The 115,343-nt window shown below is 68.7% G+C and carries 101 protein-coding genes and 1 pseudogene (1 of these 102 running past the window's edge); 51 read left to right on the forward strand and 51 right to left on the reverse strand.

The window, feature by feature from the left end:
- From dnaA to gyrB, 3 genes are all read left to right on the forward strand, one after another.
- A complete protein-coding gene (gene dnaA / locus NF681_03540; protein ID UST54299.1) occupies positions 1-1,380 on the forward strand; it encodes a chromosomal replication initiator protein DnaA in 1,380 nt (459 codons plus the stop codon).
- 125 nt (positions 1,381-1,505) lie between these two features.
- Entirely contained in the window at positions 1,506-2,624 is a 1,119-nt protein-coding gene (dnaN, locus tag NF681_03545) for a DNA polymerase III subunit beta (protein ID UST54300.1), read from the forward strand.
- Between the two features lie 69 nt (positions 2,625-2,693).
- Entirely contained in the window at positions 2,694-5,321 is a 2,628-nt protein-coding gene (gene gyrB, locus NF681_03550; GenBank protein ID UST54301.1) for a DNA topoisomerase (ATP-hydrolyzing) subunit B, read from the forward strand.
- A gap of 42 nt (positions 5,322-5,363) precedes the next feature.
- Here gyrB and NF681_03555 read toward each other — a convergent pair whose 3' ends face one another.
- Positions 5,364-6,245, reverse strand: a complete 882-nt coding sequence (locus NF681_03555; GenBank protein UST54302.1) for a LysR family transcriptional regulator — start codon at positions 6,243-6,245, stop codon at positions 5,364-5,366.
- Positions 6,246-6,287: 42 nt separating this feature from the next.
- Between NF681_03555 and NF681_03560 the strand changes: the two genes are divergently transcribed.
- Positions 6,288-6,575: a hypothetical protein gene (locus tag NF681_03560; GenBank protein ID UST54303.1), complete on the forward strand. Its 288-nt coding sequence runs from the start codon at positions 6,288-6,290 to the stop codon at positions 6,573-6,575.
- Here the strand turns inward: NF681_03560 and NF681_03565 are convergent.
- Positions 6,561-6,845, reverse strand: coding sequence for a hypothetical protein (locus NF681_03565; GenBank protein ID UST54304.1), 285 nt, complete (start codon positions 6,843-6,845; stop codon positions 6,561-6,563). The genes NF681_03560 and NF681_03565 overlap by 15 nt on opposite strands.
- A 22-nt stretch (positions 6,846-6,867) precedes the next feature.
- A complete protein-coding gene (locus NF681_03570) occupies positions 6,868-7,251 on the reverse strand; it encodes a hypothetical protein (GenBank protein ID UST54305.1) in 384 nt (127 codons plus the stop codon).
- Positions 7,252-7,508: 257 nt separating this feature from the next.
- Between NF681_03570 and NF681_03575 the strand changes: the two genes are divergently transcribed.
- Both NF681_03575 and NF681_03580 read left to right on the forward strand, forming a co-directional pair.
- Positions 7,509-7,814, forward strand: coding sequence for a hypothetical protein (locus tag NF681_03575; protein ID UST54306.1), 306 nt, complete (start codon positions 7,509-7,511; stop codon positions 7,812-7,814).
- A gap of 225 nt (positions 7,815-8,039) precedes the next feature.
- Complete coding sequence (locus tag NF681_03580; protein UST54307.1) at positions 8,040-9,242, forward strand: metallophosphoesterase; 1,203 nt, start codon at positions 8,040-8,042, stop codon at positions 9,240-9,242.
- A 48-nt stretch (positions 9,243-9,290) separates the two neighbouring features.
- Here NF681_03580 and NF681_03585 read toward each other — a convergent pair whose 3' ends face one another.
- The 6 genes from NF681_03585 to NF681_03610 form a co-directional block, all read right to left on the reverse strand.
- The gene (locus NF681_03585) at positions 9,291-9,749 is read right to left on the reverse strand and encodes a hypothetical protein (GenBank protein ID UST54308.1); all 459 of its coding nucleotides are present in this window, start codon (positions 9,747-9,749) and stop codon (positions 9,291-9,293) included.
- Positions 9,750-9,884: 135 nt separating this feature from the next.
- Positions 9,885-11,483, reverse strand: coding sequence for a UdgX family uracil-DNA binding protein (locus NF681_03590; GenBank protein ID UST54309.1), 1,599 nt, complete (start codon positions 11,481-11,483; stop codon positions 9,885-9,887).
- Positions 11,484-11,525: 42 nt separating this feature from the next.
- Positions 11,526-12,821 carry a putative DNA modification/repair radical SAM protein gene (locus NF681_03595; GenBank protein ID UST54310.1) on the reverse strand — a complete coding sequence of 432 codons (1,296 nt, stop codon included), beginning with the start codon at positions 12,819-12,821 and terminating at the stop codon, positions 11,526-11,528.
- 46 nt (positions 12,822-12,867) lie between these two features.
- A complete protein-coding gene (locus NF681_03600) occupies positions 12,868-13,833 on the reverse strand; it encodes a lysylphosphatidylglycerol synthase domain-containing protein (protein UST54311.1) in 966 nt (321 codons plus the stop codon).
- 3 nt (positions 13,834-13,836) lie between these two features.
- The gene (clsB, locus tag NF681_03605; GenBank protein UST54312.1) at positions 13,837-15,066 is read right to left on the reverse strand and encodes a cardiolipin synthase ClsB; all 1,230 of its coding nucleotides are present in this window, start codon (positions 15,064-15,066) and stop codon (positions 13,837-13,839) included.
- Positions 15,063-15,830 carry an endonuclease/exonuclease/phosphatase family protein gene (locus NF681_03610; protein UST55850.1) on the reverse strand — a complete coding sequence of 256 codons (768 nt, stop codon included), beginning with the start codon at positions 15,828-15,830 and terminating at the stop codon, positions 15,063-15,065. Before NF681_03610 ends, clsB begins: the two co-directional genes overlap by 4 nt.
- 323 nt (positions 15,831-16,153) lie before the next feature.
- On the opposite strand from NF681_03610, the gene NF681_03615 reads away from it, so the two are divergent.
- Positions 16,154-16,570 (forward strand): hypothetical protein, encoded by a 417-nt coding sequence (locus NF681_03615; protein ID UST54313.1) that lies wholly within the window; start codon positions 16,154-16,156, stop codon positions 16,568-16,570.
- A gap of 147 nt (positions 16,571-16,717) precedes the next feature.
- Here NF681_03615 and NF681_03620 read toward each other — a convergent pair whose 3' ends face one another.
- Positions 16,718-17,257, reverse strand: coding sequence for a Spy/CpxP family protein refolding chaperone (locus NF681_03620; protein UST54314.1), 540 nt, complete (start codon positions 17,255-17,257; stop codon positions 16,718-16,720).
- Between the two features lie 218 nt (positions 17,258-17,475).
- Positions 17,476-17,811, reverse strand: a complete 336-nt coding sequence (locus tag NF681_03625) for a thioredoxin family protein (GenBank protein UST54315.1) — start codon at positions 17,809-17,811, stop codon at positions 17,476-17,478.
- 675 nt (positions 17,812-18,486) lie between these two features.
- Here NF681_03625 and NF681_03630 point away from each other — a divergent pair.
- Entirely contained in the window at positions 18,487-19,521 is a 1,035-nt protein-coding gene (locus NF681_03630) for a TerB family tellurite resistance protein (GenBank protein ID UST54316.1), read from the forward strand.
- Between the two features lie 78 nt (positions 19,522-19,599).
- Here NF681_03630 and NF681_03635 read toward each other — a convergent pair whose 3' ends face one another.
- From NF681_03635 to NF681_03665, 7 genes are all read right to left on the reverse strand, one after another.
- Entirely contained in the window at positions 19,600-19,797 is a 198-nt protein-coding gene (locus NF681_03635) for a heavy-metal-associated domain-containing protein (protein ID UST54317.1), read from the reverse strand.
- A gap of 152 nt (positions 19,798-19,949) precedes the next feature.
- Complete coding sequence (locus NF681_03640) at positions 19,950-21,230, reverse strand: beta-ketoacyl-[acyl-carrier-protein] synthase family protein (GenBank protein ID UST55851.1); 1,281 nt, start codon at positions 21,228-21,230, stop codon at positions 19,950-19,952.
- Between the two features lie 65 nt (positions 21,231-21,295).
- Positions 21,296-21,610 (reverse strand): phosphopantetheine-binding protein, encoded by a 315-nt coding sequence (locus NF681_03645; protein ID UST54318.1) that lies wholly within the window; start codon positions 21,608-21,610, stop codon positions 21,296-21,298.
- Positions 21,611-21,657: 47 nt separating this feature from the next.
- Positions 21,658-22,497: an alpha/beta hydrolase gene (locus tag NF681_03650; GenBank protein ID UST54319.1), complete on the reverse strand. Its 840-nt coding sequence runs from the start codon at positions 22,495-22,497 to the stop codon at positions 21,658-21,660.
- Positions 22,498-22,507: 10 nt separating this feature from the next.
- The gene (locus tag NF681_03655) at positions 22,508-25,639 is read right to left on the reverse strand and encodes a CusA/CzcA family heavy metal efflux RND transporter (protein UST54320.1); all 3,132 of its coding nucleotides are present in this window, start codon (positions 25,637-25,639) and stop codon (positions 22,508-22,510) included.
- Entirely contained in the window at positions 25,636-26,889 is a 1,254-nt protein-coding gene (locus NF681_03660; protein UST54321.1) for an efflux RND transporter periplasmic adaptor subunit, read from the reverse strand. Before NF681_03660 ends, NF681_03655 begins: the two co-directional genes overlap by 4 nt.
- A complete protein-coding gene (locus NF681_03665; protein ID UST54322.1) occupies positions 26,886-28,226 on the reverse strand; it encodes a TolC family protein in 1,341 nt (446 codons plus the stop codon). The genes NF681_03660 and NF681_03665 overlap by 4 nt, the downstream gene beginning before the upstream one ends.
- Positions 28,227-28,367: 141 nt before the next feature.
- Here NF681_03665 and NF681_03670 point away from each other — a divergent pair, with 141 nt between their 5' ends.
- Both NF681_03670 and NF681_03675 read left to right on the forward strand, forming a co-directional pair.
- A complete protein-coding gene (locus tag NF681_03670) occupies positions 28,368-29,057 on the forward strand; it encodes a response regulator transcription factor (protein UST54323.1) in 690 nt (229 codons plus the stop codon).
- Entirely contained in the window at positions 29,054-30,496 is a 1,443-nt protein-coding gene (locus NF681_03675) for a sensor histidine kinase N-terminal domain-containing protein (GenBank protein ID UST54324.1), read from the forward strand. The genes NF681_03670 and NF681_03675 overlap by 4 nt, the downstream gene beginning before the upstream one ends.
- Before the next feature lie 48 nt (positions 30,497-30,544).
- Here NF681_03675 and NF681_03680 read toward each other — a convergent pair whose 3' ends face one another.
- Both NF681_03680 and gstA read right to left on the reverse strand, forming a co-directional pair.
- A complete protein-coding gene (locus NF681_03680; GenBank protein UST54325.1) occupies positions 30,545-31,648 on the reverse strand; it encodes an alkene reductase in 1,104 nt (367 codons plus the stop codon).
- A gap of 61 nt (positions 31,649-31,709) precedes the next feature.
- Positions 31,710-32,330, reverse strand: coding sequence for a glutathione transferase GstA (gene gstA, locus NF681_03685; protein ID UST54326.1), 621 nt, complete (start codon positions 32,328-32,330; stop codon positions 31,710-31,712).
- 226 nt (positions 32,331-32,556) lie between these two features.
- Here gstA and NF681_03690 point away from each other — a divergent pair, with 226 nt between their 5' ends.
- The 7 genes and pseudogenes from NF681_03690 (at position 32,557) to NF681_03720 (ending at position 39,028) form a co-directional block, all read left to right on the forward strand.
- Positions 32,557-32,742, forward strand: coding sequence for a DUF1328 domain-containing protein (locus NF681_03690; GenBank protein ID UST54327.1), 186 nt, complete (start codon positions 32,557-32,559; stop codon positions 32,740-32,742).
- Positions 32,743-32,864: 122 nt separating this feature from the next.
- Positions 32,865-34,814: a tRNA uridine-5-carboxymethylaminomethyl(34) synthesis enzyme MnmG gene (mnmG, locus tag NF681_03695; GenBank protein ID UST54328.1), complete on the forward strand. Its 1,950-nt coding sequence runs from the start codon at positions 32,865-32,867 to the stop codon at positions 34,812-34,814.
- The gene (gene rsmG, locus NF681_03700; GenBank protein UST54329.1) at positions 34,811-35,503 is read left to right on the forward strand and encodes a 16S rRNA (guanine(527)-N(7))-methyltransferase RsmG; all 693 of its coding nucleotides are present in this window, start codon (positions 34,811-34,813) and stop codon (positions 35,501-35,503) included. Before mnmG ends, rsmG begins: the two co-directional genes overlap by 4 nt.
- 205 nt (positions 35,504-35,708) lie before the next feature.
- A complete protein-coding gene (locus NF681_03705; GenBank protein UST54330.1) occupies positions 35,709-36,323 on the forward strand; it encodes a LysE family translocator in 615 nt (204 codons plus the stop codon).
- 91 nt (positions 36,324-36,414) lie between these two features.
- Positions 36,415-37,170: pseudogene (locus NF681_03710) on the forward strand (AAA family ATPase).
- Positions 37,171-37,385: 215 nt separating this feature from the next.
- On the forward strand, positions 37,386-37,985 hold the full coding sequence (locus NF681_03715) for an alpha/beta hydrolase (protein UST54331.1): 600 nt from the start codon (positions 37,386-37,388) through the stop codon (positions 37,983-37,985).
- A 5-nt stretch (positions 37,986-37,990) separates the two neighbouring features.
- Complete coding sequence (locus NF681_03720; protein UST54332.1) at positions 37,991-39,028, forward strand: ParB/RepB/Spo0J family partition protein; 1,038 nt, start codon at positions 37,991-37,993, stop codon at positions 39,026-39,028.
- Between the two features lie 30 nt (positions 39,029-39,058).
- On the opposite strand, the gene NF681_03725 is transcribed toward NF681_03720, so the two are convergent.
- Positions 39,059-40,486: an FAD-binding protein gene (locus NF681_03725; GenBank protein ID UST54333.1), complete on the reverse strand. Its 1,428-nt coding sequence runs from the start codon at positions 40,484-40,486 to the stop codon at positions 39,059-39,061.
- Between the two features lie 86 nt (positions 40,487-40,572).
- On the opposite strand from NF681_03725, the gene NF681_03730 reads away from it, so the two are divergent.
- Positions 40,573-41,160, forward strand: a complete 588-nt coding sequence (locus NF681_03730) for a cob(I)yrinic acid a,c-diamide adenosyltransferase (protein ID UST54334.1) — start codon at positions 40,573-40,575, stop codon at positions 41,158-41,160.
- A 145-nt stretch (positions 41,161-41,305) separates the two neighbouring features.
- Positions 41,306-41,773 carry an RcnB family protein gene (locus tag NF681_03735; GenBank protein ID UST54335.1) on the forward strand — a complete coding sequence of 156 codons (468 nt, stop codon included), beginning with the start codon at positions 41,306-41,308 and terminating at the stop codon, positions 41,771-41,773.
- Between the two features lie 68 nt (positions 41,774-41,841).
- Here the strand turns inward: NF681_03735 and NF681_03740 are convergent, their stop codons facing one another.
- Positions 41,842-42,123, reverse strand: coding sequence for a hypothetical protein (locus tag NF681_03740; protein UST54336.1), 282 nt, complete (start codon positions 42,121-42,123; stop codon positions 41,842-41,844).
- Between the two features lie 312 nt (positions 42,124-42,435).
- Between NF681_03740 and NF681_03745 the strand changes: the two genes are divergently transcribed.
- The 14 genes from NF681_03745 (at position 42,436) to NF681_03810 (ending at position 60,446) form a co-directional block, all read left to right on the forward strand.
- Positions 42,436-43,185, forward strand: coding sequence for a hypothetical protein (locus NF681_03745; GenBank protein ID UST54337.1), 750 nt, complete (start codon positions 42,436-42,438; stop codon positions 43,183-43,185).
- A 79-nt stretch (positions 43,186-43,264) separates the two neighbouring features.
- Complete coding sequence (locus tag NF681_03750) at positions 43,265-45,700, forward strand: YjbH domain-containing protein (protein UST54338.1); 2,436 nt, start codon at positions 43,265-43,267, stop codon at positions 45,698-45,700.
- A gap of 34 nt (positions 45,701-45,734) precedes the next feature.
- A complete protein-coding gene (gene tviB, locus NF681_03755) occupies positions 45,735-47,018 on the forward strand; it encodes a Vi polysaccharide biosynthesis UDP-N-acetylglucosamine C-6 dehydrogenase TviB (GenBank protein ID UST54339.1) in 1,284 nt (427 codons plus the stop codon).
- 29 nt (positions 47,019-47,047) lie between these two features.
- Positions 47,048-48,100 (forward strand): NAD-dependent epimerase/dehydratase family protein, encoded by a 1,053-nt coding sequence (locus tag NF681_03760; GenBank protein ID UST54340.1) that lies wholly within the window; start codon positions 47,048-47,050, stop codon positions 48,098-48,100.
- Positions 48,101-48,167: 67 nt separating this feature from the next.
- On the forward strand, positions 48,168-49,613 hold the full coding sequence (locus tag NF681_03765) for an oligosaccharide flippase family protein (protein UST54341.1): 1,446 nt from the start codon (positions 48,168-48,170) through the stop codon (positions 49,611-49,613).
- 154 nt (positions 49,614-49,767) lie between these two features.
- Entirely contained in the window at positions 49,768-50,865 is a 1,098-nt protein-coding gene (locus tag NF681_03770) for a hypothetical protein (protein ID UST54342.1), read from the forward strand.
- Entirely contained in the window at positions 50,849-51,877 is a 1,029-nt protein-coding gene (locus NF681_03775; GenBank protein ID UST54343.1) for a glycosyltransferase family 4 protein, read from the forward strand. The genes NF681_03770 and NF681_03775 overlap by 17 nt, the downstream gene beginning before the upstream one ends.
- 66 nt (positions 51,878-51,943) lie before the next feature.
- On the forward strand, positions 51,944-53,104 hold the full coding sequence (locus NF681_03780) for a glycosyltransferase (protein ID UST54344.1): 1,161 nt from the start codon (positions 51,944-51,946) through the stop codon (positions 53,102-53,104).
- 116 nt (positions 53,105-53,220) lie between these two features.
- Positions 53,221-55,197: an asparagine synthase (glutamine-hydrolyzing) gene (asnB, locus tag NF681_03785; GenBank protein UST55852.1), complete on the forward strand. Its 1,977-nt coding sequence runs from the start codon at positions 53,221-53,223 to the stop codon at positions 55,195-55,197.
- Between the two features lie 18 nt (positions 55,198-55,215).
- Positions 55,216-56,349 (forward strand): glycosyltransferase family 4 protein, encoded by a 1,134-nt coding sequence (locus tag NF681_03790; GenBank protein ID UST54345.1) that lies wholly within the window; start codon positions 55,216-55,218, stop codon positions 56,347-56,349.
- Positions 56,346-57,290, forward strand: coding sequence for an SDR family oxidoreductase (locus NF681_03795; protein ID UST54346.1), 945 nt, complete (start codon positions 56,346-56,348; stop codon positions 57,288-57,290). The genes NF681_03790 and NF681_03795 overlap by 4 nt, the downstream gene beginning before the upstream one ends.
- Positions 57,287-57,847 (forward strand): sugar transferase, encoded by a 561-nt coding sequence (locus tag NF681_03800; GenBank protein UST54347.1) that lies wholly within the window; start codon positions 57,287-57,289, stop codon positions 57,845-57,847. The genes NF681_03795 and NF681_03800 overlap by 4 nt, the downstream gene beginning before the upstream one ends.
- A gap of 117 nt (positions 57,848-57,964) precedes the next feature.
- The gene (locus NF681_03805; protein ID UST54348.1) at positions 57,965-58,333 is read left to right on the forward strand and encodes a VanZ family protein; all 369 of its coding nucleotides are present in this window, start codon (positions 57,965-57,967) and stop codon (positions 58,331-58,333) included.
- A 136-nt stretch (positions 58,334-58,469) separates the two neighbouring features.
- Complete coding sequence (locus NF681_03810) at positions 58,470-60,446, forward strand: polysaccharide biosynthesis protein (protein UST54349.1); 1,977 nt, start codon at positions 58,470-58,472, stop codon at positions 60,444-60,446.
- Positions 60,447-60,781: 335 nt separating this feature from the next.
- On the opposite strand, the gene NF681_03815 is transcribed toward NF681_03810, so the two are convergent.
- From NF681_03815 to NF681_03855, 9 genes are all read right to left on the reverse strand, one after another.
- Positions 60,782-63,043 (reverse strand): polysaccharide biosynthesis tyrosine autokinase, encoded by a 2,262-nt coding sequence (locus NF681_03815; protein ID UST54350.1) that lies wholly within the window; start codon positions 63,041-63,043, stop codon positions 60,782-60,784.
- Positions 63,040-63,474, reverse strand: a complete 435-nt coding sequence (locus NF681_03820) for a low molecular weight phosphotyrosine protein phosphatase (protein ID UST54351.1) — start codon at positions 63,472-63,474, stop codon at positions 63,040-63,042. Before NF681_03820 ends, NF681_03815 begins: the two co-directional genes overlap by 4 nt.
- Complete coding sequence (locus NF681_03825) at positions 63,471-64,655, reverse strand: polysaccharide biosynthesis/export family protein (protein UST54352.1); 1,185 nt, start codon at positions 64,653-64,655, stop codon at positions 63,471-63,473. The genes NF681_03820 and NF681_03825 overlap by 4 nt, the downstream gene beginning before the upstream one ends.
- 145 nt (positions 64,656-64,800) lie before the next feature.
- On the reverse strand, positions 64,801-66,687 hold the full coding sequence (gene tadA / locus NF681_03830; GenBank protein UST55853.1) for a Flp pilus assembly complex ATPase component TadA: 1,887 nt from the start codon (positions 66,685-66,687) through the stop codon (positions 64,801-64,803).
- A gap of 122 nt (positions 66,688-66,809) precedes the next feature.
- A complete protein-coding gene (gene minE / locus NF681_03835; GenBank protein ID UST54353.1) occupies positions 66,810-67,088 on the reverse strand; it encodes a cell division topological specificity factor MinE in 279 nt (92 codons plus the stop codon).
- Between the two features lie 3 nt (positions 67,089-67,091).
- Positions 67,092-67,907, reverse strand: coding sequence for a septum site-determining protein MinD (minD, locus tag NF681_03840; GenBank protein ID UST54354.1), 816 nt, complete (start codon positions 67,905-67,907; stop codon positions 67,092-67,094).
- Between the two features lie 53 nt (positions 67,908-67,960).
- Complete coding sequence (minC, locus tag NF681_03845; GenBank protein ID UST54355.1) at positions 67,961-68,755, reverse strand: septum site-determining protein MinC; 795 nt, start codon at positions 68,753-68,755, stop codon at positions 67,961-67,963.
- Positions 68,756-68,887: 132 nt separating this feature from the next.
- Entirely contained in the window at positions 68,888-70,174 is a 1,287-nt protein-coding gene (locus NF681_03850; protein UST54356.1) for an NCS2 family nucleobase:cation symporter, read from the reverse strand.
- Between the two features lies 1 nt (position 70,175).
- Complete coding sequence (locus tag NF681_03855; GenBank protein ID UST54357.1) at positions 70,176-70,607, reverse strand: hotdog fold thioesterase; 432 nt, start codon at positions 70,605-70,607, stop codon at positions 70,176-70,178.
- A 100-nt stretch (positions 70,608-70,707) separates the two neighbouring features.
- Here NF681_03855 and NF681_03860 point away from each other — a divergent pair, with 100 nt between their 5' ends.
- Together NF681_03860 and NF681_03865 are read left to right on the forward strand one after the other, a co-directional pair.
- On the forward strand, positions 70,708-72,021 hold the full coding sequence (locus tag NF681_03860) for an AsmA-like C-terminal region-containing protein (GenBank protein ID UST54358.1): 1,314 nt from the start codon (positions 70,708-70,710) through the stop codon (positions 72,019-72,021).
- Positions 72,022-72,111: 90 nt separating this feature from the next.
- A complete protein-coding gene (locus NF681_03865; GenBank protein UST54359.1) occupies positions 72,112-74,169 on the forward strand; it encodes an acetoacetate--CoA ligase in 2,058 nt (685 codons plus the stop codon).
- 3 nt (positions 74,170-74,172) lie between these two features.
- Here the strand turns inward: NF681_03865 and NF681_03870 are convergent, their stop codons facing one another.
- Both NF681_03870 and NF681_03875 read right to left on the reverse strand, forming a co-directional pair.
- On the reverse strand, positions 74,173-74,577 hold the full coding sequence (locus NF681_03870; protein ID UST54360.1) for a phage holin family protein: 405 nt from the start codon (positions 74,575-74,577) through the stop codon (positions 74,173-74,175).
- A gap of 92 nt (positions 74,578-74,669) precedes the next feature.
- Complete coding sequence (locus NF681_03875) at positions 74,670-75,620, reverse strand: LysR substrate-binding domain-containing protein (protein UST54361.1); 951 nt, start codon at positions 75,618-75,620, stop codon at positions 74,670-74,672.
- Between the two features lie 160 nt (positions 75,621-75,780).
- Here NF681_03875 and NF681_03880 point away from each other — a divergent pair, with 160 nt between their 5' ends.
- Positions 75,781-76,980, forward strand: a complete 1,200-nt coding sequence (locus NF681_03880) for an acyl-CoA dehydrogenase (protein UST54362.1) — start codon at positions 75,781-75,783, stop codon at positions 76,978-76,980.
- Between the two features lie 47 nt (positions 76,981-77,027).
- Here NF681_03880 and NF681_03885 read toward each other — a convergent pair whose 3' ends face one another.
- Positions 77,028-78,080, reverse strand: coding sequence for a patatin-like phospholipase family protein (locus NF681_03885; protein ID UST54363.1), 1,053 nt, complete (start codon positions 78,078-78,080; stop codon positions 77,028-77,030).
- A gap of 175 nt (positions 78,081-78,255) precedes the next feature.
- On the opposite strand from NF681_03885, the gene NF681_03890 reads away from it, so the two are divergent.
- On the forward strand, positions 78,256-79,494 hold the full coding sequence (locus NF681_03890; protein ID UST54364.1) for a CoA transferase: 1,239 nt from the start codon (positions 78,256-78,258) through the stop codon (positions 79,492-79,494).
- 15 nt (positions 79,495-79,509) lie between these two features.
- On the opposite strand, the gene NF681_03895 is transcribed toward NF681_03890, so the two are convergent.
- Positions 79,510-79,983 (reverse strand): hypothetical protein, encoded by a 474-nt coding sequence (locus NF681_03895; protein ID UST54365.1) that lies wholly within the window; start codon positions 79,981-79,983, stop codon positions 79,510-79,512.
- A 71-nt stretch (positions 79,984-80,054) separates the two neighbouring features.
- Here NF681_03895 and NF681_03900 point away from each other — a divergent pair, with 71 nt between their 5' ends.
- Positions 80,055-80,651, forward strand: a complete 597-nt coding sequence (locus tag NF681_03900; GenBank protein ID UST54366.1) for a DUF427 domain-containing protein — start codon at positions 80,055-80,057, stop codon at positions 80,649-80,651.
- Between the two features lie 33 nt (positions 80,652-80,684).
- On the opposite strand, the gene NF681_03905 is transcribed toward NF681_03900, so the two are convergent.
- Entirely contained in the window at positions 80,685-81,644 is a 960-nt protein-coding gene (locus tag NF681_03905; protein ID UST54367.1) for a glutaminase, read from the reverse strand.
- Positions 81,641-82,639, reverse strand: a complete 999-nt coding sequence (locus NF681_03910) for a DMT family transporter (protein UST54368.1) — start codon at positions 82,637-82,639, stop codon at positions 81,641-81,643. The genes NF681_03905 and NF681_03910 overlap by 4 nt, the downstream gene beginning before the upstream one ends.
- Positions 82,640-82,713: 74 nt before the next feature.
- Between NF681_03910 and NF681_03915 the strand changes: the two genes are divergently transcribed.
- The gene (locus NF681_03915) at positions 82,714-83,643 is read left to right on the forward strand and encodes an isopenicillin N synthase family oxygenase (GenBank protein UST54369.1); all 930 of its coding nucleotides are present in this window, start codon (positions 82,714-82,716) and stop codon (positions 83,641-83,643) included.
- On the opposite strand, the gene NF681_03920 is transcribed toward NF681_03915, so the two are convergent.
- From NF681_03920 to NF681_03935, 4 genes are all read right to left on the reverse strand, one after another.
- Positions 83,640-84,149 (reverse strand): flavin reductase family protein, encoded by a 510-nt coding sequence (locus NF681_03920; GenBank protein ID UST54370.1) that lies wholly within the window; start codon positions 84,147-84,149, stop codon positions 83,640-83,642. The genes NF681_03915 and NF681_03920 overlap by 4 nt on opposite strands.
- Positions 84,150-84,222: 73 nt before the next feature.
- Entirely contained in the window at positions 84,223-85,452 is a 1,230-nt protein-coding gene (locus NF681_03925; GenBank protein UST54371.1) for a spore maturation protein, read from the reverse strand.
- A gap of 22 nt (positions 85,453-85,474) precedes the next feature.
- Positions 85,475-86,281: a metallophosphoesterase gene (locus NF681_03930; protein ID UST54372.1), complete on the reverse strand. Its 807-nt coding sequence runs from the start codon at positions 86,279-86,281 to the stop codon at positions 85,475-85,477.
- A gap of 344 nt (positions 86,282-86,625) precedes the next feature.
- Positions 86,626-87,615, reverse strand: coding sequence for a LysR family transcriptional regulator (locus NF681_03935; protein UST55854.1), 990 nt, complete (start codon positions 87,613-87,615; stop codon positions 86,626-86,628).
- Positions 87,616-87,730: 115 nt separating this feature from the next.
- Between NF681_03935 and NF681_03940 the strand changes: the two genes are divergently transcribed.
- Positions 87,731-88,276 (forward strand): hypothetical protein, encoded by a 546-nt coding sequence (locus NF681_03940; GenBank protein ID UST54373.1) that lies wholly within the window; start codon positions 87,731-87,733, stop codon positions 88,274-88,276.
- 103 nt (positions 88,277-88,379) lie between these two features.
- Here NF681_03940 and NF681_03945 read toward each other — a convergent pair whose 3' ends face one another.
- The 3 genes from NF681_03945 to NF681_03955 form a co-directional block, all read right to left on the reverse strand.
- Positions 88,380-90,230 (reverse strand): phosphoenolpyruvate carboxykinase (GTP), encoded by a 1,851-nt coding sequence (locus NF681_03945; GenBank protein UST54374.1) that lies wholly within the window; start codon positions 90,228-90,230, stop codon positions 88,380-88,382.
- Between the two features lie 239 nt (positions 90,231-90,469).
- Positions 90,470-90,622, reverse strand: coding sequence for a hypothetical protein (locus tag NF681_03950; GenBank protein ID UST54375.1), 153 nt, complete (start codon positions 90,620-90,622; stop codon positions 90,470-90,472).
- 146 nt (positions 90,623-90,768) lie between these two features.
- Entirely contained in the window at positions 90,769-91,971 is a 1,203-nt protein-coding gene (locus tag NF681_03955) for a threonine ammonia-lyase (protein UST54376.1), read from the reverse strand.
- Positions 91,972-92,054: 83 nt separating this feature from the next.
- On the opposite strand from NF681_03955, the gene NF681_03960 reads away from it, so the two are divergent.
- On the forward strand, positions 92,055-94,379 hold the full coding sequence (locus NF681_03960; GenBank protein UST54377.1) for an AAA family ATPase: 2,325 nt from the start codon (positions 92,055-92,057) through the stop codon (positions 94,377-94,379).
- 45 nt (positions 94,380-94,424) lie between these two features.
- On the opposite strand, the gene recQ is transcribed toward NF681_03960, so the two are convergent.
- Positions 94,425-96,311: a DNA helicase RecQ gene (gene recQ, locus NF681_03965; protein UST54378.1), complete on the reverse strand. Its 1,887-nt coding sequence runs from the start codon at positions 96,309-96,311 to the stop codon at positions 94,425-94,427.
- A gap of 103 nt (positions 96,312-96,414) precedes the next feature.
- Here recQ and NF681_03970 point away from each other — a divergent pair, with 103 nt between their 5' ends.
- Positions 96,415-97,509, forward strand: a complete 1,095-nt coding sequence (locus NF681_03970) for a homocysteine S-methyltransferase family protein (protein ID UST54379.1) — start codon at positions 96,415-96,417, stop codon at positions 97,507-97,509.
- On the opposite strand, the gene NF681_03975 is transcribed toward NF681_03970, so the two are convergent.
- The 5 genes from NF681_03975 to NF681_03995 form a co-directional block, all read right to left on the reverse strand.
- Positions 97,499-97,762, reverse strand: a complete 264-nt coding sequence (locus NF681_03975; GenBank protein ID UST54380.1) for a PAAR domain-containing protein — start codon at positions 97,760-97,762, stop codon at positions 97,499-97,501. The two genes, NF681_03970 and NF681_03975, sit on opposite strands and share 11 nt — an antisense overlap.
- Before the next feature lie 6 nt (positions 97,763-97,768).
- The gene (locus tag NF681_03980) at positions 97,769-99,241 is read right to left on the reverse strand and encodes a T6SS immunity protein Tli4 family protein (GenBank protein ID UST54381.1); all 1,473 of its coding nucleotides are present in this window, start codon (positions 99,239-99,241) and stop codon (positions 97,769-97,771) included.
- Complete coding sequence (locus NF681_03985; protein UST54382.1) at positions 99,238-100,995, reverse strand: hypothetical protein; 1,758 nt, start codon at positions 100,993-100,995, stop codon at positions 99,238-99,240. The genes NF681_03980 and NF681_03985 overlap by 4 nt, the downstream gene beginning before the upstream one ends.
- A 34-nt stretch (positions 100,996-101,029) precedes the next feature.
- Entirely contained in the window at positions 101,030-103,798 is a 2,769-nt protein-coding gene (gene vgrG, locus NF681_03990; GenBank protein UST54383.1) for a type VI secretion system tip protein VgrG, read from the reverse strand.
- Positions 103,799-103,985: 187 nt separating this feature from the next.
- Positions 103,986-104,873, reverse strand: coding sequence for a LysR family transcriptional regulator (locus NF681_03995; protein ID UST54384.1), 888 nt, complete (start codon positions 104,871-104,873; stop codon positions 103,986-103,988).
- 126 nt (positions 104,874-104,999) lie between these two features.
- Between NF681_03995 and NF681_04000 the strand changes: the two genes are divergently transcribed.
- Positions 105,000-105,434, forward strand: coding sequence for a PACE efflux transporter (locus NF681_04000; GenBank protein UST54385.1), 435 nt, complete (start codon positions 105,000-105,002; stop codon positions 105,432-105,434).
- 143 nt (positions 105,435-105,577) lie between these two features.
- Positions 105,578-107,851 carry an ATP-dependent DNA helicase DinG gene (gene dinG, locus NF681_04005; GenBank protein UST54386.1) on the forward strand — a complete coding sequence of 758 codons (2,274 nt, stop codon included), beginning with the start codon at positions 105,578-105,580 and terminating at the stop codon, positions 107,849-107,851.
- Positions 107,852-107,908: 57 nt separating this feature from the next.
- Here the strand turns inward: dinG and NF681_04010 are convergent, their stop codons facing one another.
- Positions 107,909-108,808 (reverse strand): LysR family transcriptional regulator, encoded by a 900-nt coding sequence (locus NF681_04010; GenBank protein ID UST54387.1) that lies wholly within the window; start codon positions 108,806-108,808, stop codon positions 107,909-107,911.
- A 168-nt stretch (positions 108,809-108,976) separates the two neighbouring features.
- Between NF681_04010 and NF681_04015 the strand changes: the two genes are divergently transcribed.
- The 7 genes in view from NF681_04015 to NF681_04045 are tightly spaced (at most 32 nt apart) and all read left to right on the forward strand, a layout consistent with a single transcriptional unit that may run on beyond the window.
- Complete coding sequence (locus tag NF681_04015) at positions 108,977-109,828, forward strand: cysteine hydrolase (GenBank protein ID UST54388.1); 852 nt, start codon at positions 108,977-108,979, stop codon at positions 109,826-109,828.
- Positions 109,829-109,831: 3 nt separating this feature from the next.
- Positions 109,832-110,869 carry an ABC transporter substrate-binding protein gene (locus tag NF681_04020; protein UST54389.1) on the forward strand — a complete coding sequence of 346 codons (1,038 nt, stop codon included), beginning with the start codon at positions 109,832-109,834 and terminating at the stop codon, positions 110,867-110,869.
- Between the two features lie 32 nt (positions 110,870-110,901).
- The gene (locus tag NF681_04025) at positions 110,902-111,693 is read left to right on the forward strand and encodes an SDR family oxidoreductase (protein ID UST54390.1); all 792 of its coding nucleotides are present in this window, start codon (positions 110,902-110,904) and stop codon (positions 111,691-111,693) included.
- A gap of 26 nt (positions 111,694-111,719) precedes the next feature.
- Entirely contained in the window at positions 111,720-113,180 is a 1,461-nt protein-coding gene (pyrC, locus tag NF681_04030; GenBank protein ID UST54391.1) for a dihydroorotase, read from the forward strand.
- Complete coding sequence (locus NF681_04035; protein UST54392.1) at positions 113,177-114,340, forward strand: ring-opening amidohydrolase; 1,164 nt, start codon at positions 113,177-113,179, stop codon at positions 114,338-114,340. Before pyrC ends, NF681_04035 begins: the two co-directional genes overlap by 4 nt.
- Before the next feature lie 11 nt (positions 114,341-114,351).
- Positions 114,352-115,242, forward strand: a complete 891-nt coding sequence (locus NF681_04040; protein UST54393.1) for an ABC transporter ATP-binding protein — start codon at positions 114,352-114,354, stop codon at positions 115,240-115,242.
- Positions 115,239-115,343: the start of an ABC transporter permease gene (locus tag NF681_04045; protein UST54394.1), read on the forward strand. 678 nt of this gene lie beyond the right edge of the window; only the first 105 of its 783 coding nucleotides appear in the window; its start codon is at positions 115,239-115,241; its stop codon lies beyond the right edge, outside the window. Before NF681_04040 ends, NF681_04045 begins: the two co-directional genes overlap by 4 nt.

Here is a 115,343-nt window from a genome sequence, read left to right on the forward strand (position 1 = left end):
ATGCCCACTGACGGCGCCGGCGACAGCCTCTGGCAAGCCTGTGTCGATCAGCTCGCGCAGGAGCTCTCCGAGCAGCAGTTCAACACCTGGATCAAGCCGCTGACCGCCCAGGTCGCGGACGACCTCTCCCGCATGACGGTGTTCGTCGCGAACCGTTTCAAGCTCGACTGGATCCGCGCCCAGTACGCCGGCCGGATCGCGGGCATGGCCGAGAAGATCTACGGCCAGTCGGTGATCGTCGAACTCGCCCTGGCGCCACGCGACGCGCCCGCGCGCCCGTCGCCGCTGGCCGTCATGGCCGACACCGACGTGCCGCGCGACGTGGCCGGTCCCGGCGAGGAGGCTTCGGCCAACGGTTTCAAGAACCGGCTCAACGCCGGCCTGACCTTCGACACGCTGGTCGAGGGCACGGCCAACCGCATGGCGCGCGCCGCGGCGATGCACGTGGCGGGCATGCCCGGACACCTGTACAACCCGCTGTTCATCTACGGCGGCGTCGGCCTGGGCAAGACCCACCTGATGCACGCGGTGGGCAACCGCCTCATGGTCGACCGGCCGGATTCCAAGGTGCTCTACATCCATGCCGAGCAGTTCGTCTCGGACGTGGTCAAGGCCTACCAGCGCAAGACCTTCGACGAGTTCAAGGAGCGCTACCACTCGCTCGACCTGCTGCTGATCGACGACGTCCAGTTCTTCGCCAACAAGGACCGCACGCAGGAGGAGTTCTTCAACGCCTTCGAGGCGCTGCTGGCCAAGAAGAGCCACATCGTGATGACCAGCGACACCTATCCCAAGGGACTCGCCGACATCCACGAGCGCCTGGTCTCGCGTTTCGATTCGGGCCTGACGGTGGCCATCGAGCCGCCGGAGCTGGAAATGCGCGTGGCCATCCTGATCAACAAGGCGCGGGCCGAGTCGGTCGAGATGCCCGAGGAGGTGGCCTTCTTCGTCGCCAAGAACGTGCGCTCCAACGTGCGCGAACTCGAAGGCGCGCTGCGCAAGATCCTGGCCTATTCGCGCTTCAACCAGAAGGAGATCTCGATCGCCCTGGCGCGCGAGGCGCTGCGCGATCTGCTGTCGATCCAGAACCGGCAGATCTCTGTGGAAAACATCCAGAAGACGGTGGCCGACTACTACAAGATCAAGGTCGCCGACATGTACTCGAAGAAGCGCCCGGCGAGCATCGCGCGGCCGCGCCAGATCGCGATGTACCTGGCCAAGGAACTGACGCAGAAGAGCCTGCCCGAGATCGGCGAGCTCTTCGGCGGGCGCGACCACACGACGGTGCTGCACGCGGTGCGCAAGATCTCCGGCGAGCGCCAGCAGCTCACCGAACTCAACCAGCAGCTCCACGTGCTCGAACAGACGCTCAAGGGCTAGATGCGCCACCACCCCGGGCCTCGCGCGTGGCGTGTCGCCGCGCACCCCTCGCAGGGGCCCCGGCCGAGCCGGTTTCGCGCCGTGGCGCGGATCGGTTAATCCAAATCAGAGTGAGAGATAAAGACATGATCGTCCTGAAGGCACCCCAAGACAAAGTCCTCGCCGCGCTGCAGTCGGTGGCCGGCATCGTGGAGCGGCGCCACACGCTGCCCATCCTGGCCAACGTGCTGATCCGCAAGACCGGCGGCCAGCTCCAGCTGACCACCAGCGACCTGGAGATCCAGATCCGCACCACCGCCGAGCTCGGCGGCGACGAGGGCGACTTCACGACCACCATCGGCGCGCGCAAGCTCATCGACATCCTGCGCACCATGCCCGCCGACCAGACCGTGAGCCTGGAGGCGAGCGCCAACAAGCTGGTGCTCAAGGGCGGCAAGAGCCGCTTCACGCTGCAGTCGCTGCCGGCGGAGGACTTTCCGCTGGTGCAGGAGGCGGCGACCTTCGGCCCCGTGTTCAGCGTGCCCCAGAAGACGCTCAAGGGCCTGCTGCAGCAGGTGTCCTTCGCGATGGCGGTGCACGACATCCGCTACTACTTGAACGGCATCCTGTTCGTGGCCGAGGGCCGGCAGCTGTCGCTGGTGGCGACCGACGGCCATCGGCTGGCCTTCGCCTCGGCGACGCTGGAGGTCGAGGTGCCGCGCCAGGAAGTGATCCTGCCGCGCAAGACCGTGATCGAGCTGCAGCGCCTGCTGTCGGACGCGGGCGGCGACAACCAGCCGCAGATCGACCTGCAGTTCGCCAGCAACCAGGCCAAGTTCGGCTTCGGCGGGATGGAGTTCGTCACCAAGCTGGTCGAGGGCAAGTTCCCCGACTACAACCGCGTGATCCCGAAGAACCACAAGAACAGCATCACCCTGGGCCGCACGACGCTGCTGGCGAGCCTGCAGCGCACCGCCATCCTCACGTCCGACAAGTTCAAGGGCGTGCGCCTGAACATCGAGCCGGGCACGCTGCGCATCGCCTCGAGCAACGCCGAGCAGGAGGAGGCGCAGGACGAGGTCGACATCGACTACGGCGGCGACGCCATCGAGATCGGCTTCAACGTCACCTACCTGATCGACGCGCTGTCCAACATGAGCCAGGACATGGTCACGCTGGAGCTGGCCGACTCGAACAGCTCGGCGCTGTTCACCATCCCGGAGAACGCGTCGTTCAAGTACGTCGTGATGCCGATGCGGATCTGACCCGCCCCCGGCGCGCCGCAGCGCGTCGAATCGTGCCGAGTCATCGAGAGAGATTGAGAAAGATTACCAATGAGCGAAGCAAACAAGCCGGTCGAGCCGCAGCACACCGAGCCGGTCTACACGCCGGAGATCGACAGCGCGATCCCGATCGAGATCACGCCGGCCGACACCTCGTACGGTGAAGGCTCGATCACGATCCTCGAAGGGCTGGAGGCGGTGCGCAAGCGTCCGGGCATGTACATCGGCGACACCTCCGACGGCACGGGCCTGCACCACCTGGTCTTCGAGGTGGTGGACAACTCGATCGACGAGGCGCTGGCGGGCCATTGCGACGACATCGTCGTCACCATCCACTCCGACAACTCGATCTCCGTCACCGACAACGGCCGTGGCATTCCCACGGGCGTGAAGATGGACGACAAGCACGAGCCCAAGCGCTCGGCCGCGGAGATCGCGCTGACCGAGCTGCACGCGGGCGGCAAGTTCAACCAGAACAGCTACAAGGTCTCGGGCGGCCTGCACGGCGTGGGCGTGTCGTGCGTGAACGCGTTGAGCGTGACGCTGCGGCTGATCGTGCGGCGCGAGGGCAAGATCCACGAGCTCGAGTTCAGCCGGGGCTTCGTGCAGAACCGCCTGCTCGAGCAGGTCAGGGGCGTCGAGGTCTCGCCGATGCGCGTCATCGGCGACACCGACAAGCGCGGCACCGAGGTGCACTTCCTGCCCGACACGGAGATCTTCAAGGAGAACAACGATTTCCACTACGAGATCCTCTCCAAGCGCCTGCGCGAGCTGAGCTTCCTGAACAACGGCGTGCGCATCCGTCTGAAGGACGAGCGCACCGGCAAGGAGGACGACTTCTCCGGCGCCGGCGGCGTCAAGGGCTTCGTCGAGTTCATCAACAAGGGCAAGACGGTCCTGCACCCCAACGTGTTCTACGCCATGGGCGAGAAGCCGGCGGAGACCTACGGCGGCATCCCCGGCACGCACATCGGCGTCGAGGTGGCGATGCAGTGGAACAGCGCGTACAGCGAACAGGTGCTCTGCTTCACCAACAACATCCCGCAGCGCGACGGCGGCACCCACCTCACGGGCCTGCGCGCGGCCATGACGCGCGTGATCAACAAGTACATCGAGGAGAACGAGCTGGCCAAGAAGGCCAAGGTCGAGGTCACCGGCGACGACATGCGCGAGGGCCTGTGCTGCGTGCTCAGCGTGAAGGTTCCCGAGCCCAAGTTCTCCAGCCAGACCAAGGACAAGCTCGTCTCCAGCGAGGTGCGCGCGCCTGTGGAGGACATCGTCGGGCGCCTGCTGGCCGACTACCTCCAGGAGCGCCCGAACGACGCCAAGACCATCTGCGGCAAGATCATCGAGGCCGCCCGGGCCCGCGAGGCCGCGCGCAAGGCGCGCGAGATGACGCGGCGCAAGGGCGTGCTCGACGGCATGGGCCTGCCCGGCAAGCTGGCCGACTGCCAGGAGAAGGACCCGGCGCTGTGCGAGGTCTACCTGGTGGAGGGCGACTCCGCCGGCGGCTCGGCCAAGCAGGGTCGCGACCGGAAGTTCCAGGCCATCCTGCCGTTGCGCGGCAAGATCCTGAACGTGGAGAAGGCGCGCTACGAGAAGCTGCTGACCAGCAACGAGATCCTGGTGATGATCACCGCGCTGGGCACCGGCATCGGTCGCGCCGGCACGGCCACCGGGGGCGCCGGCGGCGGCGCCGACGACTTCAACGTCGCCAAGCTGCGCTATCACCGCATCATCATCATGACCGACGCCGACGTCGACGGCGCCCACATCCGCACGCTGCTGCTGACGTTCTTCTACCGGCAGATGCCCGAGCTGGTCGAACGCGGCCACATCTACATCGCCCAGCCGCCGCTCTACAAGGTCAAGTTCGGCAAGGAGGAGCAATACCTCAAGGACGGACCGGCGCTCGACGTCTTCCTGCTGAAGGTCGCGCTCAAGGACGCCAGCATCCACACCGGCGGCGCCAACCCGGTGACGCTGGCGGGCGAGACGCTGGCCGAACTGGCGCGCAAGCACCAGCTCGCGCAGGCCGTGATCGCGCGCTTGGGGGTCTTCATGGACGCCGCCGCGCTGCGCGCCATCGCCGACGGGGTGTCGCTCGACCTCGACACGCCCGTCGCCGCCGATGCCTCCGCCGTCGCCCTGCAGCGCAAGCTGCGCGAACTCGACGACGCGGGCGAACCGGCCGAGGTGACGAGCGAGTTCGACGTGCGCACCGACAAGCCGCTGCTGCGCATCAGCCGCCGCCACCACGGCAACGTCAAGAGCAGCGTCATCACGCAGGACTTCGTCCACGGCGCCGACTACGCCGCGCTGGCGACCGCCGCCAGCACCTTCCGCGACCTGCTCGGCGAAGGCGCCGTGGTCCGCCGTGGTGAGGGCGAGCGCGCCAAGGAGGAGAAGGTCGCAGACTTCCGCATCGCCATGAAGTGGCTGATCGGCGAGGCCGAGCGCACCACCTCGCGCCAGCGCTACAAGGGCCTGGGCGAGATGAATCCCGAGCAGTTGTGGGAAACCACCATGGACCCCGCCGTGCGCCGCCTGCTGCGCGTGCAGATCGACGACGCCATCGAGGCCGACCGCGTCTTCACGATGCTGATGGGCGAGGAGGTCGAGCCGCGCCGCGAGTTCATCGAGCAGAACGCGCTGCGGGCCGGAAACATCGACGTCTGAGCGACGCCGCGGCCGTGACGGCACGCGTCGCCGGCACGGCCCTCATCCCTGGCGGAACCGCACCAGCGTCTCCACGACCCGCTCGGTCGAGCCGTCCAGCGAGGCCTGGGCGCGGTGCGCGATGCCCAGCCGGCGCACCAGGCGCGGCTTGAGCGGCAGCACCTTCACGCGCGCGTCCGTCTTCGCGTCCCGCGATTCGTACACCGGCAGCAACGCCGCGCCGTAGCCGGCGGCCACCAGGCCGCGGATCGCGGCGTCGTAGTTGAGCTCGATGCGCGCCCGGGGCGCGCAGCCGCCGTCGGCGAACCAGGCCATCGTCAGGCGGTGCATGTGGGTGGTGGCGTCGTTGAAGATCAGCGGCTGCCGCGCCAGCCATTCGGGCGCGACGGTCCGGGGCGCCGCCCAGGCCGCCGGCACGAAGGCCCTGACGGTCTGGTCGCGCCAGGGCGTCACCACGGTCCCCCGCAGCGGCGGCTGGGGCAGCGCGACGAGGCCGATGTCCAGCGTGCCCAGCGCCAGCCGCTCCAGCGCCTGCGACGAGCCCAGGACCACGACCTCGACGTCGATGCCCGGATGGCTGTCCTGCAGCGCCTCGAGCACGCGCGGGAGCAGGTCGATGACCACCCCGGTCGAGGTGCCCAGGCGCACCCGGCCCAGCTTGCCCTCAGCCTGCCGCCGCACCGCCTCGTCGGCATCGCGCAGCAGGGCACGGGCGCGCTGCACCAGCACCAGCCCGGCGGCCGTCGGCGTGACCCGGCGGCTGCCGCGCACCATCAGCGGCGTGTCCAGCCGCGATTCCAGTTCGCTGACGTGCAGGCTCACCGTGGGTTGCGCCAGATGCAGGGCGCGCGCGGCGGCCGAAAACGTGCCGAGGTCGGCGATGGAGACCAGCGTGCGGAGTTGGTCGAGGTTGAGCTGACGCATCGGTTCACCTGATGGATGACCTCAGCATTCTCAACTTTTCCGATGGCATGGGAAACCCGACGATGGACGCTCCTCAAGGGAGTCGTCATGTCCTGGAAATCAACCCTGGCCGCACGGGCCGGACTCACGCGCGGTCTGATCGCTTGGCTCGGCCGTGCGATCACGCGTCGCCGTCGCGTCGATCCGGACCTCGATCGCATGAGCGACCGCGAACTAATCGACTTGGCCATCGGCCGCGGCGAGATCGGCTGGTGGGGCGCAGCCCGGGCGACCGGTTCACGCGACGCGCGCGAGGATCGCGAGACCGATGGCGTCTCAGGACGGCGGTGAGGGGTCGTCCGCGCGGGTCTGCGCGATCCGGGCCTCGATCCATTGCCGGAACCGCCGTTCGGTCTCCATCCTGAGTTCGTTGCGCATCCGGTTGCAGGCGCCATGCGCGAGACGGCGATGCTTCTGTTGGCGCACGCCACCCATCGTCGCGTCGTGCAGATGTTCGATGGTGGCGGAGTCGGGCCGGCCGTGCGGCTCGTCGAAGGCCATCGGCAACCCGCACCAGTGGCACAACGGACCGAAGGTCGAACGCAGGGCACGCACGCTCATGACGGACGCTCGGTCACCGGCGTCAACGCGATCCGCCCGGCGTCGAAGGCGTCACCGGCCGCGGCGTGGCCGAGCCCTTGCCGGTGGTGCTCTTGGAAGCCGGTTCGGGCGCCGTCACGTTGCGCTGGGTCAGGCCGCCCGCGGTGCCACCGCCCGGCGGCACGGTGCGGTTCATGCGGGCGCTGGCAGGCCCGCTCTCCGACGTCAGCGCACCCGACGACGTGGCGCCGGCATCGGGCCGGGCACCCGCCGGTGCCTTCTCGGCCGTGCCTTGCGCCGGGGGCACCGCCGTGCCCTTGGGATTGCCGCTGGCCTGAGCCCAGGCCCCGCCGCAAGCCACCGCCAGGCCAGCGGCCAGGACGGCGGCACGCGACCGGGCGGAAAAGGAAGGAAGTGATGGCGTCATGGAACGTCGCTCCTGAACTGGATGAACAGCCGAAGAATCTCGCGTCGCCGCCAGCGTGCGATGTAGGTTCCGGTCCGCTCCGATCGCCAGCCAAAGACAGGACGGCGCGTCCCATCCCGCGGGCCGCCGCGAGGTTGGACGCGCGCGCTGCGCCACGGCCTACGCCCACGCGGACGGGGAGCCGGCGCGCCGGAGCCCGGGAGGGGGTGCAGGCTCGAACCCTCCGATCCACGCCATCGACATCCAAGGAGATTTCCATGACCCATCCATCCAAAGATCCGCACGACGCCACCGGCGGCACCCCACCGCCCGCCACCGGCAGTTCCGACGCTTCCGGCACCGAGTACGGAGGCGACGAGGCACGCGTGGGCGACCGGGGCGCCGCGTCGGGCCGCAACATCGAGCAGAACCGCGCGATCGGCCAGGAAGACCCGATCGCGACAGGCAGCCGCATGGGTCGGGAACGCGACGAAGCGAGCGGCTTTCCCGGCACGCCCGACATCGGGACCGATGCGTCGCAGACCGAGCAGGCCGAAGCGATCGCGCGCGAGAAGGGCAAGTAAGGCGCGGATGAAGCGCGGGTGACGCGGTCCGGGCGCGGTCCAGGGGCTCATGCGACCCGATGGGGGCCGACGAATGTGAACAATGGGTCCCAGACCCGTTGGAATGCTTCGATCCGGCACGAACCTTGAATGGGTTTATTCCGCCTCGGCGTCGAGCCGCAGGCATGGGTCCGATGCCGTCGCACCCCTCCGAGTCCGGTCTCTCACGTCCTACCCCGTCCCCCCATGCCGTTCCGATTCCTCGTCCTCCTGACCGCGCTGCTGCATGTCTACATCGGCCTGCGCGTGCTGCCGATGATCGACGCAACCAGCCGCCTCGCGGCTTGCGTCGTGCTCGTGGCCCTGCTGATGTCGGTCGCGACCATGCCGTTGCCCTTCCTCGCTTTCCGGGGACACGGACGCTCGATCGGCCGGCGCTGGCAGTGGGTCGGACTGGTGGCCATGGGCTGGTTCTCGTCGATGTTCGTCGCGACGCTCCTGCGCGATGTCGTGCTGCTCGTCGCCTGGCTGGTGCAGCACGCCGGGTGGACGACGCCCGGATCGCTCGCGGCGTTGGCGCGCTGGAGCGCCGTCGCCGTGCCGCTGATCGCCACGACGGGCTCGATCGTCGGCTTCTTCAACGCGCGGCGCACGGCGCGGGTAGTACGGATCGACGTGCCGATCGCCGGCCTGCCCAACGCGCTGAGGAACTTCACCATCGCGCAACTGAGCGACCTGCACGTCGGCCCGACCATCCGGCACGGGTACATCCAGCGCATCGTCGAGCGGGTGAACCGCCTGGAGGCCGATGCCGTCGCGATCACCGGCGACCTGGTGGATGGCGACGTGCCGACCCTGCGGCACCACATCGCGCCGCTGACGGGGCTGAAGGCACGGCATGGCACGTTCGTGGTGACGGGCAATCACGAGTACTACGCCGGCGCGACGGCCTGGGTGGCGGAATTGCGCCGCATGGGACTGCGCGTGCTGCAGAACGAGCACGTGCTGCTGGCCGGACGCGGCATCCATGGCGACATGACGGCGCGCGGCGCGCAGACCGACGACGAGGCCGATGCCGCCACGCTGCTGCTGGCCGGGGTCAACGACTTCAACGCCGGTCACTACGACGTGGCGCAGGCGAGCGATCCCGTGGGGGCCCTGTCGGGCGCCCCACCGGGCGTCACCACGCGCATCCTGCTGGCGCACCAGCCCCGCAGCGCGGCCGCGGCCTCGGCGGCGGGCTTCCAGCTGCAGCTGTCCGGCCACACGCACGGCGGACAGTTCTTTCCCTGGAACTTCTTCGTGCCGCTGCAGCAGCCCTACGTGTCGGGCCTGCACCGGCTGGACGCGATGTGGATCTACATCAGCCGGGGCACCGGCTACTGGGGACCGCCCAAGCGCATCGGCGCGCCCTCGGAGATCACGCTGGTGCGACTCGTCGCGGCCTGAGCGCGGCGCGCGGCGCCGGACCAGCCGCGACGCGACCGCGAAACCCGCTCACGTGGCGGCGGGCCGGGCCAGTCGGCGCGCGTTGGCCGCCGCCTTGGCGTGGATCGGCTTGAGCCCGCGCTGCGTCGCGCGCGCGGCCACGCTGGTCATCTGGGACACCGTGGCCGCGGCCTGGGTGCTCACGTCGAGCAGGCGGTCACGCTGGGTCAGGGCCTGGGCGGGGGTCGCGCTGGTGAGCAGGCCCGCGAGCGCCGCCGCGCCGGTGAACCACTGGCGGATGGCCCGGTTGAACAGCCCGAGGCCGCTGGTCTGGAACTGGTGGGCGATCGCCGTGCCGGACTCGCCGGCGGCGGTCAGCTTTTCCTGGGCCATCAACTGGAACTCGGCCAGATCGGCCTGACTGGGCGAGAGGCCCGCGAGCGCCATGCGTTCGGTGCGCGCCTGCACGACCGACGCCGAGGACACCCACATTTCCTGCGTCGTCACGGCGACGTCCGCCCACAGCATGAGTGGGTTGAAGAATCGCGAAGAAAGAGCTTGGGACATGGAAGCGACCGATGAGTGACGATGCCGGACTATAGGCCACCGGAAGCTTTTTTGCTGCACTGCAGCAAAACTATCCTTCCGGGTGTCAAGCACGACTCATGCCACGGCCTGCGCGACGGCAGTGGCGAGCGCCAGGTCTTCCAGCCAGCGGGCGTAGGCTTCCTCCTGCAGGGCGGGATCGCCACGCAGCAGGGCCGACGGATGCAGGGTCACCAGCACCTGCTCGCCCTGCGGCCCGGCATGCCACTGCCCGCGTTCCTTCATGACCGCCACCGGCCGTCCCAGCAGGGCACGCGCCGCCGTGGCGCCCAGCGCGACGAGGGCCCGGGGCCGGACCTGCCGCACCTCGCTTTCCAGCCAGTGCAGGCAGGCGGCGGCCTCCTGCTGGCTGGGGGTCTTGTGGATGCGTCGCTTGCCGCGCAGCTCGAACTTGAAATGCTTCACCGCGTTGGTGACGTAGAGGGTCTCCCGCGCCCAGCCCAGATCGGCGACGGCACGGTCGAACAGCCGTCCGGACGGTCCGACGAAGGGCCGGCCGCGCAGGTCCTCCTGATCGCCCGGCTGCTCGCCGACGACCATCAGCGCGGCACGCACCGGGCCTTCGCCGAACACCGCCTGCGTGGCGTGCGCGCCGATCGGGCACTCGCGGCAGCGCTGCGTGGCTTCGCGCAGCTGGGAAAGCGCCTCGGCCGGATCGCTCGACAGCGCCTGCGGCATCGGCGCGAGGACGGCGTCCGGCGCCGGTGACCGCGCGTGCTTCCGCAACCCGGCGACCGGCGCGATGCGGCGCGCCGGGACGCTGGCCGGGGCCTCGATCATCCGGCCGCTGCGCGCCATCGCCTCGACCGACAGGGGCGTGATCAGTTCGGCCTCGGGCAGGTTGCGCCAGTAGCGGCGCGGCATCTCCTTCTGCATCATCGCCAGCTTGAGGCGCGCGGGATTGAAGATGTGGCGGTAGTAGGTGAGCCAGAGCGCCTCGCCGGCGTCGGCGGGCGGGGCGTCCTCGCGCCGGGCCCCGGGGCCGAAGGTCAGCGTGCCTTCCCGGCCGGCGGCCGCCGGCTCCCAGCGCAACGAGCGCTCGGGCGTCATGATCGCCCAGCGCATCGAGGTGAAGCGACGCACGAAGAACGACGCCACCGCCTCCACGATGTGATGGAACGGTTCGAACCACGCCACGTGCAGCGTCGCGCCGCCGTCGGCCTGCTCGATGCTGCGAAAGCGCACGAAGGCCTTCATCTTGTGCATGTCGCGCCGCACCGCCTGGGCCATGTGCTGGGCGCGCACGCGGTCGGGATCGATGGGATCGTCGCGCAGACCGGGCTCGTGCACCAGGCGCCACAGGAGCCGGTAGAGCAGGCCGAAGCGGGCCGGGTCCTCGTGCAGCACCACGGTCTCGCACAGGCGCAGGAACGCCGGCGGCACGACGGCCGAGGCGCCGCCCGGATGCGGCGTGGGCGCCGGACGGCCCGGGGCCTCACCAACGGAGGCCGGCGACGCCGCGTCGGCGAAGTCACCGGACGCTTCGGGGTCGTCGAGCTCATCGGGGAGCGAGGCGAACAGGTCGAGTTCGGCGCTCTCCCGCGTGTGCCACACGATGTCGTCCGGCGGCACCTGGCGTGTCAGCAGCCCGCGCGCCTCGCGGCGGAAACCGGGCCAGTCGGTGTCGCCGTCCAGCGTGATCGTCTGCGTCGCCATCGCCTCAATCTCGCGGTGTCGCCGGGCCGGCCCTGTAGGCGCTCAGGCGGAAAAGAGCGAAGCCTGCACCGGAACGGGCTTCAGCCGCGCGGCGAGGTCGGCGGCCTCCAGCGCGTGGCCGGGCCGGTGGTCGGCCACCTCGACGAACGCCATCACCTTCTTGAGCGGGACGTGCAGACGCTTGAGGTCGTCGCTGCGCAGGCGGCGCACGCGGCGCGCCATCAGCAGGCGCTCGACCGCCTTCACGCCCAGACCCGGCACGCGCAGCAGCATCTCGCGCGGCGCGGCATTCAGGTCGACCGGGAACCGGTCGCGATGCGCCAGCGCCCAGGCCAGCTTGGGGTCGACGTCGAGCGACAGCATGCCGCCGCCGGCCGAATCGCCCGGCGCGGCGGGCGGCACGATCTCGTCGTGCGCGAAACCATAGAAGCGCATCAGCCAGTCGGCCTGGTAGAGGCGGTGCTCGCGCACCATCGGCGGCGCCGCGAGGGGCAGCGACGAAGAGGCATCGGGAATGGGACTGAAGGCCGAGTAGTAGACCCGCCGCAGCCGGTAGGCGCCATAGAGGTTGGCGCTGGTCGACAGGATGGTGCGGTCGTCGGTGGCGTCGGCGCCGACGATCATCTGCGTGCTCTGGCCCGCCGGAGCGAATTTCGGCGCCGCCGCGCGCCGGGGCATGGAGGTCGGCATCGAGACGACCGACACCGCCGCCGCGTCGCGCGCCGCGCCCCTGGCGTCGTCGATGTGCACGCGCAGGTTGGCCATCGAGCGACGGATGGCGGCACCGTCCTTCTCGGGGGCGAGCGTCGCGAGCCCCTGATCGGTGGGCAGCTCGACGTTGATGCTCAGCCGGTCGGCGTAGAGGCCGGCGCGGCGCAGCAGTTCGGGCGACGCGTCGGGAATGGTCTTCAGGTGGATGTAGCCACGGAAGTCGTGGTCCTCGCGCAGCGTGCGCGCCACCTCCACGACCTGCTCCATCGTGTAGTCGGGGTTCTGGATGATGCCGCTGGAGAGGAACAGGCCCTCGATGCAGTTGCGACGATAGAAATCGAGCGTGAGGTCCACCACCTCCTGGACCGTGAAACGCGCGCGCGGCACGTTGCTGCTGACCCGGTTGACGCAGTAGAGGCAGTCGTACTGGCAGAAGTTGGTCAGCAGGATCTTCAGCAGCGAGATGCAGCGGCCGTCGGGCGCGTAGCTGTGGCAGATGCCCGACCCCTCGGTCGAACCGATGCCCGCGCCACCGACCGAACTGCGCTTGCTGGTGCCGCTGGAGGCGCACGAGGCGTCGTACTTGGCGGCGTCGGCGAGGATGGCGAGCTTGCGTTGGAGTGTCACTGGATGAATTTACAGTGAACGCGACGGCCCTGTCGCCGGGTCGGGTTCACGACGCGACGCGGGAGTGCGCCGCCTCGCCCGCGCCGGCCGCGCCGAGCCGGCGCGCACGCAGCTCGGTCACCAGGAACGCCACCGCCGCGAGGGCCAGCGGCGCGATGTAGTAGAGCGCCCGGTAGCCCACCAGCGCCGCCAGGATCTGGCCCTGGGGCAGGCGGTGGGCGAGCAGGGCGACGAACACCGCTTCCAGCACGCCCAGGCCGGCCGGCACGTGCGTGATGACACCGGCGACCGCGCCCACCAGCAGCACGGCCAGCACCTCCGGATAGGGCACCTTGCGCAGCAGCAGCAGCCAGACGATGCCGGCCATCAGGGCCCAGTTCGTGCACGACATCACCAGCTGCAGGCCGGCCATGCGCAACGACGGCGGCGTGAACGCGTGGCCGCGCACGTGCCATGTGCGGTCGCTGGCCACGGCGCAGAGCACCACGTAGGCCATGGCGATCGCCAGCAGCGTCGCGCCCAGCAGCCGCAGCCCGCCGTTGCCGATCTTCCAGTCCGGCGGCAGTTCGAGCGGCCAGAAGCTGAAGGCGAGGCCGCCCACCACCAGGTAGCCGAGCCAGTTGGTCAGCATGCTGAAGCCCAGCACGCGCGTGATGGTCTCGGTCGCCAGGCCGAGGCGCGAGTAGAGCCGGTAGCGCGATGCCACCGCGCCCACGAGGGAGCCCAGATTGAGGTTGAAGGCGTAGCTCACGAACGTCACGCCCATCACGGTGCCGGCGCCCAGCGTGTGGCCGGTGACGCGGCGTCCGAGCAGGTCGTAGGTGCTGTAGACCGCGTAGCTCGCCGCCGCCAGCGCACCGGCCATCCACAGCGTGGCCGCCGGCAGGCGCGCGAAGGCGGCGAGCACGTCGTCCCAGTCGATGCCCCGCGCCTGCTTCGCGATGAGCCAGGCGACCAGGGCGAAGAACACCCAGGTGCCGATGCGCTTGATCCAGGGCCAGGCGGCTTTCATGGCTCAGGCGGCGTCCGTCTGCGTGGCGCCGCCGTCGCGCGCCGCCGTCGCCTCCAGCGGCTTGAGCACCGGCGCGTGGCGCGGCAGCCAGGCCATCCAGGCCGGATACCAGCGCAGGAAGTGGAAGATGAAGAAGCTGCGCACCAGGCGCCAGCCGCTCCAGTCGGTCAGGTCGGCGGCCTCGATCTGCTTGCAGCTGTGCTGCATCAGGTGGTCGAGGCGGCCGGACAGCGTGGCGTTGAAGGCCGGGTCGCGCACGATCACGTTGGCCTCCAGGTTGAGCGACAGGCTCAGCGGATCGAGGTTGCTCGAGCCCACCGTGCTCCACTGGTCGTCCATCACCGCGACCTTCCCGTGCAGCGGCCGCTCGACGTATTCGTAGATGCGCACGCCCGCGTGCAGCAGGTGGTGGTAGAGCATGCTCGCGGCGGTCTTGACGATGGGCATGTCGGGCTCGCCCTGCAGGATCAGCCGCACGTCGACGCCGCGCCGCGCCGCGTGGCGCATCGCCTTGATGAGGCGGTAGCCGGGGAAGAAGTAGGCGTTGGCGATGACCACCCGGTGGCGCGCCGTACGCAGCGCGGCGCGGTAGTGACGCTCGATGTCGGTGGTGTGGCGGCGGTTGTCGCGCGTGACGAACTGGATCTCGGCGCTGCCCACGGGCTGGCCGTGGGGTTCGTGGCGCGCCTCCTTCATGCGGCGCCGGAACCAGCTCGGGCTCTTGCCGCCGATGGCGATCGCGCGCAGCACGAAACGGTGGATCTCGGGCACCACCGGCCCCTCGATCTCCACCGCATAGTCCTGCTTGCCCTCGGGGCCGTAGTCCATCAGGTGATCGGCCGAATAGTTGATGCCGCCGACGAAGGCGCGCTCGCCGTCGATCACGACGATCTTGCGGTGCATGCGCCGGAACACGTTGAGGCGATAGCCCAGCACGCGATCGCCCGGATCGAACACGCGGACCTTGACGCCGGCGGAGACCAGCCCGGAGACGTAGTCGGCCGACAGGTCCGGCGAGCCGAAGCCGTCGATCATGAGATCGACCTTCACGCCGCGCAGCGCGGCCTCGCGCAGGGCCGCGTGGAGGGCCTTGCCGACCTTGTCCTCGAACAGGATGAAGGTCTCGACGATCACCTCGCGGCGCGCGGCGCGGATGGTTTCGAAGACGCGCGGGAAGAACGCCTCGCCGTTCTCCAGGAGTTCGATGCGGTTGCCCGCGAACCAGCCGCTCACAGTTCGATCTCCGCGACCAGGGGCGCATGGTCCGACAGGTGCGACCAGGGCCGGCGAGGCAGCACCACCGGCGCGTGCACCGCGGCGTTGCGCACGTAGATGCGATCGAGCTGCAGCAGCGGAAAGCGCGCCGGGAAGGTGCGGGCGGCCTTGCCGTTGGCATGCACGAAGACCTCTCGCAGGCCGGCGCCTTCGGACAGGATGTCGTGCGCGTGGCAGCGCCAGTCGTTGAAGTCGCCGGCCACCACCAGCGGGGCGTCCGCGGGCACCTCGTCGCGCACGATGTGGCAGAGCAGTTCGAGCTGCTGCTGGCGGTGTGCCTCGGCCAGGCCCAGGTGGGCGCAGATCACGTGCACCTCGACCGCCCGGCCGGGCAGGCGCAGCGCGCAGTGCAGCAGGCCGCGCTTCTCCGGTCCGGCGATGGACACGTCGTGGTTCGTGTGGGTCACGATCGGGAACTTCGACAGCACCGCGTTGCCGTGGTGGCCCTTGGGATACACGGCGTTGCGGCCGTAGGCGAACTGCGGCCACATCGTGTCGGCGAGGAATTCGTAGTGCGGCGCCTCGGGCCAGTTGTCGTGCTTGCGGGCATGGTGGTCGTGGGTGCCCTGCACCTCCTGGAGGAACACCACGTCCGCACCGACCGTGCGCACCGCTTCGCGCAGTTCCGGCAGGATGAACTTGCGGTTGAGGGCCGTGAAGCCCTTGTGGGTGTTGACCGTCATCACCTTCAGCGATGTCGGCGTCCGCGCCGCGCCGGCCATCGGCGATGGCGCGGCGGCAGCGGAGGGCGAGGGAATAGGGATGGACGGTTCGAGCGACATGGTGAAAGTGTGCCGGACGCGGTGCGGCGAGCCGTTCAAATCCCGCGTCCGACGGTGTTTTAGGGTGCGCCGCCGACACGTCATGTAGGACGTTCCAACGTCCCCGCGCCCTGCGCCGCCACGTCCTACAGCGTCCTGTGCCGCCGCCTCACACCCCCCTTGACAGGCCCTCGCTAAGTTACCTTCAGAGTCTCGAAAAAGGGCTCGGATGTCGCAGGCCCCAGGCCCATGGCTTCAATTACTGTCCAGACCAAGGAACCAGCATGAAACGCAATCTTTCCACTTCCCTCCTCTCTTCCGTGTTCGTGGCCGGAATGATCGTCGCAGGCTCCGTGTCTGCACAGCAGATGACCCAGCCGCTGCCCGCCGGCAACGCAGCCACCGGCACGCCGCAGACGCAGCGTCCGTCGGGCACGATGCCCCAGTCGCGCGATGCCGTGAAGGCCGAGACCCGCGCCGCCAACCGCACGCCCGACGGCACGCTGCCCGCCGGCAATTCCGAGACCGTCGGCGGCCGCAAGATGGACGGCCCCCCGGCCGTCATGAGCGGCAAGTCGCGCGAAGGCGTGAAGGCCGAAACCCGTGCCGCCGTGCGCACCCCGAACGCCACGCTGCCCGCGGGCAACTCGGAGACCGTGGTCCCCGCGAACCAGCGTCCCCCGGCAGCCGCAGGCAAGTAAGCAGGCCCGCCCCGAAGAAAGGACCCTCACGGGTCTTTTTTTTCGTCCGGAATCTGGCGGCACCCGAAATCGAAAGGCCCATGGCGAGCGATCGCCATGGGCCTTCTTCGTTCACCACGCGACCTTCGTCGACGGCCGCCAGGGTCCTCAGCCCTTGACGGGGGCCTCGTGCATGCGGCGATGCTGCGGGCCGCCGTGGCCCGCGTGCGAAGGGCCGCCACGGCGCAGCGTCTGCGCGTCGAACACCTTCTGCTGATCAGGCTTCAGGGCCGCGTACAGCGCACGGGTGGCGTCGTTGCGCCGGGCGAAGGAAGCCGCGTGCTCGGCCTGGTGGGCCTGCATGCGGTCCAGGCGCTGCGGCGTCGTCAGCTTTTCGAGCTCGGCACGGTCGGGACGCGGACCGCGTGCCGGCGGCTGGGTCGCGGCCACGAAGTTGCTCCAGGCGGCTTCCTGCGTGGCGTCGAGCTTGAGCTGCGTCTTCAAGGCCTCCAGATGCCTGGCGCGGCGCTCCTGATGGCGCTCGGCGGACTTGCCGTCGTGCATCGGGCGGGCACGCGGCTCGGCGGTGGCGGTGGCGGCGGATCCGGCCTGGGGCGCCGGAGCGGGCAGGGGGGTCTGGGCGGAAGCGGCGAAGGCGGCCGAGGCCAGCAGCGCGGCTGCGAGGATGCGTTGGCGTGACGTGATCATGGCGATGACTTCCTGAACTGAACGGCTTGGATGGAAGGTTCCGGCACCGTCTGGCGGTGCCGGGGACCTTCCCGCTGCGGATCTGCAGCGGGTGAGGGAAGTCTGGGTTCGCCGCGTGTCGCGTCCCCGGCGCGCACGTAAGCACGGCGTGTGGGAGCGTAAAGATCGCGTGAACGCTCCCGCCTCGCCCCGCCTGCCGGCGCCGGGCCCCGGCCGCCTCAGGCGGGCGCGCCGGCGTCGCGCAGGCGTGCCAGCGCGGCCTCGACCTCGGTGCTGGCGCGCGGACGCACCAGCCGGTCGATCTCCCGGCCATCACGCAGGAACACCAGGGTCGGCCACAGCTTGACGTGGAAGGACCGGCCCAGCGGACGCCCGCTGCCGTCCTCGACCTTCAGGTGGGCGACGTCGGCGTGCGGTTCCAGCGCCCGATCCACGTGCGGCCGCGCGGCCTGACAGAAGCCGCACCAGTTGGTGCCGAAATCCAGCACGGCGAGGCCTCTCAGAGCGTCCACGTCGGCACGGGTCAGGGTTTCGGGGGTGTAGGGAGTGGTCATGCCGCAATCGTCGCCTGGAGGCGCTGAAGGCGATCGTCAGGAAAACGCCCCTCTCGATGGAACCTTTGCCGATTTCTGCAAAACCTCGACCGCCTCCGGAAGTGGCGTCGCCCGCGTATTCAGCACTTCCTTTGCCGAACGGCCCGTCAGGGCCCGGCTGCATTTGCTCGGCCGAAGCTTCCGCTTCGTTCCTATCTCTTGTTTCTCTTATTTAAGTTAGTAGTAGTAGGTAAGGGTCGCGCTCGGCTGTGGATATGCCGTTTTTCTGCTTTCGTGGCAACGACTTGCGTCGTGTCGTGGCCTGTGCGCAGCCGTGTCTTTGCGTGATTCTGCAAAAGGGATAACTTTGAAGACCGTCGCCGCGCTGTGGACAAGTCATCGGTTATGCCGAAAACGTCCCCAGACTTGTCCTTTGACAGGGCCCTCGGAATCTGGGAAAGGAGCCCCGCACGAAAAGTCATGCACTGCTCAAATTTAAGGCAGGGCGTTGTTTCTCTTTCAAAAACAAGGACTTGGCCGACCTCTACAGGGAAGTGCCGGTGTTATCCACAGAGTTGCCCCACGATCGTGGGGAGAAGCGCGGGTCCCGCGCGCGGCGAAAACCGAGCCGTCGCGATCGACCTCCAAAAAATTTTTTGACGCCTGCGGCGTCGTTTTTCTTCAAAAGGCCTCTTCATGAACGCATCCGAAAACCAAGCCGTCCTCACCCTCAGTCTGCTGGCGGCCTTTGCAGACAATGACAAGCACGAGCGCGAACGCGCGGAGATCAAGCGCATCGCCGAAGGCCTGTCCCAGGCGGAAGGCGTCCACCTGCCGGCGCTCTACCAGAACGTGTTGATGAAGCGGGTGGCGCTGCCCGACGTGGTGGCGGCGCTTCCCGATCGCGGCATGCGCCAACTGGCCTACGAAATGGCGGTCTGCGTGTGCGACGCCGATGGCACGCTGTCGCCGGCCGAACGCCGTTTCCTGGACGAAACCCGGCACGCGCTGGGACTGGACGCTTCCGAGTCGGGCCGGTTCTCGGCCGAGGCGGAAGCGCTTGCCGAAGTGCCGCTGGTGTCGCCGGGCGACGCGTCGACCGGCGTGGCGGGCATGACCGCCGCCAGCGCCGTCACCGCCGCTGGCGCCGCCACGGCGACGGCCGCCCTCGCGACCGCCTCGACCGGTCCCGTCGCCGCGGCGACGTCGAGCGTCGATGCCGCCGAACTCGACCAGGCCATCCTCAACGCCGCCATCCTCAACGGCGCGCTGGAACTGCTGCCCGAGACGCTGTCGACGATGGCCATCATTCCGCTGCAGATGAAGCTCGTCTACCGGATCGGCAAGGCGCACGGTTTCGAACTCGACAGCGGGCACATCAAGGATTTCATCGCGACCGTGGGCGTCGGCCTGACCTCGCAGTACCTCGAACAGGCCGGGCGCAAGCTGCTGGGCGGGCTGCTGGGCAAGGTCGGAGGCGGGTTGCTGGGCGGCGTGGGCCGCCAGGCCGTCAGCTCGGGCATGAGCTTCGCCACGACCTATGCGCTGGGCCACGTCGCCAAGCGCTACTACGCCGGCGGCCGGACGCTGTCGACCCAGATGCTCAAGGACGCCTATGCCGGCGTGATGAAGGAAGGGCAGGGCCTGCAGACCCGCTACCTGCCCGCCATCCAGGAGAAGGCACGCACCATCAACCCCTCGCAGATCCTGTCGATGGTGCGCGGGGCCTGAAAAAAAATCGCGCGACCGGCTGCGCCGGTCGTCGCGGTACCGGGCGCCCGTGTCGCGGCCCCGGGCGACCGGGCAGGGTCAGGCGTGAACCGCGTAGCCCGCGTTCTCGATCGCCGCGGCGATGTCCGCGCGCGGTTGTCCGCTCACGACGTCGACGTGTCCGGTCTCGAGATCGACCGTGACCTGGGCCTCGGGATCGACCGTGCGCACCGCTTCCTGGACGACGTTGACGCAATGGCCGCAGCTCATGCCGGTGACTTCGAATTTCTGGCTCATCGTGTGCTCCTCAAGCGCGTTGGACGGGGGATTCGACGTCGAGCGTCGCGCCACGGTGCGACGCCACGCGCCGGACCCGGCCGCGCCATCGCGTCGGGCGGGGATGGACGGCGCGGGACCGCCACGGTCGTGGCGGCCGTCCCGTCGCGGTTTCAGTCGACCCGGGACGCGATCAGCACCGCGTTCGTGCCGCCGAAGGCGAACGAATTGGACATGGCATGGCGCAGTCCCGGCGCCGCGCGCGCGGCGCCGCGCAGGAAGTCCAGCGGGCGGGCGGCGAAGGCCGGGTCGGGCGCGTCCAGGTGGGCGGTCGGCGGCAGCAGGCCGCGCGCGAGCGCGCGCAGCGCGGCGACGAGTTCGAGCGCGCCCCCGCCGCCCAGCAGGTGGCCGTGGATGGCCTTGGTGGAACCCACCGGCACGCCGCTGCCGAACACCTCGTGCATCGATGCCGCCTCGGCCGCATCGCCGGCGCCGGTGGCCGTGCCGTGCGCGTTGAGGTAGCCGATGTCGACGGGACGCAGGCCGGCGTCCCGTAGGGCGGCGCGCATCGCGCGGACCTGGCCGGCGGCGTCGGGATGGGTCAGGTGCACGCCGTCGCAGTTGGTGGCGTAGCCCGACAGCATCGCCGAGGGGGCGCGACCCCGGCCGCGCGCATGCGCCTCGGATTCGATCACCAGCGCCACGGCGCCCTCGCCGAGCGCGAAGCCCGCGCGGTCGGCTGAGAAGGGTCGGCACGCGGTCTCCGGCGCGCCCGCCGGTGGCGGCGCGACGACGCGCATCGCCTGCCAGCCCGCCAGCGTGCTGGGCACCAGCATGGCGTCGTGTCCGCCGACGATGGCGACGTCGATCCAGCCGCCACGGATGGCGCGCATCGCCTCGCCGATCGCCACGGCCGAGGAGGCGCAGGCGCACGCGTAGCCCAGGGCCGCGCCCCGGGCGCCGAAATGCAACGCCAGCTCCGCCACGGCGGCGTTGGGCATGGTGGTGAGCACGGCGGTCGGACGCACGCGCCGGCCCTCGCCATAGAGGGCCCGCGTGGTGGCGTCGAAGGTGGCGGCCCCGGCCATGCCGCTGCCCCAGTACACGCCCAGTCGCTCGGGGTCCACGGCGGCACCGGCCAGGTCGGCGCCGGCCCAGGCGTCGCGCGCCGCGGCGACAGCCATGGCGGTGCCGCGGTCGAGCGGCAGGTTCGAATGGCCGCGCGCACCGTCGCTGTCGAAGTCGCACGGCGCGACGGCCAGATGCAGGGGTTCCAGCGCGCCGATGGTCACCGTGCGCGCCACCACCGCGGAGCGGCCGGTGAACAGCGCGGCGTCGAGCGCCTCGACCGTGCGGCCCAGCGGACTGACGAAGCCCAGGCCCGCGATGGCGATGCGCGGCGCGCGCGACAGGGGCGCGGGCACGGCGGGCGCCGACGTGTCGGTCGGCCGCATGCGGCGGCGCGCGACGCCCGCCGTGGGATGGACGCGTTTCATGGGGCGCGAGCGGCCGGCCGCGCTCAGGCCCGCGCGGTGCGCAGCGGCGCGCCGGACGCGACGCCCGGGACGACGGCGACGCTGGCGGTGTCCATCATCTCGTCGATCACCTCGCACAGGCGTCCGAGCGTCAGGCCGGCCGCGCGCGGGTCGAGGCGTTCCTCGGGAATGCGCAGGCGGAAGGCGTCCTCGACGGCGAAGACGAATTCCATCAGCGACAGCGACAGCGAGTCGAGTCCGAGCTCGACCAGCGTGCGCTCGGGCACGATGCGCTCGCGCGCCATGCGGAAGTCGGCCTGCAGGATGCCGGCGATGGAGTTGAAGGTGGGGGTGTTCACGGAGATCCTCCTGGAAGGGAGCGCGGTCGGGGAAGGAGCGGGCGCCCTCAGGCGGTGCCGTGGCTGACGGTGGTGGCGAACTCGAGCGTCTCGCGCACCACCTGGCGACGGTCGTTGTCGATGGTGATCATGTGGAAGCTGTTGCCCAGCACCACCGAGCGGAACGCCGCGCAGCCCAGGCCGCGCGCGAGGATGCCGAGGTTGCCGATGCCCGCGACCTCGTCCTGGCGCGCGTGCAGCGCCAGCACGCTGGGGCAGACCACGCGCGCGAGGTTGGCGCGCACGTGGCGCAGCAGCCGGTCGTGCTCGCGCAGGTGGCCCACGCCGATGACCGAGCTGCCGGCGCTGGAGACGCGGCGCGTGCGCAGCTCGCGCTCGATCCAGGCGCGCACGCGCTCGTTCTTCACCCCGTAGGGCGCCCGCTCGCGGTATTTCCAGAACCGCCCGAGCGGCGTGTAGAGCACCAGCGGCAGCAGGAAGCGCCAGCGCGGCACGGCCCAGCCGTCGAAGCGCAGCGTGGTCGACATCAGCACCAGCGCGTCGACCCGCGCGCCGCAGCGGATCGCCGCGGCCAGCGCGAGGGAGGCGCCGGCGGAGATCCCGACCAGCATCACGCGGTCGTGCGTGGCGCGCAGCGCGTCGATCTCGTGCTCGAGGGCGTCGATCCAGCGCTCGCTGCGCGAGGCCCGCTGGACGTCGAGCGTCGGATCGAAGGAATAGCCCGGGATGTCCATCGGCCGCACCGTGCAGCCCAGGTCCCCCAGCGAGGTCTCCACCGAGCGCAGTTCGTCGGCGGTGCTGCACAGGCCGTGCAGCAGGACCGCCGCCATGCGCCGGGGCTCGACCTGGCGCGGGACCGGCGCATCGGGGACATCGAGCGGATTCATGCGGGCACCTTCACGCGACGTGTTCGGCAGCCGGATCGATGGGGCCCGGACGGGTCCTGCGCGCCGGCGCGGACGGCTTGTCGCCCGCGCGCGGCGCGAACCACGAGACGTACAGCGCCGGCAGCACCACCAGGGTGAGCAGCGTGGCCGTGAACAACCCGCCGATCACCACGATGGCCAGTGGCCGCTGGGTCTCCGAGCCGATCTCGTGGGACAGCGCCATCGGCAGCAGGCCCAGCGCCGCGAGCATGGCGGTCATGAGCACCGTGCGCAGGCGCTGCATCGAGCCCAGGCGCACCGCCTGGACCACGTCGTGGCCCTCGTTGCGCAGCTGCTGGAACACCGACAGCATCACCACCCCGTTGAGCACCGCCTGACCCGACAGCGCGATGAAGCCGATGGCCGCAGACACCGACAGCGGGATGCCGAAGACGCCCAGCGCCACGAAGCCGCCGATGAGCGCCAGGGGCACGTTCATCAGGATGAGCGAGGCGATCTTGAGCGACTTGAAGGCGTCGAACAGCAGCACGAAGATCAGCAGCAGCGAGATCGGCACGACCACCGCGAGGCGCTTCATCGCGCGCTCCTGGTTCTCGAACTCGCCCGACCAGTTGACCTGGTAGCCCGGGGGCACCACCACGTTCTGCTCGACGCGCGCCTTCATGTCGGCCACCACCGAGCCCATGTCGCGCCCGGCGATGAAGATGCCGATGGCGGTGGTGCGGCGGCCGGACTCGCGGGCGATGTTCATCGCGCCGGTGGTCTCGCGCACGTTGACCACGTCGCCCAGCGTCACGAAGCCGCCGTCGGGCGTGGCGATGGGGGTGCGGCGCAGGTTGGACATGACGCGCTCGTCGGGCGGCAGGCGCACGGCGACGGCGAACTTGCGCTCGCCCTCCCACAGGCTGGTCGCGGCCTTGCCGGCGAGCGCCGCCTCGATCACGTCCTGGATGTCGCCCACGTTGAGGCCGTAGCGCGAGGCACGGTCGCGGTCGATGTCCAGCAGCAGCTGCGGCACCTGGCCGTCGCGGTCGATCTCCGCGCGGACCACGCCCTGGACCTGCTTGGCTTCGCGGGCGATCTGGTCGGTGGTCTGCTTCATCAGCGCGAGGTCGTCGCCGGCCAGCTTGATCACGATCTGGCCCTTGATCTGGGAGATCGACTCCAGCACGTTGTCGCGGATGGGCTGGGAGAACGCCGGATCGATGCTCGGGATGGCCGACAGCACCCGGTTCATCTCCTCGGTGATCTTCGCCTTCGTCATGCCCTTGCGCCATTCCTCCTCGGGCTTGATGTCCACGAAGATCTCGGCCATCGAGATGGTCTTGGGGTCGGTGCCGTCCTCGGGCTGGCCGGCCTTGGAGACGGTGGTGCGCACCTCCGGCACGGTCAGCAGCGCCTTGCGCGCCATGTGCAGGATGCGCGAGGCCTCCTGCGTCGAGACGTTGGGCGAGAGCGTGAAGTTGACCCAGGTCGTGCCCTCGTCGAGTTCGGGCAGGAACTCCGAGCCCAGCCGCGCGGCCACCACCGTCGTCAGGGCGAAGGCGGCCACCGCGATCACCATCACCGTGCGGCGGCGGCGCAGCGCCCAGTCCAGGATCGGCGCGTAGAAGTGCTTGGCGCCGCGCACCACGCGGTTGTCGCCGTGCGGCAGCTTCTTGCGCAGCATCCAGAAGGCCAGCAGCGGCACCAGGGTGAGCGAGAAGATCAGCGAGCCGATCAGCGCCGAGGTCACCGACAGCGCCATCGGCTGGAAGATCCGGCCCTCGTGGCGCTGCAGCGCGAAGATCGGGATGTGCGCGGCGATGATGATCAGCATCGAGAACAGCGTCGGGCGGCCGACCTCGGTGACCGCCTTGACGATCACGGAGCGCCGCTCCTGCGGGTCCATGGTCTCCTTCTTCTCGGCCAGGCGGTGCATGATGTTCTCGATCACGATCACCGCGCCGTCCACGATGATGCCGAAGTCCATGGCCCCCAGCGACAGCAGGTTGGCCGGCACGCCCATGATCTTCAGGCCCATGAAGGTCGACAGCAGCGCCAGCGGGATCACCACCACCACCGCCAGGCTGGCGCGGAAGTTCGACAGGAACACGTAGAGCACCACCGCCACCAGCAGCGCGCCCTCGACCAGGTTGCGGAACACGGTGGAGAGGGTCTTCTCCATCAGCCAGGTGCGGTCGTAGAACGGCACAATCTGCACGCCCGGGGGCAGGGCGCGCGCGTTCATGTCGGCGATCTTGTCCTTCACGCCCTTCAACACCACGCTCGGGTTCTCGCCCTTTCGCATGATGACGATGCCGGTGACGACGTCGTCGTCGTTGTCCTGGCCGACCACGCCCAGGCGCGGCACGGCGCCGATCTTCACCTGGGCGATGTCGCGGATCAGGATCGGGGTGCCGTTGCGCGCGGCCACCACGATGCGGCCGATGTCGTCGGACGACTGCAGCAGGCCCAGGCCGCGGATGGTGTACTGCTGCGCGCCCTGACGCACGTAGCTGCCGCCGGCGTTGGAGTTGCCGCGGCCCAGCGCGTCGAGCAGGTTCTGGAACGTGACCTTGTACGCGCGCAGCTTGTCGAGGTCGGGCTGGACCTCGTACTGCTTGATGGCGCCGCCCATGGCCACCACGTCGGCCACGCCGGGCACCTGGCGCAGGCCGCGCTCCACGGTCCAGTCCTCCAGCGTGCGCAGCTCGGTGGTGGACAGGCCGTCGCCGCGCAGGCGGTAGCGCATGATCTCGCCGACCGGCGTGGCGTTGGGCGCGATGTCGGCCTCCACGCCCTCGGGCAGGTCGACGCCGCGCAGGCGCTCGGCGACCTGCTGGCGCGCGAGGTTGACCTCGGCCTTGTCGTCGTACGTGACGACGGTGAAGGACAGGCCGAACTGGGTGTGGGAGAACACCCGGATCGAGTTGGGCAGGCCGGCGAGCGCCACCTCGATGGGCAGCGTGACCTGCTTCTCGACCTCCTCGGCGGCACGGCCGGGGAACAGCGAGATCACCGTGACCTGGGTGTCGGTCACGTCCGGGAAGGCCTCCACCGACAGGTTCTTGAACGCGAAGACGCCCGCCATCGCGAACAGCAGCGTGCCCAGGACGATGAACAGCGGCTGGTGCAGGGCGTACTGGACGAGGCGCTTCATGGCTTGGCCGTTCCGCTGGCGGCCGAAGCCCTGGCGGCGGCGGGGGCGGTGCCCCCGGCCGGCGTGGCGGGCCGCGCGTCCTCGCGCGCCACGGCGAACTGGCGCGCCAGCAGCAGCGCGTTGTCCGCCACCACCTGCTCGCCCACGGCGAGGCCGCTCGCGATGACCACCTCGCGCGTGCCGGTGTGGCCGATCTTCACGCGGCGCGGCTCGAACACGCCGGGCTGGGTCTGCACGTAGACGGTCTGGTTGTTGCCCTCGAGCGTGACCGCGCGCGCCGGCACCACCGTGCCCGTGAGCACCTCGTCGACCAGGGCGGTCACCAGCATCTCGCCCTTCAGGCGGCGGTCGGTGTTGGCGATCACGCCGCGGATCTTGATGGTGCGGGTGGTCGGGTCGATGAAGTCGGAGGCCGCCGCGACGCGGCCGGTGAAGCTCTCGCCCGGATAGGCCGGCACCTGCACGGTGAAGGTGGCGCCCTTCTGCAGGCTGCCGATGTCGTTTTCCTTGGCGTCGATCTGCACCCACAGCGAGGTCGGGTCGGTCACCACGAACAGCGCCTGCGTGCCGGGGCCCGACTGGTCGGGACGCAGCTCCTGGCCGGGGTTGAGGTTGCGCTCGACCACCACGCCGTTGATGCCCGCGCGGATGCCGAAGCGCTGGTTCACACCCATGCCGCCGCCGTACATCGTGGTGCGGGCGCCGGCGCGCGAGGCCTCGGCCTGCGAGCGGGCGGATTCGGCCTCGGCCTGCTCCAGGTCCTTGCGGGCGATGATGCCGGCCTGGAACAGCTCGCGCTGGCGCTCCAGGTTCTTGCGCGAGAACGACGCGTCGGCCTGCGCCTTGGCGGTGTCGGCCTGGGCGATGCCGAAGTCCGGCGAGGCCAGCTGGGCGAGCAGGTCGCCCGCCTTCACGCTCTGGCCGACGTCGGCCCGGATGTCGGTGACGCGGCCGGCGAAGGGCGCGAACACGCGCTGCGTGCGCTCCTCGTTCCAGACCAGGCGCCCGGGCAGGTCGACGCTCACGCTCCGGGCGGCGGTGGCGGGCACCACGGCCAGCAGCTTGAGCTGCGGATGGTCGGGCGCGAAGCGGATCTGGTTGCCCTGCACGATGGGCGCGGGCGGCTCGGTGTTGACCGGGGGCGCCTCGCGCCCGCCGCAGCCCGCGAGCATCAGCATGGCGGCGAAGGCGACGGCCGCGAACCCGGTGGACCGCGACGGCGGGACGGGGGTGAGGAGGGAGGTGGTCATGGTGTGGGCGAGGTTTGGGTGCGCAGGCGCCAGGCGAGCGTGGCCTTGGCGTGATCGACGCGGGCGTTGATGGCGTCGAGCTGGGTGGCGCGCAGCGTGCGGCGCGCGTCGAGCAGGTCGGTCAGCGACAGGGCGCCGCGGCGGTAGGCCAGCTCGGCGTTGTCGGCGAGCTTCTGGGCGCCGCCGAGGATGTCGCGCTGGAACACCTGCAGGCGCCGCGCGTTCGACTCGGCCTCGGCGCGCAGGCGCTGGAGTTCGAGCCGGGCGTCGTTGCGCGCGCGATCCAGGTTCTCCTGGGTCTGCGTGTAGACCGCCAGGGCACGGCCGATCTCGCCCTCGGCGCGGTAGTTGAACAGCAGCGGGATCGAGGCGCGCACTTCCAGCAGGCGGTTCGACGTGGTCGGGTAGCGCTCGAGCGACGCGCCGATGGTGACGTCGGCCGTGCGCTGCGCCTGGGCGTTGTCCAGCGAGGCGCTCGCCGAGGCCACGCGGGCGCGCGCCGCGCGGATGTCGGCGCGGTTCTCGATCAGCGTGTCGAGGTCGACCTCGCCGGCCGTGCCGTACGGCAGCATCCCCAGCACCGGCCAGTCGGTGCCGGCGAGGCGTCCGCGCACCGCCGCGGTGGCGCCCAGGATCCGCGCCAGCACCAGCTGGGCGCGGTCGCGGTCGAGTTCGGCCGCGCGCAGGTCGACGGCGCTGCGCTGGGCCTCGACCTCGGTGCGGGCGGCTTCCTGCGCCGGCAGGTCGCCGGCCTGCACGCGGCGCGTGGCGGTGCCCGCGAGCTGCGAGGCGCTGCGCTCGATGGCGTTGATCTCGACGATGCGCTCCTGCGCGCCGAGCAGGTCGTAGAAGGCGCTGCCGGCGACGAGCTGCTGGTCGAGCTGCACGTCGTCGATGTCGAAGCGCGCGGCATCGGCGGCGCGTTCGGCCGCGGCGGTGCGCGCGGCGCGCTTGCCGCCGCGCTCCCAGGTCCAGTCCACGCCCACCGAGCTGTCCACGCGCTTGCGCGCGAGGCCGCCCGTGCCGACGCCGTTCTGCAGGTCGATCGAGGCCGCCTTGGCCGTGAGCACCGGCGAGGGCGCGTGATCGGCCGCGAGGATGTCGGCGCGCGCGGCCGACAGGGCCAGGCGCGAGGCGCTCACGTCGGGGTTCTCGCGCGCGGCGCGCAGCACCTCGTCGAGCGTCAGCGGCGCGGGCAGCACGGCGGCGACCGACGCGGGGATGACCGCCGCCCCGGAGACCGTCGGGGTCGAGGGGGCGAGGGGGGCCGAGGAGGGGCCCTGCCGCGCCGGGAAAGGCTGCGGCGCGGTGGAAGGAAGTTGCTGGGCGAGCGCCATGCCGCTCGTCCCCGCGATCCAGAATGCCGCCCATGCGGCTTGCCGTCGTATGCTCATGCCGCGTTTATCGCGCCCTCCTGCTGACGCGTGGCTGACCGCCGCGCGGTGGCCCGCTCTTTCCTTATCCCTGCGAGACTTTCCGTGCGAATCCTGCTGGTCGAAGACGATGCCGTGCTGCGCGACGTGATGCTGCGCAGCCTCGCGGACGCGGGCCACCGCGTGGACGTGGCGACGAACGTCGAGGACGCCGACCACCTCTGGCGCATCCAGCCTTTCGACGCCGTGCTGCTGGACCTCACGCTGCCGGCCTATGCCGGGCCCGCCGGCATCCTGGGCAGCGGCCTTACGGTGCTGCGCCGCGCCCGCGCGCGAGGCGACCGCACGCCGGTGCTGGTGCTCACCGCGCGCGACCGCACCGACGAGCGCATCGCCGGCCTCGACGCCGGGGCCGACGACTACCTGGGCAAGCCCTTCGACCTGGCCGAGGTCGAGGCGCGGCTGCGTGCCCTGGTGCGCCGCGCGATCGGCACCGACGACATCGCCGTGCTCGGCGCCCTGCGCCTGGACCGCAAGGCGCGGCGCTTCGCGGTCGACGACCAGCTGCTCGAACTGCCGGCGCGCGAATTCGAGGTGCTGTGGGAGCTGATGAGTCCGCCCGGGCGCACCGTCAGCAAGCGCACGCTGTCCGACAAGCTGTCCACCTTCGACGAGGCCCTGGGCGACAACGCCCTGGAGGCCTTCATCTCGCGCCTGCGCAAGAAGCTCGCCGGCAGCGGCGCCAGCATCCGCACGCTGCGCGGCATCGGCTACCTGCTCGAACCCGGCCGATGAGCGCCGTCCACGACGCGGCGCCGGCCCCGGTCGCCCGGGCGCGCTGGCGCGCGGCGCCCGGGCGGCGGCGCGCGCCCTCCCTCACCGCGCGGGTGCTGCGCGGCGTGCTGCTGCCGCTGGCGCTGACCTGGCTGCTGGGCTCGGGGCTGTCGCTGGGCGTGGCCAACTACTTCACCGGCCAGGCCTTCGACCGCGCGATGCTCGACGATGCCTATTCCGTCTCGGCCAACGTGCGCGCGGGCGGCGCGCGGGGCATGGAATTCCTGCTGACGCCGCGCGAGATCACCAGCGTGCTGTTCGACCAGTCCGAGGCGGTGTTCTTCGCCGTCATGCGCCCCGACGGCTCGCTCATCGCCGGCCATGCCGGACTGCAGGCGCCCGAACCGGTCGCGAACGCGCGCTACCGCTTCTCGGACGTCGTCTACCAGGGACGTTCGCTGCGCGCCGTGGTGCTGGAGAACCCCGACCCGGAGCAGGCGTTCCACGTCGTCATCGCGCAGACCACCCGGGCGCGCCGCGCCATGATCGAGCGGCTGCTGCTCTACACGCTGGTGCCCGAGATGCTGGTGCTGACGCTGCTGGCGGCCTGGCTGTGGCGCAGCATCGGGCGCGAGCTGCATCCGCTGCGCGACCTGCAGCGCGCGCTCGACCGGCGCGACGCCAACGACCTGTCGCCGGTGCCGGTGGCGCGCACCTCGCGCGAACTCGAACATCTGGGAGAGGCCGCCAACTCGCTGCTCGAACGCCTCGACCACAGCGTGCGCGCGCAGCGCGAGTTCGCCGGCAACGTCGCGCACGAACTGCGCACGCCGCTGGCCGGCATCCGCGCGCTGGCCGACTACGGCCTCGCGCAGAAGTCGCCGGCGGTCTGGCGGGAGCAGCTCGAGCGCATCGCGCAGAGCCAGTCGCGCGCGAGCCACCTGGTCGACCAGCTGCTGGCGCTGGCGCTGGCCGACGAGGGCCGCGCGACGCTGCGCCGCGAGCCGGTGCGCCTGGACCTGCTGGTCGAGCAGGCCGTGATGCGCCACCTCGCGCGCGCCGATGCGCAGGGCGTGGACCTGGGCGCACGGGGCCTGGACGCGCCGGTCACGATGGAGGCCAACACGGCGCTGGTCGAAGGCATCCTGGACAACCTGATCGACAACGCGCTGCGCTACGGCGGGCGCACCATCACGGTCGAACTCGCCGGCTCGACGCTCGCCGTGGCCGACGACGGCCCCGGCATCCCGAAGGCGGCGCAACGCGACCTCGTGCGGCGCTGGGCGCAGGGCGCGGCCGGCCAGAAGCTGGGACAGGGCGCGGGCCTGGGGCTGGCCATCATCGCGCGCTACACGACGCTGCTGGACGCGCAGCTCAGCTTCGGCACCACGCCCGGGAGCACCGGCCTGCGGGTCGAGGTGACCTTCGCGCCCTGGGACCACGCCGCGCCGGCCGGCTGAGGCCGGTGGGCCGGCCGGGGCGACCGCGCACCGCGCGGTCCCGTCGGCTCAGTCGAGCGTGGGGTAGTCGGTGTAGCCGTGCTCGCCGCCGCCGTACATCGTGGCCTTGTCGGGCTTGTTGAGCGGAGCGCCTTCGCGCAGCCGGCGCACGAGGTCGGGATTGGCGATGTACGGGCGGCCGAAGGCCACCAGGTCGGCGCCTTCCTCGACGGCCTGCTCGGCCAGGGCCTTGTCGTAGCCGTTGTTGACCATCCAGGCCCCACGGCCGCCGGCCGTGCGGTAGGCGGCTTCCAGGGCGTCGTAGTCGAAGGGCCGGTCGTCGAGTTCGCGCTTGCCGCCGGTGGCGCCCTCGATCACGTGCACGTAGGCCAGACCGAGGGTGGCGAGCTGCTGGACGAGGTGGGTGAACAGCGGCTGCGGATCGTCGTCCTGGGCGTCGTTGGCGGGCGTGACGGGCGACAGCCGGATGCCGGTCCTGCCGCCGCCGATGGCGTCGGCCACCGCGCGCGTGATCTCCAGCGTCAGGCGGGCGCGGTTCTCGATGCTGCCGCCGTAGTCGTCGGTGCGCTGGTTGCTGCCGCTCTTGAGGAACTGGTCGAGCAGGTAGCCGTTGGCGGCATGGATCTCGACGCCGTCGAACCCGGCGGTCTCGACGGCATTGCGCGCCGCCGCGGCGAAGGTGTGGACGATGCCGGGCAGCTCGCCGACGTCGAGCGCGCGCGGCTCGGACGTGTCGACGAATTCCGCCTTGCCGTCCTTGATCAGCACGGTCTGCGCCTTGGCGCGGATGGCCGAGGGCGCCACCGGGGCGCCGCCGTCGGGCTGCAGCTCGGTGTGCGAGATGCGCCCGACGTGCCAGAGCTGCACGACGATCCGGCCGCCGGCCGCGTGCACGGCATCGGTCACGTGCTTCCAGCCGTCGAGTTGCTCGGTGCCGTAGAGGCCGGGAACGTCGGAGTAGCCCTGGCCCTGGTGGCTGACGGCGGTGGCTTCGGTGACGATCAGGCCGGCGGTGGCACGCTGCGCGTAGTAGGTGGCGGTGATGTCGCGCGGGATGGCGTCGGGGGAGCGGTTGCGCGTCAGGGGTGCCATGACGACGCGGTTGGCCAGTTGCAGGTCGCCGAACTGGACCGGTTCGTAGAGGGAGGTCATGCCGAAATCTTCCTGGGAAATGTCGATGGAGCGGTCGATGGAGCGGTCGAGGCAGCGCGCGTTACTTCGCCGATGCCTTGGCGGCGGCTTCCGCGGCCATGGCTTCCTTGACCGCCGGGCGCTCGCCGATGCGGGCGTGCCAGGCCTGCACCTGCGGGTACGCGGCGAGGTCCACGCCGGTGGGCTTGGCCCAGTTGGTCACGGTGAACAGGTAGGCGTCGGCCACGGAGAAGTGGTCGCCCATCAGGAACTGCTTGCCGGTGAGCTGCTGCTCGATCCATTCGTAGCGCTTGGCCAGCTTGGCGCGGGCCTGCGTCTTGGTCTCGTCGGGCGTGGCGGGATTGAACATCGGGCTGAAGCCCTTGTGGACCTCGGTGCCGATGAAGTTGAGCCATTCCTGCAGGCGGTAGCGCGGCAGCGTGCCGTTGGCCGGCGCCAGGTTCTTCAGGGGCACCTGGTCGGCGATGTACTGGACGATCACCGGGCCCTCGCGCAGCAGCGTGCCGTCGTCGAGTTCGAGCAGCGGCACGTAGCCCAGCGGATTGATGGCGTAGTAGTCGCTGCCGTCGGCGAGCTGGTGGCTCTTGGTGCTGGCGAGCACGGGTTCAAACGCGAGACCGGCTTCGATGAGGACGATGTGCGGCGACAGCGAACAGGCGCCCGGCGAGAAATACAGCTTCATGGATCGATTCCTTGAGGGGATGAGGGAAGGGGAGAAAGAGGGAAGGGCGGGTGACGAAGATGGGGGAACGGCCTGCATTCTGCAAGCGGACGACGGCGGATCGGGCGACCCTCATGCCATCGCGTTTTTGTCCTACGGGTGGCCGCGCGGGCCGGCCGTGCGGCGTCCGGACCCCTGTTCTACGCTGTATGCATGCGTGGCACGCCGTCGCGCCAAAGGAGCCTCCATGTTGAAGTACGCCATCGTTTTCGCGGTCATTTCACTCATCGCCGGTGCCCTGGGCTTCGGCGGCGTCGCCGCTGGTGCCGCTGGCATCGCCAAGGTCCTGTTCGGTCTGTTCCTGGTCCTGGCCGTGATCTTCCTGGTGCTCGCCGCACTGGGCGTGGGCGCGGTGCGCAAAGCGATCGACTGACGCGCCGGTCGCAGCGGGAGGTGGCCCCACGGGCCACGCCTCCGAGGTCGCACGCTTAAAATTGCGACCCCGTCTCCCACGGAGACTCCACCGCCGCGCACGCGATAGTGCGCTCCCTCCACATGCTTTATCCCGAAGAATTCGACGTGATCGTCGTCGGCGGCGGCCATGCCGGCACCGAAGCGGCTCTCGCGTCCGCCCGCATGGGCGCCAAGACCCTGCTGCTCACCCACAACATCGAGACGCTGGGGCAGATGAGCTGCAACCCGTCGATCGGCGGCATCGGCAAGGGCCATCTGGTGCGCGAGGTCGACGCGCTCGGCGGCGCGATGGCCCTGGCAACGGACGAGTCGGGCATCCAGTTCCGCATCCTCAATTCCAGCAAGGGGCCGGCCGTGCGCGCGACCCGCGCCCAGGCCGACCGCGTGCTCTACAAGGCCGCGATCCGCCGGCGCCTGGAGAACCAGCCGAACCTCAGCCTGTTCCAGCAGGCCGTGGACGACCTGATGGTGGAGGGCGACCGCGTGGTGGGCGCCGTGACGCAGGTCGGCATCGCCTTCCGCGCGCGGACGGTGGTGCTCACCGCCGGTACCTTCCTCGACGGGCGCATTCACGTCGGCCTGGACAACTACCAGGCCGGGCGCGCTGGCGATCCCCCCGCGGCGACGCTGTCGGCGCGGCTGAAGGAACTCAAGCTGCCGCAGGCGCGCCTGAAGACCGGCACGCCGCCCCGGCTCGACGGCCGCAGCATCGACTTCTCGCGCTGCGTCGAGCAGCCCGGCGACGGCATGCCGGGCGGCGCCACGGCCGCCATGCCGGTCTTCAGTTTCATGGGCGATGCGGCCATGCACCCGGCCCAGATGCCGTGCTGGATCACCCACACCAACGCCCGCACGCACGAGATCATCCGTTCCGGTTTCGACCGCAGCCCCATGTTCACCGGCAAGATCGAGGGCATCGGTCCGCGCTATTGCCCGAGCGTGGAAGACAAGATCAACCGCTTCGCCGACAAGGAAAGCCATCAGATCTTCCTGGAGCCCGAAGGCCTGACGACCAACGAGTACTACCCCAACGGCATCTCGACCAGCCTGCCGTTCGACATCCAGCTCCAGCTCGTGCGGTCGATGGCGGGCCTGGAGAACGCGCACATCCTGCGTCCCGGCTACGCCATCGAGTACGACTATTTCGACCCGCGCGAGCTCAAGAGCAGCTTCGAGACACGCGCCATCCAGGGCCTGTTCTTCGCCGGCCAGATCAACGGCACCACGGGCTACGAGGAGGCCGCGGCGCAAGGACTGTTCGCCGGCATCAACGCCGCGCTGCAGTGCCGGGGCGAGGACGCCTGGCTCCCGCGCCGCGACGAGGCCTACCTGGGCGTGCTGGTCGACGACCTCATCACCAAGGGCGTGACCGAGCCCTATCGCATGTTCACCAGCCGCGCGGAGTTCCGGCTGCAGCTGCGCGAGGACAACGCCGACATGCGCCTGACCGAAGCCGGTCGCCGACTCGGCCTGGTGGACGATGCGCGCTGGGACGCTTTCTCGCGCAAGCGCGACGTTGTTTCACGTGAAACACAGCGCCTGAAATCGACCTGGGTGAATCCCCGCAACCTGCCGGCCGCCGAATCGGAGCGCGTGCTGGGCAAGGCGATCGAGCGTGAATACAACCTCGGCGATCTCCTGCGGCGCCCGGACGTGACCTACGAAGCGCTCATGTCGCTCGATGGAGGACGCTACCTGCCGAAGACGCCGCTGGGTGCCGTGGAGGTGGAGCAGGTCGAGATCTCGGCCAAGTACGCGGGCTACATCGATCGACAGCACGACGAGGTCGAGCGCGCGTCGCATTTCGAGACGCTGCGTCTGCCGGCCGATTTCGACTACGCCCAGGTCACGGCGTTGAGCTTCGAGGTGCGGCAGAAGCTGGCGCGTCAGCGGCCCGAAACGCTCGGACTGGCCTCGCGCATTTCCGGCGTCACGCCGGCGGCCATTTCGCTGTTGATGGTTCACCTGCGCAAGGGAGGCCACCGCGCGTTCGCCGACGACACGGCCACCACGGCGGTGGTGGCCGAATGAGCCAGGATGCCGCGTTGCGAGAGGGCGCCAAGGCGCTCGGCGTCGAATTGACCGAGCGCCAATGCGAGCGGCTGCTGGCCTACGGCGCGTTGATCCTGAAGTGGAACAAGGTCTACAACCTGACGGCCCTCCGCGACCCGTCCCTGGTGCTCACGCACCATCTGCTCGACAGCCTCTCGGTCATCGAGCCCTTGCGGCGCGAGAAGCCGGCAGCGACGCGAACGGCCCATGGTGCTGGTGCGGGGCCGGGGCAGGGCGATGCCGGGCGGATGCGGCTGATCGACGTCGGCGCCGGTGCCGGACTGCCGGGCGTCGTGATCGCCATCCTGCGCGACGACATCCACGTCACGTGCGTGGATGCCGTGGCCAAGAAGGCCGCGTTCGTGCAGCAGGTGGCGGTCGAGCTGGGGTTGCCCAACCTGCGTGGTCTGCACGCACGTGTGGAGACGCTCTCGGGCGCCTACGATGTCGTCAGTTGTCGGGCCTTCGCGTCGCTGGTCGACTTCTGCGACGGCTCCCGCCAGCTGCTCGCGACAACGGGCGTATGGATGGCCATGAAGGGCAAGATGCCGGACGAGGAAATGGCGGCGCTGTCCGCCGATGTCGATGTGTTTCACGTGGAACCATTGCGTGTACCGGGTCTCGATGCCGAACGCTGCCTGGTGTGGGCGCGCGCCAGGACGGCCTGAAGCCGGTGCCTTCTTCCAGGTACGGGCGGCGAGTGTTCCACGTGAAACATGCTGCATCGCGCGCGTCGCTCGTTGGCCGATCGTTCCCGCAACGCGCCTGAGATTCCCGGCGATTGCGTTCGGCAACACATGCGGCGAGGCGGTCGCAATGGCCGTGGCTTAGACTCGGCCTCCTTTCATCCGCCCGGTCAACCAGGAAAATTCCATGTTCGGCATTGCTGATTACGGCGCTTTTGTGGTGGCCATCGTCGTGTTCCTGTTGATTCCCGGGCCGGGCAATCTGGCCCTCGTCACGTCGACCGGCAAGGGCGGCATCAGGGGCGGGCTGGCGGCGACCTTCGGCGTCATCGCCGGCGATCAGGTGCTGATGTGGCTGGCGGTGGCGGGCGTCGCCGCGCTGCTGGCGGCCTATCCGGCGGCCTTCCATGCCGTGCAGTGGCTGGGCGCCGTCTACCTCGCCTGGCTGGGCTTCAAGATGCTGCGCGCCAAGCCCGGCGATGCGCCCATCCTGAACATCCGGCCCCGGCAGTTCTTCCGCCAGGCGCTGTTCATCACGCTGCTCAATCCGAAGGCCATCGTGTTCTACATGGCGTTCTTTCCGCTGTTCGTCGATCCGGCCCGCCACCAGGGCCTGACGACCTTCGCCGTCATGGCGCTGACCATCGCCGTGCTGACCTTCCTGTACGGCACGTGCGCCACGCTGCTCACGCACTTCCTGGCCGAGCGCCTGCGCGCCAACCCGCGCGTGAGCAGCACGCTCGAGAAGATCGCCGGCGTATTCCTGATCGCGTTCGGCATCAAGCTCGCCATCAGCCGCTAGGGCCGGCGCGACGATCGCGCACCGCTTCCATCCCGCCTTCCAGTTTCCCGTCATCCCGTTCCTGTACGCACCGAAAGACATCGAGCAAGCCATGGCCAAGATTTTTTGCATCGCCAACCAGAAGGGCGGTGTCGGCAAGACCACCACCACCGTGAACCTGGCCGCCGGACTCGCCAAGGTGGGTCAGCGCGTGCTGATGATCGACCTCGATCCGCAGGGCAACGCCACCATGGGTTCGGGTGTCGACAAGCGCCAGCTGGAGCTCTCCGTGTACGACGTCCTGCTGGAGTCCGCCTCCGTGGCCGAGGCGCGCGTCCATTCGGAGCGTTGCGGCTACGACGTGCTGGGCGCCAACCGCGAACTCGCGGGCGCCGAGGTCGAGATGGTCGCGCTCGACCGGCGCGAGAAGCGCCTGCGCACCGCCCTGGCCGCCGTCGGCGCCGAGTACGACTTCATCCTCATCGACTGCCCGCCCAGTCTCAACCTGCTCACGCTCAACGGCCTGTGCGCCGCGCACGGCGTCATCGTGCCGATGCAGTGCGAGTACTTCGCGCTGGAAGGCCTGACCGACCTGGTCAACACCATCAAGCAGGTGCACGCCAACCTCAACAAGAACCTGCAGATCGTGAACCTGGTGCGCGTCATGTTCGATCCGCGCATCACGCTCCAGCAGCAGGTCAGCGAGCAGCTCAAGTCGCACTTCGGCGACAAGGTGTTCGACACCGTCATCCCGCGCAACGTCCGGCTGGCCGAGGCGCCGAGCTACGGCCTGCCGGGCGTGGTGTTCGACCCCTCGGCAAGGGGCAGCCAGGCCTTCGTCGCCTTGGCGAGCGAGCTGGTCGAGAAGATGCCGCCGGCGAGCATGTTCGCGCCGCTGTCCGCCGCGTCGTCGCCGGCCGCCAGGGCCAGGCAGGCGGGCAAGGGCGAGAAGCTTGAAAAGGGCGAGAAGACCGAGCAGGGGGACGAGGGCGGCAAGGGCGACAAGGGCGGCAAGGCCCAGGACGCCGCCGGACCCGGCGCGGGCAATGCCGCCAGACCGGCGACATCGACACGCGAATCGGCATGAGCGCGGCATCGGGCGACCCCACCGTGCTGCTGCTGCCCGGCTGGCACGACAGCGGCCCCACCCACTGGCAGAGCCGCTGGGAAGCCGTGCACGGCGACCACCGCGTCGAACAGCACGAGTGGGTGCGCCCGTTGCGCGGCGACTGGTCGATCCGGCTGGAGGAAGCGGTCATCGCGGCGCCGTCGCCGGTCGTGCTGGTGGCCCACAGCCTGGGTTGCCTGCTGGTGGCCGCCTGGGCCGCGCACTCGCGCCGGACCGACCGGGTGCGCGCCGCGCTGCTCGTCGCGCCGGCCGACCTGGAACGCGACGACCTGCGCCAGACCATTCCCGGCTGGGCACCCATCGTGCGCCAGCGCCTGCCGTTTCCCTCGCTGATGATCGCGGCCGGCGACGACCCGTATTGCGAGGCCGTCCGATCGCGCCAGCTGGCCACCGACTGGGGCGCCCGCTTCGTCGACGCCGCCGACATCCGATACGACCCCGTTCCTGCGGAGGGCGCCGCCGGCACCCACGCCGGCCACCTCAATCACGACTCCGGCCTGGGCGACTGGCCCGAGGGTCGTGCGCTGCTGAACGACTTCCTGAAAGAGCACTGAACGCGATGGCTACCAAGAAACTCAAGGGCCTCGGCCGCGGACTCGAAGCCCTGCTGGGTCCGACCTTCAACGCCGCCACCGGTGCCACCGGCGCCGACGACGGCGACGGCGACGGCGCCCCCGGCGCGGCGGAAGCCGGCCGGGCCGGCGACGGGCGTCCGGCCGCCAACGGCGCGCGCATCGATCCCTCCGTGCTGCGGCTCGACCAGATGGTCGCCGGCGCCTACCAGCCACGCACCCGCATGGACGAGGGCGCGCTCTACGAGCTGGCCGAGAGCATCAAGGCGCAGGGCATCATGCAGCCCATCCTCGTGCGCCGCCTGGAACCCGACCTGGCCGCGCTCAAGCACGCGGAATACGAAATCATCGCGGGCGAACGCCGCTTCCGTGCCGCCAAGCTCGCCGGACTCGACAGCGTGCCGGTGCTGGTGCGCGACGTCGCCAACGAGGCGGCGGCGGCCATGTCGCTGATCGAGAACATCCAGCGCGAGGACCTGAATCCGCTCGAAGAGGCCCAGGGCCTGCAGCGCCTGATCGAGGAGTTCGGCCTCACGCACGAGACCGCCGCGCAGGCCGTCGGCCGCTCGCGCAGCGCCGCCAGCAACCTGCTGCGCCTGCTCAACCTGGCCGAGGCCGCGCAGGCCATGCTGATGGCCGGCGACATCGACATGGGCCACGCGCGTGCGCTGCTGGCGCTCGACCGGGGCGCGCAGGTGACGGCGGCCACGCAGATCGCGGCGAAGAAGATGTCGGTGCGGGAGGCCGAGGCCCTGGTCAAGAAGCTGGCCGCCGACTTCGGCTCCGCGCCGTCGTCGGCCGCGTCGCGCCGTGCCGCGTCCGATGCCCTGGACAAGTCGGGCGACCTGAAGCAGGTCGAGCGCGAACTGGCCGACCTGCTGACCTCCGCCGTCGAGGTCCGCATCAAGAAGCGCACCCGTCATCGCGGCAACCGGGTGGTGGAGAGCGGCGAGCTGGCGATCCACTTCGGCTCGATGGAGGCCCTCAACGGCCTCATCGAGCGCCTGCGCAGGATGCCGGCCTGACACCCGGCCCGGCGCCCCGTCCGGGTCGGCTCAGAGGCTGAAGATCTTCCCGGGATTCATGATGTTCCGGGGGTCGAGGGCGCGCTTGATGACGCGCATGACATCGACCGCGCCGGCGCCGGCCTCGCTGACCAGGAAATCCATCTTGTGCAGGCCGATGCCGTGCTCGCCGCTGCAGGTGCCTTCCAGGGCGATGGCGCGCGTCACCAGCGCGTGATTGAGGCCTTCGGCGCGGGCACGCTCGGCGGCGTCGTCCGGATCGATCAGGTAGCCGAAGTGGAAGTTGCCGTCGCCCACGTGCCCGACCAGGAAGTAGGGGATGCCGCTGGCGTCCGCCTCGGCGACCGATTCGAGCAGGCAATCGGCCAGGCGCGAGATCGGCACGCAGGTGTCGGTGGAAATCGCGCGGCAGCCCGGCCGCGACTGGATGGCGGCGAAGTACGCGTTGTGCCGCGCCGTCCACAGCCGCGTGCGCTCCTCCGGCGTGGTCGCCCACTCGAAGGCGTTGCCGCCATGGCCGCTGGCGAGTTCCTGCACCAGTTCGGCCTGCTCCTTCACGCCCGAGGGCGAGCCGTGGAATTCCATCAGCAGCATCGGTTCCTCGCGCAGCCCCAGCCTGGCGTAGGCGTTGACCATGCGCACCGTGTTCGAGTCGATGAGTTCGACACGCGCGATCGGGACCCCCAACTGGATGATCTCGATGGTCGTGCGCACGGCCGCTTCGATGCTCGGGAACGAGCAGATCGCTGCCGACACGGCCTCGGGCAGCGGATAGATGCGCAGCGTCACCTCGGTGATCACGCCCAGCGTGCCCTCGCTGCCCACCATCAGGCGCGTGAGGTCGTAGCCGGCCGACGACTTGCGTGCCCGCGTGCCGGTGCGGATCACCTCGCCGGCGGCCGTGACCACCTCGAGGGCCAGCACGTTCTCGCGCATGGTGCCGTAGCGCACCGCGTTCGTGCCGCTGGCGCGCGTGGCCGTCATGCCGCCGATCGAGGCGTCGGCGCCGGGGTCGATCGGGAAGAACAGGCCCGTGCTCTTGAGTTCGTCGTTGAGCTGCTTGCGCGTGACGCCCGGCTGCACCGTCACCGTCAGGTCGTCGGCATCGATGGACAGCACCTGGTTCATGCGGCCCAGGTCGATACTGATGCCGCCCTGCACGGCCAGCAGGTGGCCTTCCAGCGAGGAGCCGACGCCGAACGGGATCACCGGCACGTCATGGTCGCCCGCCAGTCGCACGGCATAGGCCACGTCCTGCGTGCTCTCGGCGAAGACCACGGCGGCGGGCGGCGGCAGCTCGAAGGACGACTCGTCGCGCCCGTGCTGCGTGCGCACGGCCAGGGCGGTCGAGCAGCGTTCGGCGAAGCGTGCCTTGAGCGCGTCGATCAGCGCGGCCGGAACCTCGCGCTGCGCGGCCACGGGAGGGGCCAGGTGGGAGAGGGCGGCGGGAGCGTTCATGGCGAGGTTCCTCTGGGCCCGCGACGACAGCGCGGGCGGTCTAACATTCTATGAACCGCTTTCCAACCCTTCATCGGAGTCAACCCATGGGCAACCGCCTCACTCAGATCGCCACGCGCACCGGCGACGACGGCAGCACCGGCCTCGGCGACAACACCCGCGTCCCCAAGAGCCACCTGCGCGTGCACGCCATGGGCGACGTCGACGAGCTCAATTCCAACATCGGCGTGCTGTTGTGCGAGCCCATGCCCGACGCCGTGCGCGAGCTGCTCGTCGACGTGCAGCACCAGCTCTTCAACCTCGGTGGCGAGCTGTCGATGCCGGGCTACACCCTGCTCAAGGCCGAGGCCCTGCTGCAGCTGGACGAGGCCCTGGCCGACCACAACGCCGCGCTGCCGCGCCTGGCCGAGTTCATCCTGCCGGCGGGCACGCGCGCCGCCTCGCTGGCCCATGTGTGCCGCACGGTGGCGCGGCGCGCCGAACGCGCCGTCGTCGCGCTGGGTGCCGAGGAGACCGTGAACGACGCGCTGCGGCACTACCTCAATCGCCTGAGCGACCTGCTGTTCGTGCTCGCGCGCGTGCTCAACCGCATGGCGGGCGCCGATGGCGCCGGCGGCGACGACGTCTACTGGAAGAGCGAGCGCATGGCGCGCAGCGCCGAAGCGGCTTCCTGACCTACGCACGCCACCGCCACGCGGGCGCAAGCTACATCCGCTTACAGCCTTCACCGCGCGCGCACCGGCCGACGGCCTCGTCGATACACAGGGGCCGCACAGTGGAGTTTCCGCATCACGCAGACCTGAAAAGGACGTCTCCACCATGACCACTCCAGACTCCATCGGCACCATCGCCCGCCGCCCCGGCCGGCGCCTGCAACGCGTGGCCGTCGCCGCCTTGGCGCTGTTCATGGCCGCCGGCGGCGCGATGGCCCAGGGACGCTCGGGCGACGACCACCGTGGCCGTTCCGAGCACAAGGAACGCTTCGCGAACGGCCACGACAACCGCCGCGGCGACCGCGACGACCACCGCCACGATCGGTACGACCGCCAGGACTTCCGCGACGGCCGGCATTTCGATCGCCGTGGCTACGAGCCCCGTCCCGCCGAATGGCGGCGTGGCGGCCGCCTGCCGCCCGAATACCGCGGGCGCAACTACGTGGTGAACGACTATCGCGCGTACCGGCTGCAGCCGCCGCCGCGCGGCTACCAATGGGTGGGTGTCGGCGGCGAATTCGCCCTGGCCGCCATCGCCACCGGCATCATTGCGCAGATCATCGTGTCACGATGACGCGATGAATGTGGCCGGTCGCCCGGTCCAATGAAAAAAGCGCCGACATGTCGGCGCTTTTTTCTTGGTCAATTGTTTTCGCTGAAGACGACGGCGGGCGTCACCTGCGCCCGGACATTGCGTCCGGTGATGGTCAGTCGCAGACCGCCACCATGCCATTCCAGCCAATTCAGCGCCACGTAGGCGTCGATGTCGTCGCTGTCGATCAGATCGGCCTGGCGCTGCTTCAGGCGCTCCATGGTGAGTGGCAATCCCTGTCGCAGTCGCTCGCGGGCCAGGGCCGCCATGTCGGCCTTGAGGGAAAGGCGATTCGAAACCTGCTTTCGGGTCTGCATCGTTGCCGGAGCCATGGGACGTCCATTTCCTGAGGGATAAGAGGTGTGTACCAATGTACGCGTGGTCGTGCCATCGGCCTATCGATTTGCCGTTACCAAATCGCCACAGTCCCGCAAATTCCAATTCCGACCGCTCAAAGTCGGGGATTCCGTGAAATTGTGCTGATACACTCCTTTTTGAAAACGTTACCAAGTGTCAGTGTAATACTAAATATGTAATGCGCATTGGCCTTGGCAGATTGTTCACCCGTCCACTGGAGCATTAGATTGATTGCATCATTCCCGAAATCGGCGTTGGCCAAGGTTGCCTTTTCCGCCCTGACAGCCATGGCCCTGACGGCCTGCGGCGGCGGTGGTGGCGGCAGTGACAGCGCAAGCGGCGGCAACGGCGCCGGTGTCGGCCTCGCGGTCAACGGCACGGTCGCACGCGGCGCGGCCATCTCCAACGCCACCGTCCGGCTGTCCTGCGCCAACGGCGCCGAACTGTCGGCCACGTCGGGCACCGACGGCAGCTTCGGCACCAACCAGGCCGCCATCGTCTATCCCTGCATCGGCACCGCCACGGCCGGCACCCTGACCTACCGCGGCATCCTGTTCTCCAGTTCCACCGCCAACTTCACGCCGCTGACCGACCTGCTGGTGCAGACCGTGCTGGCCGCTTCCGCAAGCGGCGCGGCGTCGCTGACGCAGGCGGAATTCCTCGCCAAGATCCGCAGCGACAGCACCTTCGCGGCCAACGTGTCGTCGGCGGCTTCCGTGGTGGCGTTCCGCAACTCGGTGATCAACGTCATCAAGGCGCAACTGGTCGCATCGGGCCGGACCCAGGCCGAGGCGGACGCCATCCTCGCGGCCGGCACCAACTTCTACGACCAGCCCTTCACCATCGGCTCCGCGCTCGACCGCGTGCTCGACAACCTCGCCTCCCTGATCCAGAACGCCGACGGCAGCCTGCGCGCGACCATCCTCGCACTGATCAAGGCCGCGGGTGACCTGCTGGCCACGCCGCCGAGCGGTGGCGCCACGGGCGGCACCGGTGGCACGGGCGGCACGGGCGGGACCGGCGGCACCGGCGGCTGATCGCCCTCCGGGCTCCTCCCGCGACGGGCCATTCCAGGGCAGCTTCAAAGGCTGCCCTTTTCATTTGTCAGTTCGCTTCATGTCACTTTCTCGTGAAATCGGCGTGTTCAGGGTCAAGGCGACGGTCGGCGCGCTGCTGGTGTGGCCGGGCCTCGCGGGCGTGACCGCCCCGGCGTTCGCCCAGCAGCAGCCGATCGCGCCCACCCTCAACGCCAGCGGTGCATCGGGCCTGTCGGTCACGCCGACGGCGCTGCTGTTGCCGTGGGGCGCGCTGGGCCTCGCCTACGACAACCAGGTCGTGAGCGGTCCGGTCGACCGCGAGCACGGCACGCGCGGACACAACCTCGTCGCCGGCTTCGGACTCCTGCCCAACCTGGAGATCTCCGGGCGCATCGCCGCCAACACGCTCAACACCAACTGCTACACCGAGAACTGCGGCATCCGCGACCTCTCGTTCAACTTCAAGGCCGGCACGCCGCTGGACCGCGACAACCGCTGGCACATCGCCGCCGGCGCCACCGACCTGGGCGGACAGACCGGCAACTTCCGCTCCGTCTATGGCGTGCTCACCTACCGCCCCGTCGATCCGATCGACCTCTCCGCCGGCCTGGCGCGGCGCGGTGGGGCCGCGACGGTCACCACGCCGCTCGACGGCGTGTTCGCCAGCGCCGCCTACCGGCCGTTCTCCTGGCTGCAGACGCACGTCGAATACGCCGACAGCAAGGCCTGGGCGGGTGCCCGCGTGTACGCGCCGGCCACGTGGCTGCCCGCCGGCTGGCAGGCGCACGTCGGCGCCAACGTGCGCGTGCATGGCAGCGATCGCGTCACCTTCGCGGGCGGCGCCACGCAGCAGTCGGCGCGCGGCTGGGTCGGTGTGGGACTGAACATCCCGCTGTTCAAGGTGCCGACCACCGTGTCCGCCGCGCCCCGGCCACGCCTGGCGCAGGACGACGGCATGCCGGAGCCGCCACCGCGCCGGGTGTACTCGGCCAGCGGCCTGCCGGCATCGGCCACGCCGCTGGTGGCCGACCTCGCGCCGCCGGTGGTGGTGGCCAAGGCGCCGCCGTCGGCACGGGTCAACCTCGCGCCGCCAAGTGAGGGACCGAGTCCCGAGGCCCGCGCCGCCGCCGACGCCATGGCCCGCACCGCCGCCGCCCTGCCGAGCGTGGCGCCGGTGGACGACGCGCAGCTCGTGGCGCTGGGCGAGGCCCTGCGCGACAAGGGTTTCGAGGACATCGCCATCGGCCGCGCGGGCGACGGCGCCGTCGCCGTGCGCCTGAACAACGCCACCTACAACGCCAACACCGCCGACGGCCTGGGCGTGGCGCTGGGCGTGCTCGCGCGGCGGCTGGCCGACCAGCGCGCCGGCTACCGGCTGGTGCTGACGCAGCGCCAGCTCGCCATCGTGGGCGTGACCGGCCAGGCCGACTGCCTCGCGCAGTGGATCGCCCAGGGACCGCCGCGCTGCACCGCCGGCCAGCTCTACACGCCCGGCACGACCGGGCTGGAAGCGCTGCTGGCCGACACCCGCTGGGTGGTCGACGGGCGCGCCCCCAGCTGGGCCACGCCGCGCGTCATCCTGCAGCCGGTGCTGCGCACGGGCGTCGCGACCGAATACGGCGTGCTCGACCACTCGCTGGCCTTGCGCGCCATGCTGCAGCAGCCGCTGTGGCGCGGCGCGTGGGCGGAGGTGGCCGGCAACACGCCCCTCCACGAATCGAACGACTACAAGGCCGGCCAGGTCTTCGGCAACAGCCGCTTCGTCAGCCAGACCGACCGCTACATGGTCCACCAGATGTTCCGCGTGCCGGTGGAAAGCATGCTGGGGCAGCTGGTGCGCCTCACCAGCGGGCGCGAGAGCGTCGACCCCGAGAAGGCGCGCCAGACCGCCGAGCGCTGGGGCGCCGCCGCCCTGACCGCGCACGTGGCCACCGGCCGCATCGATGCCAACTACCGCGGCCACTACGGCGAACTGCGCTGGGAGCCGGGCGAGGGGCGCCACAAGTTCGGCGTGGAGGCCGGCCGCTTCCAGCGCGTGACCTACTACGACCCCAACCTGCCGATCAATTCCCGTACCGCGCTGGCGAACTACCGCTATGCCTTCACGCCCACGCGCACGTATTTCGAGGCCGCCGCCGGCCAGTTCCTCTACAACGACCGGGGCGTGCGGCTGGGCATCAAGCAGTGGTTCGACGACGTGGCCGTCACGGTGTACGTGCGCCACAGCAAGTTCGAGTACGCGGCGCAGGGGCGCACGTCGGCGGGCATCGAGGTCTCGTTGCCGCTGACGCCGCGCAAGGACATGTCGCCGACCGCGCCGGTGCAGGTGGTGGGCAATCCAAGGTGGTCCTACGGCATCGAGACGGTGGTGCGCGAGGACGCCAACGTGCTCAACACCACCCAGGGCGTCGGCTCGAACGTGTCGATGCTCGACCGGACGTTCAACTTCGACCGCGCCGGACTGGCCTATTTCGAAGACAACATGCCACGCATCCGCAGCGCTGCGGGCCGGTGAGGCTTCCCGCAAATTCAATTCATTCGATCAATTCATGAACGACATCAGCAATTCGGTGCCCATCGCCATCATCGGGCTGGGTTACGTCGGCCTTCCACTCGCGGTGGAATTCGGCAAGAAACGGCAGGTCATCGGTTTCGACATCCATGCCAGGCGGATTTCCGAATTGCAGGCCGGCCACGACCGCACCCTGGAAACCACGGCCGGGGAATTGAAGAACGCGACGCGCCTGTCCTTCACCTCGCATGCCGACGACCTGCGCGATTGCTCGGTCTTCATCGTCACGGTGCCCACGCCCATCGACAACGCCAACCGGCCCGACCTGACGCCGCTGATCAAGGCCAGCGAGACCGTCGGCAAGGTGATACACGACGGCGCCATCGTGATCTTCGAATCGACGGTGTATCCGGGCGCCACGGAGGAAGTGTGCGTGCCCCTGCTCGAAAAGTTCAGCGGCAAGAAATTCAACGTCGATTTCTTCTGCGGCTACAGCCCGGAGCGCATCAACCCCGGCGACAAGGAACACCGGCTGCCGAGCATCAAGAAGGTGACCAGCGGCAGCACCCCCGAAGTGGCCGAGACCGTGGACCGGCTCTATCGCGAAATCATCACCGCCGGCACGCACAAGGCCAGCAGCATCAAGGTGGCCGAGGCCGCCAAGGTGATCGAGAACACGCAGCGTGACGTCAATATCGCCCTGATGAACGAACTCAGCCTGATCTTCCACCGGCTGGGCATCGACACCCTGGAGGTGCTGCAGGCGGCGGGCACCAAGTGGAACTTCCTGCCGTTCCGTCCCGGCCTGGTGGGCGGGCACTGCATCGGCGTGGACCCGTACTACCTGACGCACAAGGCCGTCGAAGTGGGCTACCACCCCGAGGTCATCCTGGCAGGGCGCCGCATCAACGACAACATGGCGAGCCACGTGGCCGACCAGGTCGTGAAGCTGATGCTGCGCAAGGGCCTGCCCGTGCTGGGCAGCAAGGTGCTGGTGCTGGGGCTGACGTTCAAGGAGAACTGCCCCGACGTGCGCAACACCAAGGTCGTGGACATCGTGAAGACGCTCCAGGGCTACAACACCCGGGTCGATGTCTACGACCCGTGGATCAGCGTCGAGGACGCGGAACACGAGTACGGCCTGAAATGCCTGCACGAAGCGCCGGCCGCCGGCACCTACGACGCGGTGATCCTGGCCGTGAGCCATCACCAGTTCGTGACGTTGGGCGAGGCGGGGGTCAAGGCCTTCGGCAAGCCGGGCGCGGTGCTGTTCGACGTGAAGAGCCTGTTCCCGCTCGGCGCCGCCGACGGACGCCTTTGAACCATGACCCTTGCACCGGACCGCTTCCAATGACCACGGCCTACGAACAACTGAAGGCGCGGCTGCCGAACGAGCCGCGCACCTGGCTGGTGACCGGCGTCGCCGGCTTCATCGGCAGCAACCTGCTGGAGACCCTGCTGCTGCTCGACCAGCGCGTGGTGGGGCTGGACAACTTCGCGACGGGCTATCAGCGCAACCTCGACGAGGTGCAGGGCTTGGTCACGCCGCAGCAATGGAGCCGCTTTCATTTCATCGAAGGCGACATCTGCAACCTCGACGACTGCCGCCGCGCTTGCGAGGGCGTGGAATACGTCTTGCACCAGGCCGCATTGGGATCGGTTCCCCGAAGCCTGGCGAATCCGATCGCCACCAACGACACCAACATCGGCGGTTTCCTGAACATGCTTGTGGCCGCGCGCGACGCGAAGGTCACCAGTTTCACGTACGCGGCCAGCAGCAGCACCTACGGCGACCACCCTGCGTTGCCGAAGGTGGAGGACGTCATCGGCAAACCGCTGAGTCCGTATGCGGTGACCAAATACGTCAACGAGCTTTATGCGGATGTGTTCGCACGCTGCTACGACTTTAAGACCATTGGACTGCGTTATTTCAACGTATTCGGTCCTAGGCAAAACCCAAGCGGAGCTTATGCAGCGGTGATTCCTAAGTGGATCTCAAGCCTGATGCAAGGCGAACAGGTGTACATCAATGGCGATGGTGAGACCAGTCGCGACTTCTGCTTTATACAAAATGCTGTGCAAGCCAATCTTCTGGCGGCAACCACAAAAGAGACTGGTGCTAAAAATCAAATCTACAACGTCGCTGTAAGCGGCCGCACCACTTTAAATTCCTTGTTTTCACTCATTTGCAAGAACTTGAATAATTGCAATTTCAGAATTGATGCTCAGCCAATATACAGAGATTTCAGAGCAGGAGATGTTCGACATAGTCATGCGGCGATAGAGAAAGCATCTAGCCTTTTAGGCTATCAACCTAGTCATACTATTGAAAGTGGCATTCCACACGCCATGATGTGGTACATCAATCACGCAAATGATCCAACAAAATCATTAAAAGCTTAGATTTGAAAAAACTTAAAAACTAAAAATGCTTAATTAATAAAGCAAATAATTAATGCCAAACTAAAAAGTGTTTAAAACTTCGATTGCTTATTTTGCTATTCGTGCGCTTAATGGTGTTTTAGGATTGGCGACAGTATTTATACTTACTCGTCTGATGTCGGCCGCGCAATATGGCGCTTATGCGTTGAGCATGGCAACAATTGGACTCTGCGCCTCAATATTCTATCAATGGATCGCCGTCACCATAGCGCGGTTTTATTCGATATACGCAAAAGATCCAGCAGTATTGATAGCTGAAGGAAACAAACTTTTCTTCAGAGTTTCGCTATGTGTGTTTTTTGCGATAGCAGTGTATATTTCTTTTGCAGAGATGGAAACGCAAAAGATATGGCTCACAGTGGCCATCGCAGTAAGCGTCGTTGCTACTGGTTTGCATAATTTGGGGCTACAAATTGCAAATGCGAGCGGACGGCCGGCAAATTATGGTTTGCTGAGTATCACGCGAGGTGCATTCACTCTGTGCGCTGCCGTAGGACTAGTTCAATTAGGTTACGGCAGCACAGGGGCAGTTTTCGGTTTTGCAGTCGGAGGAGTCCTGTCTGTTGCGATTTTCAGGGTCAAGCGTCCAAAATTCACAGAAAAAAGCAATAAGACTCTTAGAAAAGAGATGATGGTCTATGGACTTCCTCTGACCTTGACATATGTCTCGACAATGATTCTGGATGTATCTGACAGATTCATGATTGGATGGTGGTTGGGAACACCAGCAGTTGCCGGATACGCTGCAGCTTATGACTTAACTCAGCAAGTCATAGGAGCCATTATGAATGTGCTTTTTCTAGCTAGTTACCCACGGATAACAGCTGCATGGGAAACTGGCGGTGTGTCAGCTGCCCGTGATGCAATGAGCCCATTATCACGAGCTATCTTGCTTGCCTCGCCACTACTAAGCGGAATTTTTATAGGAGGTGCAACTGAAATCTCAAATGCTGCTTTTGGAAAAGCTATAGCTTCAGAAGCAGCGAAAGTCATCCCGTGGACAGCATTTGCGATCACAGTTGCATGCTTCAAAAGCTATTACCTAGATGTTGCTTTCCAACTTGAAAAAGCAACAAAAACACAGCTTTATATTACTGCTTGCATGGCCATTTTAAATATATTATTAAATTTATTTCTAATAAACCGTTATGGGATATTGGGAGCCGCAATTTCTACAGCAGCAGCTTTTACATTCGGCGCAATGTTGAGTTGGCAATGTGGAAGAAAGCTGAATTTGTATTCAAGTCGAATGTTGGATCTTGCAAAACTACTCATAATTTTCTTTTTTATATTGATTGCCACAAGTTTTCTGCCAACAACAAGCTTTAGCAACGTTTTTAACGCTGCAATAAGTGTGACAGTTGGGGTTGTCTCTTACACTATTGGAATATTAATTTTTAATCCGATGAACATAAGATCTGCGGCGATTAGGCAAGCTTTAGTGCTGATGCGAAACAAAATTGCGAAGCACTGAGGCTATTTTTGTTTAATCCAAGTGATGAGATTTAAAAATTAAAGATAGAACTTTTATAATCGTTGCCGCACTTGCGGGGTTGTTTATTCCTACGTCGAACGAAGGAGAGATATCTAATTTTCTTTCCATACTGAACTTTCTGATACCTGCATTTTTGCTATCACTCACTTTTAGATTTAATGGGTGGCAGTTGCGTCGCTTGGGCTATGTGATTTTGCTAATGGCAATGATGTTGCTATTCACAGTAACTTCGCCTTTTTCTTATATTGCATGGGGTGGCATGGCGCCTTATATCTTAGCTTCAGCCATCCTACTCACGGATTTCAAAACTTCTCAATACATATCAGATATCAAAATAGACAAAAGTTTAATAAGAACATTGTTTCTTATAAACATAGTAATATTTTTGCTTGGATTTGGAATTTTGACTGAACAATCTTTGTTGGTTGAAGTTATCCAGCGCAACTACCAATCTCTGAATGAAGAACTCTACGAGCAAATGATAGTTTGGAACTCCAAGCCTGTAACTGTCTTTGGTTCGCATTCCACTGCTGCATTGGCATATTTCTGTTTGTTTGCTATCAATTTCAAGCTCTTTCGCAATGTTAATCTATCAAGCTTTTGGAGAGGAATATATCTCCTCTTTGCAGCAGGATTTCTAATATTAAATTGGCTGTTGATATCAAATACATCAGTAGCAATGACGGCATTTGTAGTCCTTTTCTTTTCAATGGCTTTGATAAGAAAACTTTCGAAAAATACCAAAGTTATTCTTTTTGTAATCGGCCTGGCATCTATTCTTGTGATTATTGCTGATGTTGGTTTTTTCTATTCCATGTTTGGCGGTTCTGATGCCAATGGTTTTCTTGGCAGATATTCCTCAGGAGGACGGCTGCAAAGCACGTACAACTACTTAATTGATAACAATTTCATGCCAATAGGGTTTTCCTATTCGGCTGGAATTGGTTTGGGAGACAATTTCATCGCAGAATACATAATAAAAGCTTCGTTTTTTGGGTATTTTATTATATTGTTTCTTCTATGGACTTGGTTTAGACGTCATTTAAGTCAATACAGAGCGTTGGCTTTTTTTGTATTTATCGTGCTTGCAGACTTTGCGTACCCTTTGCTTGTATACAGCCGAATCGCCGCTGTTATCCCGTTTTATGTATTGATGTGGCAAAGAATAGATTCGGGTGTTTTTCTTGTTCGAGAATCTGATAATCAGATAGAGCATGAAAACGAAAAATAAAAAAATCAAAATATTGGGAATCACGCAGGGCGCTGATGTTCCTAGCACCAGATTCAGATGGTCTCAATATGGCGAAGATTTAATTAGCGAAAATTTCGAAGTCTCTGAAGCCGCAAGCAAGTGCGGCGCTTATCCGCCTGCATCACATGGTTGGCGTCCTGTCTGGTTTGGTGCTGCATGCGTAGAAAATCTCGGCCGTGTTTTTCGCTCAAATAAATTTGATTTGACTTTTCTGCAAAGAAATTTGATATCAACATTGTTTAGCTTGGAAAGCATGATAAAAAAACCATTTGTTTTTGACGTGGATGATGCTATCTTTTTAGGTGCTCGAGGGAAAAATGCAAACCGCATAGCGCGGATTTCATCGTTGACCATATGCGGCAACAACTTTCTGGCAAATCATTTCGCTGATTATGGATCTGTAGTTGTTTTGCCTACGGCTGTCGACGCATCACGTTTTGTTCCGCTTGATCATATAAGTGGATTTCAAAAAGTTATAGGTTGGTCTGGATCTTCATCGGGGTTTAAATACTTGTATGAAATCGAACCGGCAATTTCCAAAATTCTCAAAAAGTATCCAGATAGCATTCTTAAAATAGTTTCTGATAAAGCGCCATTATTCAAAAGTATATCTAGTAGTAAGGTTGTTTATGAGCCCTGGAGTGTAGAAAGAGAAGTTGCTGTGCTTCAGGAATTTTCAGTGGGAATAATGCCGCTTGAAAATAGCTTATGGGCCCGCGGGAAATGTAGTTTCAAAATGTTGACATATATGTCAGTCGGAATTCCTGTTGTAGTTTCTCCAGTCGGAATGAACTCAGAGGTCCTTGCTCAAGCCCATTGCGGATTTGGCCCTAGAAATCATGATGAATGGGTAGATTCAATTTCCTCCTTACTAGAAAATCCTACATTGTCTAAATCAATGGGGGCATGCGGACGAAAATTAATAGAAACTAATTATTCCAAGAAAGTTATTGGACCAAAACTATCTTTAATTCTTAAGTCGCAGATCTGATGTTTATCTAGATGCTATTATTTGAAGAAAAACATAGTTTTTGATTTTGGAAAAGCTTAATTTCTAATGACTGAAATATTGCATGTGATTACTGGTCTGGGAAATGGTGGCGCGGAAGCTGTTTTATTCCGATTAATTGAAATGGATCGATCAAGTGGAAATAAGCATCGCGTAATATCTCTCACGGACCGCGGTAAATATGCAGACAAGCTAGAATGTATCGGTGTATCTGTTCACATTTTGAATTTTCCTCGAGGTCGAGTCACTATTTCTAAATTCTTAAAGCTCTTAAGAATTTTGAAAGTTACTAAGCCTGACGTTGTTCAAACTTGGATGTATCATGCGGATCTGATCGGTGGAATTGCGGCGCGCTTGACAGGTATCAGCTCCATTGTCTGGGGAATCCGACATGCGAATCTAGATCCTGCTCACAACAGTGCAGGCACATTGCGTGTCGTTCGCATATGTGCACGCCTTTCGCGGTGGGTGCCAAAAAAGATCATTACTTGTTCTGAAGAAGCCATGCGACTGCATCGGGCAGCAGGCTACCAAGCCGAAAAATTCGTGCAGATTCCCAATGGTTACAGTATGGACCGCCTGACCCCGGATGTTTTGAAGCGCCATACTGTTCGAACCGAGTTGAATGTCACGCCAGATGCATTTGTTTTAGGTATGGTGGCGCGTTTCGACGTTCAAAAGGATCATAGGAACCTGATTCGAGCATTGGGACTGCTCAAGGCCCGTGGTATTCAATTTACTTGTCTTCTCGTCGGCGTCGGCGTCGGCGTCGGCGTCGGCATCGAAGCAGGGAACAGCATTCTGCGTGGTTGGATCGACCAAGCCGGAATTTCCGACAATGTCAGATTATTGGGTCCTCGCAACGACATTCCTGCGCTTATGAATGCGATGGACGTCCATGTACTTTCAAGCTTAGGTGAAGCTTTCCCCAACGTGCTTGCAGAAGCCATGGCCTGTGGAACGCCATGCGTGACGACCGACGTCGGCGATGCCAGTGTCATCGTCGGCGGAAACGGTTGGGTAGTCGCTCCACAGGACGCACAAGCCCTGGCCAACGGATTGGCGAAAGCCTACGATGCTTTCTCGAAAAACAAGCAAGACTGGGAAAAGCTCCAATCCGCCTGTCGTGCTCACATCATGGCTAATTTTGAATTGCAATTAATGTGCAAGCGATATCGGCAAGTATGGAAGGCCTGCATGCAGGATTAGAAGCTGGGATCGCTCAGTGCAATGACGCACGAGTTTCGATCACTCACACATTCATCGACCAACAACAAGATTTCCAGCGCGGCGATGTTCCGCTGGAGCAAACAGGATCACTGGAAATGTGTGGACTTGCAGGTTTTTTGGGGGGGCAATGGCCCGGCGACACCGCGTCGCCGCGTCTGAACGCCATGACAGATGCGATCTCGCGGCGCGGGCCGGATGCCGACGGGCAATGGCTTGATGCTGACGCCGTTGTCGGTCTCGGGCACCGGCGTCTCTCGATCGTCGATCTGTCCGACGCAGGCGCGCAACCAATGTTGTCCCCCAAGGGCCGGTATGTCATCGCATTCAATGGCGAGATCTACAACCACACGGATCTGCGCGACCAGTTGGACGCGCAAGATCGCGCTCCGGCATGGAGAGGGCATTCGGATACTGAAACGCTGCTCGCCGGTTTCGATGCTTGGGGGATCCGCGCCACGATCGAACGCGCCATCGGCATGTTCGCCTTCGCCGTATGGGATCGGCAGTCGCGCACGCTCACGCTTGCGCGCGATCGCATGGGCGAAAAACCACTCTATTACGGCTGGCAAGGCGCGGGTCGCGCAGCAGTCTTTCTTTTCGGCTCGGAATTGAAGGCTCTGCGTTCTCATCCGGCATTTGGTGCGCCGATCGATCGCGATGCGCTTTGCCTGTTCATGCGACACAACAACGTAGGCGGCGCGCACTCCATCTACGCAGGCATCCGCAAGTTGCTGCCGGGCAATCTGCTGACCGTGTCGCAGGCCGCACCAGAGCCCATTCTTCAAAGCTATTGGTCGAACGTGACAGCGGCGCAACAAGGCGTGGCGCATCGGTTCGAGGGTGGCCCAAAGGAGGCGGTCGATGCATTGGAGACCCTGCTCAAGGACGCGGTTCGCCGGCAGATGATGGCTGACGTGCCGCTCGGCGCGTTCCTCTCGGGAGGCATCGATTCCTCAACCATCGTCGCATTGATGCAGACGCAGACCTCTCGTCCGGTCAAGACCTTCTCGATCGGCTTTCACGAGGCGGCATACAACGAAGCAGAGCATGCCAAGGCGGTCGCTGGACATCTGGGCACTGACCATACGGAGATGTATGTGTCGCCAGATCAGGCGTTGGCCGTCATCCCGGACTTGCCGAAGCTGTATTGCGAGCCTTTCGCCGATTCGTCTCAGATTCCGACGTTCCTGGTCAGCCAGCTTGCGCGTCGCCACGTGACCGTGTCGCTCTCAGGAGATGCTGGGGACGAACTTTTCTGTGGCTACAACCGCTATGTATTGACTTCGAACTTGTGGAGCAAGCTGTCAGCAGTGCCGTTGCCCTTGCGACGGGGAGTGGCGCGCCTACTGACGACTTTTTCGCCCGAGCACCTGAATCGTCTGTCCGCCAGCACGTCGCTCTCACGTCGTTGGACCAACGTGGGGGACAAACTGCACAAGGGCGCCAACGTCATGACTGCCGAGTCGGCAGCCCATCTCTACAGGAGCATGGTCTCGCAATGGTCGCATCCTGAGGATGTGGTGCTTGGCGGCCGCGAGCCGGACACTCCTCTCAATGCGCCGGCATCCTCCCTGTCGGGGCTGACCGATGTCGAACGCATGATGGCCCTCGACCTCCAGACTTATCTGCCCGACGACATCCTGACCAAGGTCGATCGGGCCGCAATGGGCGTGAGCCTGGAGACGCGTGTCCCTTTCCTCGATCACCGCGTCGTGGAGTTCGCATGGCAACTGCCCATGCAATACAAGCTGCAGCGGGAAGGCAAGCGTTGCACGACCAAGTGGGCGCTCAGGGAGGTACTGTTTCGCCATGTGCCCAAGGCATTGATCGAGCGGCCCAAGATGGGCTTCGGCGTGCCCATCGACAGCTGGCTGCGTGGTCCGTTGCGGGCCTGGGCGGAAGACCTCTTGAGCGAGTCGCGCCTGAAGCGCGAGGGATTTTTCAATGCCGCCGTGATCCGGCAGAAGTGGACGGAACATCTGAGCGGTCAACGCAATTGGCAGCATCAGCTCTGGTGCGTGTTGATGTTCCAGGGTTGGCTGGACGAGCACATGAAACCGGTGCGCTCGTGACCCGTTGCTGACCACACCATGTCGAAAAAGATCCTCCTGTTCGTCGTCAACGTCGATTGGTTCTTCACGTCGCACAGACTGCCCATCGCACTGGCGGCGCGGAAGGAAGGCTACGAGGTACACATCGCCACCGGCATCACCACCAAGGGCGATGAATTGCGTCGCAGCGGTCTGGTCGTCCATGAACTGAAGCTCAGGCGCGACGGCACTTCGCTGTTCAACGGCTTCTCATCGCTGTGGCAGCTGATCGGCTTGTTCCGTTCGATCAGGCCGCAGGTGGTGCATCTGGTGACGATCAAGCCCGTCCTGCTGGGCGGCATCGCGGCACGCCTGACGGGCATGCCTGCGGTGGTCGCCGCGGTGTCGGGCCTCGGCTATGTGTTCACGGCGCGAGGCATGGCGGCACACCTGCGGCGCTGGGGCATCGCCCAGGTCTATCGGGTCGCCTTGTCGAACCCTCGGCTCAAGGTGATCTTCCAGAACGAGGACGACCGGCGCATCCTGTGCCGTTTCGCTCGGCTGGACCCGGCGCGGTCGATCCTGGTGCGCGGCTCGGGCGTCGATCTGCGCGACTACCACCTGTCGCCGTTGCCCCCTGGCGTGCCCGTGGTGCTGATGGCGGCGCGCCTGCTGCGGGACAAGGGCGTGGACGAGTTCATCGAGGCGGCACGGCAACTGCGCGCACGCGGGCTGGTCGCGCGTTACGTGCTGGTCGGCTCGACCGACGAGGCCAACCCGACCAGCCTGACGCAGGAGCGGCTGGCCGTCGTCGCCAAGGAAGGCGTCGTGGAACTGTGGGGCCATCGCACCGACATGCCCGACGTGCTGTCCCAGGCCGCCATCGTGGTGCTGCCGTCCTACCGTGAGGGCCTGCCCAAGGTGCTGATCGAAGCCGCCGCATGCGGCCGGCCGGTGGTCACCACCGACGTTCCGGGTTGCCGCGATGCGATCGTGGCCGACACGACCGGGCTGCTGGTGCCGGTGCGCGATGCGGTCGCCCTCGCAAGCGCCATCGAGCGCCTCGTCGCCAGTCCCGGCCTGTGCCGCGACATGGGCGTCGCCGGACGCCGACTGGCTGAATCGGCGTTCGACCTGACGACGGTGGTCGACGCGCACCTGAACCTCTATGAAGAAATGGCGCCCACGTCATGAAAGTCCTGATCACCGGCGCCAATGGCTTCGTCGGCCATGCCGTCTGGCGCCGGCTCGACACGGAGCCCGGCATCAAGGCCGTGGGGAGCGTGCGAACACCCGATGTGGCCCGTCGCAATCCGCACTGGTCGTCCGTGGGAGAACTCACGGGACAGACGGACTGGTCGGCGACGGTGGCGGGGGTGGACGTGGTGGTGCACACGGCGGCGCGCGTGCACGTGCTCGACGATGCGGCGGCCGACCCGCTGGCCGAGTTCCGGCGCGTCAATGTCGAGGGCACGCTGCGGCTCGCTTCGCAGGCGGCGGCGGCCGGGGTCGGGCGGTTCGTGTTCGTCAGCTCGGTGAAGGTGAACGGCGAATCGACGCCGGGCGGGCGTCCGTTCACCGCCGACGACTCACCAGCGCCGCTGGACGCCTACGGCATGTCCAAGGACGAAGCGGAACGGGCACTGCGCGAACTGTCGGCGCGCACCGGCATGGAGCTCGTCATCGTGCGGCCGCCGCTGGTCTACGGGCCGGGCGTCAAGGCCAACTTCGCTTCGATGATGCGATGGCTGGGACGTGGCGTGCCCTTGCCGCTGGGCGCGGTGGACAACCGCCGCAGCCTGGTCGCGCTGGACAATCTCGTCGATCTGCTGGTCACGTGCCTGCGGCATCCGGCGGCGGCCGGGCAGACCTTCCTCGTGTCCGATGGCGAGGACGTCTCCACCACGCAATTGCTGCGCCGCATGGGTGCGGCGCTGGGACGTCCGGCGCGGTTGTTGCCGGTGCCGCCGTCGTGGCTCGAATGGGGCGCGGCGCGTGTCGGCAAGGGCGACGTGGCACGGCGCCTGTGCGGCTCGCTGCAGGTCGACATCGCCAAAACGCGCGACGTGCTCGGCTGGCGCCCGCCGTTGTCGTTGGACGAGGGGTTGAGGAAAGCGGCCGGAGGCGTGGCATGAAGCGGGTCTTCGATCTGGCACTGGCGCTGCTGGCAGCGGCGTTGCTGGCGTTGCCGGTGATCGTGGTGGCGGTGCTGGTGCGCCTGACGTCGCCGGGTCCGGCGTTGTACTGGTCGGACCGCGTGGGCCGTGGCAACCGGATCTTCCGCATGCCCAAGTTCCGCAGCATGCGCGTGGGCACGCCGGCCGTCGCGACGCACCTGCTTGCCGATGCCCGTTCGCACCTCACACCCATCGGCGGTTTCCTGCGCAAGAGCAGCCTGGACGAACTGCCGCAGCTGTGGAGCATCCTGGTCGGCGACATGAGCTTCGTCGGCCCGCGCCCCGCACTGTTCAATCAGGACGACCTGATCGCCCTGCGCACGCAGCTCGGCGTCGACGCATTGGTGCCGGGGCTGACCGGTTGGGCACAGGTCAACGGTCGCGACGAGTTGCCGATCCCTGAAAAAGTCAGGCTCGATGCGCAATACCTGCAGCGCCGGTCGCTCACGTTCGACCTCCGGATTCTCTGGATGACGTTCGTCAAGGTCCTGCGGCGCGACGGTGTCTCCCACTGACCCGCGTCGATCGGCGTGGCGTGCGCGCACATGGCGGGTGCCATCGTGGCGTTGTGAAAGCCTGCGCACCTGACAAGACCCTCAATCCGTTTTTCTCACTTTCATTCGTACCGGCCCATGACGACCTCGCTTTCTTCCCACCTCAAACCCTGGCGCATCCTGCTCGCCATCGCCATGCTCGTCATCCTCGTCCTGAGCCTGATGCCGCCTTCGTCGGACCTGCCCACCACGGGTTGGGACAAGAGCAACCACATGCTCGGCTTCGCGCTGCTGGGGCTGCTCGGGGTGCGGGGCTGGCCGGTGCGCGCGGTGCCGGCGCTGGTGCTGCTGCTGGCCTATGGCGGCCTGATCGAGATCCTGCAGTGGCTCACACCCTACCGGTCGGCGGAATGGGCCGACCTGGGCGCCGACGGCGTCGGGCTGGTGCTGGGCCTGGTCCTCGCTCGCCTGAGCCTCAAGTTCGCGGAAGGTAGAAAGAAGGGCTAAAGCGAAAGTTTTATAGAACTTGGACCCGGACGAAAAGAGCGAAATTTCATCAAGGATGCAACAGCAGAAAGGAAGTGTTGCTTCACATTCGATTGACAATATTCAGCTCAAACACCAGAGGCCAAGGTTTTCGTTCGTGATCCATCGTTCTGCAAAGGTACTTCTGGGCCTGTCGCGACCCGTGAAAAGATCCCTGGCGCTGGTGGTCGACGCGGCACTCTGCGTGCTCTGCGTCTGGCTGGCGCTCAGCCTGCGCTACGAGGCATGGACGCCCATCCGCGACGAGCAGTGGTTCGCGGTGGCGATCGCCGTCGCGCTGGCGCTGCCGCTGTTCGTGGTGACGGGACAGTACCGCGCGATCTTTCGCTACTCGGGTGTCGCCGCCCTGATGTCGATGACGTGGGCCTGCGGTGCCTTCGGGGTCACCTACCTGCTGATCTTCGGCGTGCTGGGCGTGCAATCGGTGCCGCGCAGCCTGGGCCTGCTGGTGCCCATGATGCTGTTCTTCACGATCGGTTTGTCGCGGCTGGTGGCGCGCTACTGGCTCGGCGGGATGTACCTCGGCATCCTGCGGCGCAAGGCCCGCGCGCAGGTCGTCATCTACGGCGCGGGCAGCGCGGGGCGGGAGCTGGCCGCGGTGCTGGCGCTCAACCCGGACATGGCCCTGCGCGCGTTCGTCGACGACTGCCGCCAGCTCCAGGGCCGGAGCCTGCGCGGCGTGGACATCCGTCCGCTGCCGTGGCTCAAGGCCCACGCGGCCCGGCTGGGCGTGACCGACGTGCTGCTGGCCATGCCGTCGGCCAGCCACGCGCGCCGCGCGGAGATCCTGAACGAACTGCTGCCGCTGGGCCTGCACGTGCGCACGCTGCCGGCCATGGCCGACCTGATCAACGGCCGGGTCCGCATGCAGGACCTGCTGGAGGTCGACATCGAGGACCTGCTGGGGCGCGACCCGGTGGCGCCGGACGCCGAGCTGCTGCGCCGCCACATCGGCGCCCAGGTCGTGCTGGTGACGGGCGCGGGCGGCTCCATCGGCAGCGAGCTGTGCCGCCAGATCGTCAAGCTGCGTCCGGTGACGCTGCTGCTGGTGGAACTGAGCGAATACGCGCTCTACGCCATCCACCAGGAGCTGGAGAAGATGGCCACGGGCGTGCGCGTGCTGCCGCTGCTGGCGTCGGTGCGCGACACCGCGCGCATGCGTGAGATCATGCGGACCTGGCAGCCCGACACGGTCTACCACGCCGCCGCCTACAAGCACGTGCCCATGGTGGAACACAACCCCGTGGAGGGCGTGCGCAACAACGCCCTGGGCACGCTGACGACGGCGCGCGTGGCGATGGAATGCCGGGTGCGCCAGTTCGTGCTGGTGAGCACCGACAAGGCCGTGCGGCCGACCAACGTCATGGGCGCGAGCAAGCGCGCCGCCGAACTGGCGCTGCAGGGCCTGGCGCAATGCTCGACGGGCACGCGGTTCTCGATGGTGCGCTTCGGCAACGTGCTGGGGTCGAGCGGGTCGGTGGTGCCGCTGTTCCGCCGGCAGATCGAGGCGGGTGGCCCGATCACGCTGACGCACGCCGACATCACGCGCTACTTCATGACGATTCCCGAAGCGGCGCAGCTCGTGATCCAGGCCGGCGCGATGGCGCGCGGCGGCGACGTGTTCGTGCTCGACATGGGCCAGCCGGTGCGCATCATCGATCTGGCGCGGCGCCTGGTCGAACTCTCCGGCCGCACGGTGCGCGATGCCCAGCAGCCCGACGGCGACATCGAATTGCACGTCACGGGCCTTCGTCCCGGCGAGAAGCTCTACGAGGAACTGCTGATCGGCGACAACGCGCTGCCGACGTCGCACCCGCGCGTGATGAAGGCGCACGAGGACTGCCCGCCCTGGGCCGAACTCTCCCGCATGTTCGAACAGCTCGAAGCCGCGCTCGACGCCAGCGACGTGCCACGCGTGAAGCAGGTGCTCCAGTTCATGCTGCCGGGCTACCAGCCGCTGCCCGAAGTGGTCGATTGGGTGCACGTGGAGCGGGCGATGCGGCGCGCCGCCGTACCGGCCGTCCCCGTGGACGCGCGAGCCGATCTGGCGATGGCTGGCGAGGGGGCTCGCTAGCCAGCGAGCCGGGAAGCCGGGAACCCGGGAAGACGGGGCAGGAAGACGGCAGGGGTGGCCTGCGCTGCGTGAACAGCAGGGCATCGATCAGCGCCTTGCGCGCCAGGAAGTCCCGGCCGCATGTCCGGCAGCGGTAGGCCCTGTAGCCGCGCAGCAGGCGCATCCAGAATCGACGCCTGAGGCGATCGACGGCCAGCGGCGCGCAGCCGCACCCCGATTTCAGGGTCTTCATCTTTCTCCTCTCCCTGCGACATGTCTCCAGGCCTGGAGACCCCTGAAAATTCTAGGAAGCAGCGAGATGGAAAATTGCCGATTCGACGGCCCGGCGGAGACGCTCAGGCCTTGTACTTGTATTCCGTGTAGCGGTAGCCGCCGTACTTGTAGCTGCCGTAGTGGCGCCGCGTCATGTCCATGGCGTTGAAGATCACGCCGGAGGCGGGCTTGCCGGCCTGCACGAGTCGCTTGGCGCTCTCGTTGAGTTCACCCAGCTGGGTCTGATCGGCGCGCGCCACCAGCAGCACGGCACCGGCCAGCGGCGCCACCGCGGCGGCGTCGGCCGCCACCAGCACCGGCGGAGTGTCGATGACCACCAAGTCGTACTGGGCCGACAGGGTGTCCATCAGGTTCCTGAAGGTCTCCGACATCATCATGTCGGCCGGATTGAGCGGCAGCTTGCCGGTGGTGATGAGGTCGAGGTTGGGGATGACCTCGCGCCGGATCGCCTGCGCCTCGCCGATCATGCCGGCCAGCAGTTCCGACAGGCCGTTCTCGCGCTTGGTGCCGAACTGCTGGTGGATGTGACCCTTGCGCATGTCGGCGTCGATCAGCACCACGCGCTTGCCGGCGATGGCCATGATGGCCGCGAAGTTGGCGGAGATGAAGCTCTTGCCCACGCCCGGCGTGCCACCGGTGATCATCACGCGGTTGTTGCCCGCCTCCAGGGTCGCGAACTGCAGCGCGATGCGCAGGCTGCGCAGGCTTTCCACCGGCGGGCTCTCCGGATTGGCGACGGCCAGCAGCTGCAGGCCCGGGGTCTTGGCGGCGATGCGCTGCTCGATGAGCAGCTGCTCCTGCGTGAAGGGCACGACCGAATACACGTTGAGCCCGGTGTGCGCCTCGATCTCCTGCGGGTTGCGGATGCCGCCCATGAACAGGTTGCGCACGATGGCCAGCGCCACCCCGGACAGCAGCCCCAGCACCAGGCCCAGCGCGGCGATCAGCGGCTTCTGCGGCTTGACCGGGATCTTGGGAGGCACGGCGCGGTCGAGCAGGCGCACGTTGCCGACCTTGCCCTCCTTGACCAGGCGCAGCTGCAGCGAGCTGTTGAGCAGCGACTTGTACAGCTCGTTGTTCACGCGCACGTCGCGTTCGAGCCGCAGGGCGTCCTGCTCGATGGTGGGCAGCTTGCTCACGCGGTTGTTGAGCGCGCCAATCTCGCGGTTGATGGCCGCGATCTGGCCGTCGACGGTGCGCACGCGGGGGTTGATGTCGGTGTACTTGTCGGCCAGCGCGCGCCGCTGCTGCTGCGCCTCGAGCAGCTTGGTCTGCAGCTCGACGGTCTGGCCGAGCACGCCCTTGGCTTCCTCGTCCAGCGCGATGGTGCCGTTCTTGTTGCGGAATCGCGTGTAGAGGTCCTCGGAGGCCTCCACCTGCTTCCTGAACTCGGGCAGCTGGCTGTCCAGGAAGCCGATGGTCTTCTCGGCCTCGGCCGCCTTGCGCTCGACGTTCTGGCGCACGTAGGCCGCGCCGATGGCGTTGAGCGTGGTCGTCAGCCGCGCGCGGTCGCTGTCCTCGAGCGTGACGGTGATCACGTTGGACTGCTTGCCCTGTTCGCCGAGCTGCAGGCGCTTCTGCAGGTTCTCGATGGTGGCCAGGCGCGACGCGCGCTCCACCCGGAACTCGGCGCCGGGGCGGCCGTCCAGGCGCGAGACAAGCATGCGGATGGGGCCGGTGTCGGCGTCGCCGGCGAACTCCACCGCCTGGCCCACGGTGCCGGTCAGCGGCTGGCGCAGGTCCTCGTGGTCGAGCTGGTAGCGGTTCTCGCCCAGGGCGGTGATGGTGAAGGGCTTGCCGTCCTCCATCTCGGCGGGCACGTCCAGGCGATCCACCTCGATGCCCTCGCGGCCGGAGACATAGCCGTCCATGCCCAGGAAGCCGGGCGTCGAGAGGTCGTGCGCGCGGCGTGCCAGCCATTCGCCCACGATGGGCAGGTAGCGCGGCCGGGCGTCGATGTAGAGCCGCGTGGCGTCCACCGCGTTGCCCAGCACCATGCGCGAGCGCAGGATCTGGATTTCGCCGGTCGCGGGCGTCTTCACCTCGAACAGGCTGGTGGCATCGCCCAGGAAGCCCTTGGCGTCCGGCGCGGTGTCCTCCACCTGGATGAGCAGGTTCGACTGGTAGATCGGCGTGGCCAGCAGCGCGTAGGCCACGCCCAGCGCCAGTCCCAGGGCCGTGACGCCGGCCACCAGCCACTTGCGGTCGACCAGGATGTCGAAGTACTCGGCGAGGTTGATCTCGTCGTCGCGTCCGCCGGCGGGCGCGGGGGCGGGCACCTGGGAGGCGCGCGCCAGGGTCGATGCGGTGGCGGAGGGGGTCATTTGAATTGCTTGATTCGCTCGGCCCAGGCGGTGGCACCGGCATCGATGAGGCGATAGGCGTGGTCGAAGGCGGCCTGACCCCGGCGGTAGGGGTCGGGCACGTCGAGCTTGAGGGTCTCGGTCAGGCGGAACACCCGGCCGCGCGCGAACGGGAAGCGCGCCTCGATGTAGCGGCGCTGCTCGTTGTCCATCGTCAGGATCAGGTCGGACGACTGGCACATCGCCTGGTTGATCTGGCGCGCGATGTGGCTCTCGATGTCGAGCCCGCGCGCGGTCATGAGTTCGCGCGCGATCGGGTCGGCCGGCTGGCCGATGAGCGCGCCGGTGCCCGCCGAGGTGACCTCGATGTCCGGTGCCGCCGCCGCGAGGAGGGCCTGGCCCATCGGACTGCGGCAGATGTTGCCGATGCAAACCACGAGGACGGATTTCATGGCGACGAGATCTGCCGGCCGGTGTAGAGGACCTGCGCGCTGGGCAGGATGAGGCTCACGATGCGGTTCCACTGCACCAGCGGCACCGGGTCGATGTAGACCACGTCGCGCGGCCTGAGCGCGAAATTCTCGGCCAGCGCCAGCGCGGCGGGCGAGTTGGCGTCGAGGTGGAACAGCGCCGGGTCGCCCTCGGCGTTGTTGCGGATGACGTAGACCTGCGCGGTGTTGGCGGTCGTGCGATCGGGCCCGCGCGCCTCGCCCAGCGCCTGGTTGAGCGACAGGCGGCCGTTGTTCATGGTGAGCGCCGAGGCGATCGTGGTCTCGCCCATCACGTAGACCTTGTTCTCCTCGCGGCTGCGCACCGTGATGAGGTCGTCGTTCTGCAGCAGGATGCGGTTGGGGTTGATGCCCAGCTCCTCCAGCGCGATGAGGTCGATGCGCGTGGTGACGTCGCCGCGCGTGAGGTGCACCACCGCGCGGTCGCCCAGGGCGGTGATGCCGCCGGCGCGGCTGAGCGCCTGGGGCAGCGTCATGGGCACGTCGGTGAAGGGCTGCAGGCCGGGCGTGCGCACCTCGCCCTCGACATAGGCGCGGCGGCTGCGGAACGACACGATGCGCACCGACACCTGCGGCTCGCGGATGAACTTGGTGAGGCGGCGCTCGATCAGGTCGCTGGCCTCGATCTCGGTCAGGCCGGCGACCTTGACGCGGCCGATGTAGGGAAAGCTCACCTCGCCACCCGCGCTGACGATGAAGCCGGGGGCCGAACTGATGCCGGTGGGGTCGACCTGCTGGGTGATGACGGCGGAGGCGGCGGGCAGCAGGTCGGGGTTGTCGTAGACCACGATGCCGATGACGTCGCTCGGGCCGATGGTGTAGGGCGCGGGCGTGCCGAACAGGGCCTTGATCTCCGGCGCGATGTCGCGCGGACGCGACATCTTCTGGGCCTGCACCAGCTCCTTGGTGATCGGGATGATCACGCCCCGGGGAGGATTGTCCGGATCGCCGGCCACGTACTGGCCCAGCGGCACGCTGGTGCGCGTGCCCGCGTCGGCGTAACCGAAACCCGGCGCGGTGAGCACCTTGCAACCCTGCAGACCGAGCACCAGCGCCATCCACAGCCCGGCGCACACCCACTTGCCATGACCCGCACGGCGCTTCTTCATCATGTCGGAATTCAACTCGGATCCTCTGAGTTACCTCGGCGAAATGCACAAGGCACCCACCCACATTGCGTAATTGTGAGTGAAGGTTAACTGATTTGATCCCTCGAATTGAGTGGTCATCCGCCTTCTGTTCAGGGATTCGGATGGCAGACGAGCGGCCTCACACGTTGCTCGTCGCGCGCACCTCGTCGATGGCGGTCAGGCCGGCGAGCACCTTCTCGATGCCGTCCTGGCGCAAGGTGCGCATGCCCTGGCGCAGGGCGGTGGCCTGCAGGGCCTCGGCGCGCGCGCCGGTCTGGATGAGGTGGCGCAGTTCGCGCGAGATCACCATCAGCTCGTGCAGGCCGGCGCGGCCCTTGAAGCCGCTGCCTTCGCATTCCGGACAACCGGCGCTCGCATGCATGGGGATGTGGCCGTCCTTGCCGTGGCGCCGCAGCCACGAGGCGCGCACCGCGTCGCGCTCGGTGGCGGTGGACTCGCCGCCGAAGGCGTTGAGGTAGTCCGAGAGCAGCTCGTCGACTTCCTCGGGCGTGGCGGGACGGGTGGTGCGGCAGTGCGGGCACAGCCGCCGCACCAGCCGCTGCGCCAGGATGGCGAGCAGCGAGTCGGCGAAGTTGAACGGGTCCATGCCCATGTCGAGCAGGCGGGTGACGGTCTCGGGGGCGCTGTTGGTGTGCAGCGTGGAGAGCACCAGGTGGCCCGTGAGCGAGGCCTCGACGGCGGTCTTGGCGGTCTCCTCGTCGCGGATCTCGCCCACCATGATCACGTCCGGGTCGGCGCGCAAGAAGGCGCGCAGCGCCTTGGCGAAGGTCCAGTCGATGCGCGGATTGATCTGCACCTGGCGCAGTCCGGCCTGGGTGATCTCCACCGGGTCCTCGGCGGTCCAGATCTTGCGCTCGGGCAGGTTGATGTGGCTGAGCGCGGAGTGCAGCGTGGTGGTCTTGCCCGAGCCGGTGGGGCCGACGCACAGCACCATGCCGTAGGGGCGCTCCACGGCGCGCTTGAGGCGCTCGAGGTTGCTGTTCGACAGGCCGAGCTTCTCCAGCGGAATCGGCTTGGCCGAGGCCAGGATCCGCATCACCACGTCCTCCAGGCCGTTGTTGGTGGGGATGGTGGCCACGCGCAGCTCGATCTTGTGCTGCGGCGAGAACTTGGCGAAGTTGATCTTGCCGTCCTGGGGCTTGCGCTTCTCGCTGATGTCGAGGTCGCACATGATCTTCACGCGCGCGATCATGGCGTTGCGGTAGTTCGGCGGCAGCTCCAGGTGCGTGCGCAGCTGGCCGTCCTTGCGAAAGCGGATGCGGATCTTCTCCCGGCCCGGATAGCTCTCGATGTGGATGTCGGAGACGCCGCTCTCGTGGGCGTCCACGATCATGCGGTTGATCATGCGCACCAGCGAGTTGTCGGACTGCTCGATGGTCTCGTCCTCGTCGGGCCGGTCCTGGGTGCCTTCCTTCTCCAGCGTGAGCAGCAGGTCCTCGGTGTTGCCCGGCGCGAACTCCAGCGGCTGCAGGCTGGCGTTGATGTAGCGGCTGTCGGCGAGGGCGCCGATCTTCTCGTAGGCCGTGTGCAGCGCCCGGTTGAGGTCGCGGCACTGGGCCAGCACGGGCACGATCTTCATCTGCGCGCTGAACTCGGCCTCGTCGATGGCGCTGTGGCGGTTGGTCGGGTTGTCCATCGCGATGACCAGGCGGCCGTCGTGCAGCATCAGCGGCATGATCTGCAGCCGCTGCGCCGTCGCGTAGCCGAGCTTGCGCAGGGCCTCGGGATCGACCGGGAACGCGTCGACGTCCACCAGCGGATAGCCCATCTTGCGCGTCAGCGCGACCTGCAAGTCCGCGCGCGAGACCGCGCCGCTGTTGACCAGCAGTTCGCCCACGGGCACGCGCCGGTCGAGCTGCTGGCGCGACAGCGCCTCGGTGAGCTGCTCGGGCGTGATCATGCCCAGGGAGACCAGCGCCTCGCCGATGCGCACCATCGGCATGCGGCCCTGGCGCGCGATGGCGCGCAGCAGGTCGTCGGGGGTCGTGACGACGCGCGAGGTCAACGCGGTGCCGATGCCGCCTTCGGCGGCCGACTCGGCGGCAGGCGTGTTCAAGTCCAGCGTTTTCGACTCGCTCATCGATGCACTCCAAGGGTTGCGCGACCCGATGCCGCGGGAGAGGATGCTCAGCGCGCGGGCGTGGGCACGCTTTCGGGAAGCTCGATCTTGATGTCCAACACCTCCAGGTCGTCCTGACGCTCCAGGTGGACCTTGATGTCCTCGGGGTTGATCGAGACGTACTTGGAGATCACCGCCATCAGTTCACGCTGCAGGTCGGGGAGGTAGTCCGGACGCTTCGTGCCGCTCAGGCCTGAGCGTTCATGGGCGAGGATGATCTGGAGCCGCTCCTTGGCGACCGTGGCCGTTTTCTTCTTTTCGCCCAGAAGGAAGGAGAGGAAGGACATGGCTTACTTGCCTCCGAACAGGCGCTTGAAGAAGCCCGGCTTCTCGGCTTCGGTGAAGCGCATCGGACGGTCCTCGCCCAGGAAGCGCGCCACCACGTCGGTGTAGGCCTCGGAGACGTCCGTGCCCTTGTCGTGGATGGCGGGCACGCCCTGGTTGGAGGCGTTGAGCACGGTCTCCGATTCCGGGATGACGCCGATGAGCTTGATGCGCAGGATGTCCTGGATGTCCTCCAGCGACAGCATCTGGCCGCCGGCCACGCGGTGCGGGTTGTAGCGCGTGATGAGCAGGTGTTCCTTGATCGGCTCGGCGCCGTCCTTGGCGCGCTTGGTCTTGCTCCCGAGCATGCCCAGGATGCGGTCGGAGTCGCGCACCGAGGACACCTCGGGGTTGGTGACGATCAGCGCCTCGTCGGCGAAGTGCATCGCCATCAGGGCGCCGGTCTCGATGCCCGCGGGCGAGTCGCACACGATGAAGTCGAAGTCCATCGCCGAGAGCTCCTTGAGCACCCGCTCGACGCCGTCCTGCGTGAGCGCGTCCTTGTCGCGCGTCTGCGAGGCGGCCAGCACGAACAGGTTGTCGCACTGCTTGTCCTTGATCAGCGCCTGCGTCAGGTTGGCCTCGCCCTGGATGACGTTGATCAGGTCGTACACCACGCGGCGCTCGCAGCCCATGATCAGGTCGAGGTTGCGCAGACCGACGTCGAAGTCGATGACCGCCGTCTTCTTGCCGGCCAACGCCAGTCCCGTGGCGAAGCTCGCGCTCGTGGTCGTCTTGCCGACGCCGCCCTTGCCGGAGGTCACCACCACTATCTTGGCCATCGATTTGTTCCTTGTTCGCTTTTTCGGTTGTTGGTTTGCCTTAGGACGTGCCATCAGAGGAGGGCGTCCATGAGGAGCTTCTTGTCGTCCAGGTGGATCTGGACCGCCTTGCCCTGCAGGTGCGCGGGCAGGTCGACTTCGGAGGTGCGGTAGATGCCCGCGATGGCCACGAGCTGGGCTTCCATGCAAGTCGTGAAGATGCGGGCGCTGGTGTCGCCCCGGGCGCCGGCGATGGCCTTGCCCCGCAGCGGCGCGTAGACGTGGACGTTGCCGTCGGCGATGACCTCGGCGCCGAAGTTCACCACCGCCAGCACGATGACGTCGCCGCCGCGCGCATACACCTGCTGGCCCGAGCGCATCGGCTTGTCGATGACCAGCGTGCTGCCGGGCACGGGCACCTCGCGCACGATCTGCACGGGCTCGCTCGCCGGGGCCGGGGCGGGCGCGGGCGCCGGCACGGGGGCCGCCGCCGCCGCCGCGCGCGCTCCGGGCGTGGGAGCGACCGGCATGGCGGCGATGGACAGCCCGGCGGCACGCGCCGCGGCGTTGTGGGCCTCGCTGCCGCCGCGCAGGGCGATGGGTTGCGTCTGGTAGCGTGCGAGCAGGTCGCGCAGCACGCGGAAATCGATGGTGGCGGGCGGATGGCCGCCCAGGTGTTCGGGCAACTGCGACAGGTCGATGACGACCGGTTCCTGCTCGAAGAAATCCGGCGAATCGGCCAGTTGCTCCTCCAGCGCGGCTGCGAGCAGCCGGAGGTCCGCCGTCTTCAGGATCACCGCGATCAGCGGCAGCGTGGCGCTCTTGAATTCGAAAACCGCCTTGGTGCGCGCGGCTGAAGCATCGGCCATGGATGAATTCGTCCGAAAAGCGGAGAAGTCTAACGGGGCCGGCCGCCCGACGGTAGCGTCATGTACGGCATGGGTTCGAAGGCGCCGGGCGCGCCCCCCCGATCTTCAGACTTTAGTTGTCGTGCCGATGCATCAGGCGTTCCGCGCGCGGCCCAGCAAGGCCCACAGGATCAGGGCCCCGAAAGTGGCGGTTCCGATGCCCCCGAGCGCGAACTGGCCGAAGCGCAGGGTGAAGTCGCCGGTGCCGATGATCAGCGTGATGGCCGCCACGATGAGGTTGCGGTTCTGCGAGAAGTCGACCCGGTTGTCGACCCAGATCTTGGCGCCGGCCACCGCGATCAGCCCGAAGACGACGATGCTCACGCCGCCCATCACCGGCAGCGGAATGGCCTGGATCAGCGCGCCGAACTTGGGGCTGAAGCCCAGCAGCAGGGCGATGACCGCCGCCACCACGAACACCGCCGTCGAGTAGATGCGCGTGGCGGCCATGACGCCGATGTTCTCGGCGTACGTCGTCACGCCGGTGCCGCCGGCCATGCCGCTGACCACCGTGGCGACGCCGTCGCCGATGAAAGCGCGGCCGATGAGCGGGTCGAGGTTGCGCCCGGTCATGGCGGTCACGGCCTTGAGGTGCCCGAGGTTCTCCGCCACCAGCACGATGGCCACCGGCGCGATCAGGAGCATCGCGTTGCCGGTGAACACCGGCGCCGTGAAGGCCGGCAGGCCGAACCATGCCGCGCTGGCGATGCCGGCGAGGTCGACCGGCTTGCCCAGTCCGAGGCCGTTGGTCAGCACGGCGTAGACCGCCGTCGCCAGCAGCAGACCCACCAGGATCAGCAGGCGCTGCACCATGCCGCGCGCGAACACCGCCACCAGACCGACGCACAGGAAGGTCATGGCCTGCATCCAGGCGTCGAAGTTGCCCGAGGCCATGTTCTTGATGGGCACGTTGGCCAGGTTCAGCCCGATCACGGCGACGACCGCGCCGGTGACCACCGGCGGCATGAAGCGTTCGATCCAGCCGGTGCCGACGGCCTGCACCAGCGCGCCGATGGCGATGTAGAGCGCGCCGCACGCCACGATGCCGCCGAGCGCGACGGCGATGTTGGCGTTGGGCCCCGGCCCGGCGTAGCCGCTCGCCGCGATCACCACCCCGATGAAGGCGAAGCTCGAGCCGAGGTAGCTCGGCACCCGCCCCCCGGTGATGAGGAAGAAGATCAGCGTGCCCACGCCGCTCATCAGGATGGCGATGTTGGGGTTGAAGCCCATGAGGATCGGCGCGAGCACGGTGGCGCCGAACATGGCGATCACGTGTTGCACGCCCATCACGGCGGTCTGCGGCCAGGGCAGGCGTTCGTCGGGGGCGACCACGGCGCCGTCGGTCGCGCGGACTTCGCGCCAGCGGAAGAGCGCGGCCATGTCAGCGATCGCCACGCGGCAGCAGGATCGCCATCGTCAGGCGCGAGACGCAGGTCAGTTCGCCCGCGTCGTTGGTCATGTCGATCTGCCAGACGTGCGTGGTGCGGCCGCGATGCACGGGACGCGCCGTGCCGGTGACCCAGCCGCCGGTGGCCGCGCGCAGGTGGTTGGCGTTGATGTCCAGGCCGACCGCGCGATGGCCCTCGGGCGCGGCGTAGTACGCGCCGCTGGAGCCCAGCGTCTCGGCCAGCACCACCGACACGCCCCCGTGCAGCAGGCCGTAGGGCTGGACCGTGCGCTCGTCGACCGGCACGCGGCCGCGCAGGAAGTCGTCGCCGACCTCGGTGAACTCGATGCCGAGCCGCGAGATGGCGGTGTTCAGGGAACCCTGGAGAAGCTGTTCGAGCGAGATCGGTTTTTGCCAGATGGCCATGGAGGATCCTGGGATGGGGGCGGGCGCCGGGGATGGACGCAAAACTATAGCGACGCCGGGCGCTGGCGCCGCGTTCGCGTCAACCCTTAAGCTGCGGACCATGACATCACCCCTTCGACGACGGCTGGCTATGGGCGGGATCGTGCTGGGGGCCATGACCGTCGCCGCGCTGGGGTTCGCGGTCTGGAAGCTGCCGAGCGACGAAGAGGTCGCCGCGCGGGTCGTCCGGGCGTTCGGCGAGCGCACCGGCATCGGGTTGAAGATCGGCCGCCTGCACTGGTCGCCGTGGCCACGCCCGAACGTGGTGGTGGAGGAGGTCGAGACCCTGCAGGACGATCCCATCCGCGTGCGCCGCGCTTCGGCCGCCATGCCCTGGGGGGCCGTCTTCGCGCGCGAATTGCGCCTGGAGGCGGTCGAGGCCGACGGCATCGCCGTGCCGCGCGCCTCGATGCGGGCCTTTCGCGGCAAGGGCGGCGCGGACGTGCCGGAGGTGGCCGGCGCCTGGCGGGTGGCCGACGTCCCCGTGCCGCGCGCGCGCTTCACCGACCTGACCTGGATCGACCGGCGCGGCATCGCGCTGCGCTACGACGGCGAGGCCGAGTTCGACCCGCACTGGCGCCCGCGCACCGCCGAGGTCCGCCGCCGCGAGGTCGAGCCGCCCGCGCGCGCGCGCATCGAGCGCGAGGACCCCGCCACCGATCGCTGGCGCGTGGACATCGACCTGGCCGGGGGCACCTGGAGCGGCACGGCGCGCCTGGAGACGGCGTCCGAGGGGCGCATGACCCTGACGGGGCGGCTCGAGCCCCGCGAGATCGACCTCGAGACGCTGCTGCAGACCTTCGGGCGCAGCACCCCGATCGCCGGCACCCTGCGCGGCGAGACGAGCTTCGACGCCACCGGCGACACCGTGCCCGCGCTGTGGCGGGGCCTGCGCACGCGCACGCGCTTCGAGGTGCGGCCGGCCACGCTCACGCGCATCGATCTCGCCCGTGCCGTGAAGAGCGCCGGCACCACGCGCGGCGGCCGCACGCCGCTCGACCAGCTCACCGGCAGGCTGGAGACGCGCACCACCGACGACGGCATCGAACTGAACTACCGCGACCTGAAGGCGCGCTCGGGCCTCCTCACCGCGACGGGCAACGCGCGCGTGCTCAACCGTCGGCTCGACGGCGAGGCGGCGGTGGACATCGTCGACGGCGTGGTCGGCGTGCCGCTCAAGCTCGGCGGCACGCTCGACAACCCCGAGCTGTCGCTCACCGGCGGCGCGCTCGCCGGCGCGGCGGTGGGCACGGCGGTGCTCCCCGGCGTGGGCACGGCGATCGGCGCGCGCATCGGGCAGCAGATCGAGCGGCTGTTCGGGGGCGGGAAGAAGGACGAGGTCAAGACGCCGCACCGGGGGCCTCGGGCGCCCTGAGGCGCGTCGCGCAGCGGACAGGCGCGGGCATCCGCACCGGACATTCCCCAGGGCGCCGGCCGCGTGGCGGACCTAAGCTTCCCGGCAACCATGACCGCCCATCCCGCCCATCCTGCCCATCCCGTCCTCGGCGCCACGACCGCCCCCCACGTCCCCCTCATCCGTCGCTACCAGGACTGGCTGCGCGCCACGCGCGGCATCGCCTTCGACGACTACGACGCGCTCTGGCGCTGGTCGGTCACCGACCTCGACGGCTTCTGGCGCAGCGTCTGGGAGTACGCCGACGTGCGGTCGCCCGACCGGCCGGGGACGGTGCTGGCCGAGCGACGGATGCCCGGGGCGGTGTGGTTTCCCGGCACGCGGGTCAACTACGCGTGCGAGGTGCTGCGCCACGTCGATGCCGCGCACGCGGCCGGCGTGCCGGCGATCGTCGCCGAGGACGAGCGCGGCGTGGTGCGCGAGCTGTCCTGGCCCGAACTGCGGCGCCAGGTCGCCTCGGTCGCGCTCACGCTGCGCGCGCTGGGCGTGCGGCGCGGCGACCGCGTCGCGGCCTACCTGCCCAACGTGCCCGAGACCATCGTCGCCTTCCTCGCCTGCGCCAGCGTCGGGGCGATCTGGAGCGTGTGCGCGCCCGACATGGGCGTCGCCGCCGTGGTCGACCGTTTCCGCCAGATCGAGCCGGTGGTGCTGATCGCCACCGACGGCGTGAACTACGGCGGCCGGCCGCTCGATCGCGCCGGGGTCGTGCGCGAGCTGCGCGACCGGCTCCCGAGCGTGCGCAACCTGCTGCGGGTGCGCAGCGGCTTCGCCACCGGCGCGCTGGACGCCGAGGTCGACTGGGCCGAGGCCAGCGCGCGCGACGATGCCGAGGTCGCCGCCTTCGAGCCCGACTGGCTCCCCTTCGACCATCCGCTGTGGATCCTCTATTCGAGCGGCACCACCGGCCTGCCCAAGGCCATCGTCCACGGGCACGGCGGCATCGTCCTGACGATGTACGCGTGCGGACTGCACAACGACATCGGCGCGGCCTACGGCGCCAACAACGCCGGCGAGCGCTACCACTGGTACAGCTCCACCGGCTGGGTGATGTGGAACTCGCAGCTCTCCGGCCTGGCGATGGGCGCGACCGTCGTGCTGTACGACGGCCATCCGGCCGGCGCCCGCGAGCGGCCCGACTGGGGCGTGCTGTGGCGCTTCGTGGCGCGCCACCGCGTCACCTTCTTCGGCGCCGGCGCGGCCTACTTCGCCAACTGCATGAAGGCCGGGCTCGACATCGCGGCCTGCGGCGACCTCTCCCGCGTGCGCGCGCTGGGCAGCACCGGCTCGCCCCTGCCCGAGGACGTGCAGCGCTGGGGCAGCGCGCAGCTCGCCGCCGCCGGGGCGCCCGGCGTGTGGTGGTGCAACATCTCCGGGGGCACCGACTTCTGCGGCGCCTTCGTCGGCGGCAACCGCGAACTGCCCGACGTGCCCGGCCAGATGCAGTGCCGCCAGCTGGGCGCGGCGGTCGAGGCCTGGAACGAGCGCGGCGAGTCCGTGGTGGGGGAGGTCGGCGAGCTGGTCTGCGTGCAGCCCATCCCGTCGATGCCGCTCCACCTCTGGAACGACCCGGACCGCGCGCGCTACCTGTCGAGCTACTTCGACACCTACCCCGGCGTCTGGCGCCACGGCGACTGGATCCGCATCGGCGAGGACGGCGGCTGCGTGATCTACGGCCGCAGCGACGCCACCATCAACCGCCAGGGCCTGCGCATGGGCACCAGCGAGATCTACAGCGCCGTCGAGCGCCTGCCGGAGGTGCTCGATTCGATGGTGGTCGACCTCGAATACCTCGGGCGCGAGAGCTGCATGCCGCTGTTCGTGGTGCTGCGCGAGGGCGTCGCGCTCGACGACGGCCTGCGCGAACGCATCGCCCAGGCCATCCGCACCTCGCTGTCGCCGCGCTTCGTGCCCGACGAGATCCACGCGGTGGCGGAGATCCCGCGCACGCTGTCGGGCAAGAAGCAGGAACTGCCGATCAAGAAGCTGCTGCTGGGCCAGCCGATCGAGCAGGTGGTCAACCGGGAGGCGATGGCCAACCCGGGCTGCCTGGACTGGTACGTCGCCTTCGCGGCCCGGCGCGCGGACACGCGCACGGCCTCGGCGGCCTGAGGGTCAGAGCCAGAGGCCGTCCTGCGGCATCCGGATCTCCATCGCCGGATCGCCGCCGCCGCCGAGCAGCGCGCCGATCACCAGGCTCAGCAGCGACACGAAGATGCTGGCGAAGAACGCGGTCCAGAAGCCCGAGACCCGGAAGCCGCGCACCAGCGCCGAGACCAGCAGGATCATGAGCGCGTTGATGACCAGCAGGAACAGACCGAAGGTCAGGAAGGTCAGCGGCAGCGTCAGCACCACCAGCAGCGGCTTGACCACCGCGTTGGCGAAGCCCAGCAGCAGGGCCGACGCCGCGAGCGCGCCGGGGGTGTCGAAGCGCAGGCCGCGGAACAGGTGGCTGGCCACCCACAGCGAGAAGGCGATGACGGCCCAGTGGACGAGGAAGGGGATCAGGGTCTGGAGCATGGTGGGAGGTCCGGCGTTCGAGGATGCCGGCGGCGCGGCGGAAGGGCGCGAGGATGCCGCCGCATCGCGCCGCGCCGTATCGGCGGTCGCCCTCACGCGCTGTCGCCGGCGACCGTCTCGACCAGCCAGTCGCGAAAGTGCGCCAGCGCCGGCGGCTCCTGGGCGCGCTCGGGCATGACGAGGTGGTAGCCACGCTCGCCCTTCAGCGGGCGCCGGCACGCGACCACCAGTTCGCCGCGCGCGAGTTCCTCGGCGATCAGCAGCGTCGGGATGAGGGCCACGCCCAGGCCGTGCGCGGCGGCGACGGCCAGCATGGAGAACAGCTCGTGGCGCGGGCCCGAACGCGCCAGCGGCGCCTCCACGCCCTGGGCGTCGAACCACTGGCGCCAGCCGTCGGGCCGCGTGCTCTGCTGGAGCAGCGGCATCGCGGCGATCCGTCCGGGCGTCGTCCCCGCGTCCGCGTCCACGCCGGGGGCGGGCGCTCCGGCGTGGCGCCGCAGCAGGGCCGGGCTGCAGATCGGCATCACGTCCTCGTCGAGCAGCCGCACGGCGCGCGTGCCCGGCCAGTTCGCGACCTGCGCGCGCGTGCCGGCGTAGAGCGCGGCGTCGAACTCGGTGTCGTCGAAGAGGAACGGGCGCGTGCGCGTCTCGATGTGCACCACCACGTCGGGACAGCGCCGGGCGAAGTCGGGCAGCCGCGGGATCAGCCAGCGCGTGGCGAAGGTCGGCACCGCCGCCAGCGACAGCGCGCCGCCCGCGCCGGTGGCGTCGTGGTTGGCCATGGCGTCGAGCGTGTCGCGCTCGATGGCCTCGAGGCGGCCCGCGATCTGGCGCGCGTAGGCCCGGCCGCCGGCCGTCAGCGCGACGCCGTGGCGCGTGCGGCGGAACAGCGCGACGCCCAGGAAGGCCTCGAGCGAGCCGATCTGGCGCGACACCGCACTCTGCGTGAGCGCGAGTTCCTGCGCCGCGCGCGTGTAGCTCTCGTGGCGCGCGGCGGCGTCGAAGCACAGGAGGGTCTGCAATGGCGGGATCTTGCGGCGCATGTATGCGTGGAGTGTATGAATGCGGCACGCCGGAAGCCAGCACTGGCCGACGTGATATGCGCCGCACGCATGCGGGGGTGAGAAACACTCGTTTGCCGCGACGCCTTCGGCTCGCTACGATGACCCCATCACCTTCCACCGATCGACGGAGACACGCGCCATGGCCACCAAAGCTTTCTTCCACTGGGACGACCCGCTGCTGCTGGACGCCCAGCTCACCGACGACGAACGCATGATCCGCGACGCCGCCAACGCCTACTGCCAGGAGCGCCTCGCCCCGCGCGTCGTCGAGGGTTTCCGCAGCGGCGAGACCGACCCGGCGATCTTCCGCGAGATGGGCGAACTGGGCCTGCTCGGCCCGACCATCCCCGAGCAGTACGGCGGCCCGGGCCTGAACTACGTCGCCTACGGCCTCATCGCCCGCGAGGTCGAGCGCGTCGACTCGGGCTACCGCTCGATGGCCAGCGTGCAGAGCTCGCTCGTCATGGTGCCGATCAACGAATTCGGCACCGAGGCGCAGAAGCAGAAGTTCCTGCCCAAGCTCGCCACCGGCGAATGGATCGGCTGCTTCGGCCTGACCGAACCCGATCACGGTTCCGACCCCGGCAGCATGGCCACCCGCGCGAAGAAGGTGCCGGGCGGCTATTCGCTGTCGGGCAGCAAGATGTGGATCAGCAACTCCCCGCTGGCCGACGTGTTCGTGGTGTGGGCCAAGGAGGTCAGCGAGGCCGGCGCCGTCGGCCCGATCCGCGGCTTCGTGCTGGAGAAGGGCATGAAGGGCCTCAGCGCCCCGGCCATCCACGGCAAGGTCGGCCTGCGCGCCAGCATCACCGGCGAGATCGTGATGGACGGCGTGTTCTGCCCCGAGGAGAACGCCTTCCCCGAGGTGCAGGGCCTGAAGGGTCCGTTCACCTGCCTGAATAGCGCGCGCTACGGCATCTCCTGGGGCGCGCTCGGCGCGGCCGAGGACTGCATGCACCGCGCCCGCCAGTACACGCTCGACCGCAAGCAGTTCGGCCGCCCGCTCGCGGCCAACCAGCTGATCCAGAAGAAGCTGGCCGACATGCAGACCGAGATCGCGCTGGGCCTGCAGGGCAGCCTGCGCCTGGGCCGCATGAAGGACGAGGGCACCGCCTCGGTCGAGATCACCTCGATCATGAAGCGCAACAACTGCGGCAAGGCGCTCGACATCGCCCGCCTGGCGCGCGACATGATGGGCGGCAACGGCATCAGCGACGAGTTCGGCGTGGCGCGCCACCTGGTGAACCTGGAAGTCGTGAACACCTACGAGGGCACGCACGACATCCATGCGCTGATCCTGGGCCGCGCGATCACCGGCATCGCCGCGTTCGCGAACTGAGCCGCGCGGGCCCCATGCGCCGCCGCGCGGACTCCGGTGGCGCCGGCTCAGGCCGTCGCCACGGCCTCGGGCAGTTCGGTCAGCGTCGAGCGGCGGCCGAAGGCACGGCGGTGCTCGGCCAGCCAGGCCTCGGCCGTCTCGCGGCCCAGGGCCCGCAATTCCTCGAGCCGCGACCAGCGCGTATCGACCTTGCTGACCGGTCCGCGCCGCGCCAGTGCCGGCGCGGCTTCCATCAGGTGCAGGTTGACGGCCGCGAGCGCCTGCATCTTGGGTGCGGTGGAGGCCGCCTCGCGCGCGATCGCCTGGACCTCCGTCAGCGCCTTCAGGTCGCGCAACAGGCAGGCGTTGAAGCCGATGTCGCTCATGCGGGCCATGACACCCGTGAGCGAGGCGGAGACGTCGTCGTCCATGAACGGGGTGATCTGCACGATCAGCACGTCGGTGGCGTCGGCGTCGCCGAAGATCAGCGGCTCCAGCGCCGGGTTGGCGGAGAAGCCGCCGTCCCAGTAGTCCTCGCCCTCGATCTCCACCGCGGCGAACAGGTCGGGCAGACAGGCCGAGGCCATGAGGGCGTCGAGCGTGATCGCCTCGCCCGTGAACAGACGCGCCGCGCCGTTGGCCACGCGCGTCGCGGCGATGTGCAGCGGCACGGCGTCCGAGCGGGTCAGCGCCGACAGGTCGACGCTGTCTTCCACCACCCGGCGCAGCGCGCGCATGTCGCGGATGTGGGGCATGTAGGGGGCCACGTAGCGGCTCATCAGCTTGCCGGCCTCCAGCGAGCGGCGCAGCAGCGGCTCGAACATCGGAGCGCTCCACATGCCGTGGTCGAAGGCCTTCAGGGGCGAGCCGTTGGACACCGCGCGCCACAGGCGCTCCAGGCCCGCGAGCGCGCCCTCGCGTCCGCCGGTGGCCAGTCCGGCCACGAACGCCGCGCCGTTGAGCGCGCCGGCGCTCGCGCCGCTGACCGCCACGACGTCGATCTCCTCCTGCATCAGGCGCTCCAGCACGCCCCAGCCATAGGCGCCGTGCGCGCCGCCGCCCTGCAGCGCCAGGGCAATCCGCGGTCGCCCGCCGCTACCGTGGGTACGCGCGGAAGTCAATGGGGATTGCGATGCGTGTTTTTTCATCGTTCTTAATGTATGGGAAGGTCGCCTGCGCGACACCCCGCATCCTGTAGGCCGATCCACCACGAACGCCGTCCGACCCGGTCCCTCCTTTCGCACCCGCCCCTCCTTTTCCACGTTTCCTCACGTCCAACCCACACGACAGCGCTCCATGACATCCGCACTCGAAGGCATCAAGGTTCTCGATCTCTCCCGCGTGCTCGCGGGTCCCTGGTGCACGCAGATCCTCGCGGACCTGGGTGCCGACGTCGTGAAGATCGAGCGGCCCGGCGTGGGCGACGACACCCGGTCCTGGGGCCCGCCCTTCCTGCGGGACGCGGAGGGCAACGACACCGACCAGGCCACCTATTTCACCGCCTGCAACCGCAACAAGCGCTCGGTCACGGTCGACATGGCCACGCCCGAGGGGCAGGCGCTGCTCCAGCGCATGGCCGCGCAGAGCGACATCGTGGTGGAGAACTTCAAGACCGGCGGCCTGGCGCAGTACGGCCTGGACTTCGAGCGTCTGCGCGCGGTCAACCCGCGCCTGGTCTATTGCAGCGTCACCGGCTTCGGCCACGACGGCCCGCACGCCCAGCGCGCCGGCTACGACCTGATGATCCAGGCCACCAGCGGGATGATGAGCATCACCGGGCGCCCGGACGACGCGCCCGGCGGCGGTCCGCTGCGCGTGGGCGTGGCGCTCACCGACCTGTTCACCGGCGTCTACGCCAGCACGGCCATCCTCGCCGCGCTGGAGGTGCGCCACCGCACCGGCAAGGGCCAGCACATCGACATGGCGCTGCTCGACGTCGGCATGGCGATCCTGGCCAACCAGGCCAGCGCCTTCCTCAACACCGGCGTGGCGCCGCAGCGCCAGGGCAACAGCCACCCCAGCCTGGCGCCCTACCAGGACTTCCCGACGGCCGACGGCGCGATGCTGCTGGCCATCGGCAACAACGGCCAGTTCGCCCGCTTCTGCGAGGCCGCAGGGCATCCGGAATGGTCGGCCGACGAGCGCTTCGCCACCAACACGTTGCGCGTGACGCACCGCGAGGTGCTGATTCCGGCGATGCAGGAGGTCACGCGCACCCGCAGCACCGCCGAATGGATGGCGCTGCTGGAGGACAAGGCCGTGCCCTGCGGGCCGATCAACGACATCGCGCAGGCCTTCGACGACCCGCAGGTCAAGGCGCGCGGGCTGGCGGTGTCGCTGCCGCGCGACGGCCGGGCGCTGGGCGACGGCATCGAGCGCATCGTGGGCGTCGCCAGCCCGCTGCGCCTGGCGGACAACCCGCCGGTGCTGCGTCACGCGCCGCCGGCCCTGGGCCAGCACACCGACGAGGTGCTCGCCGAGTTCGGGCTCGACGACGCGCAGCGCGCGGCCCTGCGCGCGGCCGGCGCGATCTGAGATTCCGGCAGTTCTTCAGCGCGGCCGCTCGTAGCCGCTTTCGATCCAGGCGGCGGCGGCGTCCGCGGTCAGCCTGAAGGTCGGCGGCACGCGGATCTCGGCGAGCGTGTCGCCATGGGCGTCCTCGGCGCTGAGCACGGCGTGCGGGTTGTCCTCGTCGGGCACGATGCGCAGCGCGACGCGGATGCGCTCGGAGCCGTCGCCCACGTTCACGTGCTTGTTCAGGCGCGCGTGCAGCTGCTGCTCATGACGGCGCAGCACCTCGTTGGCGGTCTTGACCAGCGTGTGGAAGGCGGGCGCGTCGAGCGGCTTGGGGTTCTTCTTGTCGCGGCCCATGGTCCAGGGGCCGACCAGGGCGGGCTCGGGGTCGCCGTGGCGCGTCATGGCCACGGCCCAGCCGTCGTCGTCCTCGTTCTTGATGACGCGCGCGGTCCAGACGTCGTCGCGCCAGAGGGTGGGTTCCTGAATGGGTTCGAGTTCTTCGGTCATGGTGCGACCGTACTACGGGCGCGGGCCGTGTCGGTCATGATGGCTCGAAACCCTCACAGGAGACCGCCGCCATGGCCATCGACGCACCCGCCCCCCGCAACGACGACCACCACGAGGAAGACGCGCGGGAACGCCGCGCCTGGGCCCGGTCGATGTGGCGCCACGTGGGCGACGAGCGGCCGCCGTTCGCCGTCGCGCCCGCTGCCGGTCAGGTCTCGGTGTGGGATTTCCCGCGTCCGCCGCGGCTCGTGCCCGACGCGCGCGAGGTCACCGTCCACGCCGGCGACGTCGAGGTCGCGCGCACCCGGCGCGCCCTGTGCGTGCAGGAGACCGCCAGCCCGCCGACCTGGTACCTGCCGCGCGCCGACGTGCGCGAGGACCTGATCGCGCCGGCCGCCGGCGAGTCGTTCTGCGAGTGGAAGGGCACGGCGCGCTACGCGTCGGTGGTGCTGCCGGGGCGGCGCCTGGAGGCGGTGGCGTGGTGGTATCCGGCGCCGCTGCCGCACTACGCCGCCCTGGCCGGCCACATCGCCTTCTATCCCCAGCCGCTCGACTGCCGCGTCGACGGCCTGCGCGTGGTGCCGCAGCCCGGGCGCTTCTACGCCGGCTGGATCACGCCGGAACTGGTCGGCCCGTTCAAGGGCGCGCCGGGGTCGGAGGGCTGGTGAGCGGACGCCGGGCGCGCGGCGTCCGGTGGCCGCTCAGAACACCGACAGCCCCGTCTTCGCCACGAACAGCTCCAGCGCCTTCAGCCCGAGCAGCGAATTGCCCGCGGCGTCGAGCGCGGGCGACCAGACGCACAGGGTGAGCCGGTCGGGCACCACGGCGACGATGCCGCCGCCCACGCCGCTCTTGCAGGGCAGGCCGATGGAGAAGGCGACGTCGCCGGCGGCGTCGTAGGTGCCGCATGTGAGCATGAGCGCGTTGATGCGGCGCGCCTGGCGGTCGGTGACCACGGCGTGGGCCTCGCCGCGGCCCGGCGTCAGCGGGTGCGCGCCGTCGCGGCACAGGAAGCCGGCCGCGCGCGCGAGCTGCACGCAACTCATGCGGATCGCGCACTGGTGGAAGTACATGGCCAGCACGTCGGCCACGTCGTTGTCGATCTTGCCGAAGCTCTTCATGAAGTTCACCAGCGCGACGTTGCGGAAGCCCGTCGCCGCCTCCGACGCGGCGACCTCGGCGTCGAACCCGATCGCCTCGCCGGCGAGGTCGGACATCAGCGCCAGGATGTCGTCGCGGGCGTCGCGCGCCACACCGCCGTCGCCACCGCCGACGCGCGCCTGCGTGACCAGCCGGTCGGCCACCGCCAGCGCGCCCGCATTGATGAACGGATTGCGGGGTCGCCCGGCCTCGAACTCCAATTGCACCAGCGAGTTGAACGGGTTGCCCGAGGGCTCGCGGCCGATGCGCTCCCACAGTCCCTCGCCCAGGCAGCGCATGGCCAGCATCAGCGTGAAGAGCTTGGACACGCTCTGGATCGAGAACGCCTCGTCCGCGTCGCCGGCGCGAGCCTCCTCGCCGTCGCGGGTGCGCAGGGCGATGCCGAAGCGCCCGGCCGGCACGCGCGCGAGCGCCGGGATGTAGCTGGCCACCTTGCCGGCGGCGCCCAGCAGCGGGCGGATCTCGGCGTCGATCTGGTCGAGGACGGTCTGGAAGTTCATCGGGGTCGATTCGTCCTCGAAGGCGTGGGCATGGCCGCCGGGGAAGCCGCCGGAGCAGGCGCGGTCGCGGGCGTCGCCGTCGCCCCGGCCGGGAGCGGCGCCGCGTCGCGGTTGACCAGCACCACCCCCAGACCGACGCCGGCGAGGGCCAGCAGCAGCTGCGCCGTCAGCGGCTCGCCCAGCAGCGCGACGCCGAACACCAGCGCGAAGACCGGGGTCAGGAAGGTGAAGGAGGCGATGCGCGTGGCCGGGTAATGGCGCAGCAGCCACATCCACGCCAGGTAGCTGGCGAAGGCCCCGATGCAGGTCTGCAGCGCGATCGAGCCCCACGCGGCGGCCGAATACGCCAGGCCGCGCGTCTCGCCCATCACCAGCGACAGCACCGGCGTGACGGCCGCCGTGACGGCGATTTGATAGAAGAGCGTCTTCTCCGCGCTGGCGGTGGCCAGGCGGCCGGTGCGGATCGCCAGGGTCGTCAGGCCCCACAGCACGCCGCCGGCCAGCCCGAGGGCGTCGCCGCGCCACCGGCCGGTGGCCGCGCCGGTGCCGAACAGGCTTTCCCCGAACGCCACCACCACGCCGGCGAAGGCCAGCGCCAGCCCCAGCCACTGAACGCCCCGCAAGCGCTCGCCCGGCACGAAGCGCGGCAGCAGCACCGCCACCACGAACGGCGCGGTGTAGAGGAACACCGTCAGGCGCGAGGCGCTGGTGTGCTGCAGGCCGACGTAGATGCAGACGAACTCGCCGGCGAACAGCGCCCCCACCAGCAGCCCGCCGGCGAGCGTGCCGTCGCGCGCGAACAGCGCGATGCCGCGCGCGCGGCACCACGCCATCAGCAGCAGCACCGCGCCGGCCATGCGCAGCGAGGCCTGCCACATCGGCGGCACCTCGGCCACGGTGGACTTGATGAGGATCTGCTGCAGCCCCCAGAACGAGCAGCAGGCGACCAGCACGCGGATGGCCACGGCGTCGAGGTGGGTCTTGCGTTCGGTCATGCCCGCGAGCCTACCGCGCGCGGAGATGATGTCGGAATGGCCGCGCCGGCGGCCGCCCCGATGAAAGCCCCGCCATGACCGTTCCGGACCTTCCCCTCGTCGACATCGCCGGCCTGGACGCGCCCGATGCCGCCACCCGCCGCGCCGTCGCCGCGCGCATCGGAGCCGCCTGCCGCGACGTCGGCTTCTTCGCCATCGCCGGCCACGGCGTGCCGGCCGCGCTGGTGGACGCGGCGTTCGCCGAGGGCGCGCGCCTGTTCGCGCTGCCGGCCGAGGTCAAGCGCGAGCTGGCGATCGACCGGCTCGGCGGCAACCGGGGCCACGTCGGCCTGGGGGTCGAGGCACTCGACGAGACGGCGGCGGCCGACCACAAGGAGGCCTTCAACCTGATCTGGAGCGACGACGGCCGCACCCGGCCGCCCAACGTCTGGCCGCCGCTGCCGGGCTTCCGCGCCACGCTGCAGGCGTACTTCGACGCCATGCTCGCGGTCGGCACGCGGCTGCACCGGGCGTTCGCGCTCGACCTGGGGCTGCCGGAGGATTTCTTCGCCGGCCGGATCGACCGGCCGCTGGCCACGCTGCGCCTGCTGCGCTATCCGGCGCCGGACCCGGCCCCGGCGGCGGCCGACGCGGAGCGTCCCGGCGCCGGCACCCACACCGACTACGGCAACGTCACCCTGCTGGCGACCGACGGCGTGGCCGGGCTGCAGGTGCGGCGTCGCGACGGCACCTGGATCGACGTGCCCGCGCTGCCAGGCGCTTTCGTGTGCAACATCGGCGACTGCCTGATGCGCTGGACCAACGACGTCTACGTCTCGACGCCGCACCGCGTGCGCCGGCCGGCGGCCGAGCGGCGCTCGATCGCCTTCTTCCTCGACCCGAACCCGGACGCGCGGGTCGAGGCGATCTCCTCGTGCGTGCCCGCGGGCGAGGCGCCGCGCCACGCGCCCATCACGGCGCACGACTACCTTCAGCAGCGCTTCGCCGCCACGTACGGGCGCTAGAGGAGCCGCTCGGTGTAGAAGCGCCCGCCGTGATAGAGCAGCGGTGCGGCGCCCTCGCGGTGCGCGCAGCGCTCCACCTCGCCCACGAAGATCACGTGGTCGCCCTCGTCGTAGCGGCTGCGGTTGAAGCACTCGAAGGTCGCGGCGCAGCCCGCGATCACCGGCGCGCCGCTCGCGCCCTCGGTGAATTCGACGTTCAGCCAGCGGTCGGTCGCCTTCTGCGCGAACTGCTCGGCCAGCGCCTGCTGGTCGGCCGCGAGGATGTTGATCGCGTAGTGCGATCCGGCGCCGAGCGCCGGCATCGAGCCCGAAGTGCGCGCCAGGCTCCACAGCACCAGCGGCGGCGCCAGCGAGACCGAGTTGAACGAGCTGGCCGTCAGGCCGACCAAGACGCCCTCGGCCGTGCGCGTGGTGACGACGGTCACGCCCGTGGCGAACATGCCCAGCGCCTGGCGGAATTCAGAAGCCGAGAAGGAGGGCGGCCGGGCCCGGGCGGGAAGTTTCACGAAGGAGCGACGAGAGAAAGGCGGGGACACATTCTGGCCGATCGGGCGTGGCGCCTCCCTCGCGCGGGCTTCCTCAGCCGAAGAACCAGTAGCACACCAGGATGGCCGCCACGACCCCGGCGAACTCCGCCGCCAGCGCGCAGGCCACCGCGTGGCGCGCGCGCTGGATGCCCACGGCGCCGAAGTACACCGCCAGCACGTAGAACGTGGTCTCGGTGCTGCCCTGGACGACGGCCGCGGCGAGCGCGGGGAAGCTGTCGACGCCCTGGCTCTTCATGGTCTCGATGAGCATCGCGCGCGCCGCGCTGCCGGAGAACGGCTTGACCAGCGCGGTCGGCAGGGCGTCGACGAAGCGCGCGTCCCAGCCGCTCTGCGCCACCAGCCAGCGGATGGCGCCGAGCGCGACGTCCAGCGCGCCCGAGGCCCGCAGCACGCCCACCGCGCACAGCATCGCCACCAGGTAGGGCAGCAGGTGCCTGGCCACGTCGAAGCCTTCCTTCGCGCCCTCGATGAAGGCGTCGTAGACCTGCACGCCGCGCAGCGCCCCGGCCACCAGGAAGGCGACGATCATCCCGAACAGCGCCAGGTTGCCCAGCAGCGACGACAGCGCCGCCAGCGCCGTGGCCGACAGCGTGGCCAGCAGCCCCATGAAGCCGGCGAGCCCCAGCGCCAGCGGCAGCAGGTAGGCCAGCACCACCGGGTCCCACAGCCGCAGCCGCTGCACCGCCGCCACCGACAGCAGCCCGACCAGCGTCGAGGCGCTGGTGGCCAGCAGGATCGGCAGGAACACCAGCGTCGGGTCCGGCGCGCCCTGCTGCGCGCGGTACATGAAGACCGTCACCGGCAGCAGCGTCAGCGAGGACGCGTTGAGCACCAGGAACAGGATCTGCGCGTTGCTCGCGGATTCGGGGCGCGGATTGAGCGTCTGCAGTTCGCGCATCGCCTTCAGGCCGATCGGCGTGGCCGCGTTGTCCAGCCCGAGCGCGTTGGCCGCGAAGTTCATGGTGATGAGGCCGAGCGCCGGATGGCCCGCTGGCACTTCCGGCATCAGGCGTCGGAACAGCGGACCCAGCAGGCGCGCGAGCCAGGCCACCAGCCCGGCGGCCTCGGCGATGCGCAGCAGCCCGAGCCACAGCGTCAGCGTGCCGAACAGCAGCACCATGATCTCCACCGCCAGCCGCGCCATCGCGAACAGGCTCTCGACGATGGCGGCGAAGACCGCCGGATCGCCGCCCACCAGCCAGCGCCCCAGCGCGGCGAGCGCGGCGATCAGAAAGAAACCCAGCCAGAGGCCGTTGAGCATGTCGGAGTCTCCTGACCGCGTCTCAGCGGATGTCGATCAGGCGGTCGGGCCGGAACGCGTCCTGCTCGCCCTTGGCGGCATAGCCCAGGGGGTTGGCGATCACGCGGCAGCCGTCCTTCACGTAGTCGTGGGCGCAGTGCAGGTGGCCGTGGAACCAGAAATCGGCCCGGGGCAGCAGGTCGTCCAGCGAATTGCAGAAGCCCGCCGTGCCCGGACGCAGACCGTAGCGCGGGTCGGCGCTGGCCAGCGTCGGCGCGAAATGGGTGACCACCACCGTGGTGCCGTCGAAGGGCGCCGCCAGCGCCTCGCGCAGCCAGGCCTCGCACACGAGCGCGCGCTCGCGCAACTGCTCGGCCAGGAACGGCGCGCCGCCGCGCGTGGCGGCGGCCTTCTCCAGGTAGAAGTTGGCCGCACGCATCGCCTTGCCGCGCTTCTTCAGGCGCTGGCCCAGGTCGTCGCCGGCCTCGGCCAGGGCGTCGAAGTCGGCCCACAGCGTGGTGCCGACGAAGCGCACGCCTTCGCGCACCACCGTCTCGCGCTCGAGCCAGCCGATGTCGAGTTCCTCGCACAGCGCGCGCAGGCGGTCGTCGCGCGCGTCGACGTCGGCGCCGTCGTATTCGTGGTTGCCAGGCACGTAGAGGACCGGCGTCGGCCAGCCGTGGCGCGGCGAGAAGCGCGTCAGCCCGAAATCCGGCGTTTCCAGCCGCGAGCCCTGCTGGTAGGACCCGATGTCGCCGGCCAGCACGAGCAGGTCGGCGCCCGGCGCCGGCGCGACGTGCAGGTGGGGGTGCGATTCCAGGTGGAGATCGGAGAGGAGCTGGACCTTCATGGCGGGCAGTCTAAGTCGACGGCTTCAAGGAATGACGTTATGCAAGGAATGCATCGAATGGAGGTCTTGTGGATTAGGGATAACCCTTAATCTAGGAGCTTCCTCCACCCACGCGCAGCCCAGGGCTCGCCCGATCATGTTCTCCCGTCTGATGGCCCGAGCGGCCCGTTTCCTCACTGCTTCCTCCATGGACGTGCCCGCCAGCCCGGCCGCCACGCTGATGGAGAACGCCGACCTGCGCGCCGGACTCGACGCGCGCCAGGCCCAGGACCTGCGCGTCGCCGCCAGCGCCTGGCTGCGCGTGGTGCGCTGAAGGCACCTGCCTTTCCGGGGCGGTGTCCGCCTCACGCGGGCGTGCCGAACACATCGTCCGACAGCACCGAGCGCGCGAACGCCGCCGCCGCCGCGCGGATCAACGCGTCGCGCAGCCACTGGTGCGCATGCCCGTGCTGGGCCCGGCGATGCCACAAGGCGTCCACGTGCACCAGCGGCTGGTCGAAGGGCAGGTCGCACAGCACCAGTTGCTCGTCGATGCCCGTGACGCTCACGAAGTGGCGCGGCAGCACCGTCAGCAGGTCGGAATTGGCCACCACGCGGCCGGCCGTGAAGAACTGGTTGACCGTGACCACGATGCGCCGCGTGCGCCCGAGCGTGTCGAGGGTCTGGTCGATGAAGCCATAGGGCCGTCCGGAGAAGCTCACCAGCAGGTGACGCGCGGCGCAGAAATCGTCGAGCGTCATCGGCCGGTCCGCCAATGGATGGCCGCGCCGCATCACGCACACGTACTGGCCCACGTACAGGCGCTGCGTCTCGAAGGGCACCGCCGTGCCCGACTGGCCGCGCGCCGTCAGGCTGGCCAGCACGGCCGGAAAGTAGCCCACCGCCATGTCCGCGCCTTCGTTCTCCAGCAGCTGGCGCGGATCGCGGGTGGTCAGCGGCACCACGCGCATCGAGATCGCGGGCGCCTCGGCCTGCGCGATCTGCACCAGACCCGGGATCAGCTCGGCCGCCGTGGCGTCGGCCATGGCGAGCACGAAGGTGGTATCGGCGATGGCGGCGTCGAAGGCGTTCGGCGCCAGCGTGTGCTCCAGCTGCAGGAGCGCGTCGCGCACCGCCGGCCAGAGCGCGAGCGCACGCGGCGTGGGCTCGACGCCCGCGCCCGAGCGGCGCAGCAGGTCGTCGCCCAGCACCTCGCGCAGGCGCCGCAGGGCGTTGCTGACCGCCGGCTGGGTCAGCGAGAGGTTGCGTGCCGCGCGGGTCAGGTTGCGTTCGGCCATGACCTCGTCAAAGACCCGCAGCAGGTTCAGGTCCAGCGTGCGAAAGTTGACATCTATCATTTTCGTGAATGATATCCATCATAAATATAAAGTGGATAAGCACTAGGGTAACCCCTAATATCACCCCATCGGCACTCGTTGCCCCCTGCTCAAACCTACCGAAGGACGCATCATGACCAGCTTTGTCCACGTCGATCAACCGACCGAACACCCCGGCGTCGCCCGCGCCGAGGCCGCTTTCTCCGAAATCCGCAACACCCGCCTCGACACCGTCGGCGCTGCCGGCCTCGTGGCCCTGCTCCTGTCGGTGATCGTCGCCGCCCTCGTGGTGGGTGCCGACCACCTCGCCGACAGCCTCGAGGATGGGGGCCTGCTGGCTGCCTGGCTCGTGATGTGGGCCGTGGTCTTCGTCGTGCTGGCGCTCGTCGCCACCCGCGTCGGTGCCCAGGTCGCCCGCGTGCGTGACGGCTGGAACGCCCATTCGCAGCGCCGCGCCGCCGCCGCCGCCGATGCCAAGTTCCTGGCCTACGCCCGCTACGACACCCGCGTGATGCAGGAACTCCAGGCCGCCACGACGCGCCACGAAGCCTCGCAGAGCGTGGCCATGGTGCCCGCCCGTGACCTGGCCCGCCAGCTCGTCGCCGAGCGCTCGGCCGCCGCCGAAGCCCCCACGCTGTACGAAGCCATGCGCCGCGTGAACCTCGGCAAGTACTACTGAGCCGAACCGCGACACGGGAACGCCGCACGCGACGTTCTCAAGACGCCCAGCAAAAAGCCCCGCGATGCGGGGCTTTTTGCGTTGAGGCCGTCCGGCGTCTCGATCAGGCGGCAAGGCGCCGTTCGATCGCGGCCTTGGTGGCGGGCAATTCGGCGGGCAGGTGATGCGCCAGCTGCGCGAACAGCTCGTCGTGCAGCTTCAGCTCGGCCTCCCAGGACGGGCGGTCCATGCTCGTGACGGTCTCGAACTGCTCGGCGCTGAAGTCCAGGCCGGTCCAGGTCAGGTCGTCGTAGCGGGGCGAGACACCGAAGAGGTGCTCGGTGCCCGAGGCTTGGCCCTCGATGCGTTCGATCATCCACTTGAGCACGCGCATGTTCTCGCCGTAGCCGGGCCAGACGAACTTGCCGTCGGCGCCTTTCCTGAACCAGTTGGTGGTGTAGATCTTCGGCAGCGTGGCGCCGGCGGCCTCGAGCTTCTTGCCTAGGTCGAGCCAGTGCTGGAAGTAGTCGCTCATGTTGTAGCCCATGAACGGCAGCATGGCGAACGGGTCGCGGCGCACCACGCCGGCCTGGCCGGTGGCCGCGGCGGTGGTCTCCGAGCCCATCGTCGCGGCCATGTAGACGCCCTCGACCCAGTCGCGCGCCTCCGTCACCAGCGGCACGGTGGTCGAGCGGCGGCCGCCGAAGATGAAGGCGTCGATCTTCACGCCGGCCGGATCGTCCCAGGCCTCGTCGAGGGCCGGGTTGTTGATGGCGGCCACGGTGAAGCGCGCGTTGGGGTGCGCGGCCTTGGCGCCGGTCGCCTTCGCGATGGCCGGTGTCCACTCCTTGCCCTGCCAGTCGATGGCGTGCGCGGGCGGCTCGCCCATGCCTTCCCACCAGACGTCGCCGTCGTCGGTCAGGGCGACGTTGGTGAAGATCACGTCGCGCTCCAGGCTGGCCATGCAGTTGGGGTTGGTCTGGGCGTTGGTGCCCGGCGCGACGCCGAAGTAGCCCGCCTCCGGATTGATGGCGCGCAGTGAGCCGTCGGCCTGGGGCTTGATCCAGGCGATGTCGTCGCCGATGGTGGTGACCTTCCAGCCGTCCAGGCCCGCCGGCGGGATCAGCATGGCGAAGTTGGTCTTGCCGCAGGCGCTCGGGAACGCGGCGGCGACGTGGTACTTGCGGCCCTCGGGGTTGGTCACGCCCAGGATCAGCATGTGCTCGGCCAGCCAGCCCTCGTCGCGGCCCATGGTGGAGGCGATGCGCAGCGCGAAGCACTTCTTGCCCAGCAGCGCGTTGCCGCCGTAGCCCGAGCCGTAGCTCCAGATCTCGCGCGTCTCCGGGTAGTGGACGATGTACTTGGTCTTGTTGCAGGGCCAGGCCACGTCCTGCTGGCCCGGCTCGAGCGGCGCGCCCACGGTGTGCACGCAGGGCACGAACTCGCCCGCGGTGCCCAGCACGTCGTACACGGCACGGCCCATGCGCGTCATGATCTTCATGTTGACGGCGACGTAGGGGCTGTCGGACAACTCGATGCCCACGTGGGCGATGGGCGAGCCCAGCGGGCCCATCGAGAACGGCACGACGTACATCGTGCGGCCGGCCATGCAGCCGTCGAACAGCGGCTGCAGGGTCGCGCGCATCTCCTCGGGCGCCATCCAGTTGTTGGTGGGGCCGGCGTGCGCCTTGTCGGCCGAGCAGATGTAGGTGCGGTCCTCGACGCGGGCCACGTCGCTCGGGTCGGACGACGCGAGGTAGGAATTCAGGCGCTTGGCCTCGTCGAGCTTCTTGAAGGTGCCGGCCTCGACCAGCTGGGCGCACAGGGCGTCGTACTCGGCGTCGCTGCCATCGCACCAGTGGATGCGTTCGGGCCGGCACAGGGCGGCCATGTCGGCCACCCAGGCGATCAGCCCGGCATGTTTGACGTAGGAGGGGGCCTGGAGGGTCAGGCCCTTCATCACGGGTTCGTTCATCGGTGGAATCTCCGGAGTTGAAAAATCGTCTTTTTCAGCGGGGCTCGGGCGCCGGGATGCGCAAAGGGCCGCTGGAGAAAACGTCTTTCCCACGGAAACGAGAACTGAAGCCTTTGGTTTTACCGACATACGAGGTGTCGGTCACGCGGGATGTCCTGGGGTGAACCGGGCCGGACGTGTGAAATTCCCGCAATCGGCAGGCGCTGCCGTGGCGCGGACGGCGGACGCCGTGCGCCGCCTCAGGCCAGGAAGACGGCGATGGAGGCGAGCAGCAGCATCAGCACGCCGCCCACGATGGGCAGCACGATCGGCATCAGCGGCACGATCGACTCGACGGCGTCTTTCTCGACCATGGCGTCGTGGCCGGGCTCGACGGGGGTGGGGGTGGACATCGGAAAGCTCCTTGGATTCGCAAAAGTCGGGGCATTCTAAGGAGCGATGCCGGGACGCCGTCTCCGGGTACGACCCCATGCCGGCACGCCCGACAAGGTCATCCGGATCGGAGAAATGCCGCCAGCGGCGCTCCGCACGCCCGGGTTCAGTGCTGTTCCTGGGCCTCGAAACCCGCGGCGCGGAGGGCTTCCAGCACGGCGGCGAGGTGCGCGCGGCCGCGGGTCTGCAGCACCAGTTCGATCTCCACGTTCTGCGCGGCCAGCATGGTGAAGGCGCGCTGGTGATGGACCTCGTCGATGTTGGCGCCGGCCTCGGCCACGGTGGCGGTGATGCGCGCGAGCATGCCCGGCACGTCGCGCGCGCTCACGCGCAGGCGGGCGAGGCGGCCCGCGCGCACCATGCCGCGCTCGATGATGGCCGCCAGCAGGAGCGGGTCGATGTTGCCGCCCGAGAGCACCAGCCCCACGCGCTTGCCCCGGAAGCGCTCGGGATGGCGCAGCAGGGCGGCCAGACCGGCGGCGCCGGCGCCCTCGACCAGCGTCTTCTCGATCTCCAGCAGCATCAGCACGGCCTGCTCGATGTCGCCCTCGTCGACCAGCAGCAGGTCGTCGACGTGGCGCCGGATGATCGCCAGGGTGCGCTCGCCAGGGGTGCCCACGGCGATGCCCTCGGCGATGGTGCTGGTGCCCAGGACGTGTTGCGTGCCGTGCACGGCGTTGACCATCGTCGGAAAGCGCGTCGTCTGCACGCCGACGATGTCGATGTCCGGGCGGCGATCGCGCGCGGCGACGGCCATGCCCGCGATCAGCCCGCCGCCGCCCACCGACACCACCAGCGCGTCGAGGTCGGGCACGGCCTCCAGCATCTCCAGGGCCACCGTGCCCTGGCCGGCGATGATGTCGTCGTCGTCGTAGGGATGGACGAAGGCCAGGCCCTCGCGCCCGGCCAGCTCGAAGGCATGGGCGCGCGCGGCGTCGAGCGTGTCGCCGTGGAGCACCACCTCGGCGCCGAAGCCGCGCGTGCGCTCGATCTTCACGCCCGGGGTGAAGCGCGGCATGACGATCAGGGCGCGCACGCCCAGGCGCTGCGCGTGGTAGGCCACGCCCTGGGCATGGTTGCCGGCGGACATGGCGATCACGCCGCGCGTCGGGTCCGCCGTGGTCAGCTCGACGAGCTTGTTGCAGGCGCCGCGCTCCTTGAAGGAGGCGGTGAACTGGAGGTTCTCGAACTTCAGGAACACCTCGGCGCCGACGATGTCCGAGAGCGTGCGCGACTCGACGCACGGCGTCGCCAGGATCTGTCCGCGCAGGCGCAGCGCGGCGCGCTCGATGTCTTGGATCTGGATCATCACGGCCATTGTGGCGTCTCTTCCCGGAACCCATGGTCTGCGTTAAGGTCGCGCTCAATTCCCTAATCGCTGGAGGTTGTCCGATGGTCAAGCGTTCCGGGGTCGACATGGCGGCCGTGCCCTCGCGCGGGCAGGCGCTGCCGTCGCCCGGCCTGAAGGAAGCGCCGGTGCTGGAGCTGATGTGCTCGCATTTCGTGCTCACGCTCGCGGCCAAGCAGGGCCCGCGCTTCAACGTGCGGCGCGACCTCAACGGGCTGCTGTCGCTGGCCGGGCGCCACCTGGTGTGGCCGGCGCAGGTGCTCCAGCGGCTGCGGGAATTCCTGGTGCGGCGCTGCGCCGGCAACGAGGTCTGGAAGGGCATCGAGAATTTCGACGGCCGCACGCTCCTGGAGCGCCACGGCGTCTGGCGCGGCCCGTACGAGGAAGGCACCTTGTTCTTCTACCTCGACGAGTACGCCAAGGACCAGCCCAAGGACCTGCTGGCCGTGCTGTCGGTGACGCGCGACTGGCTCACGCACGCGTTGCGCAAGCAGTCGACCCTGGTCGAGAAGAACATCGAGGCGCTCGCCGGCCTGCTGCAGCTCAACAAGGCCGAGCGCGCGCTGCTGCTCTACGGCACGCTGGCGCGCTACCAGCGCGACCTGCGCTCGCTGCTGGTGGAGTTCAAGGTCAACAACGCGCCGGAGGCCTACGCCGCCATCGCCGAGGTGGCCGGCGTGCCCGCCAGCGACGTCGGCGAGGCCCTGCGCGCGGGTTCGCGGCTCGAGCGCATCGGGTTGATCGAGAACCTGATCTCCGAGCACAACATCACCGACCTGGCCGACCTGATGAAGGTCAGCGAGAAGCTGCCGCCGGTGCTCATGCGCGAGTACCGCGACCAGAGCGAGCTGATGGCGGTCTTCACGCGGCCCTCGGCCAAGAGCGCCCTCGCGCCGGAGGACTTCTCCTTCGCCGCCGAGGACACGCACATGCTCGTCACGCTGCTGCGCGCGGCCGTCGCGCGCAAGGAGCCCGGCGTCAACGTGCTGCTCTACGGCCCGCCGGGCACCGGCAAGACCGAGCTGGCGCGGGTGGTGGCGCAGGCCGCCGGGCTCGACCTGTTCGAGGTGGAATATGCCGACCGCGACGGCAATTCGCTCTCCGGGCGCGACCGCTACCGCTCGCTGCAGATCGCGCAGGTGTTCTTGAAGGGCAGCGCGCAGGCCGCGCTGCTGTTCGACGAGGTGGAGGACGTGTTCCCGCCGATCAGCACCGAGGCCGCGCAGTTCATGGCGCGCGCCGACCAGGTGCCCTCGCCGCCCAGCGGCAGCGTCAGCGGCAAGGCCTGGGTCAACCAGATCCTCGAATCCAACGCCGTGCCCACGCTGTGGGTCACCAACCGCATCGAGCAGATCGACCCGGCGTTCCGCCGCCGCTTCGCCTACCACCTGGAGCTGAAGTCGCCGCCGCCCGGGGCGCGCGAGCAGCTGGTGCGCAAGACGCTCGAAGGCGTCAGCGTGTCGGACGCCTTCACCGCCAAGCTCGCCGCGCGCAAGGGCCTGACGCCGGCGCAGATCCGCACGGCGGTGCGTTTCGCCGGGCTGGCGCGCACCGACGACGCCTCGGTCGAGGGGCTGATCGAGCGCCAGCTGCGCAACGCCGATCTCGCCCTGGGCACGACCGACCGCGCCGCCCGCGAGCGCCGCGCCGTGACCACCTACGACCTCGACATGCTCAACGTCGAGACGCGCTTCGAGCTTCCGCGCATCGTCGAGGCGCTGCGCGCGCGCGGCCACGGCACGCTGTGCTTCTACGGCGCGCCGGGCACCGGCAAGACCGCGCTGGCTGAGCACATCGCGCGCGCCATCGACCGGCCGCTGATCGTCAAGCAGGCCAGCGACCTGATGAGCAAGTACGTCGGCGAGACCGAGCAGAACATGGCCGCCATGTTCCGCGAGGCCGAGGCCGAACGCGCCGTGCTGCTGCTCGACGAGGCCGACAGCTTCCTGCAGGACCGCCGCGGCGCCCAGCGCACCTACGAGGTCACCGAGGTCAACGAGATGCTCCAGGGCATGGAGCGCTTCGACGGCATCTTCGTGTGCACCACCAACCTGCTCGAGCGCCTCGACCAGGCGGCGCTGCGCCGCTTCACCTTCAAGATCCGGTTCATGCCGCTGACCGCGCCGCAACGCGAACGCATGTTCGCGACCGAGGCGCTCGCGGGCGACGCGGCGCTCATGACGGGCGAACTGCGCGCGCGGCTGGCCAGGCTCGACCAGCTCTGTCCGGGCGACTTCGCCGCCGTCAAGCGCCAGACCGACATCCTCGCGGCCGAGTTCTCGGCCACCGAATTCCTCGACCAGCTGGAGGCCGAGCACCGCATCAAGCCGGAGGTGCGGGAAGCGCGCGGGATGGGGTTCGTGCAGTAGCGCCTCCGCGTCGTCCGGCGACGATCCGGGCCGGGGCGCCGCGCCCTACTGGTTCGCGCACGCCCGCAGCACTTCCACCCCGTACTTCTCCAGCTTCGTCACCCCGATCCCGCTGACGCCCTGCAGGTCGGCCAGGGTGGCGGGCGCGCGTTGGGCGATGGCCGCGAGGGTGGCGTCGTGGAAGATCACGTAGGCGGGCAGGTTGCCCTCTCGCGCGACCTCGGCGCGCCAAGCCTTGAGGGCGGCGAAGCGCTGCTGGGCGGTCTCGTCGAGCCCTTCGGCGGCCGGCGACGGCGCGCCGCGCGCGGGGCGCTCGCGGCGCGTCCGGCCGCCCGACGAGGCGCCGCGTCCGGCCGGCGCCGACACCGACTCGCGCAGCGCGACGCGCGTCTCGCCCTTGAGCACGGCGCGCGAGGCGTCGGTCAGCCGCAGGGTGTTGAAGTGCTGCGTGTCGACCGCCACCGCGCCGATGGCGATGAGCTGGCGCAGCACGCCGCGCAGTTGCACCTCGCTGAACTCCGCGCCGATGCCGAAGGTGCTGACCTGATCGTGGCCGAACTGCTTGACCTTCTCGGTCGCCTTGCCGCGCAGGATGTCCATGATGTGCCCGGCGCCGAAGCTGATGCCGCTGCTCTGCTGCACGCGGTAGATGGTGGAGAGCAGCTTGCGCGCGGCGTCGGTGGCGTCCCAGACCGCGGGCGGCTCCAGGCAGTTGTCGCAGTTGCCGCAGGGCGTGCTGTGCTCGCCGAAGTAGGCCAGCAGCCGCACGCGCCGGCAGTCGGTGGCCTCGGCCAGCGCCAGCAGGGCGTCGAGCTTGCCGCGCATGACCTGCTTGAAGTCCTCGCCGGCCGGGCTCTCGTCGATCATGCGGCGCTGGTTCACCACGTCCTGCAGGCCGTAGACCATCCAGGCATCGGCCGGGGCGCCGTCGCGTCCGGCGCGGCCGGTCTCCTGGTAGTAGCCCTCGATGTTCTTGGGCATGTCCAGGTGGCCGACGAAGCGCACGTCGGGCTTGTCGATGCCCATGCCGAAGGCGATGGTGGCCACCATCACGATGCCGTCCTCGCGCAGGAAGCGGTCCTGGTGCCGCTGCCGCACCGCGGCGTCCAGGCCGGCGTGGTAGGGCAGGGCGTTGACGCCGGCGGCGACCAGCGCCACGGCCACCTCCTCCACGCGCTTCCTGGACTGGCAATACACCACGCCCGCCTCGCCCGCGTGCTCGCGCTCGATGAAGCGCAGCAGCTGCGTGGTGGCGTCCTTCTTCTCGACGATGGCGTAGCGGATGTTCGGGCGGTCGAAGCTGCTGACGAACTGGCGCGCCTCCTCCAGCTGCAGCCGCTCGACGATGTCGGCGCGCGTCAGGTCGTCGGCCGTGGCGGTCAGGGCGATGCGCGGCACGCCGGCGTAGCGCTCGTGCAGCACGGTGAGCGCGCGGTACTCGGGGCGGAAGTCGTGGCCCCACTGGCTCACGCAGTGCGCCTCGTCGATGGCGAACAGGCTGAGCCGGCCTTTCGCGTGCAGGGCGTCGAGCTGCGCCAGGAAGCGCGGCGTGGTCACCCGCTCGGGCGCGGCGTAGAGCAGGGTCACCTCGCCGCTGGCCATGCGCCGCTCCACGTCCTGCGTCTGCGGCCAGTCGAGCGTGGAGTTCAGGAACGCGGCGTCCACGCCGGCCTCGTGCAGCGCGCCGACCTGGTCGTGCATCAAGGCGATCAGCGGCGAGACCACCACCGCGACGCCGTGGCCGGCGCGCTGGCGCGCGATCGCCGGGATCTGGTAGCACAGCGACTTGCCCCCGCCCGTGGGCATCAGCACCAGCGCGTCGCCGCCGTGCGTCACGTGGTCGACGATGGCCGCCTGGGCACCGCGGAAGGCCCCGTAGCCGAAGACGTCGTGGAGGATGAGGGCGGGGTCGGCGGACAGGCCGGTGGTCATGGCGGAGGAGGGCGGGGAAGGGGGTGGCACGAAGCCGGATTGTCGCCGCGGCCATCCGCGCGCGCGCCGCGCCGGGCGCAAGGCCCTTCCTACAATCCGTGCCATGAAGCCCGTCGTCTACACCCGCGCCCAGCAACTCCCGGCCATCCTGGCCGAACGCATCGCCATCCTCGATGGCGCCATGGGCACCATGATCCAGCGCTTCAAGCTCAGCGAGGCGCAGTACCGGGGTCAGGGCTACGACGGTCCGGGCAGCACGGGCGAGCGGTTCACGGACTTCGAGCGCGACGTCAAGGGCAACAACGAACTGCTCTCGCTGACCCGCCCCGACGTCATCCGCGACATCCACGAGGCCTACCTCGCCGCCGGCGCCGACCTGATCGAGACCAACACCTTCGGCGCCACCACCGTCGCGCAGGAGGACTACAAGATGGCGCACCTCGCACGCGAGATGAACCTCGCGTCGGCCCGGCTCGCCCGCGCCGCCTGCGACAAGTTCAGCACCCCGGACAAGCCGCGCTTCGTCGCCGGCGCCCTCGGCCCGACGCCCAAGACCGCGAGCATCAGCCCCGACGTGAACGACCCCGGCGCCCGCAACGTCGACTTCGAGACCCTGCGCGCGGCCTACTACGAGCAGACCGAGGCGCTGGTCGAGGGCGGCGCCGACGTCATCCTGGTGGAGACCATCTTCGACACGCTCAACGCCAAGGCGGCGCTGTTCGCCGTCGACGAGTACTTCGAGGCCAGCGGCGAGCGCCTGCCGATCCTCATCAGCGGCACCGTCACCGACGCCTCCGGCCGCATCCTCAGCGGCCAGACCGTGACCGCCTTCTGGCACAGCGTGCGCCACGCCCAGCCCCTGGCCGTGGGGCTGAACTGCGCGCTCGGCGCCGCGCTGATGCGCCCCTACATCCAGGAACTCGCGCGCGTGGCCGGCGACACCTTCATCAGCTGCTACCCCAACGCCGGGCTGCCCAACCCGATGAGCGACACCGGCTTCGACGAGACGCCCGAGGTCACCTCGCGCCTGCTGCACGAGTTCGCGGCCGACGGGCTGGTCAACATCGTAGGCGGCTGCTGCGGCACCACGCCCGACCACATCGGCGCCATCGGCCGTGCGGTCGCGCCGTTGCCGGGGCGCGCGATCGGGCGCGGCGTGTTCTACCGCGAGCCGGAAGCGGCGAACGCTACTTCTTGAACGACGCGATCAGGGTGGCACCGCAAGCGGTGGCGGTGCCTTCGAAGGCCAGCGTGATGCCTTCTTCCGTTGCCGCATGGGGTGTCGGCAGGATGGCGTAATCACTTTCGCACCTTGGGCAATGCGTCATGTCGCCTGCCTTGGCAACCGCGATGCCGTGCAGCACGTAGCGTGTGCTGGCGCTGATGACCGTGCCGCCGTGGGTGGTTGAATCACCCAGGCGGATGGCCGCCTTGTTGCCTGGACCGAACATGGGTGCTCATCCTTCCTGCAACCACCGCCACGTGATCGCCGCGTTGCCGGCCTCGGCGGTGTGGGGGAACATGAACCTGGCATAGAACGCGGGCATGGGTTCGCCGACCTGGGCGCTCTTGACCCTGAAGGCCTGTGGAAGGCCCGCGAGATGGCTCGCCTCGGGATGGGTGATTGGGAGATAGGCTTCCCACAGGCCTGATCTGGGGCAGGTCTGGCCGACCTTCACGGGCGGCACGAGGTCTCCGGTCTTCGGGTCGATCTGCCTGCCGCCATTGGCCGGTGACAGGCGCATGGTGCGGATCAGGGTGTCCCAGACCTTCAGGGCCCGGGTCTGGTCCAAAGAGGAGGGTTTGTTCTGGCCGAAGCTCAGCAGGAATTCGATGTACGGGCGTTGCAGACTCTGTTTTTCCTTGGGGAGGTTGGTCTGTGCCCGCATCGTGAAGCCGACATCCGAATGGGTCACATGGATGGCTTGGGCGTATTCCATTCCCGGCATGCCGTTGATGGCGCGATCGCCTTTGCGCAGAACGAAAAGTTGGGCGCCTTGTGTTGCCAGCACAGCACGCACACCCAGATTGACTCTGTCGACCCGCTGGAGCAGGTTCTCTTCTTCATGCCCGTATTGCCCCTGCATGCGGATGTGAAACCTCGTGTCGGGAAGGAGCTTTTTATCGGAATCTATGGAGATGCCGAACCCGCCCGTCTCCACGTCATAGCCCATGGTCCTGTCGTTCATCACCATGCCCGCCACGCAGAACCCTTCTGGTGCCTGGGTCGCATTGCTGTAGCCCTTGATGTTCTGGGCGATGATCTTCAGGCGGTCTTCCATTGGCTTGGGGTTGATGAACTTGTAGCTCTGGCGATCGGTTTTTCTGATGTCCTTTTCATCGTCGTAAGTAGTTCCTGCCGCAACTGCATATCTTCTGCCCACCAATATGTGCAGTTCGCTGATAACCGGCGTATATGTCGTGTAGTCCCTTTTCAAATACCTCAACATCAATGCCTTGCCATGCGGCGTGTTCCATACTTCTTGTGCCAGAAGCAAAGGTATCTTCAAGTCAATGTTTTGCTTTGAATTCAACTCATCGATGCGTGCATTCGTCTTTCGCATGAACCGATCGGGCGTGAAGTCTTCACTGTCGACCACCACCTCCACGGTCTTGAAACTGGCGTCCAGTCCATAGAGAAATTCGGCGGAGGCGCCGAAGTTCCCCATCTCCACCGGGACGTCGATCAGATAGCGGCCCACGCAGTGGGTCCTGGTTGTTCCGGACAGTGTGGTCATGTTTTCGGGGTGGTAGAAATAGACCGCGCCGCGGCCGTAGGCCCAAAAGCCCAGCAGTCCCAGCACGATGGAAAGCACCAGGACCAGCCCGCTCGTGCGCAGACGCTGGCCCCAGGTGTTCCAGGCGAACAAAGCCGACAGAACCGCGCGATGCTTGCGTGGCGGGGCGGGGTGGTTTTTGATTGGCGTCATGGCTTTCGGGGTGATGTCGATGTCGATGTCGATGTCGATGTCGATGTCGATGTCGATGTCGATGTCGATGCGGATGGGGACGGCATTGCCGCCGCGATCTTGGCAATGGCATAGGCCGTGATGAGTTGGGTCGTTAGGTGCTGGTAGGCGGGCTCGTGCTCGACGCTCGGCACGTCGAAGAACTGCTTGATGCGCTGCTGCACCTCCGTGCTCTGCACGGGATTTGCCGGGTAGGCGCCGCTGACGATCGGAACGGTACCGTCGCCCGAGTCCTTCGACAGGTCAAGGCGCAATTCGAATCCGGGCACGGGCGTGTGTGCGATGGGCGCATGCCCTGGCACGGCGTGGATCTTCTGTTTTTCCAGAACGAGCGCGCGGTTGTCTCCGTCCAGTCGCACTTCCGCGTGGGTGCGTTGGGTGAGGTCGCGTGGTGACGTGTCTTTGGATTGACCTGGGATCAAGGCATGCAGGGTCCAGCGGACCTGCGCAAAACTGTTGACCTTGCTGCCGTAGAAGCCCCATGTGTTGGGGTGGTAGTGATCTTGGATTTTTTCGTGAAAATCCGAAGCTAAATCAAGATTATCTTTAAAAGAATTCCAATCAATTGGCTCTCCTTTTGGAGGATTCAGCCATTCCTCCTTGACCAAGCCCCACCATTTCTTTCGTTCGGCGTACACCCCGCCCGGCCCATAAGGATCGTCGGTATTGGGTTGTTCCGGCAGCGGCGTGCCCTCGGCATCCACGATCTTCAACCATTGACGCTCCGGATACTGTTGGGTGGGCAGCAATTGCAATGCACCCGGGGCCTGGGCAAAGACGGCCGTGACCTCCCGGCCGGTGTAGCCGATGACCTTGGCGGCGCCCCAGGCTTGTGGCCCCGAGCCTTCGTCGGCCATGCCCACCTTGCACCGTCGGTACGCCACGGCCGCGCCCACCGCCGGCATCACGCCGTGCACCACGCCGGCGATCTTCTCTTCCATGCCGGGCAGCTGGCTGCACGCCCTGGCCACCAGGCCGCCCATGCTGTGGGTGACCAGGATCACCTGCCGGCACACGCCGTTCCTCTGGTACAGCGCCATGACGTCGTCGATGCGTTGGGCCAGCTTCAGCGCGGCCTTGCCGTTGTCGTCGAGCCAGTTGTAGCCGAAGGCGTGCACCGGATAGAACCACTGCTGCGACTTGTCGGATTCGTCCGCGGTCAGGGCTGCGAATGCCTTCCTGGCACCCCATCGCGTTCTGCCGTCCCGGACCTGTTCCAGCGTCCGGTTCAACACCGCGTGCCTGCCCTGGGTGCCACCGCCATTGAGGCTGTCTTCCAGCCAGAGCAGGAATGCCTGGTAACTGGTGGCGCCCACCTCGCCCCAGCCACGGGCCCTGAACTGCTCGGGTTTGGTCACCGAACCGGCGGGCGCATTGGGCAGCGCCCCTCGGTCGTCCACTGCGGTGCGCTGGGGATGCAAGGCCTTCTGTCGGTCACCTGCGGATTGCTGGACATGCGCTGCAAACATCTTGCCATTGCTGTCTAACCGCCAAACCTCTGTGTCTTGGTAATCGCCCGCCGTTCCTTTGAGATTGCTCCCCATGATCCCCGGCACGAAGACGATCGGCAGGGTGTGCACGGGCTTCAGGGTCAGGCGCACGTGATCGGCCAGTTGCAGTGGCGTGAGGTTCAGGGCGTAGGTGCAGTCGCCCGTGACCGGGCAGATGGACGGCGAGACTTGCCGCCGGGGGCCCGAGGTGTTCGTGGTTGCCATGGCTTCTTTGCGCTCCCTGTTGTTTCGTGACGGGTCAGGGCGTGGGCGTGCCGAGGATGCGGATGCCCAGCCGTTCGGGGTGGTCGCTGCGCTGGATCGGAATGCCGCCGTCCGCCGCCGTGATGCCCCTGACCACGGAGCCGTCCTCGCGGGTCAGTTCGTAGTGGCGGTTCGCGAACGGCCGGTCGTCGGGGTCGGCCAGGTAGAGCGTTTCGTTGAACCGGCTGTCCGGGCTGTCCTGGATCGCCTCGGTCACGCTCCGGGGCGTGGCCAGGTTGATCGCCGCCGTGTGGAACTGCGGCGCCAGGGGCGAGAGGAACTCGATGCCGGCGCCCGGCGTGATCTGGATGGCATGGCCGCCCGCCACCAGACGGATCAGCTTGTCGGACTTCAGGGTGATGCCTTCGCGCCCCAGGAGCTCCAGCATCTTCTGCGCCAGCAGTTCCATGTCGCCGTCCTGCGCCTGGATCTCCACCTTGCCCTTGGCGGCCATCATGCGGATGCCCAGGTTGGCGAAGGCACGCAGGTGTTTGCCCGCGGACGCCAGCACGCTGCCCGCGCTCGCCAGGCTGATGTGCCGGCCCGCGGTGACGACGTGGTGCGCGCCGCTGTGGGCATGGGTGCTGCCCGGCGTGGTGCTCTCGATGCCCGCCGGACTGGAGAGGGCGAGGTGGGGCGCCTGCATCTCGGGATGGCGGTCCGCCTGGTGGGGGTGCCCCTGGCCCGACAGGTCGTCGGCCTGCTGCCGGAGGCTGTGCTGGACGTCGCGGGCCTCGTCGTCGTCCTGGGCGCGGTGGTGCACCGCCAGGTCGCCCATCCGCTTGTGCTGGTCATGGGCCGCGCCGAGCGGACCGGTGGTCTCTTCCATGCTGAGCATGTGCTCCCGGGCCCCCTGGCGCCCATGGGTGGTGAGCAGCAGGCCGTCCCCGGCCCGGACCACGCCGTGGCCGTCGGTGCGGAGGTCGAAGCCCTGGCCCCGGTGGTCCTTGCGGCCCTGGTGGTCCTCGATGCGGGTGATGTGGCCCAGGGACAGCTGGCTGTGCTGGTGGTCGCTCTTGAGCTGGGCCTGCATCCCGCCGGCCGTGTCGTCCAGGACGAGGTGGTTGCTGCGTCCCGCGGCGCTGTTGCCGCCGCCGGAGACCAGTTCCCTGCTCCTGAATCCCGACAGGGCCTGCTGGTCCGGCAGGCGCCAGGCGGACAGGTTCAGGGCGTTGTGCACCCGTCCCACGATGACGGGCCGATCGAGATCGCCGTCGTAGAAGTCCACGATGACTTCCTGGCCCACGCGTGGCACGTGGGTGCTGCCCATCTGGTTGCCCGCCCACTCGCCTTGCGCGCGCACCCAGCAGGAGCTGCCCTGGTTCCTCGCGCCATACCGGTCCCAGAAAAACTGGAGCTTGACGCGGCCCAGCGCGTCGGTATGGATGTTGGTCTCGGCCGTGTCGGCGTCGGGCCCGCACACGATGGCCGGCTGAGGCCCGTACGCCCTGGGTTTGGGCTGGGTGAAGTCGGGGCGCAGGGTCTCGCGGACGGGCTGCACCGTGAAATCGACCGTCACGCGCCAGTGACCGGAGCGCCGATGGACATCGGCGAGGGCGCGGGCGCCCGGTGCGGGGCCATCGCGCTGGGTCGTCTCGTCGACGTTCTCGACGACGAGCCGGGTGTGCAGGACGAGGTAGTCGGTGTTGGCGGCCTCGTGGGGATGCCCGCTCAGGGTGAAGGTGCGACCGGGCACCACGCCGCGCACATGGCCCGTGCCGTGCGCCCGCAAGCCGCCCTGGCGCAGGTTCTGCATGCGCAGCAGCGCCAGCTGGCGGCCCTGTTCTTCCGTGCGATGGGCCTGCTTGTCGGCGCCGGCATTGGGCTGGCTGTAGTCCGAGCCTCCCAGCCCGGCCTTGCTGCCACGCCACAGATAGACCGCCTGCCGGGCGTGCGCGGTCTGGCGGGGCGCGCTGGCGTCGGCGTCCAGCGTGGCGATGGGCCGGGTGGGGTCGTGGTCCCGGGTGGCGTAGGCGCCGCTGACGAGGCGGCTGGTGCGCTCGAAGCGATGGATGTACTCGCGGTCGATCTTGTGACCCAGGGGGTAGTAGGGGATGTCGTGGTAGGGGCTGGTTCCACGCGGGAGCTCGGGCTGGATGCTCCGGAAGGCGGTGTTGTCGTCGCTCCAGATCAGCCGGTGCACGCCGTCCGAATGCTCGAAGTGGTAGTTGATTCCCCGCTCCTGCATGAGGCGGGTGATGAACTCGAACGTCGTTTCGTTGAACTGGACGCAGTAGTCCTTCGGCGGGTGCTCTCCGATCAGGCGCTTGTCGGCGGCATAGGCATACGGCGCGAGCACCGCTTCGATGACTTCGACGGCCGTCTGGTCCTGAAACACCCGGCAATCGGTCGTGAGCGTCGTCAGGTAGAGCCAGGGCCGCAGCTCCAGTTCGTAGACGGCGTGGCGGTGGTCCTCGCGCACGAAACGGGCCGCGGTGACGAGGCCGGAGATCTCGCGCACGCCGGCGCCCTGGTGGGTGACGCTCCGGTCACCCGGCAGGCCGGGCTGAAAGCTCCCCATGCCCTCGAGTTCGATGCTGCACGTGATTTCCACCCCGATGAAGCGGTCGAGGTCGAAGTTGCTGCCGGTGGCGGTGCCCGGCGACGCATCGGGCGTCTGCAGCGTCAGGGTGTAGTGGAAGAGGCTGTTGACGCCTTCCGTGCCCTCGAGCTTCAACGCCACCAGGGCAGGCCGGCCGGCGACGAGGGGAATGGCGGGGCTGCGAACGGCAAGGGCACGTTGCGCGCTGAACGAGGTGGACATCGTGACTCCGGCCGATGCACCGGACCGTCAGATCGAATGCGACTCGGCGTTACTTATGGAAACAAGGTGAAGCCGCGCATGCTAGTGACGGTTCGCTTCGCCCGAGGCGATGCGCGAGGCCCCGGCCACCAAACAGGGTTCAGAGCCACTTGTTTCAGACGACTCCGACGACGAGTGGCCACGCGGGTCACGCCTTCCGCCGCGCGATCAGCGCCACGAAGCGCTGCGCCCCCAACCCCAACGGGCGCTCGCGCGACCACACCACGTCGACCCACAGGTCCAGGCCGTTGCTGAGGTTCTCGAACGGGATCTCCACCAGCGCGCCGGCGGCGACGTGCGGCTGGGCGAAATTGCGCGGCAGCCAGCCCCAGCCGAGCCCGGCGGTGATGAGGCTGAGCGCCGCCAGCGCGTTGTCGGTGCGCCAGACGTGGCGCGCGAAGACGAAGCGCGGGTCGCTGGTGGCGAGGTCGCGCCCGGCCACGACGATCTGGCGCGTGGTCGTCAGGTGCGCCTCGCGCAGGCGCCCGCCGGCGGCGGCGAGCACCGGATGGTCCGGCGCCATGACGGCCACCAGGGTGTCGCTGGCGACCTCCTGGAACCCCTCCCGGCCGTCCAGGCTGGGTCGCTCGAAGACCAGCGCGAGGTGCGCGCGACCGGCGTGCAGCAGGGCCAGCGCGTCGGCCTGCGGCGCGGCCAGCACCTCGACTTCCAGCAGCGGATGCTCCCGCGCCAGGGCGGCCAGGGCGCCGCTCCAGGGCGCGGCCAGCAGTTCCGGCGCGATGGCGAGCGTCAGCCGGTGCTCCAGCCCCTGCGTGAGCGACAGCGCCTGCACCTGCAGTTGCCGCAGCTGCGCGGCGAGCAGGCGCGCCTGCGGCTCGAGCGAGCGCGCGGCGGCGGTCGGCTTCGGCTCGCGGCCGGTCCGCTCGAACAGCAGCAGGTCCAGCTCGGCCTCCAGGCCGGCGATGGTCATGCTGACGGCCGAGGGCACGCGCCGCAGCGCGCGCGCGGCGGCGGAGAACGAGCCGTGGTCCAGCACGGCCAGGAAGACCTGCACGTTGTCGCTCGAAAAGCTCATGGAACGTCCCTCCCCTATGCGGTCGACGCATCGGCCTGTCTGAAAAACTGAAAGAAGCTGACTTTTTATATCAGTGCGGAGAACATAGATTCACGTTCCACCACCGGATTCCAAGGAACAAGCAGCATGCAAGGCATCAAGCGCCGCGTCGTCTACATCACCCTGTACGAGGGCATCGCCATCGTCGTGGCCAGCTTCGGCCTGGCGGCGATGTCGGGGCAGGGCGTGGGCCACGCCGGCCCGCTGGCGGTGCTGGCCTCGGCCATCGCGGTGGTGTGGAACCTGGTGTTCAACGCCCTGTTCGAGCGCTGGGAGCGCCGCCAGGCGGTGCGCGGGCGCGGGCTGGGCCGGCGCATCGCGCACGCCATCGGTTTCGAGGGCGGACTGGTCGCCTTCCTGGTGCCGGCGATCGCCTGGTGGCTCGACATCACCCTGTGGCAGGCGCTGCTGATGGACCTGAGCCTGGTGGTGTTCTTCCTGGTCTACACCTTCGTCTTCAACTGGGCGTTCGACGCCGTCTTCGGGCTGCCGGCATCGGCCGGCGCCGCCCAGCCGGCCTGACCCGGCGCCGCCGCGCGTCACCGCGCGCCGGCGCGGCGTGGTGCCGTGCCGTGCCGCCGGCCCCGTCGTGCAAGACTCGACGCATGCCCTCGCCGCCCGTCCCGCCGTCCGCCGCCACCGCCGTCGCCACCGTCGTTCCTTCCGTGTCTGCCCCGCCCCCCGCCGATCCCGCCACCGCCGCCCTGGCCGCGTCCGCGCTGGCGGCGTTCGACCACGCGGTGCGCGCCGGCGCCGGCCTGCGCGGGCGCGAGGGCCAGCGGCGCATGGCCGAGAAGGTGGCCGACACGCTGGCGCGGGCCACGCTCGGCAAGCTCGACGAGCCCGAACCCGACGCCGACGGCGCGGCCCCGGGTGCCGCCGCGCCGGACCCGGTGCGCGCCATCGCCGTGATCCAGGCCGGCACCGGCGTGGGCAAGTCGCTCGCGTACTGCGCCCCGGCCATCGCGCTGGCGCTGGCGCGCAACACGCGCGTCGTCGTCTCCACCGCCACGGTCGCCCTGCAGGAGCAGCTCGTGGCCAAGGACCTGCCGGCGCTGGCCGCGCTGATGCCCCAGTCGTTCCGCTTCGCGCTGGCCAAGGGACGCGGGCGCTACGTCTGCCAGCTCAAGCTGTCGCGCCTGGCCGGCGAGGCGGTGCCGGCCCCCGGCGACGAGGACGACACCGACGATCCCACCGCCGACCTGTTCGCCGACGACGAGCCCGCCCGCGCGCCCCGGCCGCAGCACGAGGTCGCGGCGCGCCTGCAGTTCTACGGCGGCATCGCGCAGGCGCTGGCCAGCGGCGCCTGGGACGGCGACCGCGACTCGCTCGACACCCCGCCCGCGCACGAGGTCTGGTCGGCCATGGCCGCCGACGCGGCCTCCTGCACCGGCCAGCACTGCCCCGCGTACAACGGCTGCGCCTACTACGAGCGCCGCAAGGCGCTGGTGGGCGCGCAGGTCATCGTGGTCAACCACGACCTGCTGCTGTCGTCGCTGGGCAACCGGCTGCTGCCGGAACTGGACAACTGCCTGCTGGTGCTCGACGAGGCGCACCACCTGCCGGCGACGGCGCTGGCCCAGTTCGCCTGCCGCATGGACCTGGGCCACCACGGCTGGATCGAGCGGCTGGCGCAGCGCGCGATCGCCGTCGGCGTGCGGCTGGAGGTCGCCGACGTCGCCGACATCCCCGGCCACGCGGCGCAAATGCGCCAGGCGATGCAGCAGGTCGAGCGCCTGGTGATCGACCTCTACGGCGAGACCCTGCGCGCCCACGCGGGCGCCGGGCGCGGCCCCGCCTGCGCCCGCGTGCCGCGTGGCGAGCTGCCCGAGGCGCTGTGCGAGCCGCTCGAACGCGTCGCACGGCACGCCGACGGCTTTCTCGAATGCCTGCGCGCCATCGCCCGCGCGCTGCGCGCCGAACTGCGCGACAACCCCGCCCAGGCGCGCGCGCTGGCGTCGATGTACGCGCAACTCGGCGCGCTCGCGCCGCGGCTGGAGCAGATGCTCGACACCGCCGCGCTGCTGCTGCGCGAGACCGCGCCCGACGCCGTGCCGGCGGCCAAGTGGTTCACCCTCGCGGTCGAGGGCGAACTCGCGACGCTGCAGGCCCACGCCAGCCCGCTGCTGCCCGGCGCCACCCTGCGCCACCACCTGTGGGGCCGGGTGCGCGGCGCGGTGCTGACCTCGGCCACGCTCACGAGCTGCGGCCAGTTCGACTTCTTCCTGCGCGAGTCGGGCCTGCACGGCGACGAGGCGGCCAGCACGCTGGAGGTCGCCAGCCCGTTCGACTACGCCGCGCAGGGCCGCCTGGTCGCCGTGGAGACGCGGGCCGATCCGCGCGACGCCGCCGCCTACGTGGCCGAGATGGCGCAGGCCCTGGCGCGCGACCTGGCCACGGTGCGGCATGGCGCGCTGGTGCTGTTCACCTCGCGCGACCAGCTGCGCCAGGCGGTCGAGGCGCTGACGCCGGTGCTGCGCCCGCGCGTGCTGCTGCAGACGGCGCTGCCGCGCCAGGCGCTGCTGGCCACCCACCGCCAGCGCGTGGCCGACGGCCAGCCCTCGATCATCTTCGGCATGCAGTCCTTCGGCGAGGGGCTCGACCTGCCGGGGCGGCTGTGCGAGTCGGTCTTCATCGCCAAGCTGCCCTTCGCGCCGCCGGACGACCCGGTGGGCGAGGCGCGCGCCGAATGGCTGCGCGCCGTCGGGCGCGATCCGTTCGCCGAGCTGGTCGTGCCCGCCACCGCGATCCGCCTGGCGCAGTGGGCCGGCCGCGCGATCCGCAGCGAGGACGACCGCGCGAGCGTCTACTGCTACGACCGGCGCCTGGTGCGCACGGCCTACGGCCAGCGGCTGCTCGCGGGCCTGCCGCCGTTCGCGCGCACGACCGTGGCGGCCACGCGCTCGCCGGACGCGGCGCCGAGCGAGACCGCCGCCTGAGGCCGGACCGCCGGCGGCCCGGCCGTGCGCGGCGGCGCGCCGCGGCCTGACGCACGCTCAGGGCGGCGGCGCGAGGCGTTCGCGCACGAACTCGGCGAACACGTGCGCCACGACCGGCAGCTGGCGCGCGCGCAGGCTCGCCAGCACCAGTTCGCCGCGCGGGAAGCCGCGGTCGTCGATGTCGCGCGCCACGATGTCACGGTCGGTCGCGTCGACGCCGATCGACATCTGGAACGAGATCGACCGGCGGTCGTCCAGGCAGCCGCGCAGGAACTCGAAGCTGTTGCTCTCCACCATCGCGTACATCCGCATCGAGCTGCGCGCGAGGAAGCGCTCGATCAGCTGGCGCCCGCCGGTGTCGCGGTTGGGCAGGATCACCGGGTGCTCGGCGCAGTCGCGCAGGCGCAGGGCCGCCGTGCCGCCCTGGGCGAGCGGATGGTCGGCGTGCATGATCGCCATGAGCTTCTGCTCGACCACGCAGCTGCGCTCGATGTCGGCCTCCGGCGCGAGGTTGAACACCAGCGCCAGGTCGGTCTCGAAGCCGCGCAGCGCGGCGGCGGCCTGCACGTGGTCGCCGATGCGCACGTCGAAGGCCACCAGCGGATGCGTCCGGCGGAACTCCCGGATCACCTCGGGCAGGAAGCGCGGCGCCAGCGCCTGGCTGGCCACCACCTGCACCTTGCCGCGGCGCAGGCCCTGCAGCTCCTCGATCTCCGAGCGCACGCGCGCCAGGTCGGCGGCGCGGCCCCGGATGTAGCGCACGAACAGCTCGCCCGCCGCCGTCAGGCGCATGCCGCGCGGCAGGCGCTCGAAGATCGGCGTGCCGAGCTCGTCCTCGATGTCCTGGATGCGGCGGTTCACGGCCGAGGGCGCCACGTGCAGGCGTTCGGCGGCCTGGCGGATCGAGCCGACGCGAGCCACTTCGTCGACGTAGCGCAGCAGGCGCAGATGGTTCATGGCGTGCGGTCTCGCAACGATCGTGCCGCCGTGGCGGCATGCGCGGAGTGTTGCCCTTTCGGCAACGCAGCCAGCGCGATAAGGCGTCCGAAGCGGAGCGCTCCTGGCATGGCGGGTGCGTGCGTGCCAGGCATGAACGCGCCGACCTGTCCCGTCCGCCCCAAAACGATGCCCGAGGCACCCGATCGTGCGGCGTCCTTCGGCCCGGCCGCGCACAACGCCTGGCACCTGAAGGACGGCCGCGTCAGCTTCGTGCGCCGGCCGGTCGCGCCCCGGCCGCTGCGGCTGGACGACGCGACGCCGCAGCCCGTGGAGATCGACCTGGCGCGCAGCGTGCTGGTGGTGGTGGACATGCAGAACGACTTCTGCCACCCGGAGGGCTGGTTCGCGCAGAAGGGCCTGGGCATCCGCGCCGCGCGCCGGCCGATCGCGCCGCTGCGGCGGCTGCTGCCGGCCTGGCGCGGCGCCGGCGGCGCGGTGGTGTGGCTCAACTGGGGCATCCGCGCCGACCGGGCCAACCTCGCGCCGACGGTGCATTTCAAGGGCAAGCGCACGGCCGACGGCGTGGGCTACGCCGAGGTCTCGCCGATCGACCGCGGCCCCTCGCTGGTGCAGGGGTCGTGGGGCGCCCGGGTCGTCGACGAACTGCCGGTGGCACCGGAGGACCTCACGGTGCACAAGCACCGCCTGAGCGGCTTCTGGGACAACGAACTGGACACCCTGCTGCGCCAGCGCGGCGTCACCACGCTGCTGTTCGCCGGCATCAACACCGACCGCTGCGTCTTCTCGACGCTGCAGGACGCCAACTTCCTCGGCTACGACTGCGTGCTGCTCAAGGACGCGTGCAGCACGCCGTCGCCGGCCTACGTCAGCCGGGGCGTGCTCTACATCGTCGAGCTGCTGCACGGCTTCGTCGCCAGCACGGCGGCGCTGCTGGGCGCGCTGCCGCCTTGCGCCCCGTCGCCCGCGCCTTCCCGTTCCTCCCGTTCCTCCCGTTCCTCCAACCCCCAGGAGTCCTGACCCATGAGATCGCTTTCCTTCCGCCTGCTGTCCGCCTGCGGCCTCGCGCTGGGGCTGGCGCTGGCCACCGTGCCCGCCGCCGCGCAGGTGCCGATCAAGCTCGTGCTCAACTGGAAGTACGAGGGCCCGCAGGCCTGGTTCTTCCTGGCCCAGGACAAGGGCTACTTCAAGGAGGAGGGCCTCGACGTCACGATCGACCAGGGCGAGGGCTCGGCCGCGTCCATCCCCAAGGTCGCCGCGGGCGCCTATCAGGCCGGCTTCGGCGACCTCAACGCGCTGGTGGACCTGGCGGCGCGGCGGCCGGCCGATGCGCCGGTGGCGGTCTACATGCTCTACAACACGCCGCCGTTCGCGGTGGTGGTCAAGAGCGACAGCCCGATCAGGACGCCCAAGGACCTCGAGGGCAAGACCATCGGCGGCCCCGCCAACGACGGCGCGCTCAAGCTGTTCCCGGCCTTCGCCAAGATCGCGCGGATCGACGCCGCCAAGGTGACCGTCACCAACATGGCGCCCAACCTGCGCGAGCAGATGCTCGCGCGCGGGCAGATCGACGCCGGCTTCGGCTACGTCACGACCGTCAGCTTCAGCGCCCGGGGCATGGGCCTGGACCCGGCGAAGGACCTGCGCTTCATCCGCTACGGCGACCACGGCATGGACCTGTATTCCAACACCGTGTTCTTCTCGAAGGCCTTCGTGAAGGAGAACCCGAAGGCCGTCGCGGGCTTCGTCAGGGCGCTCAACCGCGCGGTCAAGGAGGTCATCGCCAACCCCGAGGCCGGCGTCGACTTCGCCATCCGGCGCGAGCCGCTGCTCAAGCGCGACGTCGAGCGCGACAAGCTCCTCGCCACGCTCAAAAACGACATGAGCCATCCCGAGATCGCGCGCATCGGCCTGGGCGACGTCGACGACGAGCGCCTGCGCAAGGACATCGCCATCGTGGTCGAGGCCAACGCGCTGCCGCGCACCCCCGAGGCCGGCGAGGTCTTCGACCGCAGCTTCCTGCCCGCGCGCGCCGAGCGCCCCGCCCGGACTTCCAACTGACCCCACCCCCCCCACCGGAGACGACAACGATCATGGACCTGCAACTCAAGGACAAGGTGACGCTCATCACCGGCCCGGCCAAGGGCATGGGCGCCGCCATCACGCTGGCCTTCGCCCGCGAGGGCGCCAGGCTGGTGCTCGCCGGGCGCGACACCGCCGCCATCGAGCCCGTGGCCGCGCAGGCGCGCGCGCTGGGCGTGGAAGCGGTCGTGGTGCCCTGCGACCTGACCGCGCCGGCGCAGACCGAGGCGCTGGCCGCCCGCGCGCTGGCGGCCTTCGGGCGCATCGACGTGCTGGTCAACGTGGCCGGCGGGTCCGGCCCGATCGGCAAGACCGGCTGGGAGACCACGGCCGAGGAATTCAACGAGATCGTGCAGCTCAACATGACCGGCTGCTTCAACACCATCCACGCGGTGCTGCCCTCGATGATCGAGCGGCGCAGCGGCAAGATCGTCAACGTGGGCGGCACCTTCGGCCTGCGCGGGCGCGCCGGGCGCATGGCGTACTCGGCCTCCAAGTGGGGCCTGCGCGGCATCACCAAGAGCTTCGCGCTGGAGGCCGGCCCGTACAACGTCAACGTCAACAACGTCGCCCCCGGCATGGTCGACGGCCCGCGCTTTCGCGAGAAGGTCTGCGCCGACATGGCCAGGAAGCTGGGCATCACGCTGGAGGAGGCGATGACGCGCCACGCCGCCGACTACGCGCTCAAGCGCGTCTCCACCGACGCCGACATCGCCCACGCCTGCCTGTTCATGGCCAGCGAGGTGTCCCGCCAGATCACCGGCGTCGACCTGCCCGTCGACGGCGGCTGGGCCGCCCTCTGAACCCCCATCGAGAAGGAACCCTTTCCATGACCAAGGAAGTCGACCTCGTCATCCGCGGCGCCCAGGTGGTGTCGCCGGACCGGATCATCGAGGCATCGGTCGCCATCGCCGGCGAGCACATCGTCGCCGTCGGCCACGACGACACCATGCCTCCCGCGCGCGCGGAGATGCGCGCCGACGGCCTGCACCTGCTGCCCGGGGCCATCGACAGCCACGTGCATTTCCGCGACCCGGGCTACCCCAACAAGGAGACCTGGCGCACCGGCTCGGCCGGCGCCGCGCTGGGCGGCGTGACCACCGTCTTCGAGATGCCCAACACCAACCCTCCCACCGGCACGGTCGAGGCCCTGCGCATCAAGCTCAAGGCGGCCGAGTCGTCGTACTGCGACTTCGGCATCCACGGGCTGCTGGGCGACGAGAGCATCGACAAGCTGGAGGAACTGCTCGAGGCCGGCGTGACCAGCTTCAAGGCCTTCGTCGGCAACACCTTCGGCAACCTGCCCGCGCCCACCGACGGCGCGCTGCTCGAGGGCTTCGAGATCCTGGCGCCGCTGGGCATCCGCACCGTGGTGCACGCGGAGAACTCCTCGATCCTGCTGCGCCGCCAGCGCCAGCTGCAGGACGCCGGGCGCATCGACGCCATGGCGCACCTGGCCGCGCGCCCGGCCGTGGCCGAGATCGAGGCCATCAACCGCGTGCTCACGCTGGCCGAATGGACCGGCGCGCGGGTGCACATCGCCCACCACAGCGCGGCCGATTCGCTGTTCCTGCTGCGCGAGTTCAAGCGCCGGGGCGTCGACGTCACGGCCGAGACCTGCCCCCAGTACCTGCTGCTCAACACCGACCACATGCTCAAGCTCGGCGGCGTGATGCGGGTCAACCCGCCGATCCGCGAGGCGCGCCACAACCAGCCGCTGTGGGACGCGCTGATGGACGGCACGCTCGACATGATCGCCACCGACCACGCCCCGCACACGCCCGAGGAGAAGACGCGCGAGAGCATCTGGGCCTGCGACTGCGGCTTCCCCGGCGTCGAGACCCAGATGCCGCTGATGCTCACCGAGGTCAACCGCGGGCGCGCCTCGCTGATGGACTACGTCCGCTGGAGCGCGGTGGCGCCGGCCAAGGCCTGGGGCCTGTACGGCACCAAGGGCGTGATCGCGCCCGGCGCGCACGCCGACATCGCCTTCGTCGACATGGCCCGCAGCGGCATCCTGGCGCAGAACAAGCTGCAGAGCACGGCCAAGATCTCGCCCTGGAACGGCCGCGCGGTGCAGGGCTATCCACTGCACACGCTGCTGCGCGGGCGCTTCGTGATGCGCGACGGCCGGCTGGTGGAGGACGCCGTGGGCTGGGGCCGCTCGGTCAAGGGCATCCAGCGGATGCCCACGGCCCGGCCGCGCAACACCGAGCACTACGCGAGCGCCATCCGCACCGCGCCCGCGGGCATCCCGCCCGACGCCCGGCCGCTGGTGGACGCGCTGTGAGCGCCGCCGCGACCACGGCGCCTGCCGCGACCCACGGCGCGGCGCAGCGGGTCGACGTCTTCCGCGTGCCCTGCGGCGGCCCGGGCGACCTCTCGGGCGTGCAGGCACTGATCGATGCCGGGCGGCTCGATCCGGCGACCGTCGTCGCCGTGATGGGCAAGACCGAGGGCAACGGCTGCGTCAACGACCACACGCGCGACTTCGCCGCCACCGCCTGGTGCCATTTCCTCGCGCCGCACCTGGGCTGCACGGCCACGCAGGTGCACGAGCGCGTCGCGCTGGTGATGTCCGGCGGCACCGAAGGCGTGCTGTCGCCGCATTTCACGGTGTTCGCGCGCTCGCGCCTCGCGCCCGGCGACGCCGCCGCCGCGCACGGCGGCAAGCGGCTGGTGATCGGCACGGCGCAGACGCGCGACTTCCGCCCCGAGGAGATGGGCCGCATGGCGCAGGTCGAGGCGACCGCCGAGGCGGTGCGCGCGGCGATGCGCGACGCCGGCATCGACGACGCGGCCGACGTCCACTTCGTGCAGGTCAAGTGCCCGCTGCTGACCTCGGCCAAGGTGCTCGAGGCGCGGCGGCGCGGCGCGGCCACCGTCACCGACGACACCTACGCGTCGATGGGCTGGTCGCGCGGCGCCTCGGCGCTGGGCGTCGGGATCGCGCTCGGCGAGATCGCCGCGCTCGACGACGCGGCGATCCTCGGCGGCGACGCCGCGCTGTATTCGGCCCGCGCCTCGGCCTCGGCCGGCATCGAGCTGGAGGGCAACGTCGTCATCGTGCTGGGCGAGGCGGCGGGCAGCGCGTCGGCCTTCCGCATCGCCCACACGGTGATGCGCGACGCGGTCGACGCGACCAGCGTGCGCCGCCTGCTGCGCGAGGCCTTCGGGCTCGACCCCGAGCGCGACGCCGAGGCCGTCGCCGCGCGGCTGGTGAACCTGCTGGCCAAGGCCGAGGCCGCCCCGGACGGCCTGGTGCGCGGCGCGCGCCACACCATGCTCAACGACTCCGACATCAACGCCACCCGCCACGCCCGCGCGGCGGTGGGCGGCGTGCTGGCCTCGGTGGTCGGCCACACCGCGCTGTACGTGTCCGGAGGTGCCGAGCACCAGGGCCCGCCCGGCGGCGGCCCGGTCGCCGCGATCCTCGCCATCCCTTCCTGAAAGGCCCCGCCATGAGCCCCGACTTCATCCGGCTGTCCGACGTGATGCTGCGCTACGGCGCGGGCACCGTCGCGCTCGACCACACGACACTGGGCATCGCCGAGGGCGACTTCGTCGCGCTGGTGGGGCCCAGCGGCTGCGGCAAGTCGACCATCCTGAAGCTGGTCGCGGGGCTGCTGCGGCCCAGCGCCGGCGTGGTGATCGCCGGCGGGCGCGAGGTCGGCGCGGTGGGCACCCGGCCGGCGGCCGGCGCGCACGCCTCGGCGTCGCCGCGCCTGCGCATCGGCCTGGCGTTCCAGAACCCGACCATGCTGCCGTGGCTGACGATCCGCGACAACGTGATGATCCCACTGAAGATCGTCGAGCCGTTCCGCCAGGACTTCCGGCGCAAGCGGCGCGGCGAGTACACCGACCGCGTGGAGGCCCTGCTCGCGCAGGTCGGGCTCAAGGGGTTCGGCGAGAAGCGGCCCTGGCAGCTCTCCGGCGGCATGCTGCAGCGCGCCTCGCTGTGCCGGGCGCTGATCCACGAGCCCGAGCTGCTGCTGCTCGACGAGCCCTTCGGCGCGCTCGACCAGTTCACGCGCGAGGAGCTGTGGGACATCATGCAGAAGCTCTGGATGGACCGCCGCCCGACGGTGCTGCTGGTGACGCACGACCTGCGCGAGTCGGCCTACCTGGCCAACCGCATCTGCGTGATGAGTTCGCGCCCCGGCCGCATCCTGGAGACGCGCGACGTCGATTTCGCGCGCCCGCGCACGCTCGAGGGCAGCTACGCGCCCGAATTCGCCGCCCTGGTGCAGCAGCTGCGCATGCGCATCGCCGACGCGCGCCGCGACGGCGACGCGACACCGCCGGCGGCGGCCCCGGCCGCGATGCCCCGGACCGGCGGGGTGACGGCATGACGCTGCGCTCGCCCCTGGCCCGCCAGCGCCTGCTGTCGGTGGCCGCCTTCCTCGGCTTCTTCGCGCTGTGGGAGCTGGCGTGCATCGCCCTGGGCGTGTCG

The organism is Comamonadaceae bacterium OTU4NAUVB1, assembly GCA_024372625.1.
In the GTDB taxonomy this organism is placed as follows: domain Bacteria; phylum Pseudomonadota; class Gammaproteobacteria; order Burkholderiales; family Burkholderiaceae_C; genus Variovorax.

Excerpts from the sequence above, each read along its gene's own strand:
- dnaA (UST54299.1), top strand. The coding sequence starts at position 1 with ATGCCCACTGACGGCGCCGGCGACAGCCTCTGGCAAGCCTGTGTCGAT.
- dnaN (UST54300.1), top strand. The coding sequence starts at position 1,506 with ATGATCGTCCTGAAGGCACCCCAAGACAAAGTCCTCGCCGCGCTGCAG.
- gyrB (UST54301.1), top strand. The coding sequence starts at position 2,694 with ATGAGCGAAGCAAACAAGCCGGTCGAGCCGCAGCACACCGAGCCGGTC.
- NF681_03555 (UST54302.1), bottom strand. The coding sequence starts at position 6,245 with ATGCGTCAGCTCAACCTCGACCAACTCCGCACGCTGGTCTCCATCGCC.
- NF681_03560 (UST54303.1), top strand. The coding sequence starts at position 6,288 with ATGGCATGGGAAACCCGACGATGGACGCTCCTCAAGGGAGTCGTCATG.
- NF681_03565 (UST54304.1), bottom strand. The coding sequence starts at position 6,845 with ATGAGCGTGCGTGCCCTGCGTTCGACCTTCGGTCCGTTGTGCCACTGG.
- NF681_03570 (UST54305.1), bottom strand. The coding sequence starts at position 7,251 with ATGACGCCATCACTTCCTTCCTTTTCCGCCCGGTCGCGTGCCGCCGTC.
- NF681_03575 (UST54306.1), top strand. The coding sequence starts at position 7,509 with ATGACCCATCCATCCAAAGATCCGCACGACGCCACCGGCGGCACCCCA.
- NF681_03580 (UST54307.1), top strand. The coding sequence starts at position 8,040 with ATGCCGTTCCGATTCCTCGTCCTCCTGACCGCGCTGCTGCATGTCTAC.
- NF681_03585 (UST54308.1), bottom strand. The coding sequence starts at position 9,749 with ATGCTGTGGGCGGACGTCGCCGTGACGACGCAGGAAATGTGGGTGTCC.
- NF681_03590 (UST54309.1), bottom strand. The coding sequence starts at position 11,483 with ATGGCGACGCAGACGATCACGCTGGACGGCGACACCGACTGGCCCGGT.
- NF681_03600 (UST54311.1), bottom strand. The coding sequence starts at position 13,833 with ATGAAAGCCGCCTGGCCCTGGATCAAGCGCATCGGCACCTGGGTGTTC.
- NF681_03610 (UST55850.1), bottom strand. The coding sequence starts at position 15,830 with ATGGCCGGCGCGGCGCGGACGCCGACATCGCTGAAGGTGATGACGGTC.
- NF681_03615 (UST54313.1), top strand. The coding sequence starts at position 16,154 with ATGAAACGCAATCTTTCCACTTCCCTCCTCTCTTCCGTGTTCGTGGCC.
- NF681_03620 (UST54314.1), bottom strand. The coding sequence starts at position 17,257 with ATGATCACGTCACGCCAACGCATCCTCGCAGCCGCGCTGCTGGCCTCG.
- NF681_03625 (UST54315.1), bottom strand. The coding sequence starts at position 17,811 with ATGACCACTCCCTACACCCCCGAAACCCTGACCCGTGCCGACGTGGAC.
- NF681_03630 (UST54316.1), top strand. The coding sequence starts at position 18,487 with ATGAACGCATCCGAAAACCAAGCCGTCCTCACCCTCAGTCTGCTGGCG.
- NF681_03635 (UST54317.1), bottom strand. The coding sequence starts at position 19,797 with ATGAGCCAGAAATTCGAAGTCACCGGCATGAGCTGCGGCCATTGCGTC.
- NF681_03640 (UST55851.1), bottom strand. The coding sequence starts at position 21,230 with ATGCGGCCGACCGACACGTCGGCGCCCGCCGTGCCCGCGCCCCTGTCG.
- NF681_03650 (UST54319.1), bottom strand. The coding sequence starts at position 22,497 with ATGAATCCGCTCGATGTCCCCGATGCGCCGGTCCCGCGCCAGGTCGAG.
- NF681_03655 (UST54320.1), bottom strand. The coding sequence starts at position 25,639 with ATGAAGCGCCTCGTCCAGTACGCCCTGCACCAGCCGCTGTTCATCGTC.
- NF681_03660 (UST54321.1), bottom strand. The coding sequence starts at position 26,889 with ATGACCACCTCCCTCCTCACCCCCGTCCCGCCGTCGCGGTCCACCGGG.
- NF681_03665 (UST54322.1), bottom strand. The coding sequence starts at position 28,226 with ATGGCGCTCGCCCAGCAACTTCCTTCCACCGCGCCGCAGCCTTTCCCG.
- NF681_03675 (UST54324.1), top strand. The coding sequence starts at position 29,054 with ATGAGCGCCGTCCACGACGCGGCGCCGGCCCCGGTCGCCCGGGCGCGC.
- NF681_03680 (UST54325.1), bottom strand. The coding sequence starts at position 31,648 with ATGACCTCCCTCTACGAACCGGTCCAGTTCGGCGACCTGCAACTGGCC.
- gstA (UST54326.1), bottom strand. The coding sequence starts at position 32,330 with ATGAAGCTGTATTTCTCGCCGGGCGCCTGTTCGCTGTCGCCGCACATC.
- NF681_03690 (UST54327.1), top strand. The coding sequence starts at position 32,557 with ATGTTGAAGTACGCCATCGTTTTCGCGGTCATTTCACTCATCGCCGGT.
- mnmG (UST54328.1), top strand. The coding sequence starts at position 32,865 with ATGCTTTATCCCGAAGAATTCGACGTGATCGTCGTCGGCGGCGGCCAT.
- rsmG (UST54329.1), top strand. The coding sequence starts at position 34,811 with ATGAGCCAGGATGCCGCGTTGCGAGAGGGCGCCAAGGCGCTCGGCGTC.
- NF681_03705 (UST54330.1), top strand. The coding sequence starts at position 35,709 with ATGTTCGGCATTGCTGATTACGGCGCTTTTGTGGTGGCCATCGTCGTG.
- NF681_03715 (UST54331.1), top strand. The coding sequence starts at position 37,386 with ATGAGCGCGGCATCGGGCGACCCCACCGTGCTGCTGCTGCCCGGCTGG.
- NF681_03720 (UST54332.1), top strand. The coding sequence starts at position 37,991 with ATGGCTACCAAGAAACTCAAGGGCCTCGGCCGCGGACTCGAAGCCCTG.
- NF681_03725 (UST54333.1), bottom strand. The coding sequence starts at position 40,486 with ATGAACGCTCCCGCCGCCCTCTCCCACCTGGCCCCTCCCGTGGCCGCG.
- NF681_03730 (UST54334.1), top strand. The coding sequence starts at position 40,573 with ATGGGCAACCGCCTCACTCAGATCGCCACGCGCACCGGCGACGACGGC.
- NF681_03735 (UST54335.1), top strand. The coding sequence starts at position 41,306 with ATGACCACTCCAGACTCCATCGGCACCATCGCCCGCCGCCCCGGCCGG.
- NF681_03740 (UST54336.1), bottom strand. The coding sequence starts at position 42,123 with ATGGCTCCGGCAACGATGCAGACCCGAAAGCAGGTTTCGAATCGCCTT.
- NF681_03745 (UST54337.1), top strand. The coding sequence starts at position 42,436 with ATGGCCCTGACGGCCTGCGGCGGCGGTGGTGGCGGCAGTGACAGCGCA.
- NF681_03750 (UST54338.1), top strand. The coding sequence starts at position 43,265 with ATGTCACTTTCTCGTGAAATCGGCGTGTTCAGGGTCAAGGCGACGGTC.
- tviB (UST54339.1), top strand. The coding sequence starts at position 45,735 with ATGAACGACATCAGCAATTCGGTGCCCATCGCCATCATCGGGCTGGGT.
- NF681_03760 (UST54340.1), top strand. The coding sequence starts at position 47,048 with ATGACCACGGCCTACGAACAACTGAAGGCGCGGCTGCCGAACGAGCCG.
- NF681_03775 (UST54343.1), top strand. The coding sequence starts at position 50,849 with ATGAAAACGAAAAATAAAAAAATCAAAATATTGGGAATCACGCAGGGC.
- NF681_03780 (UST54344.1), top strand. The coding sequence starts at position 51,944 with ATGACTGAAATATTGCATGTGATTACTGGTCTGGGAAATGGTGGCGCG.
- asnB (UST55852.1), top strand. The coding sequence starts at position 53,221 with ATGTGTGGACTTGCAGGTTTTTTGGGGGGGCAATGGCCCGGCGACACC.
- NF681_03790 (UST54345.1), top strand. The coding sequence starts at position 55,216 with ATGTCGAAAAAGATCCTCCTGTTCGTCGTCAACGTCGATTGGTTCTTC.
- NF681_03795 (UST54346.1), top strand. The coding sequence starts at position 56,346 with ATGAAAGTCCTGATCACCGGCGCCAATGGCTTCGTCGGCCATGCCGTC.
- NF681_03800 (UST54347.1), top strand. The coding sequence starts at position 57,287 with ATGAAGCGGGTCTTCGATCTGGCACTGGCGCTGCTGGCAGCGGCGTTG.
- NF681_03805 (UST54348.1), top strand. The coding sequence starts at position 57,965 with ATGACGACCTCGCTTTCTTCCCACCTCAAACCCTGGCGCATCCTGCTC.
- NF681_03815 (UST54350.1), bottom strand. The coding sequence starts at position 63,043 with ATGACCCCCTCCGCCACCGCATCGACCCTGGCGCGCGCCTCCCAGGTG.
- NF681_03820 (UST54351.1), bottom strand. The coding sequence starts at position 63,474 with ATGAAATCCGTCCTCGTGGTTTGCATCGGCAACATCTGCCGCAGTCCG.
- minE (UST54353.1), bottom strand. The coding sequence starts at position 67,088 with ATGTCCTTCCTCTCCTTCCTTCTGGGCGAAAAGAAGAAAACGGCCACG.
- minD (UST54354.1), bottom strand. The coding sequence starts at position 67,907 with ATGGCCAAGATAGTGGTGGTGACCTCCGGCAAGGGCGGCGTCGGCAAG.
- minC (UST54355.1), bottom strand. The coding sequence starts at position 68,755 with ATGGCCGATGCTTCAGCCGCGCGCACCAAGGCGGTTTTCGAATTCAAG.
- NF681_03850 (UST54356.1), bottom strand. The coding sequence starts at position 70,174 with ATGGCCGCGCTCTTCCGCTGGCGCGAAGTCCGCGCGACCGACGGCGCC.
- NF681_03855 (UST54357.1), bottom strand. The coding sequence starts at position 70,607 with ATGGCCATCTGGCAAAAACCGATCTCGCTCGAACAGCTTCTCCAGGGT.
- NF681_03860 (UST54358.1), top strand. The coding sequence starts at position 70,708 with ATGACATCACCCCTTCGACGACGGCTGGCTATGGGCGGGATCGTGCTG.
- NF681_03865 (UST54359.1), top strand. The coding sequence starts at position 72,112 with ATGACCGCCCATCCCGCCCATCCTGCCCATCCCGTCCTCGGCGCCACG.
- NF681_03870 (UST54360.1), bottom strand. The coding sequence starts at position 74,577 with ATGCTCCAGACCCTGATCCCCTTCCTCGTCCACTGGGCCGTCATCGCC.
- NF681_03875 (UST54361.1), bottom strand. The coding sequence starts at position 75,620 with ATGCGCCGCAAGATCCCGCCATTGCAGACCCTCCTGTGCTTCGACGCC.
- NF681_03880 (UST54362.1), top strand. The coding sequence starts at position 75,781 with ATGGCCACCAAAGCTTTCTTCCACTGGGACGACCCGCTGCTGCTGGAC.
- NF681_03890 (UST54364.1), top strand. The coding sequence starts at position 78,256 with ATGACATCCGCACTCGAAGGCATCAAGGTTCTCGATCTCTCCCGCGTG.
- NF681_03895 (UST54365.1), bottom strand. The coding sequence starts at position 79,983 with ATGACCGAAGAACTCGAACCCATTCAGGAACCCACCCTCTGGCGCGAC.
- NF681_03900 (UST54366.1), top strand. The coding sequence starts at position 80,055 with ATGGCCATCGACGCACCCGCCCCCCGCAACGACGACCACCACGAGGAA.
- NF681_03905 (UST54367.1), bottom strand. The coding sequence starts at position 81,644 with ATGAACTTCCAGACCGTCCTCGACCAGATCGACGCCGAGATCCGCCCG.
- NF681_03910 (UST54368.1), bottom strand. The coding sequence starts at position 82,639 with ATGACCGAACGCAAGACCCACCTCGACGCCGTGGCCATCCGCGTGCTG.
- NF681_03915 (UST54369.1), top strand. The coding sequence starts at position 82,714 with ATGACCGTTCCGGACCTTCCCCTCGTCGACATCGCCGGCCTGGACGCG.
- NF681_03925 (UST54371.1), bottom strand. The coding sequence starts at position 85,452 with ATGCTCAACGGCCTCTGGCTGGGTTTCTTTCTGATCGCCGCGCTCGCC.
- NF681_03930 (UST54372.1), bottom strand. The coding sequence starts at position 86,281 with ATGAAGGTCCAGCTCCTCTCCGATCTCCACCTGGAATCGCACCCCCAC.
- NF681_03940 (UST54373.1), top strand. The coding sequence starts at position 87,731 with ATGACCAGCTTTGTCCACGTCGATCAACCGACCGAACACCCCGGCGTC.
- NF681_03945 (UST54374.1), bottom strand. The coding sequence starts at position 90,230 with ATGAACGAACCCGTGATGAAGGGCCTGACCCTCCAGGCCCCCTCCTAC.
- NF681_03950 (UST54375.1), bottom strand. The coding sequence starts at position 90,622 with ATGTCCACCCCCACCCCCGTCGAGCCCGGCCACGACGCCATGGTCGAG.
- NF681_03955 (UST54376.1), bottom strand. The coding sequence starts at position 91,971 with ATGATCCAGATCCAAGACATCGAGCGCGCCGCGCTGCGCCTGCGCGGA.
- NF681_03960 (UST54377.1), top strand. The coding sequence starts at position 92,055 with ATGGTCAAGCGTTCCGGGGTCGACATGGCGGCCGTGCCCTCGCGCGGG.
- recQ (UST54378.1), bottom strand. The coding sequence starts at position 96,311 with ATGACCACCGGCCTGTCCGCCGACCCCGCCCTCATCCTCCACGACGTC.
- NF681_03970 (UST54379.1), top strand. The coding sequence starts at position 96,415 with ATGAAGCCCGTCGTCTACACCCGCGCCCAGCAACTCCCGGCCATCCTG.
- NF681_03975 (UST54380.1), bottom strand. The coding sequence starts at position 97,762 with ATGTTCGGTCCAGGCAACAAGGCGGCCATCCGCCTGGGTGATTCAACC.
- NF681_03980 (UST54381.1), bottom strand. The coding sequence starts at position 99,241 with ATGACGCCAATCAAAAACCACCCCGCCCCGCCACGCAAGCATCGCGCG.
- NF681_03985 (UST54382.1), bottom strand. The coding sequence starts at position 100,995 with ATGGCAACCACGAACACCTCGGGCCCCCGGCGGCAAGTCTCGCCGTCC.
- vgrG (UST54383.1), bottom strand. The coding sequence starts at position 103,798 with ATGTCCACCTCGTTCAGCGCGCAACGTGCCCTTGCCGTTCGCAGCCCC.
- NF681_03995 (UST54384.1), bottom strand. The coding sequence starts at position 104,873 with ATGAGCTTTTCGAGCGACAACGTGCAGGTCTTCCTGGCCGTGCTGGAC.
- NF681_04000 (UST54385.1), top strand. The coding sequence starts at position 105,000 with ATGCAAGGCATCAAGCGCCGCGTCGTCTACATCACCCTGTACGAGGGC.
- NF681_04010 (UST54387.1), bottom strand. The coding sequence starts at position 108,808 with ATGAACCATCTGCGCCTGCTGCGCTACGTCGACGAAGTGGCTCGCGTC.
- NF681_04015 (UST54388.1), top strand. The coding sequence starts at position 108,977 with ATGCCCGAGGCACCCGATCGTGCGGCGTCCTTCGGCCCGGCCGCGCAC.
- NF681_04020 (UST54389.1), top strand. The coding sequence starts at position 109,832 with ATGAGATCGCTTTCCTTCCGCCTGCTGTCCGCCTGCGGCCTCGCGCTG.
- NF681_04025 (UST54390.1), top strand. The coding sequence starts at position 110,902 with ATGGACCTGCAACTCAAGGACAAGGTGACGCTCATCACCGGCCCGGCC.
- pyrC (UST54391.1), top strand. The coding sequence starts at position 111,720 with ATGACCAAGGAAGTCGACCTCGTCATCCGCGGCGCCCAGGTGGTGTCG.
- NF681_04040 (UST54393.1), top strand. The coding sequence starts at position 114,352 with ATGAGCCCCGACTTCATCCGGCTGTCCGACGTGATGCTGCGCTACGGC.